A 111511-nucleotide genomic window follows, 5' to 3' on the forward strand; every position below is an offset into this window, starting at 1 on the left:
CCGCTGAAGGCGGCGGCGGTCACGGCCTCCGTGATGAGGTGCACGAGTGCGCTGAGCATCCAGAGCACCCCGGCAGCGATCGAGGAACGGCGTCGGATGGTCACGCTGCCATCATCGCGGCATGCGGCAGCGAGTCTCCGCCAGCGGCCCGCCTACGATCGACTGGAGTGGCCGGTCACGTCGAGAGGGAGCCGCAGCATGCGCGCAGCACACACCAGGCGGATGCTCGGGGCCGCGACGGTTGCCACCGTCACGCTCGGCGGGCTCACCGCCTGCTTCATCCCGTCACCCCCGCCCGTGCCGCAGGCGCCGAACACCGACCCGGTCGTGCCCGGCACGAGCGGCGCCGCCGACGTGCGCGAGGGCTTCATCGCCGCGGGCGGCACGACGGAGATCGAGCTCGACGTCGCTGATCGCTCCGCGGTCGTGCTCGGGGCGGCGTCGACCGACGGTGAGGACCTCACCATGCGGCTGGTCGGCGGGAACGCTGACTTCGAGAACGATGACGGCGCCAGCGAGCTCGACGACTTCGCGTTCGAGATGCGCTCGCGCGACCCCCTCATCGGTGCGGTGCTGGAGCCCGGCTCGTACACGATCGAGCTCGGCGAGTACAGCGGGGACCGCACCGGTTTCCAGCTGCAGGTGCTGACGGGCTCGACGGTGGTGGGTGTCGGCGAGAGCGCCTCGCTGGAGGTCGCACCGGGTGCGCCGGCCGTGTTCATCGCGCGCGTGACGACGGGTCAGGAGTCGATCCGCGCGGAGGCCGACTTCGACTCGGTCCTTTGGGGACGGTCCAGCGCCGATGCATCGAGCCTGATGGACGACGACTCCGGCGGAGATTCCAATCCGCTGATCACGCTCAACGGCACGGTCGACGGGGACCTCGTGATGGTCGCGGCGGCGTACGACCGTGACGAGGGCGGGATGGTGCTGGTCAGCGTGGAGTGACGGGTGGTCTCGATACGCGGCCGGCTTCGCCGGCTGCTACTCGACCAGCAGGTGAGGCGGCCCAACGGGGTCAGTAGGCGCGGTCGCCGGTCGTCTGCGTTCCGCGGGCCGTGCTGAGCTGCAGCGCCATGTCGGCGCGGAGCGACGAGACGTCGGTCGCTGCCGTGATGAGGGTGAAGCCCTGCTCCGCGCGACGTCGGGCTTGCGCTCCGTCGGCGCAGTGCACGCCGGCGATCTTGCCGCGGGCGGATGCCGCGGCGACGATGCGCTCGAGCTGGGCATCGAGCCGCGGCAGGATCGCATCCTCGAACGGCACCTGAGCGCCGAGCGCGAGCGAGAGGTCGTAGGGACCGACGTAGACCCCGTCGATGCCCTCGACGTCGAGGATCGCGTCGAGCGCCTCGAGCCCGGGCAGCGTCTCGATCATCGCCAGCACCACGACGGCCTCGTCCGTCTCACTCGGCGTCGCGCCGAAGTGGGGGCCGAGCCGCATCGGACCGTACGAGCGGATGCCGCCCGATGTCGGGTAGCGCGCAGCCGCTGCCGCCGCGCGGGCCTCGTCCGCGGAGTTCACGAGCGGCACGATGACCCCGCGCGCACCCGCGTCGAGGACGCGTCCGATCTCCGCAGCGTCATTCGACGAGACGCGCGCGATGGGCGTCGCATCCGTCGCGCCGATCGCGAGCAGCGCGGCGAGCTGCGCCGAGTAGCCGAGCAGCCCGTGCTGGCCATCGACGCACACGTAGTCGAAGCCGGCGCGCGCGACCTGCTCGGTCGCGACGGGCGAGTCGAGCGTGATCCAGGCGCCCACGAGGGGCGCCTGGATCCGCTTGCCGTACAGCTGCTCAGACATCCAGCTCTTCGTTGTGACGCGTCTTGACGAGGGCCACGGAGCCTGCGCCGATGACGGCGCAGAACACCACGAAGACCGCGACCGGGACCCAGCTGCCCGAGAAGGCGGCGAGCAGCGCCGTGGCGATGAGCGGGGCGGGGCCGCCGACGATCGCCGCACCGAGCTGGTAGCCGAGCGAGGCTCCGGTGTACCGGATCTCGGGCGCGAAGTTCTCGGCCAGGACGGTGCCGATGAGCGAGCCGTAGGTCGGCCAGATGACGGCGAACGACACGATGATCGCGATGCCGGCGAGCGCGACGTTGCCGCTGCTCAGCATGGCCAGGTACGGGAAGATGAAGATCGCCACGGCGATCGACCCGCCGATGAACACCTTCTTGCGGCCGATGCGGTCGGAGAGCCCGCCGTAGAACAGCATCCCGCCGATGCCGATGATCGAGCCGACTAGCAGGAATCCGAGGATCGTGCCGAAGTCGTAGCCGAAGCTGACGGCGAAGCCGATCGAGAACGTCGCGAAGATGAAGAACGTGCTCGTCTCGACGAACTTCGCGCCGGTCGACAGCAGCACCTCGCGCCAGTACGTGCGCAGCACGGTCGCGATCGGCAGCTTCTGGGTGGTGCCGGATGCGCGGACCTTGCGGAACGACGGGGTCTCGTCGATGCGGCTGCGGATCCACAGGCCCACCACGAGCAGCACGCCCGACAGCAGGAACGGGATGCGCCAGCCGAAGGACTCGAACGCCTCTTCCGGGAAGACGGCGCGCGCCGCGATCGTGACGATGTTGCCGAGCGCGAGGCCGGCGAGCGCGCCGATCTGCGGCACGGCGCCGTAGAAGCCGCGACGGTTGCGCGGGGCGTACTCGACCGCGAGGAGCAGGCCGCCGCCCCACTCGCCACCGAGCGCCAGGCCCTGCACGAGGCGGAGCAGCGTCAGCAGGATGGGCGCCGCGACGCCGATCGCCGCGTAGTTCGGCAGCACGCCCATGAGCATCGTCGCGACGCCCATGAGCGTGAGCGTGATGACCAGCGTCTTCTTGCGGCCGATGCGGTCGCCGATGTGGCTGAAGATGACGCCGCCGATCGGGCGGACCACGAACGCGAGCGCGAACGACGCGAACGTCAGCATCGAGCTGACGAGCGGGTCTTCGCTGGGGAAGAAGTGCACGTTGAAAATGGCGGTCGCCATCGTCCCGTACAGGAAGTAGTCGTACCACTCGATGGTGGAGCCCACCGCGCTGCCCCAGAGGGCACGACGGCGGTCAGAGGCCGAGACCTCGATGGCGGGCTGCGGTGCAGGGGTCGTGGCGTTGGGGTCGCCGGTCGTGACGGTCATGCTTCTCCTTTGAGCGATGATGCCGAGCGTTGCAAGGGGTGGGTCAGGGGATGAGGATGGGGCGGCCGATCGCCTCGGTGCGCAGGTGCTCGAGCGCCTCGTTCGCCTCCGAGAGGGGGAACGAGCGGTCGAGCAGCTGGTCGAGGGGCAGGCGGCCGGCGCGGTAGAGCCGCAGGATCTCGGGCAGCTGCAGCGGGGTGTTCGACGAGCCGTAGAGGGCTCCGACCACCTGTCGGTCGCCCTGCACGAGCAGATTGATGGGGATCGACAGCTCTTCGCCCACCGAGCCGAGCCCGACGATCACCTCGGTGCCGCCCGGTCGCAGGGCGTCGAAGCCGGCGCGGATCGTGGTGGGCCGGCCGATGGCCTCGAGCACGTAGTGCGCGCCGCTGCCGGTGATGTCGAGCACTCGCGCGGCGAAGTCCTCGCTGCGCGAGTCGATGGTGTGCGTCGCACCGAGCTGGCGCGCCTTCTCGAGGCGCGCGGGCACGACGTCCGACACGATGATCTGCGCAGCGCCGACGAGCTCGGCGGCGATCACCGCGGAGAGCCCGACGCCGCCGGCGCCGATGATGGCGACGCTCTTGCCCGCCAGGTCCGGCATCCGGTTCAGCACGGTGCCCATGCCGGTGATGACGGCGCAGCCCACGATCGCCGCGATCTCGGAGGGGATGTCGTTGTCGATCTTGATGACCGACTCCTGCGAAACGACGGCGCGCTCGGCGAAGCAGGCGTCGCCCATGAGGTGGTGCACGCGCTCGCCGTCCTTGCTCAGTCGCGTGCCACCGCGCAGCAGCCCGTTCGTCTGGCCGTGAATGCGGCCGAGCGTGCACTGGGCGGGGCGGCCCGCGAGGCAGAACTCGCACTCGCCGCACCGGGGGCGCCACATCAGCACGACCTTGTCGCCGACGGCGACCGAGGTCACGCCCTCGCCCGTCGCCTCGACGATGCCCGCGCCTTCGTGACCGAGGACGATGGGGGTGCGGGCCGCGAGGCCGCCGTTGACGTAGTGCAGGTCGCTGTGGCAGACGCCGGTCGCCTCGATGCGCACGAGCAGCTCACCGGGGCCGGGGCTGTCGAGCTCGAGGTCCTCGAGCACCAGCGGGCTGCCCGACTCGTACATCACCATCGCCTGCATGCTGGCGCCTCCCGGCCGTGGGTCCGAGCGCTTCGGCGACCTGTGGGGCGTCTCTGCCCACGGCGCTGGCGGCGCGACGCCCAAGAGCGGGCGACGGGGGAGACGCTAGGCGCCCAGCACAAACCGGTGACAACTCGCGATCCGCTGAACGGAACGCTAGAGGCCGCTGAACACCGATGTTGCGCGGATGCGCCGGTTGAGCCCGAGGGCGGCGATCTTGACCGCCGCGACGTACTGGAGGATGTCCACGCGGCCCGCGGGGCCGGAGGCCGAGATGGCTGCGATCGGGGTGCCGTCCGCGCGCAGGATGGGGCACGCGACGCACGTGAGCCCTCGGTGAGACTCCTCGACCTCGTGCGCGAATCCCTGTGACCGCACCTGTGCCAGGTGGCGCAGCAGTGCGTCCGGATCGGTGATCGTGCCCGGGCCGAGCTGGACGAGGTCGTTGGCGAGCGTCAGGTCGACGACCTCCTGCGACGAGTGCGCCAGCACCGCCTTCCCTCCAGCGGTGGCGTACGCCGGAACTCGGCCCCCGACGCGCGAAGGGATCACGAGGTCGGGGTCCCGGCCGCGCAGGATCTCGACGTAGACCTGGTCGGTGCCCTTGAGCACGCTGAGCTGAATCGTCATGCCGGTGGCCTGCCGGAGGTCCGCCATGGCCGCGAGCGCGAGCTGCCGCAGCTCCTTCGAGCGCTGCGCGAGCTCGCCCAGCTCGAAGAGGCGGATGCCGACGCGCACGCCGCGCTCCGCCGGCTCGAGGAAGTCCTCGGCGATCAGCTCGGCGACGATGCGCGACGTCACCGACTTGGCGAGCCCGGCGCGGCGCGCGATCTCGTTGACGCCCAGCACCGGCTGGTCGGCGCTGAAAGCGCTCAGCACGGCCGATACACGGCCGATCATGCCCTTCGGGCTGTTCCGCTCATCGGATCGCACGTAGCCACTGTACGGGGTCGCGCAGTTTCAATGGAGGAAGTGCGGCATCGCTGCCGCCCGCCGACTACGAGGAGCCATCCATGAACGTCACCGCCTCCGCCGCGCTCACGACGACGGACGAGGACATCTCGCGCGTCGCTGCGGCCTCGACCGCGTGGGCAGCGTTGCCCCTCGCCGACCGTTCGCGCATCATGCGCGCTATCGCCGACGGGCTCGATGCGGCTGCCGACGAGCTGATCGGCGTCGCCGAGGAGGAGACGCGGCTCACGCGACCCCGCCTCACCGGCGAGCTGAAGCGCACCACCTTCCAGCTCCGCCTCTTCGCCGACGTCGTCGACGCCGGCACGTTCCTCGACGTGCGGATCGACCGGCCGGATGCCGAGTGGCCGATGGGCGCGCCCCGCCCCGACCTCCGACGCATGCTGGTGCCGATCGGGCCGGTGCTCGTGTTCTCGGCGAGCAACTTCCCGTTCGCGTTCTCCGTCGCGGGCGGCGACACGGCTGCAGCGCTCGCGGCGGGCAACGCGGTCGTCGTGAAGGCCCACTCGGGGCACCCGAGGCTGTCGGACGCGACAGCGGCGGTCATCGCCGGCGCCGTGCACGACGCGGGCGGTCCCGCCGACCTGCTGCGCGTCATCCACGGCACCGAGCGAGGCGTCGAGGCGCTGCGCCACCCGCTCATCAAGGCCGCCTCCTTCACGGGCTCGATCTCGGGTGGCCGTGCGCTGTTCGACATCGCGAACGCGCGGCCGGTGCCGATCCCCTTCTACGGAGAGCTCGGAAGCGTGAACCCCGCCTTCGTCGCGCCGGGCGCATCCGCGAGCCGTCCGAGCGAGATCGCGGAGGCGTACCTCGCCTCGATCGGCGGCAGTCAGGGGCAGCTCTGCACCAAGCCCGGCCTGCTGTTCGTGCCCGAGGGCTCGGAGATCCTGGCGGGCCTCGGTGCCGCGAGCGTGCCTGCACCGGCACCGCTGCTGAACGATCGCATCCAGGACGGATACGTCTCCGCGCTGGGCGCCATGCAGCAGCGGGACGACGTGATCACCCTGCAAGAGGGCGAGGGCAGCCTCGCCGATCCGCCGCAGCTCGCGCTGCTGCAGACGACGCTCGAGTCGGTGCTCGCCGACCCCGGGGGCCTGATCTCGGAGATCTTCGGCCCGGCTGGCATCGTCGTGACGTACGCGGACCCGGATCGCCTGGTCGAGCTGGCTGGCCTGCTCGACGGGCAGCTGACGGCCACGGTGATCGCAGACGACGACGCCCGAGCCGACGTCGACCTGGCTCGCGCGCTGCTGCCGCAGCTCACGGAGAAGGCCGGACGCGTGCTCTGGAACCAGTGGCCCACCGGTGTCTCGGTGACGCACGCGCAGCAGCACGGCGGACCGTACCCGGCGACGACTGCGCCCACGACAACGGCGGTCGGCACCGCATCGATCGGTCGCTTCCTGCGCCCGGTCGCCTATCAGAACGTGCCCGAGGCGCTGCTGCCGGAGCCGCTGCAGGACGCGAACCCGCTCGGCGTGCCGCAGCAGATCGACGGCTGAGGCAGGCGGCGGGCGAGCGGGTCGGCGCCGTCTACCCGTTCGCCCGCCATCCGCGGCCGAGCAGCAGCCGCCATGATCGGACCATGAGCACTTGGTTCGGTCGCCGATATGGAGGAACGAGCGCACCCACGACGCCTGCGCTCCTGCTCACGGAGCGCGCGCACTGGGGGCTCGCGCTCGGCCGCGCCGGTGCCGGGGAGCTGAGCGTCGAGAGAGACGTCGGCGAGGAGCTGCGCGTCGCGTCGATCGCGAAGCTGCTGCTGCTTGCGGCGACCGCGCACGCCATCGAGGCGGGAGAGCTGGACCCTGCTCACCCGCTGGACCGGCGCTCCGTCGGTGCTGTGGGGGACAGCGGCATCTGGCAGCACCTCGACCAGCAGACGCTCTCGGTGCACGACGCCGCGACCCTCGTCGGCATGGCGAGCGACAACCTCGCGACGAACGTGCTCATCGAGTCGATCGGACTCGACCGAGTGCGGTCGACGGCCGTCGAGCTCGGCGTCCGCGAGGTCTACCTGCACGACATCGTGCGTGATCACCGCGGCCCCGAGCATCCGCGCACGCTCGGCTCGGCGACGGCCCGGGGACTGTTCGACCTGTTTGGCGGCATCGCTGCGGGGACGCTGGGTGATGCCCGGATCAGCGCGCGGATGCGCGGCTGGCTTTCGAAGTCGCTCGATCTCAGCATGGTCGCCTCGGCGCTGCGGCTGGACCCGCTCGCGCATTGCGATGGCGCGGGAGGCGTGCGCGTTGTGAACAAGACGGGGACCGATGCAGGGGTGCGGGCGGACGCGGGGTTCGTCGAGACTCCCTCGGGGACCGTCGTGTACTGCGCGATCGCGAACTGGAACGGGGATGCGTCGGTGACCGCTGAGGCCATGGATGGGATGCGGAGCGTGGGCGAGGCGGTGCTCCGCTCGGTGTGACGCAGCATCGGTCAGCGACGCCGCACCCAGCGCTTCCCCCTCGACCGGCGACCAGCTGACGGCCATGCTGAGGGCATGGAGACCGCGTACCTGCCTGACCTCGCCGACGAGCTGCTCGGCATCGCCCGGAAGGCGACCAGTGGCCGCGCCGCGCGCTCGACCCGCTCCGGCCGCGCGCTGTCGCTCCGGCAGACCGTGCTCGCGCTCACCGAGGGGCACGGCATCGAGGAGCACGAGACCAACGGCGAGGAGACGCTGCAGGTGCTCGTGGGACGGGTGCGGCTGCGGTCGGGGAGCGAGGCGGTCGAGCTCGGGGTCGGCGAGGTGGTCGACGTGCCGGATGCTCGGCACGCGGTGGATGCGCTGACGGATGCCGCGGTGCTGCTGACGGTGGCGGTGCGGTAGCGGTGGTCTCGATACGCGGCCGGCTTCGCCGGCTGCTACTCGACCAGCGGGGTGGTGGGTGGTCTCGATACGCGGCCGGCTTCGCCGGCTGCTACTCGACCAGCAGGAGCGGGGTGGTCTCGATACGCGGCCGGCTTCGCCTGCTACTCGACCGGCGTGGGGAGGCCGGCTGCTGCTCGACCAGCGCGGAAAGAGCGCCGGGGGAAGCGTCAGGAAGGCGTACCCCGACGACCAGTTTCGACATAGGTCCGCTCGCTACGATTCAGCAATGCGTCAATCGCTCGCCTCGGCTCTCGACGAAGCCCCCGCCCCGGGCAACGCCACCACGCGGTTCAGCAACGTGGCCCTCCTCTCCGTCGCGAGCGCGCTGCCCAGCCGAGTGACCACATCCGCAGACATCGAGGACCGCCTGGCGGCTGCCCTCTCGCGCCTCAAGCTGCGCGGCGGACTGCTCAAGCGCGTCGCCGGCGTGCTCGAGCGCCGCAACTGGGGCGAGGGCGAGTCCGCCGACGCGGCGACCGTCCAGGCCGGCGAGCGCGCGCTCGCCGAGGCCGGCGTCCGGGCCTCCGACGTGGGCCTCCTCATCAACACGAGCGTCACGCGCAAGCACCTCGAGCCGTCGGTCGCCGTGCGACTCCACCACGAGCTCGGCCTCCCCACCTCGGCCGTCAACTTCGACGTCGCCAACGCCTGCCTCGGCTTCGTCAACGGCATGAGCCTCGCCGCCGGCATGATCGAGTCGGGCCAGATCCGCTACGCGATCGTCGTCAACGGCGAGGACGCCGACGACATCCAGGTCAACACCATCGACCGGCTGCTCGGCGCCGACATCGACCGCGACGACTTCCTCAGCGAGTTCGCCACCCTCACGCTCGGCTCCGGCTCGGCGGCCGCCGTGCTCGGCCGCGCCGACGAGCACCCCGAGGGCCACCGCATCCTCGGCGGCGTGACTCGCGCGGCCACCCAGTGGCACGACCTCTGCGTCGGCAGCGCCGAGGGCATGTACACGAACGCGAAGGCGCTGCTGAAGGGCGGCCTCGACCTCGTCGTCTCCGCCTGGAAGGAGGCGGCACCGGAGTGGAAGTGGTCCGAGATGGACCGCTACATCACCCACCAGGTCTCCTCCGTGCACACCAACGCGATCGTCAAGGCGGCAAAGCTCGACCCCGAGCGCGTGCCCACGACCTTCCCGAAGTACGGCAACGTCGGTCCCGCCTCCATCCCAATCACCCTCGCCGAGGAGCAGGCGACGCTCCGCCAGGGCGATCGCGTGCTGCTCATGGGCGTCGGCTCGGGCCTCAACACGGCCATGCTGGAGCTGGCCTGGTGACCCAGGCGGCCTCGCTGCCCCCGCACGACCTGCCCGGCCTCGACCCGCGCTTCAGCCGCATCGTCGGCGTGCGCGGCCGCGGCCTCGACGAGGGCGTCACCCGCGAGTGGCACTGCCTCGACACCGCGGATGCCCTGGCCGAGACCGGCGCGCACGTCGCCGGCACGATCCTCGCCGTGCACGGCAACCCCACCTGGTCGTACCTGTGGCGGTCGATCGCGGCGGAGTCGGTGCAGGCGGCCGTCGCGGGACAGCCCGCCTGGCGCGTGGTCGCCGTCGACCAGCTCGAGATGGGCTTCTCGGAGCGCACGGTCCTGTCCAGCGGGCCCGGGCTGTACCGACCGCTCGCGCAGCGCGTGGCCGACCTCGCCGCCTTCACGGATGCGCTCGGCCTCGACGGCCCCGTCGTCACCCTCGGACACGACTGGGGCGGGGTCGTCTCGCTCGGCTGGGCGGTGGACCACCCCGAGCAGCTCGCCGCCGTCGCGCTGCTCAACACCGCCGTGCATCACCCGGAGGGCGTGCCGATCCCGGCGCCGCTCCGGCTCGCGCGCGCTCGCGGCGTGCTCTCGGCGGCGACCGTCGCAACGACGGGCTTCCTCGACACCACGCTCACGCTCGCATCGCCGCCGCTGCCCGCCGACGTGAAGGCCGCGTACCGCGCGCCCTACCGCTCGGCCGACCGCCGTGGCGGCATCGGGGGCTTCGTCGCCGACATCCCAGTCGACGCGCAGCACGAGAGCTTCGCCGAGCTCGAGCGAATCAATACGGGCGTCGCGCGGCTCGAGGTGCCGGCGCTGCTGCTGTGGGGACCGAAGGACCCGGTCTTCACCGACCGCTACCTCGACGACCTCGTCGACCGGCTGCCGCACGCCGACGTGCACCGCTTCGAGGGAGCGAGCCACCTCGTCGCTGAGGAGCGGCCGTATGGGGCGACGGTGCTCGAGTGGCTCCGCCCGTTGGTCGAGGAGCAGCCGCAGGCCGCGTCTCGAGACCAGGCCGGCGACGGTGGTCTCGACTCGGGCGGCGCGCTGAGCGCGCCGTCCGGCTCGACCGGCAGCGAGGGCTCGACCGTCAGTGAGGACCACGTGCCGCTCTGGCGCGGGCTCGACGAGCGCGCGGACGACGACGACGTCGCCATCATCGACATGGCCGGCGGCGGCGAGCCGCGCCGCGTCAGCTGGCGCCAGCTCGAGACCCAGACGAGCCGCATCGCCGCCGGCCTGCACGCGATGGGCGTCCAGCGGGGCGACCGCGTCTCGCTGCTCCTGCAGCCCGGCCCGACGCTCACCGCCGTGCTCTACGCATCCCTGCGCATCGGCGCCGTCGTCGTCGTCGCCGACGCAGGCCTCGGCGTGAAGGGCCTCACCCGCGCCGTGCGCGGCTCGTGGCCCGACGTCATCATCGGCGAGCGCCTCGGCCTCACCGCAGCGCGCGCGCTCGGCTGGCCGGGCCTCCGCATCTCCGCCGAGCGCCTGCCGCGCATCGCGGCGACCGCGCTCGGCGTCGCGTGCAGCCTGCGCGACGTCGTCGCCTTGGGCAAGGAGTCAGACCTCCCTGCCGAGCCCGGTCCCGCCGACGACGCCGCGATCCTCTTCACCTCCGGCTCCACCGGCCCCGCGAAGGGCGTCGTCTACACGCACGGCCAGCTGAGCGCGCTGCGCGACGTGCTCGCCGCGCACCTCGACATCACGCCCGACAGCGGACTCGTCACCGGCTTCGCGCCGTTCGCGCTGCTCGGCCCCGCGCTCGGCACCCGCTCGGCGACGCCCGACATGGACGTCTCCTCGCCCCGCACGCTGACGGCGAGCGCGGTCGCGGCCGCGGTGCGAGCCTCCGACGCCGGCATCGTCTTCCTCTCGCCCGCAGCCATCCTCAACGTCGTCGCGACCGCGGATGCGCTCACGGCGGCCGACCAGGCGGCCCTCATGCGCGTGCGGGCGTTCCTCTCGGCCGGCGCCCCGATCGGCGCGTCCCTTCTGCAGGCGGTCGCGAAGCTCATGCCGAACGCGACCCCGCACACGCCCTACGGCATGACGGAGTGCCTCCTCGTCACCGACGTCACGCTCGACGAGCTGCTCGTCGCAGCGGACGCACCCGACGCCGGCGTCTGCGTCGGCGCGCCGATCGGCAGCAACCGCGTGCTCATCAGCGCGCTCGACGCCGACGGCCGAGCCACCGGCGCGCCCAGCGCCGAGCCGGGCGTGCTGGGCGAGATCGTCATCTCGGCGCCGCACCTCAAGAGCCACTACGACCGCCTGCACCTCACCGACCGCGCGGCCACGCGCGAGACTGAGTCGCTCGCCGCCGACGGGAGCCGCTGGCACCGCACCGGCGACGTCGGCCACCTCGACGCCGAGGGTCGCGTGTGGGTCGAGGGCCGCATCCAGCACGTGGTCGTCACCGCCGACGGCCCGATCGCGCCGGTCGAGGCGGAGCAGGCGATCGAGGCGGTGGATGCCGTGCGCCGCGCGGCCGTCGTCGGCATCGGCCCGCACCGGCTGCGTCAGGTGGTCGCGGTCGTCGAGACCGTGCCCGCCAGTCGGCGGCCCGCGCTCGCCGACCCCGAGCTGACCGCCGCCGTGCGCGCGAGCACCCAGCAGCCGCTGGCCGCCGTGCTCGTCGTGCCGCAGCTGCCGACCGACGTGCGCCACAACTCCAAGATCGACCGCTCGCGGCTCTCCGCGTGGGCCGAGCGCACCCTCGCCGGCGAGACGGTCAGCGCGCCGTGAGGCCCAGCGTCGTGAGGACTGCGCGATGATCGTGCTCGCCACCGGCGCCTCCGGCTTCCTCGGCCGCGCGGTCGCCGCCGAGCTCGTCGCCGCTGGCCACGACGTGCGCACGCTGCAGCGACGGCCGTCCGGAGTGGCCGGCGCGACGGATGCGCTCGGCTCGATCACCGATCCGGCCCACGTCGCGCGCGCGATGGAGGGCGTCGAGGGCGTCGTCCACCTCGCGGCGAAGGTCTCGCTCGCCGGCGACCCGGGCGAGTTCCGCACGGTCAACGTCGAGGGCACGGGCACGCTGCTCGACGCGGCCGAGCGCGCCGGGGTGACCCGCTTCGTGCAGGTGTCGTCGCCGTCGGTGGCGCACGCCGGCGCGTCGCTCACCGGCGTGGGCGCGGAACCGGCCTCACCCGAGCACGCGCGCGGCGACTACGCCCGCACGAAGGCCGAGGCCGAGCTGCTCGCCCTCGCGCGCGACGGTGCGGCGATGCACGTCGTCGCCGTGCGGCCACACATCGTCTGGGGACCCGGCGACACGCAGCTCATCGAGCGCATCGTCGACCGCGCGCGCCGCGGCCGCCTGCCGCTGCTGAACGGCGGCACGGCGCTCATCGACACGACCTACGTCGACAACGCGGCGACCGGCATCGTCGCTGCGCTGCACCGGGCGGATGCGGCGCACGGCAACGCCTACGTCATCACGAACGGCGAGCCCCGCCCCGTCGCCGACCTGCTGGCCGGCATCTGCCTCGCCGCCGGGGTGCGCCCGCCGCGCGTCAGCGTGCCGGCGTCGCTCGGCCGCGCCGCGGGCTCGCTCGTCGAGCGCATCTGGGCGATCCAGCCCGGCGCCGACGAGCCGCCGATGACGCGCTTCCTCGCCGAGCAGCTCTCGACCGCGCACTGGTTCGATCAGCGCGACACCCGCCGGGACCTCGACTGGGCGCCGACCGTCTCGCTCGACGAGGGCCTCCGCCGCCTGGCCGCGCACTACGCCTGAGCCCCTGCTCCTCACCAGACGAGGAGGCCCGGCGGAGGGCACGGGTCGAGGACGACGCGTCGTCAGCTCGCCGCAGGTCTTGCGCTCGTAGCGCGCCGGCGTGCAGCGGTGCAGGCGATTCGCAGGCCGCGAGACCTAGCGTCAGCGCATGAGCTTCCCGCCGCCGCAGGGCCAACCGGTCGCGTGGCCTCCCGCTGCTGCGCGCCCCGCACGTCCGCCGCTGCCCGACGTCGAGCGCCGTCGCCTCCTCCGGGTGGGCGCTGCGAGCGGCGCGCTGCTGGGCGCCGGCACCGGGCTCTGCGGCGTCATGCTGCTCTTCTGGCTGCTCATCCTCGGCATGTCCGCGGTCTTCGCGCCGCTCGTCATCGCGTACGACCAGGGCGACCCGCTGCAGGAGGGGATCGCCGCCGTCATCACGCCGCTCACCGTGGCGGTACTCGCGGTCGGCGCCGTGCTGTGCCTGCTCGCGATCGCGCTCAGCTGGTCGCTGCTGCGCCGGTGGGGCGGTGGGCGAGCGCTCGGCGTCACGGCCGCAGCCGCTGCGATCGCCGCGGTGCCGGTGCACGTGACGAACCTCGTGATCGTCGTGCTGTCGTTCGTGCTGCAGCCCGAGCTCGACGAGGCGACCGGGATCGCGGTCGTCGCGCTCGTGGCGGCCGTCGTCGGGGTCGGCGTCGGTGCGGCATCCGGCGCGGGCGCCTGGCGGTGGATGGGCGGGGCTCTGCGGCCGCGTCGCTGACGACGGCGCCGCGAGCCGCCCTGCAACTCGCGGACATGCCACGAGCGGAGGTGGTGCCCGGCCATTCCTGGCCGGACCACGCACGCTCGTGACCGACCACCGCGTCGGTCGTCGGGCCGCTAGGCCGGCGCGGGCTGCAGCACCGCGCGCCTCCGAGCGGCTGGCACGAACGCCCGCAGCGCTAGCAGCCCGGCGACCGCGCAGCCCGCCACGACCACGTGCGCGACCGCGAGCGCCGCGGCGCTCGCAGCACTCCAGGTCGACGGCGAGCGGCATGGCGGGGATGGAGCCGATCGCGAGCACCGGCGCCACGACCAGCGCAGCGGGCACCACCCAGCGCCACCACCTGGAGAGCACCGCCGCGACGGTCATGCCCATCAGCAGCGGCAGCGCCGTGAAGCCGCTGATCGTGAGCGGGTCGACGTGCGCCGGCCCTGCCGCGCTCGTGAAGCGGTAGGTGCCCCCGGCTGCCGCGCCGATCGCGTAGACCAGGAGGTTGAGCACGATCGCGACGGCCACAGTGCCGATCACGATCGCCGCGCGTCGGCCACGCGCGGCTGAGGCGGTGCTCATGGCCGACCTGCGCCCTGCCGCTCGAGGAACGCCTGGATGCGGTCGAACGCACCCAGCCACACCTCGCCGACGAAGAAGTCGCGCACCTCGGGCACCGGGAAGCCGCTCTGCACCACGCGCATCCGGGTGGCATCGCCCTCCGGCTCGAAGGTGACGGTCACGCGTGTCGTCATGGTCGTGCCGTCGGGGCTCGAGCCGCTCGACTCCGTCACGAGCCGGTGGGGACGATCGATCTCGAGGAACGTCTGCACCTCCCGGAACAGCGTCGACGCATCCGGCCCCCAGACGGCGACCTGCTGGCCGCCCACCCGGAGGTCGGTGGTGATCTCGACGATCCCGGGCTGCTCGTCGAGGATCGAGAACCAGATCCGCTGCTGCTCGGGGTCGGTGTAGGCGTCGAAGACCTCCTCGCACGTCGCCGGCAGCAACCGGTCGACGCGCAGCTCGAGTCCCGCGTCCTCTGTCGTCTCGCTCATCGCTCTGCTCCATTCCGCATCGTGAAGTAGGCATCCAGGCCGTCGAGCCGACGCTCCCAGAGCCGCTGGTAGAAGCCGATCCATGCCATGGCGTCGTCCAATCGCTCGCCACCCAGTCGGCATTGCCGGGTGCGCCCGACCTTCTCGGTGGTCACGAGCCCGGCATCCTCGAGCAGGCGCACGTGCTTCGCCATGCCCGTGACGGTGATGCCCGCGGGTGCCGCGAGCTCCCCGATGCTCGCCGAGCCGTCGCGGCCCAGGCGCTCGAGGATGTCCCTGCGCGTCGGGTCTGCCAGTGCGGCGAACGCTCGATCCAGGACGTCAGAGTGAACCATGCGGCTCAGTGTTGCATACTGAACCAATGGGTGCAACGACCGCGTTCGACCAGGCGGGTCGCAGCGACCGCGGGTCGCCCCGCACGCCCGACGAAGCGACTCCTTCCGGCCACGTGCTGGACGCCGTACGCTCGCTCTCACCTCGCCGTAACACCGTTACAGAACCAGGGCGACGCGCGACGACGATGTCGCGCATCGCTCGATCCGAGGCACTCGCATCGAGTCAAGGAGATACATCATGAAGAAGCTGCTCGCGGCCACCGCCGTCGCCGCGTTCGCCGTGCTCGGCATCGCCACACCCGCGCAGGCCGCTCCGCCGGACCACGCCGCCCAGAACACGGAGGCCTACTGGGAGGCCATGGGCTACGGCGACTGCACCAAGGTCGAGCTGCCCGACGGCGTCGGCAGCTATACCCTCGGCCCGATCGCGGCGCCGAACACGTACACGCTGCTCGTGCTCAAGTCCGGCTCCGGTGCGAGCGCGAACGACGTCATCATGTTCCCGTGGTCCGGCGTGGCCTACACGCACAGCACCGACAAGGACCTCAGCCACATCATCTACTGCGTCGCGATGAAGCAGAGCTGACGACGAGCCACGGCGAGGCGGGGCGGCTGGTCGGCCCGCCTCGCCGTCTCGTTCAGCCGGCGGGGACGAGGGTGCGCGTGCGCCAGAGCGCCGCGGCCGCGACCGTCGCGATAGCGGCGATCGCTGCGAGCAGCAGCGCGGTCCACGAGAGGCCGAGCGCCGCGCCGACGATGCCTGCGAGAGGGTAGGTGATGATGAAGCACGCGTGCGAGAGCGCGAACTGCGCGGCGAAGGCCGCGGGGCGCTCCTCGGTGGACGCGTTGCGGCGCACGAGCCGCGACGACGCGGTGAGGATCGCCGCGTTGCCAGCGCCGAGCACCGCCCAGAGCGGCAGCAGCAGCGCCCACGGCGGCTCGCCCGCCAGGCTCGCCGCGACGCCGCCGAGGCCGATCGCCACCACCGCCGCGCCCGTCAGCATGACGGTGCGCTCGGCGATGCGGTCGAGGATGCGGGGGAGCGAGAGGGCGACGAGCATGGATCCGGCGCCGTAGGCCGCGAGCAGGATCGCGACATCCGCCTGCGGCCGCCCGAGCCGCTCCTGCACGAGCACGACCGTGTTCACGATGACCATCGCCGTCGGTGCGGCCACCGCGAGGTTGAGCGCGAGCAGCGCGCGCAGCTCCGCATGCCGCCCGAACACCCGCACGCCGCGCGTCAGTCGCTCGGCGAACGACGATCCGCGCTCGAGCTCGATCGCCGGGAAGCGCGTCGCGAGCACGAGCACCGCCGAGAGCGCGAAGCCGGCGACCGTGCCGAGGAACAGGTTCGAGTACGACATCACGAGCAGCAGGGCCGCGGCGAGCGCCGGGCTCAGCAGCGACTCGAGGTCGTAGGCGAGCCGCGAGAGCGACAGGGCGCGCGTGTACTGCCGCTCGTCGGGCAGGATCTCGGGGATGACCGCCTGGAACGCGGGCGTGAAGGTGGCGGAGGCGCACTGCAGCACGAAGATGAGCACGTAGATCTGCCACACCTCGCCCACGAGCGGGAGCATGAGCGCGATCGCGGCCCGGATGACGTCGGCGCCGATGAGCAGCGCCTTGCGCGGCACGCGGCTCGTCGCCGCGATCAGCAGCGGGCCCGCACCGACGTAGGCGAGCATCTTGATCGTGAGGGCGACGCCGAGCACGACGCCCGCATCGCCGCCTGCGAGGTCGAACGCGAGCAGCCCGAGCGCGACGGTCAGGAGGCCCGTGCCGAGCAGCGCCACGATCTGCGCGCTGAAGAGCTTCGCGTAGGCGGGGTTGCGCAGCACGTCACGCACGGTCGGACTCCGAGCGCTCGCGCCCTCCCGCGTCGCCGACGAGGATGTGCTCGGGCGCGGTGCCCAGCATGTGCTCGGCCTGGTGCATGGCGACCGAGACGAGCTCGCTCGCGTGGTCGTCGGCGAGTCGGTAGAAGACCCGCGTGCCCGCGTGACGGGCGACGACCATGCGCGCGAGCCGCAGCTTCGCGAGGTGCTGCGAGACGCCGGGGGTGGGCTTCCGCACCGCCGCGGCGAGGTCGCCAACCGACTGCTCGCCGTCGCGCAGCGCCAGCACGATCTTCACGCGCGTTACGTCGGCAAGCATCGAGAAGACCTCGACCGCCAGCTCGACCTGCTCATCCGCTGACTGCATATCTGCGTTCATACGCAAACAGTGACACACGGGGAGGTCGTCGGCAAGCGAGAACCGGGCCAGGATCTTTGCATGATCGTATTGTCAACAATCTGCAACCGCGCTACATTGCTTCCATGAGCGGCGAGACCCACGACCACCACGGCCACGATCACGACCATGAGCGCGGTCATGCCTTCGGCGAGGCGCACCCGCCGCGTCCCGCTGCAGAGGGCGGCGACCACGGGCACGGGCACAGCCACGGCCTGGAGGGCCACTCGACCGGCACCGGCAAGCACCGCAAGAAGCTCGTCATCGTGCTCTGCATCACCTTCGCCATCTTCTTCGTGCAGGTGATCGGCGCGTTCATCGCCAACTCGCTCGCCCTGCTCGCCGACGCGGGCCACATGCTCACTGATGCGCTCGGCGTGACGATCGCGCTCATCGCGAGCCTCCTGGCGGCGCTGCCGGCGACGTCGAAGCGCACCTTCGGCCTCATGCGCGTCGAGGTGCTCGCGGCGCTCGCGAACGGCATCATCCTCGGCGTCATCTGCGTCGTGATCGTCGTCGAGGGCATCCGCCGCTTCGGCACCGAGGTCGAGGTGGCCGCGGGTCCGATGCTCATCGCCGCCATCATCGGCGCGGTCGCGAACCTCGTCTCGCTGCTCATCCTGCAGTCGGGCCAGAAGGAGAGCCTCAACGTCCGCGGCGCCTACCTCGAGGTGCTCGGCGACCTGCTCGGCTCGGTCGCGGTCATCATCGCCGCCATCATCATCCTGTTCACGGGCTGGTACATGGTCGACCAGCTCGCCTCGTTCGCGATCGCGCTGCTCATCGCGCCGCGCGCCTACAGCCTGCTCAAGGACGTCGTGCGGGTGCTGCTCGAGGCGACGCCCAAGGACGTCGACCTCGACCAGACGCGCGACCACCTGCTCTCGGTGCCGGGCGTGACGGATGTCCACGACCTGCACGCCTGGACGATCACCTCCGGCGTCAACGCCCTCTCGGCGCACGTCGTCATCGACGAGACCGCCGAGCAGCGGGACTACCACGACATCCTCGACGAGCTCCACGCGTGCCTCGGCGAGCACTTCGACACCGACCACTGCACGCTGCAGCTCGAGCCGTCGAAGCACGCGCATCACGAGCACGCGCTGCATGCGTGACGCGCACCGCGCCGCACAGCAATATCATCGTCCGAATGTCTACAGTGGCATGACACCAGCGTGTCGGCAGGAGGCAGCGTGAACGGAGTCCAGACGCTCTCGGCGATCGAGAATCGCTCGACGGCGGTCATCATCGCGGACCAGCTGCGGGAGGGGATCGTCGCGGGCACGTTCGTCTCCGGCGACCAGATCAACGAGGCGCAGCTCGCCGAGCGGCTGCAGGTCTCCCGCGGTCCCGTGCGCGAGGCGCTCCACCGGCTCGTCCAGGAGGGACTGCTCGAGGGCCGCCCGAACCGCGGTGTGTTCGTCAAGGAGGTCACGCGACGCGACATCGCCGAGGTGGCGGAGGCGCGCGAGGTGATCGAGTGCGCGGCGGCCGAGGTCATCACGGGCATGGAGGCTGAGGAGCGCGATCGGATCGCCGAGGCGCTGGTCGCGGCCACCGAGCCGATGGCGGCCGCGGTGGCATCCGGGGATAGGGATCGCTTGCGGCGCGCCGACCTCGCGTTCCACACGCAGCTCGTGCGCAGCGGCGAGAACACGCGGCTGCTGCGGGCGTACACGACCCTCGCGACCGAGGCGCTCATCTGCATGCTGCACTTCGGCGACAGCGAGCCCGACGACGACCTGATCGCGAGCCACGTGCACATCGCCGAGCTCATGCGCTCCGGCGACATGGAGGCGGTGCACCTCGCGCTGCACGAGCACCTGTCGATCGACGAGCTCGACCTGCACTCGCACGACGAGGAGACGCTGCGGCACGGTCGCGTGGAAGGCTGACAGCCCCTCTTGCTGGTCGAGTAGGACGGCGAAGCCGGCCCGTATCGAGACCAGTGCGGGCGGTCGCCGGGTCGTCTCGATACGCGGCCGGCTTCGCCGGCTGCTACTCGACGAGCGGGTAGGGCTGATCGAGTAGGACGGCGGAGACGTCCCTCTCGCTGGTCGAGTAGGACGGCGGAGCCGGTCCGTATCGAGACCGGAGGGTCACGCGGGGCGGTTCGTCTCGATACGCGGCCTTCGGCTGCTGCTCGACGAGCGGGTGGGGCTGGTCGAGTAGGACGGCGGAGCCGGCCCGTATCGAGACCAATGGAGTCGCGCGGGGCGGTTCGTCTCGATACGCGGCCGGCTTCGCCGGCTGCTACTCGACGAGCGTGGGCCGGCTGGTACTCAACGAGCGGGTGGAGGGGCGGCCGTGCGGCTCGACGAGCAGGGAGGGCCCGTCAGTCGAAGGGGGCCGCCAACGCGTTGCGCTGGTAGGCGAAGATGACGCTCGTGCGCGTCGAGGCGACGCTGTGCTGCGCCGAGAGGTGCTGCACCACGACGGCGCGCAGCTCCGACGAGTCCTCGACCGCGACGTGCACCAGGTAGTCGTCGACGCCGCCGACGAAGAAGAGCTGGATGACCTGCGGCAGCGCGCCCACCTCCGCCGCGAACCGCTCGATGCTCTCCTGCCGTGAGCCGGGCCGGAGCGTGACTCCGATCATCGCCTGCAGGCCGCGCCCGAGCGCCGCCTGGTCGATGCTCGCGTGGTAGCCGCGCACGATGCCGCGGCCCTCGAGCGCGCGCAGCCGCGCGTGCGCGGTCGACGGCGCCACGCCCGCGCGAGCCGCGAGCTGCGCGTTCGTCGCGCGCGCATCCCGCGCGAGCTCCCCGATGAGCGTGCTGTCGATCGGGTCGAGCATGCGCTCCCGAAGATCCTGCATGCGCGTGCCTCCCGCATCCGGCGCGATGTGCGACCGACGCCAGCATAGGCGCCATCTGCCGAAGGATCTGCGAACAAGAGCCGACTCGCCCGAACGGGCCCCCAAGATGATGGCACTTCCCAGAACGATCGCACCACCGCAGCAGAGGAGCCCCCATGCGCATCGGCATCCCCACCGAGATCAAGAACAACGAGCACCGCGTCGGCATCACGCCCGCGGGCGTCGACGCCCTGACCGACCGCGGCCACACCGTGCTCGTGCAGGCCGGCGCAGGCGAGGGCTCGCGCATCACCGACGACGCCTACCGGGCTGCCGGCGCGACCGTCGTCGGCGACGCGGCGACCGTGTGGGGCGACACCGACCTGCTCGTCAAGGTCAAGGAGCCGATCGCCTCGGAGTACGGGTACCTGCGCGCCGACCAGACGCTCATGACCTACCTGCACCTCGCGGCCGACCGACCGCTGACGGACGCGCTGGTGGCGGCGGGCACGCCGGCGATCGCCTACGAGACGGTCCAGCTGGCCGACCGCTCGCTGCCGCTGCTCTCGCCGATGAGCGAGGTCGCCGGTCGCCTGTCGATCGCGGTCGGGGCCCACTCGCTGCTGCGCGCGAGCGGCGGCCGCGGGACGCTCATGGGCGGTGTCGCCGGCGCTCCTTCCGCGGAGGTCGTCGTCATCGGCGGCGGTGTCGCGGGCGAGCACGCGGCTGCGAACGCCATCGGGCTCGGCGCATCCGTGACCGTGATCGACCGCTCGCTGCCGCGCCTCAAGGAGCTGCAGATGCGCTACGGCACCTCGATCCGCACGCTCGCCTCGACGCGGCTCGCGATCGCCGAGGCGGTCGCCAATGCCGACCTCGTGATCGGCTCGGTGCTCATCCCGGGCGCTGCGGCGCCGAAGCTCGTGACCGACGAGATGGTCTCGACCATGCGCCCCGGCGCGGTGCTCGTCGACATCGCGATCGACCAGGGCGGCTGCTTCGAGGGCTCGCGCCCGACGACGCACGATGCGCCGACCTTCGCCGTGCACGACGCCGTCTTCTACTGCGTCGCGAACATGCCCGGAGCGGTGCCCGAGACGTCGACGCGCGCGCTCACGAACGCGACGCTGCCCTACGTGCTCGAGGTCGCCGACCGCGGCTGGGAGGCGGCGACGGAGGCCGATCCGGCGCTGCGCCTCGGCCTCAACACGCGCGCGGGCTCGGTCACGCACGCCGGTGTGGCGCGCGCGTTCGGGCTCGACCTCGCGGCCTGACCCGAACCTCCGCATGCGCGGAGGGGCAGGCTCCACCGCCTGCCCTTCCGCGCATCGTAGTATTGCCCTACAATCAGAGCATCCGCGCATCGCAGCGCGCTGACCATCGTCGAAGGAGCTCTGCCGTGACCACACCAGCCAACACGGGGTCCGCCCTCTGGAGCGCGCAGGCGCACATGCCGTCCGTGCTCGGGCGCCAGCTCGTCATCGCGCGCGGCGAGGGCAACTACGTCTTCACCACCGACGGCCAGCGCCTCTTCGACGGCACCGCGGGCCTCTGGCACGCCAACATCGGCCACGGCCGCGAGGAGATGGCCGAGGCCGCGGCGCAGCAGATGCGCACGCTCGAGACCTACCACGTCTTCGGCCGCTACCTCAACGACCGCGCGGTCGAGCTCGCCGAGAAGGTCGCGTCCCTCTCGCCGATCGCCGACGCGAAGATCATCCTCAACAGCGGCGGCTCCGACTCGATCGACGTCGCGCTCAAGCTCGCCCGCCGCTACTGGCAGCTCCAGGGTCGCCCCGAGAAGACGATGATCCTGAGCCGCGACCTCGCGTACCACGGGCTGCACGCCTACGGCACGAGCGTCGCGGGCCTCGACTTCAACCGCGAGGGCTACGGCACCGACTCGCTCGTGCCCGACACGGCGCGCTTCGACACCCACGACATCGAGCAGGTGCGCAGGACGGTCGCCGAGATCGGCCCGCACCGCATCGCCGCGATCATCGCCGAGCCCGTCCAGGGCACGGGCGGCGTCATCCCGCCCGCCCCGGGCTACCTCCAGGGCCTGCAGCAGATCGCCGACGAGCACGACATCCTGCTCATCCTCGACGAGGTCATCACCGGCTTCGGCCGCACGGGCCACTGGTTCGCCGCCCAGCGCTACGGCATCCGCCCGCACATCATCGCGATGGCCAAGGGCATCTCCTCCGGCTACTCCGCAGTCGGCGGCATCATCGTCGCACCGGAGGTGTGGTCGCCCTTCTACCGGACGGGTGCGCCGATCTACCGGCACGGCACGACCTACTCCGGGCACGCGACGTCGGCGGCACTCGCGCTCAAGAACATCGAGATCATCGAGCGGGAGCACCTGCTCGACCGCGTGCTGCACCTCGAGGGCGTGCTGCACGCCGAGCTCGACGCGCTCGCGAGCGACGACCGCATCGAGGAGACGCGCGTGGCGGGCCTCCTCGGCGGCATCCAGCTGCGCCCGGAGCTCTCGGCCGAGCGCGTCACGGATGCGATGGTCGAGCAGGGCTGGATCGCGCGGCCCCTGCGCGGCAACGTCGTGCAGATCAGCCCGCCGTTCACGACGACCGACGACGAGCTGCGCGGCATCGTCGCCGCGACGGCCTCGGCGCTCGACGTCGTCGCCGCCGAGGCGAAGGCCGACAGCCTGGCGGTGGCCCGATGAGCGCCCGCGACGACCAGCAGCTCATCGAGCGCACCGCAGCCGTCGCGCGCGACGTCGCGCAGCAGGAGCGCGAGCGCTCCGACGCCGCGATCGCGAGCGTGGTGCTCGACCGCCTCGAGCTCGGCACCACCGCCACGTTCGAGGTGCACGACCCCGCCACCGGACGGGTGATCGCGACGCCGGCGGACCACTCGATCGACGACGCGCTCGTCGCGCTCGCCCGCGCGGACGCGGCCGGCAGGGCGTGGGCGCGCACGACCGCGCGCCAGCGCTCCGACGTGCTCCACCGCGCCTACGGCCTCATCATCGAGCAGAAGGACCGGCTCGCCCGCGTCATCACGCGCGAGATGGGCAAGCCGCTCGCCGAGGCCTACGGCGAGGTGCAGTACGCCGCCGACTACGTGCGCTGGTACGCCGAGGAGGCGCTCCGCCCTGCGGGCAACTACCGCGAGAACCCCGCTGGCGGCTCGACGATCCTCACGACCCGCGCACCGATCGGCACGACGCTGCTCATCACGCCGTGGAACTTCCCCATGGCGATGGCCACGCGCAAGATCGCCCCGGCGATCGCCGTGGGCTGCGGCGCCGTCGTGAAGCCGGCCGCGCTCACGCCGCTCACCACGCTCGTGGTCGCCGAGATCTTCGTCGAGGCGGGCGTGCCGGCAGAGCTGGTGCAGGTCGTGACGACGACGGATGCGTCGGGCTTCAGCAAGGCGCTCATGGCTGACGCGCGCGTGCGCAAGGTGTCGTTCACCGGCTCGACCGGTGTCGGCAGCGTGCTGCTCGGGCAGGCGGCGAAGCACGTCATCAAGAGCTCGATGGAGCTCGGCGGCAACGCCCCGCTGCTCGTCTTCGACGACGCCGACCTCGAGCGCGCCGTGGAGGGCGCGGTCGTGGCCAAGCTCCGCAACGGCGGGCAGTCGTGCGTGGCCGCCAACCGCATCCTCGTGCAGAGCGGCATCGCCGACGCCTTCGTGGAGGGCTTCACCGAGCGGATGCGCCAGGCGGTGCTCGGCAACGGCCTCGCGGAGGGCGTCACGCTCGGACCCGTCATCGACGACCGAGCGGTGTCGAGCTTCTCGCGGCTCGTCGAGGATGCGGTCGCGAAGGGCGCCGACCTGCGCACCGGCGGCGCAGCGCCCGAGGGCGACGGCCACTTCTTCGAGGCCACCGTGCTCGACCGCGTGCCGGACGACGCCGAGATCGCGAACACCGAGATCTTCGGACCGGTGGCCGCGATCGCGCGCTTCGAGAGCGAGCACGAGGCCATCGAGCGTGCGAACAGCACGCCCTTCGGCCTCGCGAGCTACGTCTTCTCCCAGGACATCGACCGCGCCCTCAACATCGCCGACCAGCTCGACGCGGGCATGGTGGGCATCAACCAGGGCATCGTCTCGAACGTCGCCGCGCCGTTCGGCGGCGTGAAGGCGTCGGGCCTGGGCCGAGAGGGCAGCGGTGAGGGCCTCGAGGAGTACCAGGAGATCCGGTTCTACAACCTTGGCCGCCGCGGCGCCTAGCGCGGTTCGCGCGCTGATCCCGGGGGCGACCCCGGGGTCAGCGGCTCGCGGCGCCGGCGCCGCCCGCTGCCAGGATCTGGCGGATGCGCTGGTGGTTCTCGTGCAGGTGCTCGGCGAGCGCGGCCCGTGCGCCCTCGACGTCGCCGGAGAGCGCGGTGTCGAGCAGGCGCCGGTGGTGCGCGAGCACCGCCTCGTCGACGTGCCCCGGCTCGTCGTCGGTGTGCGACAGGATCAGCAGGTAGTAGCCGAGCTCGGTCGTGAGCGACGCGAAGAAGGCGCTGAGCCGCGCGCTGCCGAGGCCGTCGACGATCGCGGCGTGGAAGGCCATGTCGGCGACGACGATCTCGCGCGCCTGGCCCGTGCCGGCGGCCGCCACGAGCGCCTCGAACGCGCCCTCGAGGGCCTTGACGCGCTCGGGCGTGCGCTCGGCGCCCACGGCGAGCGTCTCGAGGTGCAGCCGGGTGCGGAACAGGTCGTCGAGCTCGTCGATCGACGGCGTCACGACCACGGCGCCGCGATGCATCTCGTAGCGCACGAGCCTGCCCTGCTCGAGCAGTCGGATGCCCTCGCGCACCGAGTTGCGCGAGATGCCGAGGCTCTCGGCGAGCGCGCTCTCGCGGAGGCGCTCACCCGGCCCCAGCGTGCCGTCCAGGATGAGCGCGGTGAGGTGGTCGGCGGCCTGCTCGGCAGCGCTCGTGCGCTGCAGCGCGAGGGGCGCGAGCGCTCGCTCGGAGGCGGCCGCGCCCTGTCGCTCCGCGGCTGCGCCGCCCCTCATCCGTGCCTCGTCCATCCGCTGCAGTCTGCCAGCCGGCCCCGCTCGCGGCGACCAGCGCCGCGTCGTGGCGTACCGCGTCCACGACACTCCAGCATTCGCCCTTGCGTTATTGCGCACCTACGCAAAGAATGAAGCCATGTTCCTCGCTCTCCGCCACCGCGTGTTCCGCCGCCTCTTCGCAGCGCACGTCGTCGCGCTCCTCGGCACCGGCCTCTCGACGATCGCGATCGGCTTCCTGGTCTTCGACACGACGGGCGGCAACGCGGCCGGCGTGCTCGGCACGCTGCTCGGCATCAAGATGCTCACGTTCCTGCTGCTCGGGCCGCTCGCGCCCCTCGTCGCGCGACGCGTCGGCACGAAGCGGCTGCTCGTGCTCACCGACCTCGCCCGCGTCGCCGTGGCGCTCGCGCTGCCGTTCGTGGGAGATGTGGTCACGGCCTACCTGCTGATCTTCGTGCTGCAGGCGGCGTCAGCGCTGTTCACGCCGACGTTCCAGGCCACGATCCCGGCCGTGGTGACGGACGAGCGCCAGTACACCGGAGCGCTCGCGCTCAGCAGGCTCGCGTACGACATCGAGTCCCTCGTCTCCCCGTCGATCGCGAGCGTGGTGGTGGTCGTGGCGTCGTCGTCGGCGCTCTTCTTCGGCACGGGCGTCGGCTTCCTCGCATCCGCCCTGCTCATCGTCTCGGCGGCGCTGCCGAAGGCTGCGGCGCCCGCACGCGGCGTGCACAGCGTGCGACGCGAGATCGCGCGCGGCACGAGGCTGATGCTGCGGGTGCCGCGGCTGCGCGCCGTGCTGACGCTGCACCTGGCGCTCGCGTCGGTGGGCGCGATCGCGGTCGTGCTCACCCTGCCGCTCGTGCTCGGCGAGCTGGACGGCGGCGAGGCCCAGGCGGCCGGCCTGCTCGCCGTCTACGGCGTCGGGTCGATCACCTCCGCCGTGCTGATGCCGATGATGATCGCCAGGATCGGGGTGCGGCCGTACATGCTCGCGGGCCTCACGCTGATGATCGCGTCGATGGCCTTCGTGTGGCCCGTGCTCGCGCTCGCCTCCGGGCATGACGCGCTGCCGTGGCTGTGGGCGATCTGGTTCCTGGCGGGCCTCGGCTACTCGGCGGTGCTCGCCCCGATGGGGCGGGTCCTGCGCGACGCCGTCCCGGACGACGACCTGCCTGACGTGTTCGCCGCGCAGTTCTCGCTCGCCCACGGCTGGTGGCTCATCAGCTACCCGCTCGCCGGCTGGGGCGCGACGGTCATCGGCTTCGGGCCGACCTCGCTGCTCCTCGCGGCGTTCGCCGCGCTCGCGCTCGGCGTCGCCGCGCACGCGTGGCGCACGCCGTCGCTCGGCGAGATGCACCCGGAGCTCTCCGCCTCGCACCGGTGACGTCGGGCGAGCGGTTGTGTAGATTGTTGACAGTCTGCATCAGCAGCTCGACGAGGAGGACGACATGAACGCCCACGTGATCACGGTGCTGGCAGGGGACGGGATCGGCCTGGAGGTCATGCCCGTCGCGATGGAGGTGCTCGAGGCCGCGGTCGAGGGGCACGACGTGCGCCTCGAGTGGCGCGAGCAGCCGTGGGGGAGCGACTACTACCGCGAGCACGGCCGCATGATGCCGACGGACGCGATCGCCACGATGGCCGCGACCGACGCGATCTTCCTCGGCGCCGTCGGCCACCCCGACGTGTCCGACGTCGAGACGCTGTGGGGGATGCTCATCCCGATCCGCCGCGAGTTCGACCAGTACGTCAACCTGCGCCCGGTGCGCTCGTTCTCGGGCGTGCGCTCGTCGCTCGCCGGCGATCCCGAGATCGACGTCGTGATCGTGCGCGAGAACGTCGAGGGGGAGTACTCCGCCGTCGGCGGCCGCAGCTACCAGGGCACGCCGTTCGAGGCGGCGCACCAGCAGTCGATCTTCACGCGGCACGGCATCGAGCGCATCACGCGGTTCGCCGTCGAGGTCGCGCAGGGCCGCTCCGGGCGCCTCGTCTCGGCGACGAAGTCGAACGGCATCATCCACACCATGCCCTTCTGGGACGAGGTCGTGGCCGAGGTCGTCGCGCAGGCCGACGGCATCCAGCTCGAGTCGGTGCTCATCGACGCGCTCGCCGCGCGCGCGGTGCGGTCGCCGCAGAGCATCGACGTGATCGTCGCCTCGAACCTGTTCGGCGACATCCTCTCCGACCTCGTCGCGGGCGCGGTCGGCTCGATCGGCATCGCGCCGAGCGCCAACCTTAACCCCGAGCGCGAGCACCCCTCGATGTTCGAGCCGGTGCACGGCTCGGCGCCCGACATCGCGGGCAGGGGCATCGCGAACCCGATCGGGCAGATCTGGGCGGGCGCCATGATGCTGCGCCACCTCGGGCACGACGACATCGCCACCGATCTCGAGGAGGCCTTCACCGCGGTGCTCGAGCGCGGCGAGGTCACGCCCGACCTCGGCGGTTCGCTCTCCACCGTCGAGGTGGGCGGCGCCGTCATCGCCGAGCTGCGCCGGCGCCGCGCGTGACGGCCATGTTTCGGAGCGGTAACGAGATGATTGGATTGTTGACAATCTGCCGCTAGGAGGTCTAGCGTCACCCGTAGGCCAGCAACGGAGCAGGCACCGATTCTCTGGACGGGGTGAGCATGCACAGTCTCGAAGTGACAGATCTGCGGATCTCGATCGGCGGCCGCACGATCGTGAACGGGACCTCGTTCTCGGTGCGCGTCGGCCAGCGCGTCTGCCTGCTGGGCGAGTCGGGCTCCGGCAAGTCGCTCACGGCGAGCGCCGTGCTCGGCCGCCTCCCCTCCAACGCGGTGACCTCGGGCAGCATCAAGGTCAACGGCGTCGAGGTGCTCGGCGTGCCGGCCTCGAAGCGCCCCGAGGAGGCGCGCGTCGCGATGGTCTTCCAGGACTCCGCGGTCGCGCTCAACCCGCTCGTCCGCATCCGCGAGCAGATCATCGAGCCGCTCCGCCGCCACCGCGGGCTCTCCCGCGAGGACGCGCTGCAGGCGGCCGTCGAGCTCGCCGAGTCGGTCGGCCTGCCCGACCCCGAGACGATCATCGACCGCTTCTCGGCAGAGCTCTCGGGCGGCCAGCGCCAGCGCATCTGCATCGCCCTCGCCCTCGCGTGCAACACGCGGCTCATGGTGGCGGACGAGCCGACCACCGCCCTCGACGTCGTCACGCAGAAGCGCGTGCTCGACGTGCTGAAGAAGTACACCGCCGGGCAGCACACGCCGGCGCTCCTCTTCATCACGCACGACTTCGCGGTCGCCTCCGAGCTGTGCAGCGACTCCGTCGTCATGAAGGACGGCGACGTCGTCGAGGCGGGCCAGGTGCACTCGATCTTCGCCGCCCCCAAGAACCCCTACACGCGCGAGCTCATCCGCGCCGCCCGCGCCGCGACCGTCGACCCGTACGTCGAGCGGTTCCGCCAAGAGCTCGCGGACCTCCGCGCCGAGGACGCCGCGCCGGCGCCGACCCGCGCGATGTTCTACGACATCGGCGAGGTCAGCCGCGCCTACGCCATGCCCCGCAAGGGCCTGTTCGGCAAGCGCGAGATGAAGACGGCGCTCCACCCGACCACCCTCACCATCGCGGCGGGCGAGCGCGTCGGCATCGTCGGCGTCTCCGGCTCCGGCAAGACGACGCTGCTGCGCCTCATGCTCGCGCTCGACACCACCGACACCGGTGCGGTGACGTGCGAGGGCAAGGAGGTCTTCCCGGCCGAGGTGCGCAAGCTGAAGTGGTACCGCCGCAAGGTGCAGTACGTGCCGCAGGACCCCGCGAGCACGCTCGACCCCCTCATGACGGTCGCGAAGCTCGTGCGCGAGCCGCTCGTGCGCCTCGGCGTCGCGGGCGACCACGACGAGATGGTGCGCGAGGCGCTCGACTCCGTGGGCCTCGACGAGACGTTCATGCACCGCCGCGCGAACGAGCTCTCCGGCGGGCAGGCGCAGCGCCTCGCCATCGCCCGGGCCATCGCGACGCGCCCCGACTTCCTGCTCGCCGACGAGCCGGTCAGCGGCCTCGACCTGCCGATGCGCGAGGCGATCGTCGCCCTGCTGCGCAAGGTCTCAGAGGAGCGGGGCACCGGCATCGTCGTCGTCTCGCACGACCTGTCGATGGTCGCGAGCCTGTGCGAGCGCACCGTCGTGATGCACGGCGGCGAGATCGTCGAGGACCGCTCCACGAAGGAGGTCCTCACGGATCCGCGGCACGAGCGCACCAAGGAGCTGCTCGACGCCATCCCCACCCTCCACGTCATGCCCGCTGACCTGCAGATCGCCTAGGAAGGCACGCGAAATGGCACTCTCGACCCAGGCCGTCCCCGCGCTGCGAGGCACGCAGCGCCGGACCGCCCTCTCGAGCGGCTCGAAGGCCGCGCTGATCTCGACGCTCTCCCGCGTCGGCACGATCCTCGTCGTCATCTTCCTGCTCGGGATCCTGCCGCTGCTCTCCGGCCGCGACATCGCGGCCTCGGTCTTCCGCACCCGCTACGCCGAGGGTGAGATGACCCCGGAGGCCCTCGAGGCCATCCGGCGCGAGCTCGGCCTCGAGGCCGGTCCGCTCGGCGCGTTCTTCGCGTGGGTCGGCAAGGCGGTGCAGGGCGACTTCGGCGTCTCCTGGACGACCAAGGAGCCGGTCATGCCGGTGATGCTCGAGGCGCTGGGCACCTCGCTCACGCTGATGCTCGCGGCGCTCGTCGTCGCGGTGATCCTCGCTGCGCTGCTCACGATCCGCACCTTCCGCCGCGGCCTCGCCGGCCGCTCCGACCGCACGGGCGGTGGCCTCGCGGCCGCCTTCACCGCGCTGCCGGAGTTCCTGCTCGCCTCGGTGCTGCTCGTCGTCTTCGCCGTCTGGCTCGGCTGGTTCCCGCCCTTCGGCTGGCGCGGCATCAACTACATCGTGCTCCCCGCGCTGTCGATGGGCCTGCCGGCCGGCGGCTTCCTCGGACGCCTGCTCTCCGACGCGCTCGCGAGCACGTTCAGCGAGCGCTGGGTCGCGACCTGGCAGGTCGCCGGGTTCTCGAAGGCTCGGATCATCCTCGCGGTGATCCGCCGCACGCTCCCGGGCGTGACCGCGCCGATGTCGCTCATCCTCGTCGGCATCACGGCGGGCGCCGTCGTCATCGAGCAGGTCTACGCGATCCCCGGCATCGGCCGCGCGACGCTCTCGGCCGCGCAGTCGCAGGACCTCCCGATGCTGCAGGGCGGCGTCATCCTGCTCATGCTGCTCGCGGTCGTGCTCGGCATCGGCGCGACGCTGCTGCGCCGGCTGCTGCTGGGACCGGCGCTGCGCTCCAACTCCCTGCCCGCCGCGGTGCCGAAGACGCCGAGCTCGAAGTGGGCGCTCCTGCTCCCGGCCGCGATGCTCGTGCTGCTCCTCGTCGTCATCCTCGCCGGCCTGCCGCGCGATCCCTTCGCGCTCGACTTCACCCGGCTGCAGCCGCCGAGCTGGGAGCTCCCGCTCGGTGCGGACGCCAGCGGTCGCGACGTGCTCGCCCGCATCTCGCACGGCGCGCTCTCGACGATCGGCGTCGGCGCCGTCGTCGCGGCGGTCTGCCTCGGGCTCGGCCTGCTCATCGGCCTCTTCCCGAACCTCGGCGCCGGGCCCATCGAGGTCACGAACGCCGCGCCGCCGATCCTCGCCGGCCTCATCATCGCCGCCGTCATGGGCCCGTCCTCGTTCGGCGCGGCCGTCGCCGTCACGCTCGTGAGCTGGGCGCCGCTCGCCGCCCACACCGCGGCGCTCGTCGCCGAGGTGAAGGCGCAGCCGCACGTGAAGATCGCGCCGGTGCTCGGCGTCGGCCCGGTGCGGATGCTGCTGCGCTACGTGCTGCCGAGCGTCGTCGGGCCCGTCTTCCGGCACGCGTGCCTCCGCCTCCCCGGCATCGCGCTCGCCCTCGCCGCGCTCGGGTTCCTCGGCCTCGGCCCGCAGCCGCCGGCATCCGACTGGGGCCTCGTGCTCGCCGAGGGCCTGCCCTACGTGGAGCGCGCGCCGCTCGTCGTGCTCGTGCCCGCCGGCGCGCTCATGCTGCTCTCGATCTTCGCCGTCTCGCTCTCGAGCCTCAGCATCGACCTCCGCGGCGGCCGCGCGAAGGTCAGCCGCCGCCGGAAGCCGCTGCGCAACATCACGGACCAGCGCACGGGCCTCATCCCCACGGCCCTCCCCACCACCAGCGTCCCGCCCACGACCGACGTCACGTCGGTCACCCGATAGCCGTCCCGCACCACCACCGAAAGGCGCACATGTCCATCGAACTCCCTCGTCCGAAGTACATCTCCTTCGACGTCATCGGCACGCTCATCTACTTCGAGATGCGCAAGACGGTCGAGCCGATCGTCAAGGACCGCCTGCCGGCCGACCAGCTCGAGCCCTTCTTCGCCGACTTCAGCTTCATCCGCTACGACGAGGTCCTCGAGTACCGCCCCTACGACGAGGTGCTCGAGCGCTCCTTCCGCCGCATCTGCGAGCGCTACGGCATCGAGGCCCGCGACGAGGACGTCGCCGCGATCCAGCGCGACGTGCTCGAGTGGGGCGCGCACCCCGACGTGCCCGAGCCGCTCGCCAAGATGGCCGAGCACTTCCCGCTCGTCGCGCTCTCGAACGCCGACGACCGGCACCTGAACACCTTCATCCCCCGCCTCGGCGCGCCCTTCCACGCGGTGATCACCGCGGAGCAGACCGGCGCCTACAAGCCGCGCGTCCAGGCCTTCGACCACATGCTGCGGCAGCTCGACGCGAAGCCGTCGGAGTTCCTCCACATCTCGTCGCACCAGCTCTACGACCACATCCCCATGGCCAAGCTCGGCTTCACCAACAAGGTGTTCCTCGACCGCGGCTACGACCCCGACCTGCCCGCCTACGGCGCGGTGCGCATGACCTCGCTCGACGAGGTCAACCGCGCCCTCGGCATCGCCTGACCCCGCACGACCTCCGCATGGCAATGAAAGGGAACACCATCATGAGCAAGACACTCAGGCGCAGGGTCGGGGCCGCCGTCGCCCTCACGGCGTCGGCAGCGCTCCTCCTGGCCGGCTGTGCCGGTGGCGGTGCGGATCCCGCCAGCAGCGAGGGCGGGGGCAGCGGCGAGGGCAGCGACCAGCGCATCCGGCTGGCGATGCTCCAGCCGCCGCAGACCGCGCTCAGCCCGTTCAGCGACGACGCCACGAAGCTCAGCCGCTGGAGCACCGCGGAGTCGCTCGTGCGGCTCAACGAGGACCTCGAGATCGAGCCGCTGCTGGCGACCGAGTGGGAGCAGACCGACGACCTCACCTGGGTGTTCACGATCCGCGAGGGCGTCACCTTCCACGACGGTGCGGCGCTCGACGCCGCCGCGGTCGAGAACAGCCTCGACCAGGCGGCCGCGGCCGACCCGGTGCCGCGCGTGCTCAGGGGCGTCGAGCTCGACGCCTCCGCCACGGGTGACTTCGAGGTGACCATCACGACCGACGTGCCCGACCCGCTGCTCGTCAACCGGCTCGCGAGCGCACAGCTCTCGATCTTCTCGGATGCCGCCTACGGCGACGACGGCACCGTGAGCCCGATCGGCACCGGCACTGGGCCGTTCGAGCTCACCGAGCTCAGCGGCACGACCACCGCGACGCTCGACCGGTACGAGGACTACTGGGGCGAGACGGCCCAGGCCGCCGGCATCGACGTCTCCTTCGTGCCCGACGGCGCAGCCCGCGCCGCAGCGCTCCGCTCCGGCGAGGCCGACGTCGCCGAGACGATCCCCGTCTCGCAGGCCGGCCTGCTCGACGAGACGATGGCCTTCGAGGTGCAGCAGTCGCGCACCACGTACCTCGCCCTCAACACCGAGAGCGGACCGTTCGCCGACCCGGCGGTGCGCGCCGCGGCCTACGCGGCCATCGACCCGCAGGTCATCGTCGACACGATCTACGAGGGCCGCGCCGACGTGGCGGAGGGCCTGATCGGCCCGGCCATCCCGTGGGCGGCAGACCTCCGCGGCGACGTCGAGCCGACCACGGAGCCCGCCGACGTGGAGGGCGTCGAGATCGTCCTCGCGGCCTACACCGACCGCGCGGAGCTGCCCGAGATCGCGGTGCGGCTCGAGGAGCAGCTCGAGGCCGCCGGCTTCGTGGTGACGCAGGACGTGCGCGAGTACATCAACATGGAGGACGAGCTGCTCTCCGGCGGCTTCGACTCCGCGATCATGTCGCGCAACGTGCTGCTCGACACGGGTGACCCGCTGTCGTTCGAGGCCGCGGACTTCACCTGCGAGGGCGGCTTCAACATCGCCCGGCTCTGCGACCCGTCGGTCGACGAGCTCGTCGCGGCTGGCCAGCCGCTCCCGGTCGGCGACGACCGCCAGCAGGCGACCATGGACATCGAGGCCGCGATCATGCAGCTCGGCGCAGCAGTGCCGATCGCGCACGACCGCGTCGTCCAGGGCGAGGCCGGCACGTGGGTCGACATCGCTCGCGACCCGCTCGAGCGTCGCCTGATCACCGAGTTCACCCGACCCGCCGAGTAGCGGGCACGACCGGGCGGGGCGCGCTCCGCGCCCCGCCCGGTCCCTCACACGCACCCACGCACCAAGACAAACGACGGAGACCCCCGTGAAGATGCACTCCTACTGGCTCGACACCTCCACGCCGAGCGGTGACTACAGCAGCACCCCGATCCCCAAGGAGGTGGACGTCGCGGTCGTCGGCGGCGGCTTCACCGGGCTCTCGACGGCCTACCACGCGGCGAAGGCGGGCAAGTCCGTCGCGCTGCTCGAGGCGAACACCGTCAACTGGGGCGCGTCGGGCCGCAACGGCGGCATGGCCACCACCGGCCTCGCGATCGGCTTCCGCAGCGCGATGAAGCGCTACGGCGAGCAGCGAGCCATCGGGTACTTCCAGGAGTACAACAAGGCGATCGACCTCATCGAGAACCTCGTCAAGGACCACGACCTCGACGTCGACTACGAGCGCTCCGGCAAGATGAACCTCGCCTGGAAGGCCTCGCACTTCGAGGGCATGCGGCACACCGCGGAGGCGCTCAAGCGGCTCGTGGGCCAGCCCGTCGAGCTCGTCGACCGTGCCAACATCCGCAAGGAGATCGGCTCCGACGTCTACCACGGCGCCCTCGTCGACCCGCTCGGCGCGGGCATGCACGTCGGCAAGTTCGGCCACGCCCTCGCGGGCCTCGCCGTCGACGCCGGCGCCACCATCCACGAGCGCGCAGAGGTCGTCGACGTCGAGCGCATCGGCGACACCACGATCCACGACCTGAAGACGACGCGCGGCACCGTCCGCGCCGGCAACGTCGTGCTTGGCACGAGCGGCTACACGGGCAAGCCCTTCGGCTGGCAGCAGCGCCGCATCATCCCCGTCGGCAGCTTCATCGTGGTCACCGAGCCTCTGCCGCAGGCGGTCGTCGACGAGCTGCTGCCGAACCGGCGCATGGCGTCCGACAGCAAGAACTTCATCTACTACTTCCGGATCACGCCCGACAACCGCCTGCTCTTCGGCGGCCGCGCGCGCTTCGCGCTCTCCGACCCGTCGCAGGACCGCAAGAGCGGCGAGATCCTGCAGAAGGCGATGCACCACATCTTCCCGCAGACGCGCGACGCGCGGATCGACTACATGTGGGGCGGCCTCGTCGACATCTCGATGGACCAGATGGTCCACGCGGGCGAGCACAAGGGCATCCACTACTCGCTGAACTACTCGGGCCACGGCGTGCAGATGGCCAACTACATGGGCAAGGTCATGGTCGACGTCATCTCGGGCAACCCCGAGGCCAACATCTGGCGCGACCTCAAGAACCCCTGGATCCCCGGGTACTTCGGAGAGCCGTGGCTGCACCTCCGCGCAGGAGGCGCCTACTACGGCCTGCAGGACAAGTTCAGCTGAGCTGAGAGGAAGCGTCGAGGAGGATGCGAACGATGGGTGCAGGCAACGTCGGTGAGGCGATCAGCGTGATGGACAGGGATGCGGGGCTCGATGCCCTGGGCATCCCGGGCGGGGGGTATGTCGACGGCGCATGGATCACGGACGACCTCTCGCTGGGCGTCACCGATCCCGAGGACGACGCGCTCATCGCTCGCGTCCACGTCGGCGACACCGCGACGATGGAGCGCGCGATCGCCGGCGTGCAGCGCAGCCTCCGCGAGGACGACTGGGAGCTGTGGGAGCGGCGCGAGGCGCTCGAGCGGGCGGCCGCCCTCATCCGCGAGGAGTCGGCGCGGCTCGCGCGCATCATCTCGGCCGAGAGCAGCAAGACCATCACCGAGGCGACGCGGGAGGCCGCGCGCACGGCGGAGACCATCCGCCTCTCGGCAGCATCCGGTCACCTGCTCGAGGGCGAGACGCTCGCGCTCGCCGACACCCCGCGCGGGGCCGGCCGCTTCGGCTGGAACCGCCGGGCGCCGCTCGGGGTGATCGCGGCGATCACGCCGTTCAACGACCCGATGAACCTCGTCGCGCACAAGGTGGGGCCGGCGCTCATCGCCGGCAACGCCGTGGTGCTGAAGCCGGCGAAGGCGACGCCGCTGTCGGCGCTCGCGCTGCTCGACATCCTGCTGCGCGCGGGCGTGCCGAAGGGCCGGATGGCCGTGCTCGTCTCGGAGCGCGACGCGGGCACCGCGCTCGTCAGCGACCCGCGAGTGGCCGCCGTCTCGTTCACCGGCGGACCGGTCACGGGCGACGCGCTCGTGCGGGCGGCCGGCGCGCGCAAGATCCTGATGGAGCTCGGCGGCAACAACGCGGTCGTGGTGTGCGAGGACGGCGACGTCGCTGCAGCCGCAGCGGGCATCGTCGACGGCGCCTTCGGCGTCGCCGGCCAGAACTGCCTCTCGGTGCAGCGCGTCTACGTGCACGAGAGCCGCTACCGCGAGCTCGTCGACCTCGTCGTCGACGGCACGTCGAAGCTCGTCGTGGGGTCGAAGCGCGACAGCGCGACCGACGTCGGCCCGCTCATCTCCGAGCGCGAGGCGCGCCGCATCGAGGGCTGGGTCGACGAGGCGATCGCCGACGGGGCGACGCTCGCGATCGGCGGCGGGCGCCGCGGCGCGTTCTACGACCCGACGGTGCTGCTCGACGTCGCCGACGACGCGAAGGTGCTGCGCGACGAGGTGTTCGGGCCGGTCGTCTCGATCGTCGCCTACAGCGACCTCGACGACGCGCTCGCCCGCGTGGACGACACGGAGTTCGGGCTGCAGGCGGGCATCTTCACGGCGTCGATGGCCACCGCGATGCACGCCGTCGATCGGCTGCACGTCGGCAGCGTGCTCGTCAACGAGACGAGCGACTTCCGCATCGACTCGATGCCCTTCGGCGGCTCGAAGCGATCGGGCGTCGGGCGCGAGGGCGTGGCGAGCGCCGTGCTGGAGATGAGCGAGCCGAAGAACGTGATCGTCAGCCTGCTGGGCTAGGTCCGCCGATGCCCGGCCCTTGGCCGAGCCGACCGAGGAGGGGCATGGACAGGATCGTCGACGCGGTGCGGCAGCACGGCGACGCCTTCGACACCCCGGCGGTGGTCGTGCTCGGCGAGGTGCTGCGCGAGAACATCGCGCGGATGCAGGCGTTCGCCGACGGCCACGGCGTCGCGCTCCGCCCGCACGTGAAGACCCACAAGTCGGTCGACATCGGGCGCATGCAGCTGGCGGCCGGCGCGAGCGGCATCACCGTCAGCGACCTGCATCAGGCCGAGGTCTTCGCCGCCGACGGCGTCGACGACATCTTCCTGGCGTTCCCGCTGTGGCTGTCGGCGCCGAAGGCGGCACGCGTCCGGCGATTGCTCGAGACGGTCGACCTGAAGATCGGGCTCGACAGCCGCGAGGCGGTCGACGCCATGGTCGACACCGGCCTCGCCGGCGTCGATCGGCTCGAGCTCGTCATCGAGCTCGACTGCGGCGGGCGGCGCTCCGGGGTCGCGCCCGACGCAGCCGGCGACCTCGCCCGGTACGCCGTCGACCGCGGCATGGTGGTCGCCGGCGTCTTCACCTACCCCGGTCACGGCTGGGCGCTCGGCGCGGCCGAGGGCGCGGCGCACGACCAGACCGCGGCGCTCGCGGCCGCCGCCTCCGGCCTCCGTGAGGTCGGCATCGAGCCGCGCATCGTCAGCGCCGGCTCCACGCCGACCTTCGCGTGGTCGATCGCGCCCGGGATCACCGAGATCCGGCCGGGCGAGTACGTCTTCTTCTCGATGGACCACTGCGACCACGGCATCTGCAGCCCGGACGAGATCGCGCTCTTCGTCGCGACGACGGTCGTGAGCGCTGGGCCGGGGAATCCGCAGATCATCGACGTCGGCACGATGGCGATCGGCCGGGAGGCCGACGACGACGGCCACTACGGCCGGATCGCCGGCGGCGTCGGCGCCGTCACCCGCGTGAACGAGTACCACGGCTTCCTCGACGTGGGGGCGTCGACGCTGCACCCGATCGGCACGGTGCTGCCGCTCATCCCGACCCACTCGTGCACCGCCGTCCAGAACGCCAGCGAGCTGCTCGTGCTGGAGGCGGACGGCTCCGTCGACCGCTTCCCTGTGCAGCAGCTCGGCCCGATGCTCGCGGCGCGCGAGCGCTCGTAGGAGATGCAGATGCAGTCGTTCCAGGCCGTCCTCGCCGCGCTCGGCGATCGCGTGAGCACACCGGCCCCCGTCGTGCTCATCGACGTCGTCGAGGAGAACATCCGTCGCATGCAGGCCTTCGCGGATGCGCACCGCAAGGCGCTCCGGCCGCACGTCAAGACGCACAAGAGCGTCGAGATCGGCAGGCTGCAGCTCGACGCCGGCGCGATCGGGCTCACCGCCGGCAACCTCAGCGAGGCCGAGATCTTCGCCGAGGCGGGCTGCGACGACATCTTCCTCGCCTACCCGCTCTGGGCGACCGGCATGAAGGCCGAGCGGCTCGTGCGCCTGGCGCAGGAGACGTCGCTGAGCGTCGGCGCCGAGAGCGTCGCGGCGATCGACCGGCTCGCCGACGCGATGGGCGACCTCGTCGGCATGCTCGGCGTCGTCATCGAGATCGACTGCGGCGCCCGACGCTCCGGGGTGCGGCCCGACGAGGCAGGCGCGCTCGCGGCGCACGCCCGGGCGCGCGGCCTCGTGCCGCTCGGCGTCTTCACCTACCCGGGCCACGGCGGCAGCGTCGGCGCGCCCGAGGCCGCGGCGCGCGACCAGGCGCTTGCGCTTCGGACGGCGGTCGCATCGCTCGCCGAGCACGGCATCGAGGCGCAGACGGTCAGCGCCGGCTCCACGCCCACCGCTGCGCTCAGCACCGATCCGGTCATCACCGAGATCCGGCCGGGCGAGTACGTGTTCAACGACTTCGACAACCTGCGGATCGGCGACTGCAGCGCCGACGACATCGGCCTGTTCGTCGCGACGACCGTGGTCAGCGACCAGGGGCACCCCCACGTCGTCGTCGACGCCGGCACGAAGGCGCTCGCGCGGGAGGGCAATCCCGAGCGCGGCTACGGGCAGGTGCCCGACTACGACGGCTACCTGCTGCGGCTCAACGAGTATCACGGCTACCTGCAGCTGCCGGAGGGCGGCGCGCGACCGGCGGTCGGCGAGCGCATCGTGATCGTCCCGCACCACGTCTGCCCGGTCGTCAACAGCTTCGAGCAGCTCATCATCGCGAACCGCGCCGGCGAGCTGCTCGGGACCTGGACCGTCGACGCGCAAGGACAGCTGAACTGATGATGGAGAGGCACGACCGATGAGCGACGCAGACGCCCGCACGGGCATCCACACGGGTGTCCACACGGGCATCCACACGGGCACCCACACCCTGACCGACACCGAGACCGACCCCGCCGCGGCGCTCGCGGCGCTCGGCCTCGAGCTGCCCGTCATCGCCGACGATCCGAAGTACATCAACTGGCGGGCGTCGCGCGACGGCTCGGTCTACATCTCGGGGCAGCTGCCGTACCGCGACGGGGTGTTGCCGCTCGCCGGGGTCGTGGGCGACACCGTCGAGGTCGACGCGGCGCGCGAGCTCATGGCGCAGGCGACGCTCAACGCGCTCGCCGTCGCGGCGAGCGCCCTCGGCGGCATCGAGCGCGTGCGCATCGTGCAGATGCTCGTGTTCGTGCTGAGCGCGCCCGGCTTCGGCGAGCAGTCGCGGGTGGCGGATGCGGGCAGCGAGCTGCTCGTCCAGGTGCTCGGCGAGCACGGCCGGCACGCGCGCACCGCGATCGGCGTGGCCGGCCTGCCGCGGAACAGCCCGGTCGAGGTGCAGCTGGTCTGCGAGGCGCGCGCATGAGCGCCGCCGCGGCGCTCACCGTGCTCATCACCGGCGCCTCGAGCGGGATCGGCGAGGCGGTCGCGGAGCGCTTCCGCGCGGCGGGCGCGCGCGTCTTCCTCACCGGCCGCCGCGAAGCGCCGCCGGCGACCCTGCGGGAGGGCGAGCGCTACCTCCCGGGCGACCTCGGCGACGAGGGGTTCGTCGCGCGGCTCGTCGCGGAGGCCGTCGACGAGCTCGGACCGCTCGACACGGTCGTCGCCTGCCACGGGCTGCAGGCCGACGGCGAGCTCGTCGACATGGCGCTCGACCGCGCCGCCCAGCTGCTCGACGCGAACGTGCTGAGCGTGTTCGCGGTGCTGAAGCACGCGGTGCCGGCGATGCGGGACGGCGGCGGGCAGATCGTGCTCGTGAGCTCGAGGCTCGGCATCGTCGGCATCCCCGGGCAGGTGATGTACACCGCGGCGAAGGGCGGGCTCATCATGCTCGGCAAGGGCGCCGCGATCGAGCTCGCGCCCCAGAACATCCGCGTCAACGTCGCGGCTCCGGGCCTCACCGAGACGCCGGTGATCGAGGCGTCGTTCCAGCGGAGGGAGGACCCGGAGGCGTACCGCGCGCAGCGGGCCGCCACGATCCCCATGCGCCGGCTCGCACGCCCCGAGGAGGTCGCCGAGGCCATCTACTTCCTCGGCTCGCCGGCATCCTCGTACATCACCGGCGCCGTGCTGCCGATCGACGGCGGCTACACGGCGGCGTAGCGGGCCACTACACGGCTGCGTGCGCCTCGTCGCGGCCGTGCCGCAGCGCGCCGTCGTGGTCGTGGTCGTGTGTCGCAGCGCTGCTGGGGGAGAGGTGGCGGTGCAGGGTGCGGTGGAGCACCTCCATGTCGCCGTCCCGCAGCTGCTCGACGATCTCCCGGTGGCCCGGGAGCACGCGCTCCGGCTTCGGGTACGCGCCCGGGAAGTGCGTCAGGCAGATGAGCGCCTCGGTGGCGAGCGTGGCGTATGCCCGCACGAGGCGGCTGTTGCCTGCGTCGGTCACGAGCAGGGTGTGGAAGTCGAGGTCGATGCGGCCGAGCCGCGACCAGTCTCCGGCTTCGAGCGCGACCTGCATCCGATCGACGACGGCATCCAGGCGCTCGGCCGTCACCTCGCGCTCCTCGGCGCTGCGCTGCAGGAGGATCTCTGCGGCGGCGCACTCGATCACCTCGCGCGACTCGTAGATCTCGCTGACGTCGCGGATGGTGAGCTCCTGCACGAAGACGCCGCGGTTCGGGCGTGACAGCAGCAGTCCCTCCTGCACCAGGCGGTGCAGCGCTTCCCGGACCGGGCCGCGCGAGACGTTGAGCTGGCTCGCCACCTGCGCCTCGTTGATCTGGTCGCCGGGCGAGAACGCGCCGTCGATGATGCCCTCGCGCAGCTGGTCGGCGATGACCACCGCGGTGGGGCGGCTGTTGATGACCGAGAGGGTCTGGACGCCGTTCATGCGAGCTCCCGACTTCGGGACGGGTGCGGATGGCCCGACGCCGATGGATTGTAGACAATTTCAGCGTACGCGCGATTTCGTTCGCTGACTAGGTGGTTGTTGATTGTTGACAATCGAAACGGGTCATTCGATACTGGCTTTGCGCAGCCCCACAGGAGGGCGCGCACCGGCGCAACGAGGAGCGTGCAGCGATGCCGAAGTCCATCCACATCACCGATGTCGTCACGACCGACGCCGGCGAGCACCACGACAAGGCGACCGCGGAGGAGCCCGGCCAGACCGAGTCCTCCCGCACCGTGTGGGAGTCGGCCGAGGGCATCCGCTCGGGCGTCTGGGAGGTCACCCCCGGCGCGTTCAGCAGCACGCGCCCGGAGTACCACGAGATGTGCCAGATCGTCTCGGGCCGGGCGACGATCTTCGAGGAGGACGGCTCGAGCTTCGAGGTGCAGGCCGGCTCGCTCTTCGTGACGCCCGAGGGCTGGAAGGGCCGCTGGGTCGTGCACGAGACGCTGCGCAAGGCGTGGGTGGTCATCCCCTTCGCCGCGCTGGCCGACCCGGTGCGCAGCGACGCCTAGGCACCCGGCACGACAGAGCAGAGGCGCCGCCCCGATCGGGGCGGCGCCTCTGCTGGCGTCGGGCGCCGGTTAGGCGGCAGCCGCCGCGTACTTCTCGGGGGCTGCGTCGAAGAGCGGTCCGCAGGCGGCGCAGCAGAGGTAGTACTTCGTGCCCTCGTGCTCGCGCACCAGGCCGGCGGCCTCGGCGTCGGCCTTGTTGACGTAGTTGCCGCGCATCACGAGGCACTCGGCGGTCTCGGACTCCACGGCCGCGACGTCGTGGTGGTGCGCGCCGCCATCCGTGCCGTGGTCATGGGCGCCGTGGTCGTGCGAGCCGTGGTCGTGCGCCGCGTGGTCGTGGGCGCCGTGGTCGTGGGCGGTGGTCTCCGCAGCGGTGGTCTCCTCAGCTGCCGCGTCGGTGGCCGTGTCGGTCGCTGCGTGGTTGTGGGCTTCGCACATGGTGGTGTTCCTTTCGGGGTGGGGGAGGACAGGCGTCGTCGCCGGGCACTACGCAGTGACGGGAACGGACGACTGGGTATCCACCGCGCGACTCTTGAAGGAGCGGAGGCGGAGGCTGTTGCCGACGACGAAGACGCTGGAGAACGCCATCGCCGCGCCGGCGAGCATGGGGTTGAGCAGGCCGAGCGCCGCGAGCGGGATGGCCAGCACGTTGTAGGCGAAGGCCCAGAACAGGTTGCCCTTGATGGTGCCGAGCGTGCGCCGCGCGAGCCGGATGGAGTCGGCCGCGCTGCGCAGGTCGCCGCGCACCAGGGTGATGTCGGAGGCCTCGATCGCCGCGTCGGTGCCGGTGCCCATGGCGAGGCCCAGGTCGGCCTGCGCGAGCGCCGCGGCGTCGTTGACGCCGTCGCCGACCATCGCGACGACCTTGCCCTCGGCCTGCAGCCGCGAGACCACGTCGGCCTTGTCGCTGGGCAGCACCTCGGCGATCACCTGGTCGATGCCGACCTCGGCGGCGATGCGCTTGGCCACGGTCTCGTTGTCGCCGGTGAGGAGGATCGGCGTGAGGCCGATCTCGCGGAACTGCCGGATGGCCTCGGCGCTCGTCGGCTTGACGGTGTCGGCGACCACGAGCAGTCCGCGGATCTCGCCGTCCCAGGCCACGAGCACCGCGGTCTTGCCGTCGTGCTCCGCTGCCTCCTTGCGGCGCTGCAGCTCGCCGTCCGCGGCGATCGACCAGTCGTCGAGCAGCGACTGCCGGCCGACGACGAGCGCGCGCCCGTCGACGACCCCGCTGACGCCCTTGCCCTCGACGTTGCGGAAGCCCTCGACCTCCGGCAGGTCGATCTCGAGCTCCTCGGAGGCGCCCTTCGCGATCGCCTGGGCGATGGGGTGCTCCGAGGCGTCCTCGATCGCGCCGGCCAGGCGGAGCAGCTCGCGGCGGTCGGTGCCGGGCACGGTGGCCACGTCGACGAGCGTCATCCGGCCGCTCGTGACGGTGCCGGTCTTGTCGAGCACGATCGTGTTGACCTTGCGCGTCGACTCCAGCACCTCCGGTCCCTTGATGAGGATGCCGAGCTGCGCGCCGCGCCCGGTGCCGACCAGCAGCGCCGTCGGGGTGGCGAGGCCGAGCGCGCACGGGCAGGCGATGATGAGGACGGCGACGGCGGCGGTGAAGGCGCTCGCGGCGGGGAAGCCCGCGCCGAGCCATGCGCCGAGGGCGACGACGGCGATCGCGATCGCGATCGGCACGAAGATGCCCGAGACGCGGTCGGCCAGGCGCTGCACCTCGGCCTTGCCGGACTGCGCATCCTCGACGAGCCTGGCCATCTGCGCCAGCTGGGTGTCGGAGCCGACGCGGGTCGCGCGGACGACGATCCTGCCGCTCGCGTTGACGGTCGCACCGGTGACGGCGTCGCCGGGGCCGGCCTCCACGGGCACCGACTCGCCGGTGAGCATCGAGGCGTCGATCGCGCTGTGGCCGCTGACGATCACGCCGTCGGTCGCGATCTTCTCGCCCGGCCGGACGACGAACTCGTCGCCGACCGCCAGGTCGTCGATCGAGATGCGCACCTCGGCGCCGCCGCGGACGACCGCGACGTCCTTCGCGCCCAGCTCGAGCAGGGCCCGCAGCGCGGCGCCCGCCTGGCGCTTCGAGCGCTTCTCGAAGTAGCGGCCGGCGAGGATGAACATCGTCACGCCGGCGGCGACCTCGAGGTAGATGTTGGCGGCGCCGTCGCTCGGGGCGATCGACAGCTCGAACGCGTGGGTCATGCCGGGCTCGCCCGCGGTGCCGAAGAAGAGGGCGAAGAGCGACCAGATGAAGGCCGCGCCGGTGCCGACCGAGACGAGCGTGTCCATCGTCGCCGCGCCGTGGCGGAGGTTCATCCACGCCGCGCGGTGGAACGGCCAGGCCGCCCAGATGATCACCGGGGCCGCGAGCGCGAGCGACGCCCACTGCCAGTAGGTGAACTGCAGCACGGGGATCATCGCCATGAGGATGACGGGCACCGAGAGCACGATCGATCCGATGAGGCGGTGGCGCAGCGAGACGAGCTCGTGGTCGACAGGCTCCGCGTCGTCGCCCTCCTCGGGCGTCGTGGCCTTCGGCTTCGGCAGCACCGCGGTGTAGCCGGTCTTCTCGACCTCGGCGATGAGCAGGGCCGGGTCGAAGTCCTCGGGCGCCGTGACCTTCGCCTTCTCGGTGGCGTAGTTCACCGAGGCTGCGACGCCGTCGAGCTTGTTGAGCTTCTTCTCGATGCGCATGGCGCACGACGAGCACGTCATGCCGCCGATCTCGAGCTCGTAGGTGCTCGCCGGCCGCTCGGTCGTGACCTCGGATGTCGTCATGGTGCTGATCCTTCTCGTGGAGTGCGTGGGGCCCGGACAGCTCAGTGGCTGTCGTCGTGGCCGTCGTCAGCGGGGGCGGGGCTCTCGGCGGGAGCGCCGGTCTCGGCGGGCGCCTCGGTCGCGGCCGTGGCCTCGCCCGAGGTGCTGAGGACGAATGCGGCCGAGTGGACCTCGCCGTTCACCTGGAAGTCGAAGTAGAGCAGGTAGCGTCCGGCGGTCGGCGCCTCGGTGGCGAACTCGACGGTGGGTCCGGAGACCTGGCCCGGCTCGGGCTCAGCACCCTCGGGGTGCACGTGCAGGTAGGCGAGGTCGCCGTCGCGGAGCGCGACCAGGTGGCCGAAGGCGCCGAGGTAGGGCTCCATCGTCGTCACGGGCTCGCCGTCGCGGCTCACCTCGAGGCTGAGCGTCGAGCTGCCGCCCGCGGCGAGATCGCCCGAGAGCGTCACGTCGAAGTCACCGGCCGTGGCCTCGCGCACCTCGTCCTCGACCGCGACCGGGGCGAAGTCGCCCTCGACGCTGATCGTGCGGGTCAGGGTGACACCGGCCTCGGCGCTGCCCGGGGTGAAGTCGGTGAAGACCCGGTAGGTGCCCGCCTCGTCCCAGCTCCACGGGATCGTCCACTCGCCCGCGTCGTCGATCTCGGGGTGGACGTGGCGGAACTCGCTGCCGTCCGACCGCACGACGATGAGGTGCAGGTCCTTCTCGTGCTCCTCGGTGTACTCGCGCAGCGGGTCGCCGTTCGGGTCGAGCACCGTGAAGGCGAGCTCACCCTCCTCGCCCACCGTGGCGGGCGCCGCGACCGGGCTGAGGCTGTAGCCGTCCGCCTCGAGCGACAGGCCGGGGAGCGCCGCGCCGGCCGCCTCGGGGGCGGCGGCCGCAGCGTCCTCGTGCCCGCCGTGACCGTCCTCGGTCGCCGCGATGCGGTCGGCCACGACGGCTTCGGGCACGACCGCGCCGGAGACGAGGAATGCCGTGCCGAACGCGGCGACGAGGCCGAGGCCGTAGAGGCTGAGGCGGGCTGGCGTGTTCATCGGTTCCTCTTCATCGGGATGCGCGGGTCGATCGGGATGCGCGGGTGGAGCTGGGGGTCGCGGATGCCGCGGGCAGCCGGGTGGCCGCCGGGTGTTCAGGCGACGCGGGCCTCGTAGCCGGCCTCTTCGACGGCGGCGAAGACCGCGGCGTCGTCGACGGGCGCGCCCGCGGTGGTGACGGCGAGGTGGCCGTCGGTCGAGCTGACCTGGATCTCGGAGACGCCCTCGATCTGGCCGACCTCCTCGCGGATCGACATCTCGCAGTGTCCGCAGGTCATCCCGGTCACCTGGTACTGGGTGGTTGCCATGTTCGCCTCCGAGCTAGGGGCCCCGAGCGCTGCTGCTCGGTGCTGATACGGTGAACGATATACCCCAGGGGGGTATGCGTGCAAGGCGCGACGAGAGGGTGGAGCGGATGAATTCGATCGAGCACGACGTGGTGATCGTCGGCGCTGGGGCGGCGGGGCACAGCTGCGCCCGCACGCTGCGGAGCGAGGGGTTCGCCGGCCGCATCCGGCTCGTCAACGGCGAGGGCGGACCGGCCATCAACCGCACGCTCGTCGACACCGGGGTGCTGCCGGGCCTCCTGACGGGAGCGCAGATCGCGCTGCCGTCGGTGGCCGACGTCGAGGTCGTCGACGCGCGCGCCGTGCGGATCGACGCGTCGACGCGCGCGGTCGTGCTCGATGACGGGCGCGAGCTGCAGGCGGATGCGCTCGTGCTCGCGTCGGGCAGCGTGCCGCGCCGGCTCGACGACGCCATCGCGATCGACGGGGCCGTGCGGCAGCACGCGCTGCACAGCGCGGCGGATGCCGAGCGGCTGCGGAGCGCGGTGCCCGAGCTCGCGGGGGCGAGCATCGTGGTGCTCGGCGCCGGCTTCATCGGGGCGGAGGTCGCGAGCCACTACGTCGGCGCGGGCGCCCGGGTCACGCTCATCGGGCGCTCGCGGCTGCCGCTGCGCGAGGCGGTCGGAGCCGACATCTCGGCGCGGCTCGCGGCCCTGCACGCGGAGCGCGTCGACGCGCGGCTCGGCGCGCGGGTCGTCGCGATCCGCTCGGCGGACATCCCGGGGCGCGACGACGCCGTGGTCGTGCAGCTCGACGACGGCAGCGAGATCGCTGGCGATGCGCTGGTGGTCGCCGTGGGTTCGCAGCCCGACGCCGCGTGGGCAGGCTTCGACGGCGCGATCCCGGTCGACGACCGCTTCCGCGTGCCGGCAGCGCCCGGCGTCTACGCGGCGGGCAGCGTGGCGGCCCCCGAGCTGCCGCTCGGCCGCGTGCGCGTCGACCACTGGGATGCCGCGACCGCGCAGGGCGCACATGCCGCGCGCGCCCTGCTGCACGACCTCGGGCTCGGCCACGACCCGGGCGCCTGGGCGCCGACGACCGGCTTCTCGCTGATGGCCTACGGCGCGGTGATCGGCGCTCGCGGCGTGCGCGGCATCGACGCGCGCGAGACGAGCGACGAGCTCGCGAGCGGGGGCCTCCTCACCGACTTCGCCGACGCATCCGGCCGACTGACCGGCGTCGCCGGCTGGAACGCCGGCCCGCACCTCATGCAGGCGGCCGCCCGCCTCTGACCCACCGCCTGTTGAGCCTTCGCGTCCGAGTTGCCCTCGACTGGGACGCAAACCCTCAACAGGCGCGGGCGGTCAGCGGGCGGTGCGCTCCGCGGCGGCCGGGGCGCCGCCGAGTGGCGTGAGGCGCGTGAGCTGCGTCACGTGGCGCGGCTCGAGCTCCTCGAGCGACGAGACGCCGAGCAGCGTCATCGTGCGCTCGATCTCGCCGCGCAGGATCGCGATCGTGCGGTCGACGCCCTGGCGGCCGCCAGCCATCAGCCCGTACAGGTAGGCGCGGCCGATGAGCGTGAAGTCCGCGCCGAGCGCGATCGAGGCCACGATGTCGGAGCCGTGCATGATGCCGGTGTCGACCATGACGGTCGCATCCTTGCCCACCTCGCGCACGACCTGCGGCATCAGGTGGAACGGCACCGGCGCGCGGTCGAGCTGGCGGCCGCCGTGGTTCGACAGCACGATGCCGTCGACGCCGCCGTCGATGAGCCGCACAGCGTCCGCCACGTTCTGCACGCCCTTGACGACGAGCTTGCCCGGCCACATGCCGCGGATGACGTCGAGGTCGTCGTACGAGATGGTCGGGTCCATCGCGGCGTTCAGCAGCTCGCCGACGGTGCCGCCGGTCGTCGAGAACGACGCGAACTCGAGCTTCGGCGTCGTCAGGAAGTCGAACCACCACCACGGCCGGGGGATGGCGTTGGCGATCGTCTTCACCGACAGCTGCGGCGGGATCGAGAAGCCGTTGCGCTTGTCGCGCAGGCGCGCGCCGGCGATGGGCGTGTCGACGGTGAACATGAGGGTGTCGTAGCCGGCCGCTGCCGCGCGCTCGACGAGCCCGTAGGAGAGCTCGCGCTGGCGCATGACGTAGAGCTGGAACCAGTTGCGGCCGGCCGGGTTGGCCGCCTTGACGTCCTCGATCGTCGTCGTGCCGAGGGTCGAGAGCGTGAACGGGATGCCCGCGGCCCCCGCCGCGCCCGCGCCGGCCGTCTCGCCCTCGGTCTGCATGAGGCGCGTGAACCCGGTGGGCGCGATGCCGAACGGCAGCGCGCTCGGTCCGCCGAGCACGGTCGTCGAGGTGTCGACGTGCGCGGCCGGGCGCAGGATGTCGGGGTGCAGCTCGACGTCCTCGAACGCCTGCCGCGCGCGGTGCAGCGAGAGCTCGCCGTCGGCCGCGCCGTCCGTGTAGTCGAACGCGGCAGCGGGCGTGCGCCGCTTCGCGATCGCGCGCAGATCGCCGATCGTGAGCGCCGCGTCGAGCCGCCGCTTGCGTCCGTCGAGCTCGGGCTTCTTGAACTGCATGAGCTCGGTGAGCTCACTGATCTTGGGCAGCTGACGCTTCATGGCTCGATCCTCGTCGATGTGGTCGGACCACACGAACGATAGCCGTCGATGGTCGACCCGGTCAAGGGACCGGAGCGCGGTCAGGGCAGCGGCACGCCGTCCTCGACGTCGGCGGTCTCGCCGTAGTAGCCCTCGATGTGGTCGCGGAGGAGCCCGGCGGCGCCGTCTCGGTCGCCAGCGCGCACGCGCTCGAGGATGCCGTGGTGCTCGGAGCGCAGGCGCGCGGCGGTCGCCGTCCAGTCGGGGAGCGACCGGGCGCGCGCGAGCGTGTGATCGGCGATCGACGTGCGCAGCGCATCCATGAGGGTGCTGATCAGCGGGTTGCCGGCCGCGCGCGACAGCTCTACGTGGAAGGCCGCGTCGAGCTGCAGGAACTCCTCGACGGGCAGGTCGGGCTCATCCATGCGCTCGAGCAGCTTCGCGGCGGCGCCCTGGTCGCCGCCCGCGTGCGCGTGCTCGGCCGCCCACGTCTCGAGCAGCAGCCGCACCTCGTACATGTGCGCGTGCTCGACGTGCCGGGTCGCGAGCTGCATGTCGAGCGCGAGCGCGAGCGCCTGCTCGGGCGCGGCGGTGATGATCGTGCCCGACCTCGGCCCTGAGCCGGTCGACGTGCGGATCGTGCCGAGCGCCTCGAGCACCCGCAGCGCCTCGCGGAGCGAGCCGCGCGAGACGTGCAGCGTCTCGGCGAGCGCGCGCTCGCCGGGCAGGTGGTCGCCGATCGACAGCCGGCCGCTCTGCAGCTCGGCCGTCACCCAGCTCATCACCGTCTCGTGCGCCTTCATCGCGACGAGTATCCCAGCGCGTGACGCGTGCCGTGCCAGCCCCGGGCACAACGCAAGCCCGGCCGGCTGATCGATCGGCCGACGGCGCGCGGACGGCCCAGGGGTGCCGCAAGCGGGGGCGGGGGCTTGCGTCGTGCTCCCGGCGACGGGGAACGAGCAACGAGGTGCGACGATCGACGCATGGGATGGATCGGTCGCCGCGGCTGGCTCGTGCTCTTCGCGCTCGCGATCGTCGTGCAGCTCCTCGGGCTCTACGCCCCGCGTGCGCCGTCCGGCGGCGGCCTCCCCGGCGTCGACAAGGTCGCGCATGCCGCGATGTTCCTCGCGCCGGCGCTGCTCGGCCTGCTCGCGGGCATCCGGCCCGTCGTGCTCGCGCCGCTGCTCATCATCCATGCGGTCGTGTCCGAGGTCGTGCAGCACCTCGTGCTCGCCGAGCGCTCGGGCGATCCCTGGGATGCGGTCGCCGACATCGTCGGCGTGGCCATCGGCCTCGCGGTGGGCGATGCCGTGCTGCTCAGAGCCCGCGACCGCCGATCCGCAGGCCCGGCTTCCGGCGGTGCACCGAGAGGTAGCGGAGGCCCTCCGCACTCGCCGTGATCTCGCGGCGCGAGCGCCGCGGCAGCCAGACGATCCCGCCGACGGCGAGCGCGAGCACCTCCGTGCCCGAGCGGAGCGTCCCGGACCCGGCGAGCACGTGCAGCAGCACGTCCTCCTCGGGCCCGACGTGCTCGTCGATGCGCTCGCCCGGCGGCAGCGCGACGACGTTCGCGTCGAGGTGCCGCTCGGGCTCCTCCAACCGCCAGACCGCCCCGCGCTCGACCGGGTCGGCGGCAGCGGCGGCCAGGACGACCGTGTCGGCGAGGATGCGCGGGTGTGCCGCGTCGGTCACACCGGTCCCAGCGGGGCAGGGCCCGCAGGCGTGCGCGCGGCCGCATCCGCAGGCTGCGGCTCCTTGAGCTCGACGAAGATCGCGTGCGTCGGCGTCGTGCCGATGTTCTCGCCCGTGTGGGTCTGGGCTGCGAGCCAGCGGGCGGCGCCCGACGGCAGCGAGAGGTCGATCTGCCGGTCGCCCGAGGCGAGCCGCCGGTCGAAGGCGCTGAGCGTCACCATCACGCTGTCGGGGTGCCGGTGCGGGGTGCTCCGCTCGCCCGGCTCGTCGCGGTACTCCAGCACGCGGACGCGCTCGTTCTCGAACAGCACGGCGTAGAGGTGGGGGTTCGAGGCGACCGGATCCGCGTCCATGCGCAGACCGTACTCCTCGCCATCGCCGGCCGCGACGGGTCGCTCGCGGCTCCGTCCGCCTGGCGCGATCTTGCGTGTGGTTGGCCGGTTCGGGGCTGGGCGCCGCGGCCGACGAGCACGCAGACTGGGTCGGTGACCACCGCGCTCCTCGTCATCGACGTGCAGGACTCCTTCCGCGACCAGCCGTCGTGGGCCGACATCTCGAACCCCGGCATCGCCGCCGATGCCGCTCGCCTCGTCGAGCACGCGCGCGGTGCCGGCGACGCCGTGATCTGGGTGCTGCACGCCGAGCCAGGCTCGGGAGGCGCGTTCGACCCGACGAGCGGACTCGTGCGCCTGCAGGAGGGCCTCGAGCCGCTGCCCGACGAGCCGGTCGTCGTGAAGTCGAGCCACAACGCGTTCACGACCACCGATCTCGAGCGTCGGCTCGTGCAGGCGGGCGTCCGCAGGCTGCGGCTCGCGGGCATCCGCACCGAGCAGTGCGTCGAGACGACCGCGCGCGTCGGCAGCGACCTCGGCTACGACGTCGAGGTCGTGCTCGACGCCACCGCGACGCATCCGCTCGCCCTCCACGACGGCTCCGGCACGCTGCCCGCCGCCGACGTCATCGCGCGCACGGCGGCCGCGCTGTCGGGCCGGTTCGCCACGATCACCACGATCGAGGCGGTGCTCGCGAGCTGAGCGCGCCCTCGCCGCACCGCCGCCACCTGCCGCACAGGCCCGGCTCCTAGGGTTGGGCCACGAGGACGGGAGCGAGACGTGAAGGCGATGCAGCAGCAGGGGCCGGGCGCCCCGCTCGAGTGGACGGATGCGCCCGACCCGGTCGCGGGGCACGGCGAGGTGGTCGTCGAGGTCGTCGCGACGGCCGTCAACCGCGCCGACCTCATGCAGGCGGCCGGCCACTACCCGCCGCCGCTCGGGGAGTCGGACGTCATCGGGCTCGAGTGCTCGGGCACGATCGTCCACGTCGGCGACGGCGTCGAGGGCTGGGCGGTCGGCGACGAGGTGTGCGCGCTGCTCGCGGGCGGCGGGTACGCCGAGCGGGTCGCGGTGCCCGCCACCCAGCTGCTCCCGGTGCCGACCGGGGTCTCGCTCGAGGACGCGGCGGCGCTGCCCGAGGCCGTCTGCACGGTCTGGACCGCGATCCGGGATGCGCCCGCCCCCGCGCTCGACGGGCTCGCGCTCGTGCACGGCGGCAGCGGCGGCGTCGGCTCGATGGCGATCCAGGTGCTCACGGCGCGCGGCTACCGGGTCGCGACGACGGCGAGCGAGCGTCACCACGAGCTCGTCCACAGCCTGGGCGCGGAGATCGCGATCGACTACCGCTCGGAGGACTTCGAGGCGGTCGTCCATGCCGCCACCGACGGGCACGGCGCCGAGCTGATCCTCGACGTCGTGGGCGGCGAGTACCTCGCGCGCAACGTCGCGGCGCTCGCGCTCGACGGCACGCTCACCGTCATCGCCGCGCAGGGCGGCACGAAGGCGGAGATCGACCTGCGCGCCCTCATGCAGCGGCGCGTCACGCTGCGCGCCATGACGCTGCGGGCGCGGCCGCACAACGGGCGCGGCGGCAAGGCCGACGTCATCGACGAGGTGCGCCGCGAGCTGTGGCCGCTGCTCGCGGACGGCGAGATCGCCCCGGTCATCGGCGCGAAGCTGCGGCTGACGCACGCGAACGAGGCGCACGCCCTCATGGGCGGCGCCGAGGCGCCCGGCGGCAAGATCCTGCTCGTCCGCTGACCTTCGCAGGAGTGTCGGGTCGCTGCGCGAGTGCCCCGACACTCGCGCGCGAACCCGACGCCCGGCGGGCGCTCCCGTGTCAGTGGTCGGTGATCGGATGGTCTCGAACCGTTCGACGACGAGCATCGGAGCGATCATGGGACGTCAGCAGCGCGGCACGCGCCACGGAGACGACCGGACGACCTGGCAGGAGCGGCACACGCTGAGCCTCGAGCAGCAGGAGCGCGAGCGCCTCCTGCATCGGCACGCCGACCTCTTCACCGACGTCGCGTCCCGGACCTGGATCATCTGAGCGCACGCCGGCGGCGATTTGCTGAAGATTCGTGCAACTTGCCGCCTCGGCACCGTAGCCTGCGGGAGACACCCCCGCACCCCAGGAGGCGCTCGTGCCCGATCTGCTCAATCCGATCTTCATCCTCATCCTGCTCGCGGCCCTCGTGGCCGTCGTGCTCATCACCGGCGCCGTGCGCCGCTACCGCATCGCCGAGCCCGACGAGGCGATCATCGTCACGGGCCGCAAGGGCAAGACCACGGTCGACGCATCCGGCCACTCCTTCACCGACCTGTCGGGGCAGAAGGTCGTCACCGGCGGCGGCGTCTTCGTCATGCCGTTCGTGCAGAAGTCGTTCAAGCTGTCGCTGCGCTCGCGCCGCCTCCTCTTCAACACCACCGCGCAGACGAAGAACGGCATCACCATCCACGCCCAGGCGGTCGCGGTGATCAAGGTCGGCGGCACCGAGGAGATGATCCGCAACGCGGCGCAGCGCTTCCTCTCGCAGCAGGAGGAGATCGAGTCGTCGACGCAGGAGGTGCTCTCGGGCTCGCTCCGCGGCATCATCGGCCAGCTGACGGTGCTCGACATCATCCACGACCGCAAGGCGCTGGCGGATGCGGTGCTGCAGGCCGCCGAGGACGCCCTCACCAAGCAGGGCCTCGTCGTCGACACGCTCCAGATCCAGGAGATCAACGACAACCAGAACTACATCTCGAACCTCGGCGTGCCCGAGTCCGCCGCCGTGCAGCGCGCCGCCGCGATCGCCAACACCGAGGCGCAGAAGGCCGCCGAGCAGGCGTCGATCGAGGCGAAGAAGCAGATCCTCGAGGCGAACCGCGTGCTGCAGCTGCAGGAGGCCGCGGTGCGCGCCGAGACCGACAAGGCCGTCGCGCAGGCGGCCGCCGCGAAGCCCCTCGAGGACGCGGTGCAGCGCCAGGCGATCGTCGCGCAGGAGGAGATCACCGCGCAGCGGCAGGCCGAGCTGCGCGAGCAGCAGCTGAACGCCGACGTGCGCAAGGTCGCCGACGCCGAGTCGTACCGCATCCAGGTCACCGCCGAGGCGAACGCGAAGGCGCGGCAGGTCGAGGCGAACGCCGAGCGAGCGTCGCGCGAGGCGCGCGCCGAGGCGGCGAAGGCCGAGGGCGTCGCGGAGGCCGCGGTCACCGAGTCGCGAGGCAACGCGCAGCGCACGGCGCGCATCGCCGCCGCCGAGGCCGCGAAGGTCGAGGGCGAGGCCGAGGCGGTCGCGACCGCCGCGCGCGGTCGTGCGGAGGCCGAGGCGATCGGCGCCCGCGGCATCGCCGAGGGCGAGGCGATCGAGGCGCGCGCGAAGGCGCTCACCGAGAACGCGCAGGTCGTGCTCGCGCAGGAGCTGCTCAAGGTGATGCCCGCCGTGGCGGAAGCGTTCGGCAAGGCCTACGCCTCGAGCCAGATCACCGTCGTCTCGGCGGACGGCACCGGCAAGCTCACGAGCGACATGGTCGGCAACATGGCGACGATGACGCAGATGATGAAGGACGCGACGGGCATCGACCTGCAGGCGATCGTGAACGCGACCGCGCAGGGGAACGCCGCGGGCAGCGCGATGGCGAAGCAGGGCCAGGCCGGCCCGGTGCTCGTGGACGCGCCGGCGTCGGAGTAGCCAGCCTGCTGGTCGAGCCGCACGGCGGGTGAGCGCGCGGACCGGCTCGACCGGCAGGTGAGGGCGTGCGCGGAGCTCAGGCCGCCGGCGCGCCCGTGTAGAAGCCGTAGGTCGCGTCGGCCTGCCGGGCCGCCGCCTCCGCGTCGGCGCCGTCGGCGACCGACGCAGCAGCCCACCCATCGGCCGCGCCGCGGTAGAAGCTGCGGCCCTCGTCGGTGCCTGCCCACGCCTCGGCCTCGGCCGGCGAGAGCGACCCGTCCGTCGCCCCGAGGTGGAGCGCGAGCCCGAGGAGCCCGCCGTCCCAGCCGACGCCGGTCGCGCCCGGCCCGAACGTCTCCCACATCTCGCTCGGCACGTCCGCCGCGCGAGCGACGTGCTCGAGCTCGAACCGGGTGCTGTCGCCCTCGGCCGCGAGGCGCACGGTGAGCCAGGTGACGCCGCCGCCGAACTCCCAGGTCACGCGGTAGCGCGCAGCATCGCCGGCGGGCGGCTCGCACTCGAGCACCTCACCGCCGGCGTTGCCTTCGAGCTGGTAGCGGCCGCCGAGCTGCAGGTCGCCCGACACCGGCATGAACCAGCGGGCGATCCGCTCGGGATCGGTCACCGCATCCCAGACGTCGTCGATGGGGGAGCGGTAGGTCTGCGAGAGCGACTGCACGCGCGACTCGGCGCCGTCGATCTCATCGACGCGCACCTCGCGCGTCACGGCGCCCAGCTGGGCCAGCACATCGACCATGTCAGGTCTCCTTCGTGGGATGGGGATCGACGGGGCGGTCGCCGCCGTCGGGGTCATGCTCGAGCCGCCGCCGTCGCCGTCCGCGCGCGAGCTCGGTGTCGAGCGCGGCGAGCCTGGGCATCCAGAAGCGGTCGAACGCGGAGAGCCACTCGCTCGCCTCGCGCGGACCGCTCGCGTCGACGGCGTAGAGGCGGCGCTGCCCCTCGGGCCGCACGACCGCGAAGCCCCGCTCGCGCAGCACCCGCAGGTGCTGGCTCACCGCCGGCTGGCTGATGCCGAACTCGTCGCCGATCGTCGCGGCGATCGTACCGGCGCTCTGCTCGCCGTCGGCGAGCAGCTCGAGGATGCGTCGCCGCACCGGATCACCGAGGACATCGAGCGCGTGCACAGCACGATGCTTGCACAGCGCCTTATATACGTCAACACCGAAATATCGGGACAGCCGAGGCTCAGCCCTACGGGGCGTCGATCACCCAGGGCACCTGGCCGATGCGCCGCCGCTGGTCGTCGAAGAGGTGGCCGAGCCGCTTGTAGTAGTGCAGCAGCAGGCTGCGGTCGAGCACGCGCGCCGGCAGCCCGCGCGTGATCTGCGCCTCGATCTCGGCGGCCTGCTCGAGGCTCCGCAGCCACGCGATCACGTAGAGGTTGCTCGCGCCGCCCGCGAGCGCCGCGCACAGCCGGATCGTCGGCAGCTCGCCGATGCGCCGCGCCGCCTCGTCGAGCTGCCCGGCCGGCACGACCATCCACAGCGCGAGCGAGTGCGGCCAGTGGGGCTGGTCGAGCGTGACGTCGACGCGCTGCACGATGCGCCGGCTGTCGAGCAGCCGGTGGACGCTGCGCCGGGCGTGCGCCTCGCCGGTGCCGAGCGCCTCGGCGATCCGGGCCGTCGGTGCGCGCCCGTCGCGCTCCAGCTCCCCGAGCACCGCGCGGGTGGTGGGTGCGCCGAGCTGCCGCGCGACCGTCGCCGTCGGCCCGGCCGACGCCTCCCGCGACGTGCCGCCCAGCACGCCCGCGCGCCAGTGCGACCCCTCGCGGAAGACCCGCGTCATGATCGACGAGCGCACGTGCAGCACGTCGGCGTGCGAGCCGAGGTCGCGCTGCACGATGCGCCGCAGCTCGGTGAGGTCCTCGGCGAAGATGATGAGCCCGAGGTCGCGGTCGCCGGTCTGCGCCGAGACCGTGACGATGCGCGGATGCCGCACGAGCTCCGCGGCGACGTCGTCGGAGGTGCCTGGTCGGCACCGCACCTCCACGAGTCCCGCGACGAGCCCGGCGCCCATGCCCGGATACGTCGTGATCCACGCCGCACCCTCGGCGCTCAGCCGCTCCCAGCGGCGCCGCGCGGTCGGCGCGCTGACGCCGAGCGCGTGCGCGACCTGCGCCCACGGCGCGCGCGGATCGCGCTGCAGCGCCTCGATCAGGGCGAGGTCCGAATGCGACAGCACATCCTCGGGTTCGGCGGCGGCGAGGTCCATATCGAACATCCTGACGGCAATCCGGGGCGAGGAGCGCAGATGTCACATGCCTGCAACACCGGGATCGCATCCTGGTCCGCAACGTTCGCTCCGGCCGCAGAGCCCGAGCGCCTGCCGAGAGGGCTCACCATGACCACCACGAAGGACGACCGTCCCGAGACCGAGCGATCCGAGCTCGCCCTCGCCGACGCGCCCGGCGCCAGCGGCCGCGTGCTGCGGGGCATCGAGCGCGTCGGCAACAGGCTGCCGCACCCGTTCTACCTGTTCCTCATCCTCGCCGGCATCGTCGCGCTCGCCTCCGCGATCGCGTCAGGGCTCGGCGCGTCCACTCTCGACCCCGCGACCGGCGAGCGGCTGCCGGTGCAGAGCATCCTGTCGCCGGAGGGCCTCGTGTACGCGCTCACGAGCGCGATCGACAACTTCGTCGCCTTCCCGCCGTTCGGCCTCATCATCACGGTGATGCTCGGCATCGGCGTCGCCGAGCGCCTCGGCCTGCTGTCGTCGTTCATGCGCGGCGCGGTGCTCGCGGCCCCGAAGTCGCTCGTCACGATCGTCGTCGTGGTCGTGAGCCTCATGGGCAACCTCGCCTCCGACTCGGCGATGGTCATCATCCCGCCGCTCGCCGCGGCCGCGTTCCTCGCCGCAGGGCGCCATCCGCTCGCCGGCTTCATCACCTCGTACGCCGCGGTGGTCGCCGGCTTCAGCGCGAACTTCATCATCGCCGGCACCGACGTGCTGCTGAGCGGCATCACCACGTCCGCCGCGCAGATCGTCGACCCCGAGGCGCAGGTCACGCCGCTCGCCAACTGGTTCTTCATGTCGGCGTCGACCGTGATCCTCGCGATCGCCATCACGGTCACGTGCCAGCGCTTCCTCGAGCCGCGCCTCGGCGCCTGGCACGGCGAGGCCGAGGCCGCCGACACGAAGCCGCTCGAGCGCGCCGAGCGCCGCGGCCTCATCGCGGCCGGCATCGCGCTCGTCGTCTTCGCCGCGCTCGTCGCGACGGCCGCGCTGCTGCCGGGCTCGCCCCTGCAGGGCGAGGGCGGTCAGCTGCTGCGCTCGCCGTTCATGGACGGCCTGCCGATCTTCCTGCTGCTCATGTTCCTCACCGTCGGCATCACCTACGGCCTCGTCGCCGGCACGCTCACCCGCTGGGGGCAGGTGCCCGAGATGATGGTGGCCGCAGTCAAGGAGCTCGTGCCCTTCATCGTCGTCATCTTCACGGCGGCGCAGGCGATCGCCTGGTTCGGCTGGTCGAAGCTCGGCCTGCTCGTGGCCACGAGCGGAGCGGATGCGCTCGGCGCGGCCGGCCTGGACGGCGTCGGCGGCCTCATGCTCTTCAGCCTCTTCGTCATCCTCCCCGCCCTGCTGCTCGCGAGCGGCTCGGCCCTCTGGACGCTGCTCGCGCCGATCTTCGTGCCGATGTTCATGCTCAACGGCATCGACCCGGCCGCCGTGCAGACGGCCTTCCGCATCACCGACTCGGCGACGAACCCGCTCGTGCCGATGAACCCGATGCTGCCGGTCATCCTCGGCCTCATGCAGCGCTGGGCGCCGAAGGGCGGCATCGGCACGCTCTTCAGCCTCGTGCTGCCCTTCACGATCGTCATCCTCACCGTCTGGCTCCTGCAGTTCGCGCTGTGGGGCCTCGCCGGGCTGCCCTTCGGCCCCGGTCACGGCCTGACGCTGTGACCCGGTCCCACCCATCCACCGACGTCCTGCCCCAGGAAGGAACCCGATGACCACCATCGCCCCCGAGCTCGCCGCCCACCGCGAGGTCGACGTGCCCGCGCTGATCGAGGAGGCGCGCGGCGCGCTCGCCGCCCACCTGCCGACGCTCGTCGACGTCGCCGCCGACCTGCACGCCAACCCCGAGATCCGCTTCACCGAGGTGCACGCGGCAGCGCGCCTCACCGCGGAGCTCGAGACCGCCGGCTTCGCCGTGCAGCGCGGGTTCGCGGGCCTCGAGACGGCGTTCGTCGGCCGCTGGTCGACGGCGGATGCCGTCGACGGCACGACGGCCGTCGCCGTCTTCCTCGAGTACGACGCGCTCGAGGGCATCGGCCACGCGTGCGGCCACAACATCATCGCCGCGGCGGGGCTCGGCGCGGCGCTCGCGGTCAGGGACGCGCTCGCCGCGGACGGCGGGGCGCCCGCGCACCTCGTCGTGGTCGGCAGCCCCGGTGAGGAGGGCGCGGCGGGCAAGGTGCCGATGATCGAGCACGGCGTGCTCGACGGCATCGACCTGGCGATGATGATCCACCCGGCGGGGGAGGACGTCGCCGCATCGAGCTCGCTGTCGCGGGTCGCGCTCGACGTCGAGTTCACGGGCCGCGCGAGCCACGCCGCGGCGCACCCCGAGCGCGGCATCAACGCCCTCGACGCGGCGACGCTCGCGCTCACCGCGATCGGCCTGCTGCGCCAGCAGCTGCCCGACGACGCGCGCATCCACGCGATCGTGACGGACGGCGGCCAGGCGCCGAACATCATCCCCGAGCACACGGCGATCCGCGCGTTCGTGCGCGCGGAGGACCGCGACGCGCTGCTCGAGAGCATCGTGCCGCGCGTGCAGGCGTGCTTCCAGGGCGCGGCGATCGCGACCGGCTGCGAGGTGCTGATCGAGGAGCGGACGCCGCCGTACTACTCGCTGCGACCCAACCCCACGCTCGCCGGACTCGCAGAGCAGGCGCTCGTCGCGCTCGGCCGCACGCCCGCGGTCGCGCCGCAGATGGGCGGGTCGACCGACATGGGCAACGTGAGCCACGTCGTGCCCTCGATCCACCCGATGCTCACGCTCGTCCCCGACTGCTCGCCGCACACCCGCGAGTTCGCCGAGGCCGCGGGCGGGACGGCGGCGGCCCCGGTGATCGAGGACGGCGCGGCGCTGCTCGCGGCGACGGCGCTCGCCGCCTTCCGCGACCCCGCCGTGGTCGCCGAGGCGAAGGCGACGTTCGCCGCCTGACCCCGCGCGGATCCGCGTCGACGGATGGCCCGCTCCGGCCCGGAGCGGGCCATCGGGGTCTTCGCGGCGATCCAGCAGTGCATGCGACACGCCGAAGCAACCGATTCGAAAGAATCCTTGCGAAGCGAATGCTTCGAAGGTAGTGTTTCGGATATCGGCGGGGCACCTGCACCGCCGGACACCGAGGAGGCACACCATGGGACGCACGAGCCGCATCCCGCACCGCATCGCCAGCGAGGAGCGCAACCGCGCCCGCGTCGAGCGCGAGGAGCGTGCGCGCTACTACGACCGCGAGCGCGCGGAGCTGCGCATCCAGCGTGGTTTGATCTGAGCATGACCGAGGCGCGCGACCCGTCCGATCGGGCACCGCAGAGCGAGGCGGGCGATGAGGCCCCCGCGCTCCGGAGCAGCGATCCCGCGGTGCTGCGCGCGCTCGCCCACCCCCTGCGGGTCGAGATCCTCGCCGTCATCGACGAGCTCGAGGAGGCGACGGCGACGCAGATCGCGGAGCGCGTCGGCGAGAGCCCGTCGAACTGCTCCTTCCACCTGCGCACGCTCGAGAAGGCCGGCTTCATCGTGCGCGCCGAGGCCAAGGGCACGTCGAAGCCGTGGCGGTCGGCGCACCGGAGCCGCGACCTGCGCCCCGACCCCGACGACATCGACTCGGTGCGGTCGTCGAGCACGATCGGCGCGCTCTACGTGCAGCACGAGGCCGACCGGATGATCAAGTTCCTCACCGCGCACGGCAACGGCAAGCTGCCGGAGTGGGTGAACGGCGTCACCGTCAACATCTCGACCTTCTGGGCGACGCCCGACGAGCTCGCCGAGGTCGCGGAGGAGATCGCCCACCTCGTCGACCGCTTCCGCGGCCGCCACGACGACGCGTCGCTGCGCCCGGCCGGCAGCCACAAGTCGCACTTCTTCGCCACCCTGAACCCCGATCTCGACGCGCCGCTGACCGGCGCGGAGCCCGCCGCGGACTGACGCCCGTCCGCTCGTCGAGAAGGCCGTGAGCCCCGCCTCGACGCCCAGACCGCGCGCCCGCGGTCTCCATCCGCCGCGCCCGCGCGCCGCCTGCGCACCGTACGAGGGACCGCTCATGACCACCACCGCATCCACGGCGACCGCCGCCAAGCCCGCGTCGCCCCTGCGCCGCCCCGCCTACCGCCGCCTCATGGTCGGCTGGGTCGCCACCAACCTCGGCGACAGCGCGCTCTACCTCGTGCTCGCGATCTGGGTCCGGGAGCTCACCGGTTCCGACGCCGCGGGCGCGCTCGTCTTCCTCTTCATCGGCCTGCCCGCGCTGCTCGCGCCCTTCGCCGGCCAGCTCGCCGACCGCGTGCATCGCCGCCCGCTGCTCATCGGCACCAACCTCGGCACGGCGGCCGTCGTGCTCACGCTGCTGCTCGTGCAGGGGGCCGAGCACGTCTGGCTCATCTACGCCGCGACCTTCGGCTACGGCCTCGCCGCGTACCTCACCGCCGCGGCGCAGTCGGGCCTGCTGCGCGACCTGCTGCCGGACGAGGAGCTCGCCGGCGCGAACGGCATCTTCACGTCGATCGACAACGGCATGCGCATCATCAGCCCTGCGCTCGGCGCGGCCCTGTACGTCGCCGCCGGGCCGTGGGCGGTGATCGCGCTCGCCGCGGGCGGCTTCCTCACCATGGCGATCGTGCTCACGACCGTGCGCATCCAGGAGTCGCCGCCCGAGCCGCGCCTGGCCGGCGAGACGTACTGGCACGAGCTCTCGGCGGGCTTCCGCGCGCTGCTCGCCGACCCGCTGCTGCGGCTGCTCACCGTCGCCACCGCGATCGGCTTCGGCCTGACCGGGCTGCTCAACGCGACGATCTTCCCGCTCGTCGAGCACGGCCTGCAGGAGGGGCCCGCAGCGCTCGGGCCCGCGCAGGCGATCCAGGGCATCGGCGCCCTCGCGGGTGGCCTGTGCTCCGCCTGGATGCTGCGCCGGATCGGCGAGCGCCGCCTGGTCGCGTGGGGGCTCGCGCTCGTCGGGCTCGGCACGGTGGTCGCGTTCCTCGTCGCGCAGTGGCCGCTGCCGGAGGCGTGGATGCGCTGGGTGGGCGTCGGCGCGCTGCAGGCGCTCATCGGGTTCGGTGTCCCGTGGGTGATCGTCGGCGTCGTGACGCTGCGGATGCGGCTCACGGCGCCCCGGCTTCAGGGCCGCACCTCGGCGGCGCTCAACGTGTCGATCAACGTGCCGCAGATGCTCATGCTCGCGCTCGGCAGCGCGCTCCTCGGGGCGATCGACTACCGCTGGCTCATCGCGGCGACCGCGGTCGGCGTGCTCGGCGCGGCGCTCGCCGTCGCGCTCGGCCGCCGCCTCGACCACGCGGCCGTCGACCCGGACGCCTGAGCGGCTGCGCGAGCGCCGGCGGTCGTGCGATGCTCGCCGCATGGACGAGGACGGCGAGCGACGCCTGCGCCGCGCGCGCTGGCTGCTGATCCTCGCCGTCGTCATCATCGGGGGCTCCGTCGCGCTCGTGCTGCAGCAGGATCCGCCCGCGAGCGTCGGTGCGGGCGTCGCGGCGGCGGCGTGCGTGCTGCTGCTCTCCGGGATCACAGAGCCGTTCCTGATGATGCTCGCCGGGAACGGGCGCAACCCGTTCGTGCGCACCGGCCACGATCGGGACGCCCTCCTCACGCCGGTCGAACCCCGGACGGGACCCCCGCCGGAGCCCGGCATGTGGCGCACCGACGCGGTGTTCGGCGAGCTCGCGCGGCTGGCCGAGGCCGACGGCGGCGAGCTGCAGGTGCTCCGCACCCGCCGCCGCGTCAGGATCGCGCGCACCGATGCTCGCTCGCGCGACGCTCCCGCACCGGTGGCGTGCGACCTCGTCGTCATCGGCCACCAGCTGCTCGAGCATCGCGAGGTCGGCGACCCCGATGCCCTCCGTCGGAGCATGCACGCGCTCATCGATCGGTTGATCGCGACGACGAGCTGGCAGATCGGCGGGCAGCGCGTCGAGCGCTGACGTACCGCGCGGCGCTGCACGCCGCCGTCCATCGGAGGGATGATTGCGCGCTCCGGCGGCCCCGCCGGGCGCCGCCGCCTGCCAGGCTCCTGCCATGCGACGCATCCACTGGACCTGGCCGGCCGCCGCGCTGTGCCTCGTCGGTGCCGTGGTGACGGGCTGCATGCTGCTGCAGCCGCCGGCGCCCAGGGCGACGGTGACCGACGCATCCGGGCAAGAGGTCACGCTCTCGTGGGCCGACTTCCCCGGGGAGGCGTGGGTCGAGCCCGCCGAGGTGCTCGCGGCGCCGCGGGCGGAGGAGATCGAGTCGGTCGGCGACGCGCTCCTCACCGATCTGCAGCGCGTCGTCGACGAGCACGCGAGGGGCGGCTCCTGGGCGGAGGGCGCGGCGGGCGGCATGTTCGCGAACACCGGCAACGGCTACGGCGGCGAGACGCTGCACCACCTCTACAACTCGAGCGACCGGTCGACCGGGACGGTGCCCGACGACTGGCCGGCGCTGCGCACCGCGCTCGACGCGGAGCTCGCCGAGCACGGCTTCGACCCGGTCGTCTGGGACTTCGATCGCGCGCCGTACGCGCACCAGACGCAGGCCGAGCACGATGCCGAGGTCGTCGAGGTGCACGGGTCGCTCGACCCGGCGCAGATGTGGCAGTGGCTCGGCATGGCGTCGAACGGCAGCGCCTGGGTCTCGGTGATGCTCGTGGACCTCGATCGAGGGGTGGGTGCGCCGCCGGAGACGGACGCCGCCGTGCAGTCCCAGGTGTCGCTCATGGCGGGCGCGACCGTCATCCAGGCGGCGGACGAGCAGGCCTACCGGGACGGCACCGCGCCGTTCGCGGGGCTCGAGCGCCCTGAGCCCATGACCTCGGACTGACGCGCGGCTCGGCGCGCGCATAGCAAGACCCGGGAGGATGAGCGCATGACGACGCTCAGCGACTTCCAGGCAGAGGCACTCACCGGCGGCGAGGTCGACCTCGCCGACTACGAGGGCAAGGTCGTGCTCGTGGTGAACACGGCGAGCCAGTGCGGCCTCACGCCCCAGTTCGAGGGTCTCGAGCAGCTCTACCGCGACCTCGCGCCGGAGGGGCTCGTCGTGCTCGGCTTCCCCTCGGACAGCTTCAACCAGGAGCTCGACGAGGCTGAGGCGATCGCCGATGCGTGCGAGCGCAACTACGGCGTCAGCTTCCCGATGTTCGCGAAGGTCGCCGTCAACGGCAGCGACACCCACCCCGTCTTCCAGTGGCTCAAGGAGGAGAAGAAGGGGCTGCTCGGCGGCGCGATCAAGTGGAACTTCACGAAGTTCCTCATCGGCCGCGACGGCACGGTGCTCGAGCGCTTCGCGCCCACCACGACGCCGGAGCAGCTGCGCGGCGACGTCGAGCAGGCGCTCGCCGCCTGACCGCCGCGAGCGCGACACGATGACGCCCCTGGCACGCCGGGGGACGCGGTCCTAGCCTGACGCCATGACGCTGTCGGAACCGGGCGCCCTCGCGGGGTCCGGCCGGCCGCTCGGGGCGGCGCCGCTGCCGGTCCCGCGGCCGCCGCTACCGCGCGCCGCGGCGCACCGGGCCCGCCTCGCGGGCGGCGTCGGCGGCGGGCTCGCCTGGCTCGGGCTCGCCGTCGCGCAGGCATGCGCCGCACTGCTGCTGCTCGGGCTCGCGATCCCCGCGCTGCTGCTCGGCGCCGTCGCGTGGATGGAGGGTGCCCCGGAACCGGGCGCCGGCATCGCCCGCGCGGTGCTGCCCTGGCTCGGGACGCCGACCGCGATCGCACTCGCGATCGGCGTCCCGTCGGGCCTCGGCGTGGCGCTCCTCGGGCTGTGGCTCAGCGCGCGCATGCTGCGCCAGCCCGGCCTCGCGCATCCCGTCGGGGTCACGTGGGCTGCGTTCGGCATCGCCCTCGTGGCCGCGAGCTTCGTCGGCGGGCTCGGCTCCTCCGTCGGCGGCCCGTTCGTCGGCGGCGTCCCGGGCATCGGCCCCGGGGGGCTCGGCGGATCGTCGTCGGGCATCGACTCGGACGCGCTGGCCGAGTGGGCCGACGCCGACCGACTGCTGGCGATCGCCTGGCCGTTCGTCGCGATCGGCAGCCTCGCCTCGATCATCGTGCCGATCGTGCTGAGCGTCTTCACTTGGTGGTGGATGGCCCATGCCATGCGGCCGGTGGTGCAGCCGCCCGTCCAGTCGCCGACCGAGCCCTGACGCCCTCGGCGCGCGGCGCGCGTCCGCGACCGTAGGCTCAGCGCCATGAGCATGTCCCACCACGCCGGTTCGCGCGACAGCGGCGAGCCCGAGGTCGTCCCGGCCGCCGAGGCCGGTCGCTTCCGGCTCATGCGGATGCGTCCGCGCGATCCGGAGGAGCCCGGCAGGGCCGCGACGCCGCTCGAGCTCTTCTTCGACCTCGTGTTCGTCGTCGCGGTGAGCATCGCGGCCGTCAACCTGCACCACGCGCTGAGCGAGGGCCACATCGTGGAGGGGCTGCTCGTCTACGCCGTGATCTTCTTCGGCATCTGGTGGGCGTGGATGAACTTCACGTGGTTCGCGACCTCGTTCGGCACCGACGACTGGCTGTACCGGCTGCTCACGTTCGTGCAGATGGCCGGCGTGCTCGTGCTGGCCGCCGGCATCAAGCCGGCGTTCGAGGAGCGCGACTTCTCGCTGCTGATCTTCAGCTACGTCGTGATGCGGGTCGCGATGGTGGCCCAGTGGCTGCGCGCGTCGCGCGGCGCCGGCGACAGCCGCCGGGCGACCCAGCTGTACGCGATCGGCATCTCCACGCTGCAGGGGCTGTGGCTGCTGTCGCTGCTGCTGCCCGCGCCGGTGTCGTACGTCGCGATCGTCCTGCTCATGGTCGCCGAGCTCGCGGTGCCGCTCGTCGCCGAGCGGCAGGGCGAGACGCCCTGGCACCCGCACCACCTGACCGAGCGCTTCGGCCTCTTCACGCTCATCCTGCTCGGCGAGAGCCTGCTCGCCTCCGCCAACGCCGTCATCGTCGCGCTCGAGGAGGTCGACGAGCTGGGTCCGCTGCTCTGGATCGCGACGCTCGCGCTCGTGGTGACCTGCGCGCTCTGGTGGATCTACTTCTGGTCGCCCCACCACCGGCTCATCACCGACTACGCGAGCTCGCTGCGGCACGGCTACGCGCACTACTTCGTGTTCGCCGCGGCCGGCGCCCTCTCCGCCGGCATCGAGGTGGAGATCGACGTGCTCACCGAGACGTCGTCGCTCGACCCGCTCATCGCGTCCTTCACCGTCACCGTGCCGATCGCGGTGTTCGTCATGGGCATCTGGTGGATCGCGCTGCGGCACCAGCGCGACCGCCTCGTGAACACGGTCGTGCCGACCGCAGCGCTGCTCGTGCTGCTGGACCCGGTGCTGCCGTTCCCGGTCGCTGTGTCGGCGATCATCCTCACGATCGTCGTCGTCGTGCTCGTGCTGCGCGCGCCGGAGGAGGCCCACGAGCACGGCAGGATGGAGGGGTGACCGAGAGCGAAGAGACCGACCAGCGCCGCCCGATCCTCGCCCTCGTCGGCATCGGGCTGTTCGCCGGCTTCCTGTCGGGGATGTTCGGCATCGGCGGCGGGATCGTCATCGTGCCGCTCCTCGTGCTGCTCGCGCGCTTCGGCCGCCGCCGGGCGGCCGGCACGTCGCTCGCCGCGATCGTGCCGTCGGCGCTCGTGGGCGTCGGCAGCTACGCCGCCGCGGGGCACGTCGACTGGCTCGTCGCGCTCATCCTCGTCATCGGCTCGGTCATCGGCGCGCAGGTCGGCGCGCACCTGCTGCACAAGCTGCCCGTGCTCGCGATCCGCTGGGCGTTCATCGTGTTCCTCGCCGCCGTCGCGGTGAGCCTGTTCTTCGTGGTGCCCTCGCGCGAGGCCGAGACGGCGCTCGATCCGTGGTCGATCGCCGCGCTCGTCGTGCTCGGCTTCGTCACCGGTGTGCTCTCGGGCATCCTCGGCGTCGGCGGCGGCATCATCATCGTGCCGATGCTCATCCTGCTGTTCGGGCAGAGCGACCTGGTCGCGAAGGGCACGTCGCTCGCGATGATGATCCCGACCGCGATCTCGGGCACGATCGGCAACCTGCGCAAGCGCAACGTCGACCTGCTGTCAGCCCTCGTCGTCGGCCTGTCGGCGTGCGTGACGACCGCCGTCGGCGCGGCCGCCGCGATCGCGCTCGACCCGCGCACCGCGTCGATCCTCTTCGCCGTCTTCCTCGTCGTGCTCATCGTGCGGCTCGTGGTGGAGGCCGTGAAGATGGGCCACGAGGAGTGAGCGGGCGCTGACCGCCTCGGCTACCAGCCCCGCGTGCCCGGCGCGCCCTTGAAGGGTCCGGTCACGCGCGACGTGATCCAGCCGCCGTAGAAGCCGCCGGCCTGCGGCTCGACCGCCTCGCCGTCGACCTCGACGCGGTCCATGCGGCCCGGGTAGATCGCGATGTGGTCGGCGAGCGGCTCGAAGCCCGGCTGCGGGGTCGGGTACCACCACGCGGCAGCGGACTCGGCGCGATCGCCGCCGGCGACCGTGAGGTAGCTCGCGCGGCCCTTCCACTCGCAGACGCTCGCGCCCGGTGCGCTCTCGAGCGCGCCCTCGCGGAAGGCGGCGCGCGGCAGGTAGTAGGTGGGTGGATGGCTCGTCTCGAGCACGCGCAGCGACGCGCGCGTCTCGGCGATCACCTCGCCGCCGAGCACCACGCGCACGAGCTCGTCGCTCGGCTCGATGCGGGGCGGGCGCGGGTAGTCCCAGACGTTCTCGGTCGGTCGCGTGGTCATGCGCCCACGCTATGCATCGCGCCTATCAACCCCGCAGGAGCGGGCTGGCGACGATCGAGCGCCGCGCGTCGAGCCGCGTGCGACCGGTCACTTGACGACGTCGACCGACTCCGTCGCCGGCGGCAGCGTCAGCGTGCCGGTGCGGGTCATCCGGTCGCCGCGGCGCGCGCGGGCCCACCAGATCGCGCCGGCCGCGAAGGCGATGAGGCACGTCGCGGCGGCCACCAGGATGCCGGAGCGGGGGCCGAACAGATCGGCGACCCAGCCCACGATCGGGGCGCCGATCGGGGTGCCGCCCATGAAGACCGCGCCGTAGAGCGCCATGACGCGTCCGCGCACCTCCGGGGCGCTCGTGAGCTGCACCATCGAGTTGGCGTTCGTCATGAAGAGCTGCGCCGTGAAGCCCGCGACCGCGAGCGCGATGCCGAAGACCCAGATGCTCGGCGCGAGCGCGGCGAAGACGCACGCGAGCACGAACGAGCCGATGCCGCCGATGATGTACGTCCAGCGCGGCCGCTCGGAGCGCGCGGCGAGCAGGGCGCCCGTCACGGAGCCGATCGCCATCGCGCTCGAGAGGATGCCGAACGTGCTCGCGTCCGCGCGGTACTCGACGCTCGTCATCGTCGAGATGTAGATCGGGAAGTTGAGCCCGAACGTGCCGAGGATGAACGCCATCACGAAGACGATGAGCAGATCGCCGCGCTTCCGCACGTAGCGGAAGCCCTGCACGATGTCGCCGAAGCCCTTGGCGCCGCGCGGGCTCGGCTGCAGCTCGCTCGTGCGGATGCGCAGCAGGGCGACGATCATCGCGATGAACGTCACCGCGTTGATGAGGAAGACCGGGCCGGGCGCGACGAGTGCGATGAGCACGCCCGCGACGGCCGGGCCGATGAGGCGCGCGCCGTGGAACGAGGCGGAGTTGAGCGCGACCGCGTTCGCGATGTCGCCCTGCCCCACGAGCTCGGAGACGAACGCCTGGCGCGCCGGCATGTCGAAGGCCTGGACGATGCCGAACGCGAGCGCGAACAGCTGCACGTGCCACAGCTCGACGAGGCCGGTGGTCACGACCACGCCGAGGATGAGCGCGAGCACCCCCATCGCGGATTGCGTGACGAGCAGCACCTTCCGACGGTCGTACTTGTCGGCGATGAGCCCCGAGACGGGCACGAGCAGCAGCTGCGGGCCGAACTGCAGCGCCATGTTGATGCCGACGGCGGTCGCGTCGTTCTCGGTCAGGACGGTCAGCACCGTCCACGACAGCGCCGTCGACTGCATCCACGCGCCGACGTTCGAGATCAGCGCGCCGGTGAACCAGGTGCGGTAGTTGAAGAGCCGCAAGCTCCGGAACATCATTGCTCGGCCAGCCGCTCGATGATCGGCACGGCACGCTCGAGCGCGGCGCGGTCCTCGGCGCTCAGCTGCTCGATCGCGGAGGCGAGCGCGCGGTTGCGGCGCTCGCGGGTCTCGCCGATCATCTGCTCGCCCTTCGCGCTGATGCGGAAGATCACCATCCGGCCGTCGCTCGGGTGGTCGCTGCGCTCGACGTAGCCGAGCGACTCGAGGTGCTGCAGCGTCTTCACCATGCTCGGCGGCTTCACGCATTCGGCTGCGGCGATCCTCGCGAGCGTGGGCTCCTCGAGCGCCTGCATCGCGCCGAGCGCGGAGAGGTGGTGGAGCGAGAGGTTCTCGTCCGCCCGCTCGCGGCGCATGCGGCGCCCCATGCGCACGAGCGCGACGCGCAGGGAGTCGGCGAGGGCGATGGCAGGCATTTCATTAGTCTACCTCACGACCCTGCGAAGGTCACGGGTGCACACGACGAAGCGCCGCCCCCGAGGGAGCGGCGCTTCGCGGGTGGTGGTGCGGGTCAGTCGCCCAGCAGGCCGCCGAGCTCGACGCCGACCTCGCCGTCCTCGCCCTCGCCGACCACGACGACGCCCAGGTCGAGCGCGTCGGTGTCGTCGGAGGCGCCGGCCTCCGTGCCGACCTCGAGGCTCTCGTCCTCGGTCTGCGCCGAGGTGCCGGTGCTCGTGCTGACGCCATCCTCGGTCGCGCTCGCCTCGGCTTCCGTGCTGACGGCGACATCCTCGGTCGCGGCGCCCGCGCCGGTGGCGACGGCAGCGCCGTCCTCATCCGCGGCGACGCCTGCACCGGCGCCGACCGCGGCGTCCTCGGTCTCGATCGCGGTGCCCGTGGCGACGTCGATCGACTCCGACTCCTCGTCGGCCGAGACGTCGAGGCCCGTGCCGATCGCGTGGTCGTCGTCCTGCAGCATGACGATCGACTTGATGTCGAGTCCGTCCTCGCTCAGGCCGAGCCCGAGCTCGGCATCGCCGCTCGAGTCCTCCTCGGCGTAGCCGAGGCCGAGGCCCAGGTCGAGGCTCTCGTCGTCGTGGTCCGCGGCGTTCGCCGCGAAGCCACCGGTGACGGCGAGGCCGAGGCCCACGAATCCGGCGGTGGCGATCTTGAAGGTGGTGCGCTTCTGCATGGCTTCCCTTTCGGTTGGTGTCGCGACCCGGGGGCCGCGACAGCTTCAGCGTGTGCAGTGGTGCTTCGGGATCGCCGCGCCGGCTGGATTGGACGCACGGGCGGCCGGAGCCGGATCCTCCGCGGGAGCACTGGCGAGTCGACGGTTGCGGGGATGGCCGGTGTCCGGGCGTGTCGCGGCCGCCGGCCGGGTGCCGGCTCAGCGCGCCGCGCGAGCCGGTGCGATGCGCTGGGCGCGGTCGAGCAGCAGGCCGGCCGCCTCGGGGGAGCGGTCGGCGGCCCGGATGCCGTGGCCCACGAGGTGCAGCGCCGTGAGCGCCGCGGCGTGCGCGTCGCGCAGCCAGCGGTCGGCCGCCTCGTCGGCGATCGCCTGCAGCAGCGCGGCATCCGCGGCGCGCCCCGCGACCTCGTTCGTGACGGCGCTCGCGATGGCGTGCCCGATGAACGCGGCGGTGTCGTCCGCGGGGTCGCCGAGCCCGGCCGTGTCGACGTCGATGACGCTCGACACGCGTCCGCCGGTGAGGAAGAGCTGGCCGATGTGGAGGTCGCCGTGCACGACGCGCGCCTGGCCGACCCGGCGCAGGTGCGGCACGAGCGCGGGGAGCAGCGCTCTGGCGTCCGCGGCGCGCTCGGGCAGGTCGGCGGCGAGCCGGTCGAGGTGCCAGTCGATCCGCGACCCGGCGGAGGCGCGAGCGATGCGCCGCGTGCGCACGGAGAGCAGGTGCTCGCGCAGCTCGTCGACCGCGTCGAGCAGCTCGCGGGCGGGCATGCGGCTCGCGGCCACGGGTCCGGGTGTGCCCTCGGCGTCGCGCACGACGACGACGCCCGCCGGCGTCCAGTGCACGACCTCCGGCGCCGGGACTCCCGCTGCACGGCACGCGCGGTGGATCTCGGCGAGGTCCTCGGCCTCTCCCGGCCGGACGACCTTCACGAACAGGTGCACGCCGTGCTGCGTCAGCCGCACGACCGCCCTCCTGCCCGGTCGGTAGGCGAGCACGCGTGCCTCGATCGGGCCGCCGCTGCCCGCGGCGTTCGCGATGCGGCCGAGCCGCACCGGATCGAGCGCGGTGCGCAGCGCCGGCAGTCGGGGGTCGAGCGGATGCCGCCAGATGCGCGCGACCGCGACGCCCTCGCGCGAGCGGATGACGAAGCCGGTCTCGCGTGCGACGGGCTGGCGCGAGCTGTCGACGAACCAGTCGCCCGCGTGCTCGCCGGCGTCGATGGTGAACCGGGCGATGCTGCCCTCGCCGAAGGGCTCGACGGCGATCAGGCGACCGGCAGCGCCGATCGCCTTCTCCAGCAGTCGCTGCTCCAGCACCTCGTCATCGTCTCAGGAACCGCTGAAGGCTCGCCCAAGACGCGACGGAGGTCAGTCCTCGTGGTCGCGGGCGAGCAGGCGCGAGCGCAGCGGGCTGAAGACGCGGTCGAGCACCTCGACCGAGTCGGCGTCGAGGCAGCCGAGGAACAGCTCCTCGACGTGGCGGGCGTGCTGCGGACGCGCCTTGCGCAGCCGACGTCGACCGGCATCCGTCAGCACCGCGTCGGTGCCCCGGCGGTCGTCGATGCTCGGCTGGCGCACCACCAGCTCCTCGCGCTCGAGGGCGGCGATGCGGTACGTCAGCCGGCCGGGCGCGAACGCGATCGCTCGCGCGAGGTCGCCCATGCGCATCCGCCCGCCCTCGGCCTCCGACAGCACGAGCAGCACGTTGAAGTCGCCGAGGTCGATGCCGCTCGTCGCCTTCATGCGGCGCTCGAGCTCGTTCTCGAGCAGCCGCGAGCCCTCGAAGTACGCGCGCCAGGCGCGCGGAGCGACGCGGTCGCTCGTCACGCGTGCCCCAGCATCTGCTCGAACGACAGGAACGCCTCGCCCGACTCGTCGAACGGGTCGGCCTCGCGGCGCCGCGGCAGCGCCACCAGGAGGTCGGCGAGCTCCTTGCCCTCGCGCTCGATGCGCCGCTCGAGCCCGGAGTCGGTGCCCCAGTCCTCGCTCGCGGCGAAGACGCCCGTCGGCACGACCTGCGCCTTGAGGTACGAGAACATCGGGCGCATCGCCGTGTCCATGACCATCGAGTGCCGGGCGGAGCCGCCGGTCGCCCCGAGCGCGGTGGGGATCGAGGCGAGCTGGCCCTCCTCGATGACGTCGAAGAACGACTTGAAGAGCCCCGAGTACGACATGTTGAACGTCGGCGTGACGGCGATGATCGCCTCGGCGTCCACCACCTCGCGGATCGCCGCGGCGAGCGCCTCCGAGGGGTTGTGCGTGAGCATGTGCGACGCGATGTCCTGCGCGAGCGGCCGCAGCACGACGTCGACGGCTTCGGTGTGCTGGCCGTGGCCGGCGAGCGCGCGCAGGGTGGCGTCGCGCAGCCGGTCGGCCAGCAGCTTCGTGCTCGACGGCTCGCCGAGGCCCGCCGAGACGACCGCGATGCGGGGCGAGGTCACGCTGCCTCACCGCCCTGCCGGGCGATCGCCGCACCGGTGTCGAGGTCGGAGCGCTCGCCCTGCGCGCGCCAGGTGCTGCCCTGCTCGCCGAGCTGCGTGCCGGCCTCCTTCGCGGCGGCGACGCGCGCGGCGTGCGTGGGCGCATCCGGCACGCCCGCCTGGCGCACCGAGTCGAACTCGCGGCGCAGCACCGGCACGACCTCGGTGCCGAGCACCTCGATCTGCTCGAGCACCTCCTCGAGCGGCAGGCCCGCGTGGTCGACGAGGAACAGCTGGCGCTGGTAGTCGCCCACGTAGTCGCGGAACCTGAGGGTCTTCTCGATGACCTGCTCGGGGGTGCCGACGGTGAGCGGGGTCGCCTCGGTGAACTCCTCGAGCGACGGGCCGTGGCCGTAGACCGGGGCGACGTCGAAGAACGGGCGGAACCGCTCCTTCGCCTCGCGCTCGGTCGGCTTCATGAAGATCTGGCCGCCGAGACCGACGAACGCCTGCTCGGGCTCGCCGTGGCCGTAGTGCGCGAAGCGCGAGCGGTACAGGCGCACCATCCGCTCGGTGTGCTCCTTGTTCCAGAAGATGTTGTTGTGGAAGAAGCCGTCGCCGTAGTACGCGGCCTGCTCGGCGATCTGCGGCGAGCGGATGGAGCCGTGCCACACGAAGGGCGCGACGCCGTCGAGCGGCGCGGGGGTCGAGGTGTAGCCGGTGAGCGGCGTGCGGTGCTTGCCCGTCCAGTTCACGACCGGCTCGGTCCACAGCTTCCGGAGCAGGGCGTAGTGCTCGATCGCGAGCTCGATGCCGTCGCGGATGTCCTTGCCGAACCACGGGTAGACGGGGCCGGTGTTGCCGCGGCCGAGCGTGAGGTCGACGCGACCGTCGCTCAGGTGCTGCAGCATCGCGAAGTCCTCGGCGATCTTCACCGGGTCGTTCGTGGTGATGAGCGTCGTCGCGGTCGAGAGGATGAGCCGCTCGGTGCGCGCCGCGATGTGGCCGAGGATCGTCGTGGGCGAGGACGAGAAGAACGGCGGGTTGTGGTGCTCGCCGGCGGCGAAGACGTCGAGGCCGACCTCCTCGGCCTTCTCGGCCATGGCGATCCAGCCCTTGATGCGCTCGTGCTCGGTGGGCGTGCGGCCCGTCGTGGGGTCCTGGGTGAGGTCGCTCACCGAGAAGATGCCGAACTGCATGCTGCTCATGGCGTTTCCTTCCGTCGCTGGCAAGTATTTCAAAGTTGAACGACATCTGCAACCGCGGGTGCCGACACTGTATTCCCGGATCCTCAACCGGGTCAGTGGTCGGCGGACGCGACTGTTGCGCCGGGTGACCACTGGCCCGGTTGAGGATCGCGCGGCGTCGTAGATTCGAGGGATGAGCGATGCACGGGCGGATGCGGTGGAGCAGCAGGGCGAGCGGATCGCGGACGTCGTCGTGGTCGGGCTCGGCGCCGTGGGGTCGAGCGCCGCGTGGCGCTTGGCCGCGCGTGGCCTCGACGTGGTCGGCATCGATCAGCACGAGCCGGGCCACCCATGGGGCGGCTCGCACGGCCGGTCGCGGCTCTTCCGCGTCGCGTGCCTCGAGCACCCGGGACTCACGCCCATCGCGCGCCGCGCGCGCGAGCTCTGGCGCGAGCTCGAGGCGCACAGCGGTGAGGAGCTGCTCGTCGAGACCGGCGGCATCATGATCGGGCAGCCCGGCACGCGCATCATCGAGGGCACGCTCGCCGCCGCGCGCGAGCACGACCTGCCCGTCGAGCAGCTCGACGCCGCGGCGATCGCGGAGCGGCTGCCGGCGCTCGCGCGCCTCGACCCGGGCGACGTGGGCATCTGGGATCCGGAGGCGGGCGTGCTGCGGCCCGAGGCGGCGATCGTCGCGGCCGTCGACGCCGCGCGTGCCGCCGGCGCCAGCATCCGCACCGGCGAGCGGGTGCTCGGCATCGAGGTCGACGACGTCGGCGACATCGGGCACGCCGCCGTCACGGTGCGGCTCGAGCGCGGCGACGTGCGCGCCCGGCGCGTGGTGATCGCCGCGGGGCCGTGGCTCGCGCAGCTCACCGGACTGCCGGTGCGGCCGCACCGCGTCGTCATGAGCTGGTTCGGCGCGCGCGACGGGCGCGACGCGTCCATCGACCGCATACCGGTGTTCATCCGCAGCGTGCCCGGCACGGCGGAGTGGATCTGGGGCCACGGCGCCCTGCCCGGCGACCTCGCGAAGGTCGGCCCCGAGTTCGACGGCCCCTTCGACGAGGACGATCCCGACGCGATCGACCGCGAGGTCCACGCGGCCGACACCGCCCGCATCCGCGCGCTCGTCGATGCCGCGTTCCCCGACCTCGACCCGGAGCCGGCCGATCTCACGACCTGCATCATGGCCCACACGCCCGACGGCCAGTTCGTCGTCGGGCCGACGGATGCCTCGGGCCGCGTCATCGTCGCCGGCGGCTGCTCGGGGCACTCGTTCAAGCACGCGGCCGCGCTCGGCGAGCTCGCCGCGCAGCTCGCCGTCGACGAGCAGCCCTTCACCGACATCGGCTTCCTCGACCCCCGCCGCTTCGATCCGAGCGGAGCGGTCGGCGGTGCGAGGGCAGATGCCCCTCGCGCGACCGGTGGCTCCGTCGAGACGGGCTCGGCCTAGTCGCTGGAGCCCGGCCGCTCGGTCGGGACGGCCGTGCCCGTCGTCGGCGGCCGATCGGTCGCGGCCGGCGCCTCGGCGTCGGCCTCGCGCTGGGTGTCGGCGGGGTCGTGCTGCGCGCGGCTCAGCAGCACGAACGGCACGGCGATCGCCGAGATGGCACCGCTCAGCAGCAGCGAGAAGCCGTAGCCCCCGATGTCGGCGCTGCGCCCGAGCGCCGGCTGGAACGCCGTGCTGCCCGCCGACCCCAGCAGCGAGTCGAACGAGAGGACGGTCGCCCGCTGCTTCGAGGGGATGAGGTCGTTCAGGTAGGCGCGGTGCACCGGGTCGTCGATGGCCGACATGACGCCCCACAGGGCGACCAGACCGATGGCGATCCAGAAGTCCTGCACGAGGCCGAGCGCGACGAGCACGGCGACGCTCGTCACCGTCGCGAGCAGGATCGTCGAGGTGCGGTGGCGGAACAGCCGGCGCACGAGCGGCGCGATCGCCCCGCCCACCATCGAGGCGCCCGAGAGCAGGGCGGCGGCGAGGCCGGCGACCGTGTAGGCGTTCGGGTCGCCCCAGAGCTGCAGCAGGTGCGGCTGCAGGGCGTAGAAGACGTAGAAGCCGACGCCCGCCGTGAACGGGCTCGCGAGCAGCAGCCAGCGCACCGGCGCGTTGCCGAGCCCGTGCCGCCACGAGGCCCGCAGCACCGTGCGCGTCGCCCGGATCGGGCCCTCGCTGCGGTCGGGCTGGAAGCCGAGGTCGCGCATGAGCAGCCCGGCGACGACGATCATCGCCAGCAGCACGCCCGCTCGGATGAGGAACGGCACCCCGAGGTCGGTCACCTGCGCGATGAAGCCGCCGAGCACCGACCCTGACAGCATCGCCGCGCCGCTCACGATGAGCGAGCGGCCGAAGACGGTCTCGAGGCTGCCCTCGTAGCCGGCCGCCTGCAGGGCGTCGACGAGCCAGGCGTCGACGGCGCCGGTGAAGAAGGTGAAGCCGAGGCCGAGCAGCACCGAGACGAGCGCCCAGGCCCAGAACGGCGACTCCCACACCCAGAGCAGCCAGTAGAGCACCGTCGTGACCGCGAGCGTCAGCGTGCCGAGCAGGTACGACGCCCGCCGGCCGAGGGTGTCGGCGACCACACCGGTGGGGATCTCGAACAGCAGCACGCCCACCGTGTAGAACGCGTTGGCCGCGAACGCCTCGAGGTTCGTGAGCCCCGCATCGAGCAGGAAGAGGGTGTTGATGCCCCAGATGAACGATGCCGCGAGCGTGTTGCCGAGCGTGAGCACGTAGTAGGTGCCCTGGACGCGGCGCGGTGAGGGGAGAGCGGGCATCAGCGATCGCCAGGAGCGTCCATGGCGCCATCGTGGCACGTCGGTCGCCGGGCTTCGACCCCTCTCCCGGCGACCCGGGTCAGCGCGACTCGCCCGCGGGCGCGGTGGCGGGCGGCGCGTGGTCGTCCCGGGCGTCCGACCGCGGTCCGCGGAGCCGCTCGAGCGCATCCATGAGGTGGTAGATCACGAGCGTCGCGACGGTGCCGAGCACGATGCCCTCGAAGACGAGCTGCCCCGCGGTGAGCGTGTAGTTCGCGATCGCGACGATGAGGCCGACGCCGGCGGCGAACTGGTTGCGCGGGATCGAGAAGTCGACGCGGTTCTCGATCCAGATGCGCACGCCGATGATGCCGATGAGGCCGTACAGCGCGGTCGTGACGCCGCCGAGCACGCCGGCGGGCACGGCGAAGATGATCGCGCCGACCTTGGGGGAGAGGCCGAGCACGATCGCGGTGATCGCGGCCACCCAGTAGGCGGCGGTCGAGAACACGCGCGTGGCGCTCATCACGCCGATGTTCTCGCCGTAGGTCGTGGTGGCCGAGCCGCCGAAGAGTCCCGCGAGCACCGTCGCGCCGCCGTCGGCCATGAGCGCGCGGCCGGCGAGCGGGTCGAGGTCGCGGTCGATGAGCTGGCCGACGCCCTTGACGTGCCCGAGGTTCTCGGCGATGAGCGGCAGCACGACGGGCACGAAGAGCAGCAGCGAGGGGATGAGTGCGGGGTCGAGCGTGGGCGTCTGGAACTGCGGCAGCCCGATCCAGGCCGCCTCCTCGACGCCCGTCCAGTCGACGTTGTTCGTCACGCCCGCGACCGCGTAGCCGACGCCGACGCCGACCAGGATCGCGAGGCGCCCCACGAGTCCGCGGAACAGCACGGCGGTGAGGATGATCGCGCCGAGCGTGACGACGGACAGCAGCGGGTCCTTCAGGAAGTTGTCCCTGGCTGCCGGCGCGAGGTTGAAGCCGATGAGGGCGACGATCGTGCCCGAGACGACGGGCGGCATGAGCGCGGCGATCCAGCGCGTGCCCGCGAGGTGCACGATGAGGCCGACGACCGCGAGCAGCGCGCCCACGAGCACGATGCCGGCGAGCGCGAAGCCCTGGCCGCCGATCGTCGTCGCCGCGCCGATGGGCGCGAGGAACGCGAACGACGAGCCGAGGTAGCTCGGCAGCCGGTTGCCCGTCACGAGGAGGAAGAGGATCGTGCCGATGCCGGAGAAGAGCAGCGTCGTCGACGGCGGGAACCCGGTGATGATCGGCACGAGGAAGGTGGCGCCGAACATCGCGACGACGTGCTGCATGCCGAGGCCGATCGTGCGGGCCCAGCTGAGGCGCTCCTCCGGGAGCACGAGCTCGGATGCGTGCAGTCGCGTGTCGTCGCGGCGGCTCCAGGTGAACATGCGGCTCCTCGGTCGTTCCAGCTGGGGATGGCGGCCGGCCGCCTCCGGGATCGTACTCGCCGCCCGGCCGCGAGCCGCGCCCAGCCACGATCGCGCCCGGCCACGCCCGCGCCCCGCCTCGACCCCGCCGTGCGACGGACAGCCGGGTCATCCGCTCGGCGGACGCGCGGTGTGGTCGCCCGGGCGTAGCGTCTCGATGTGCTCTCCACCTTGCTCGCGGCGTATCCGTGGCTGGCGTTCGCGCTCCTCGCCGCCTCGGTCGTCGTCGGCCCGCCGCTCGGCTGGTGGCTCGCGACGCGGCCGCGCGCGGCGTGGGCGCTCGCCGCGCTCGCCGCGGTGGCGGTGCTCGTCACGACGCTGTACCCGACGGGCAGGGAGGTCGAGCTCGTCTGCGTGCTCGGCCGCGACGGCACGCTGGCAGGCCCTGAGCCGCTTGCGAACGTGGCGCTCTTCGTGCCGATCGGACTGCTCGTCGGCATCGCGAGCCGCAGGCCGGCGCTCGGCGCGCTCGCCGGGGCGGTGCTCACCGTGGCGATCGAGCTCGTGCAAGCACTCGTACCCGCGCTCGGCCGCTCGTGCGCCGTGGACGACGCGATCGCGAACGCCGTCGGGGCGGCGCTCGGCGCCGTGCTCGCCGCCGTGGTGCTGCTCGTCGCGCGCCGGCGCTCTCCGAAGGAGGACGCGGCAGCGCTGCGCTAGTCGCGGATCCGGCTAGGCGCCGAGGTCCGCCCTGGCCGAGGCGAGCACGACGTCGTCGTCGCACGCCGCCGAGAACGCCGCGATGCGTGCACGGATCTCGCGGCCCAGCAGCCACTGGCCGATGGGCTCGGCGACCGGCCGCAGCCACGCCGGCCGCACCGTGTAGGTGTACTTCCAGCTCGCCGCGGTGCCCGGGGCGCCGTCGCGGTCCTCCGGCGCGAAGCGCCATCCGGCACCGAACCGCTCGAAGAACCACGGCCCCTGCAGCATCGTCATGCCCACCGAGGTCGGCGGGCGGTACGACGCGTACTCGCTCACCATCCCGAGCCCGAGCCGTGTGCGCGTCACCGTGCGCACGCCCTTCGCCGGGCGATCGGCATCGACGAGCCGCTGGTGGCGGATGAACGGGTCCCAGCGCAGCCGCACCTCGCCCTGCGTCTGCGACACGGCGAAGGCGAGCGCCGGTTCGACGGGGACCCATGAGCGGACGACGACCTGCGGCACGGAGCCAGGATGGCAGGCGCGGCTGTGGGCGCCTCGCGCTACCGTCATCCCGTGGCAGAGCACATCAGCGTGCGGGGCGCGCGCGAGAACAACCTCCGGGGCGTCGACGTCGACATCCCGAAGCGGCAGCTGAGCGTCTTCACGGGCGTCTCCGGCTCCGGCAAGTCGAGCCTCGTGTTCGGCACCATCGCCGCGGAGTCGCGGCGCCTCATCGACGAGACCTACGACGCGTTCGTGCAGGGCTTCATGCCGCCCGCGCCGCAGCCCGAGGTCGACAGCCTCGAGGGGCTCACCGCCGCCATCCTCGTCGGGCAGGACCAGATGGGCGCGAACTCGCGCTCCACCGTCGGCACGGCGACGGATGCGTACACGATGCTCCGCATCCTCTGGTCGCGGGTGGGCGAGCCGAGGCTCGAGTCGTCGGTGATGTTCTCGTTCAACGACCCGCGCGGCATGTGCATGGCGTGCGAGGGACTCGGCCGGGTCTCGACGATCGACGTCGACGTGATCGTCGACCGCTCGAAGAGCCTCAACGACGGCGCGATCGACTTCCCGAACTACACCGTGGGCACCTGGTACTGGAAGATCTACGCCGACTCCGGCCTGCTCGACCCCGACAAGCGCGTCGCCGACTACACCGCCGACGAGCTGCACCTCTTCCTGCACGGCGAGGAGCAGAAGGTCAACTTCGCCGGCTTCAACATGACGTACGAGGGCCTCATCCCGAAGCTGCGCAAGTCGGTGTTCGTGAAGGACGTCGACTCGATGAAGCCGACGCTCCGCGCCGTCGTCGAGCGCGCCGCGACCTTCGAGGACTGCCCCGAGTGCGGCGGCTCCCGCCTCAACGCCGCTGCGCGCGAGGTGCGGGTGCAGGGCATCACGATCGCCGAGGCGACCTCGATGCAGCTCACCGACCTCGCGCCGTTCATCGCGGCGATCCCGCCCACCGCGGGCGGTGCGGCGACCGCCCCGCTGCGCGCCAAGCTCGTCGACCTGCTCGAGACCTTCGACGCGATCGGCCTCGGCTACCTCTCGCTCGACCGGCCGGCCGGCTCGCTCTCGGGCGGCGAGGCGCAGCGCACGAAGATGGTGCGCCACATGGGCTCCGCGCTCACCGACGTCACGTACGTCTTCGACGAGCCCACCGCCGGGCTCCACCCGCACGACGTCGAGCGCATGAACGGACTGCTCAGCCGCCTGCGCGACAAGGGCAACACGGTGCTCGTCGTCGAGCACAAGCCCGAGGTGATGGCGATCGCCGACCGCGTCGTCGACATGGGGCCGGGCGCCGGCGTGCACGGCGGCACCGTCGTCTTCGAGGGCACCTTCGACGAGCTGCGCGCCTCCGGCACCCGCACCGGCCAGCACCTCGAGCACCGGCAGCAGCTGAAGGAGACGGTGCGGACGCCCGCCGGGCGCATCGAGATCCGCGACGCCCGCGAGCACAACCTGCAGGGCGTCGACGTGGATGTGCCCACCGGCGTGCTCGTCGCGATCACCGGCGTCGCGGGCTCCGGCAAGTCGTCGCTCATCCACGGCTCGCTGCCGCGCGACGGCGCGACCTTCGTCGACCAGACGATGATCAAGGGCTCGCGGCGATCCAACCCGGCCACCTACACGGGCATCCTCGAGCCCATCCGCAAGGCGTTCGCCGCCGCGAACGGCGTGAAGCCGGCGCTCTTCAGCGCCAACTCCGAGGGCGCGTGCCCGGAGTGCAAGGGCCTCGGCGTCATCTACTCCGACCTCGCGTTCATGGCAGGTGTCACGACGCCGTGCGAGCTGTGCGGCGGCCGCCGGTTCACGGCGGAGGTGCTCGAGTACCACCTGCGCGGCAAGTCGATCGGCGACGTGCTCGACATGTCGGTCGAGGAGGCGCAGCAGTTCTTCACCGAGAAGCAGGTGCAGCCGATGCTCGGCCGGCTCGTCGACGTGGGGCTCGGCTACATCCGGCTCGGCCAGACGCTCACGACGCTGTCCGGTGGCGAGCGGCAGCGGCTGAAGCTCGCGATCGAGATGGGCACGAACGCCGAGGTGATCGTGCTCGACGAGCCCACGACCGGGCTGCACATGGCCGACGTCGACAACCTGATCGGCCTGCTCGACCGCATCGTCGACGCCGGCCGCACGGTGATCGTCATCGAGCACAACCTCGACGTGGTCTCGCGCGCCGACTGGCTGATCGACCTCGGGCCGGGTGCCGGCGCGCAGGGCGGCTCGATCGTCTACGAGGGCACGCCCGCGGCGCTCGCGGCGACGCCCGGCGACTCGCTGACCGGCCACCACCTCGCGAAGCGCCTCGCCAAGGCCTGAGCGGCTCAGCGGCCGGTGAGCTCGCGGACCGCGGCCGCGACGGCATCGGGGCGGTCGTTCGCGATGTAGTGGCCGGCGCCCTCCGCGGTCGACGTCCGCAGGTCGTCGGCCGTGCCGCGCCAGGGACCCATGCCCGCCTCGCGGATGACGGGGTCGTCGCCCGCGAGCACGATCCTCGTCGCCACGCCCAGGTGCCGACCGTCGTAGGGCCCGCGCGCGAGCGCAGCCATGCCCGGGAGGACCAGCCGCCGATAGATCGACGACAGCGCCCGCGCGCGCTCCGGCGGTCGCCAGGCGGCGAGGAACGACTGCCGCTCCGCCTCGTCGAAGGTGGGCCGGGACCCGTCGAGCATCGACCGCACGACGCGCTGCCGCCCGCCGCGCGCGACGCGCTCGCCGAGGCCCGGCATCGCGAGCACCGGCTGGAACCACACGCGCCAGAGCTGCGCGGCCATCGCGGCGGTCGGGCGGAACCACGGATGCGGCGCGCCGAGCGCGACGAGGGCGTCCAGGCGCTCGGAGTGATCGAACGCGATCCGCCACCCCATGAAGGCGCTGTAGTCGTGGGTCACGAGCGTCGCGCGCTCGAGATCGAGCGCGTCGAGGATCGCGAGCACGTCGCGGGTCTGGGTGTCGAGGTCGTAGCCGGAGGCGGGTGCGGAGGTCCACCCGCATCCGCGCAGGTCCGGCGCGATCACCCGGTGGTCGGCGGCGAGCAGCGGCAGCACCCGGCGCCACTCGAACCAGTGCTGCGGCGAGCCGTGCAGCAGCACGACGGGCGGCCCCTCGCCCGCCTCCGCGACGTGCACGTCGAGGTCGCCGGCCCGGATCCGGCGATGGGCGACGCCTGCCACCTCCGGCATGGGCGCTTGCATCGATGCCTGCATGGCGGCAACGTACTACGATCGTAGTGATGTGGCGAGAGGCGAGTTCAGGGGCGGCTCCGGCCGTAGGGTGGCGCACGTGAGCAGCACTCGCGAGCGCGTCGTGCAGGCGGCGATCGCGCTGCTGGGCACCGAGGGTGCCCGCGCGCTCACGCACCGCCGGGTCGACCAGGCGGCGGGCCTCTCCGAGGGCTCGACCTCGAACCACTTCCGCACCCGCGCGGCGCTGCTGGAGGGCGCGGTCGAGGCCATCACCGCGGCGGAGATGCCGGAGGTGCGGGATGCCATGCGCCCGCAGGGCCCGGCCGAGCTGGTCGAGACGCTCGCCGGCCTCGTCGAGCTCGTCACCGGTCCGGAGCGGGTGACCACGACTGCGCGCCACGTGCTCTTCCTCGAGGCGGCGCACGACGACCAGCTGCGCGCGCGGCTCGCGACCGCGCGCGAGGGCTACGTCCTCGTCACGCGCGAGGCGCTCGGCGAGCTCGGCGCGGCCGAGCCGGCGGTGGCCGCCGAAGCGCTCATGGCGCTCTGCGAGGGGCTGATCCTGCACCGCATCGCGCGCCACGACGCATCCGACCCGCGGCCGGCGATCGCGGTCGCGGTCCGGGGCGCGCTCGGCTGACCTGAGCGGATGCTGACGGCGGTCTCGGCTGGCGTCCGCACGCCTCGACGTAGACTCCCGACGTGCCCCAGTTCACCGCGCTGCGTGAGGAGTCGACGTTCGTCGACCTCCAGGGCGTGACGATCCACACCTACCGCTGGAAGCCGGGCAAGCCCGTCGGCGTCGTGCTCATCGTGCACGGGCTCGGCGAGCACGCGCTCCGCTACGAGCACGTCGCGCAGCGGCTCGTGCAGGCCGGCTACGCCGTCTGGGCGCTCGACCAGCGCGGCCACGGCGCGACCGGCATCGAGCAGCACGGCGGCGACACCACCCAGCTCGGCCGGCTCGGCCCGGGTGGCATGCGAGCGGTGGTCGGCGACCTCGTGAACGTGCTGAAGCGCATCCGCGCGGAGCACCCGGGGCTGCCCGTCGGGATCATCGGGCACTCGTGGGGCTCGCTCGTGACGCAGATGCTGCTGAGCACCCGCGCGGAGCTCGTCGACGCGGCCGTGCTCAGCGGCACCGCATACTCGATGCCCGGCTGGGTGAAGGCGGGCGACCTCAACGCCCGCCACGTGCACCTGGGCGACAGCGGCTTCGAGTGGCTCTCGCGCGACCAGGCGGTGATCGACGCCTTCGTCGCCGACCCGCTGACCTTCGCCGCGACGCCGGCCAAGTCCTTCGGCATCATCGAGGGCCTGCGCCTCTACCAGGTGCCGAGCAAGCGCATCCCGCCCGAGCTGCCGCTGCTCATCGCCGGCGGCTCGGACGACTCGATGGCCGGCCCGAAGTCGCTGCGACGGCTGGGGGAGGCCTACGCCCGGCGCGGGGTGACCGACGTCACGGTCAAGATCTACCCGGGCGCGCGGCACGAGATCTTCAACGAGATCAATAAGGCGAAGGTGCTCGACGACCTCGTCGCCTGGCTCGACGCGAAGCTCGCACCGAGCGGACGACCCGAGTAGCGCCGGCCCCGGAGCCGGCGGCGTGGACCCGCTTCCGGATGCTGGACCCGAGATCCCGGGTCCACCATCCGCGATCGGGTCCGGCAGGCACACCGCCTAGGCTGGAGGCATGCACGGCGAGTACAAGGTCCCCGGCGGCAAGCTCGTGGTGGTCGACCTCGAGGAGCAGGACGGCCGCATCGCCGGCTTCCGGCTCGCGGGCGACTTCTTCCTCGAGCCGGACGAGGCGCTCGGCGCGATCGACGCGTCGGTGAACGGCCTCGCCGTCACCGCATCCGCCGCCGAGATCGGCGAGGCGATCAAGGCGGGCCTGCCCGCCGACGCGGTGCTGCTCGGCTTCACGCCCGAGTCGGTGGGCGTCGCGATCCGCCGCGCGCTGCAGCACGCGAGCTCGTTCAGCGACTACGAGTGGACGATCATCGACGACGAGCCCCGGCTGCCGATCGTGCACACCGCGCTCGACGAGGTGCTCACCGAGGCGGTCGCGAAGGGCACGCGGGGTCCGACCCTGCGCTTCTGGAACCTCTCCGGCCCCGCGGTCTACCTCGGCTCCTTCCAGTCGTACAAGAACGAGGTTGAGCCCGAGGCGGCCGAGCGGCACGGCATCCCGGTGCTCCGGCGCATCACCGGGGGTGGCGCGATGTTCTCGGAGCCCGACAACGCCATCACCTACTCGCTCTACGTGCCCGGCGACCTCGTGCAGGGCATGAGCTTCCAGGACTCCTACGCGTTCCTCGACGCGTGGGTCATCGAGGCGCTCAAGGGCCTCGGCATCGACGCCTTCTACGCACCGCTCAACGACATCACCTCGGCGAAGGGCAAGATCGGCGGCGCCGCGCAGAAGCGGCTCGCGGGCGGCGCCGTGCTGCACCACGCGACGATGTCGTACGACATCGACGCCGGCAAGATGACCGAGGTGCTGCGGATCGGCAAGGAGAAGCTCTCCGACAAGGGCACGACGAGCGCGAAGAAGCGCGTCGACCCGCTGCGCTCGCAGACCGGCATGGAGAAGGCCGAGGTGCAGGACGCGCTGAAGGCGACCTTCCGCAGGCTCTACGGCGGCACCGACGGCGAGCTCTCCGCCGCCGAGCTCGCGGAGGCAGATGAGCGCATCCGCACGAAGTTCAGCACGAAGGAGTGGCTGCACCGCGTGCCGTGAGGCGCGCCGGGCAACCTTCCGAGCATCCCGTCACCTTCGCGTATTTATCCTTGTCGGTGACATGGACTTCTCCCTGGAATTCACGCCCGATCTCATCGCCGTCTTCCTGACGCTCTTCGTGCTCGAGATCGTGCTCGGCGTCGACAACGTCATCTTCATCTCGATCCTCGCCTCGAAGCTGCCGCCGGAGCAGCAGGCGAAGGCTCGCAACCTCGGCCTGACGCTGGCGATGCTCATGCGCATCCTGCTGGTGCTGCTCGCCGCCTGGATCATCACCCTCAACGACGACCTCTTCACGCTCTGGGGCATGGGCTTCTCGGGCCGCGAGCTGATCCTCATCGCGGGCGGCGGATTCCTGCTCTACAAGGCCGTGCACGAGATCCACCTGAAGCTCGAGGGTGCGGAGGAGCATGCCGCCTCCGTCGTGAAGGCGACCTTCAGCGCCGTGCTCGCGCAGATCCTGCTCATGGACCTGGTCTTCTCGCTCGACTCCGTCATCACCGCGGTCGGCATGACGAGCAACATGATCGTGATCATCACCGCCGTGCTGCTCTCGTTCGGCATCCTGCTGTTCTCCGCCAAGTTCATCTTCGAGTTCGTGAACCGTCACCCGACGGTGAAGATGCTTGCGCTGTCATTCCTGTTGCTCATCGGCGTCTTCCTCATCGCCGACGGCTTCGGCATCCACATCGACAAGGCCCTCATCTACGGTCCGATGGCCTTCGCGGTGCTCGTCGAGGGGCTCAACCTCCTCGCGGCTTCGCGTCGCAGGAAGCGCGCAGGCAAGGACGTCGAGCCGGTGCACCTGCACGACACGATGAGCCCCGAGTCCGCGATCGCCGGTGCGGCGACGGGCCAGCCCGGTGCAGTCGACGCCAGCCCGATCGCTCCCGGCGAGGCCCGCGGCGACCGCTCCTGAGCCTTGTCCCATCGGAGCCGAACGGCTTGGATGGGAGCCATGACGGAGCAGTCCACGCACGTGGTCGTCGGCGACGACACCGACCGCTCGCGCTACGAGGCGCACATCGGCGATCACCTCGCGGGCGTGCTCGCCTACTCGGACGACGAGGAGACCGGCGAGCGCACGCTCCGGCACACGGTCGTCGGCGAGGCGTTCGGCGGGCACGGGGTCGCCAGCGCGCTCGCGTCGTTCGCGATGCAGTGCGCGCGGGATGCCCCGCACACGATCGTGCCGCAGTGCACGTTCGTGCAGGGCTGGCTCGTGAAGCACCCCGAGCACCACGACCTCGTCGCGCACGAGTACCGCCGCTGACGCCCCGCGGGTCGACCTGCACATCGATCGCCCCATCCGGGACCAGATCCGGTCCCGAACACGTTGCAGACAAGTGGGGTCGGCGATCACGACGCCGGAGCGCCCGCAATCATCACGAAGGAGCAGCAGATGACCGACACAGGCACGATCACGCAGAACCCGGGCACCGAGACCGCCGTGCTCGCGGGCGGATGCTTCTGGGGCATGGAGGATTTGATCCGCGCTCGCGCCGGCGTCGTCGCCACGCGAGTCGGCTACACCGGGGGCAGCAATGCGAACGCGACCTATCGCAACCACCCCGGGCACGCCGAGGCGATCGAGATCGTCTTCGACCCCGCGCGCACGAGCTACCGCGAGATCCTCCAGCTCTTCTTCCAGATCCACGACCCCTCGACGCTGAACCGCCAGGGCAACGACGTCGGCACGAGCTACCGCTCCGCGATCTTCCCGCTGTCGGCAGAGCAGGAGCGCGTGGCGCTCGACACGATCGCCGACGTCGACGCATCCGGACTCTGGCCCGGACCGGTCGTGACGACGATCGAGGCAGCCGGGCCGTTCTGGGAGGCAGAGCCCGAGCACCAGGACTACCTCGAGCGCATCCCCAACGGCTACACCTGCCACTTCGCCCGCCCCGGCTGGGTGCTGCCGCGGCGCGAGGTCACGACCGAGCAGTCGGCGTAGCGCGCGGCCACGGCGTGGCGGCGGCGGTTCCCGCCGCGGCCCGCTCAGCCGTCGGCGCCCTGGCGCCGATAGCGTCTGCTCGTGACCGATCCGCACTCGCAGCCACCCGCGCGCATGCCCGACGAGGCTCGTCCTCGGTTCGCGCCGCAGGGCTTCCAGCCGCAGCAGGGCTTCGCCTCACAGTCGCAGCAGGGATTCGCGTCGCAGCATGGCTACGCGGGCGGGCCGCTCGCGCCCCTGCCGACGACGGGCGTGCGCCACTGGGCGTGGCAGCTGCTCTGCTGGGTGCCGATCCCGCTCGTGCCGCTGTTGGTCGTGCCGGCCGTGCTGCTGGGGCTGCGCGGCGGCGCCGTGCGCAACGGCGGCGTCGACGAGGCGAACTCGCGAGCGGCGCTCAACTGGTCGCTCACGTGGATGACCGCGGTGGTGGTGACGGTCGTGCTGCACGTCGTGCTGCTCTTCGCGCTCACGAGCGGCGGCAGCATCTCGGGCTCGTCGCCGCAGGGGGTCGTGCTCGCCATCACCGGGAGCCTGCTCGGCATCGCCTACATCGGTGGCGCCATCATGACCCTCATCAACGTCATTCGCGGGTGGGTGGCGGCCGCACGCGGCGAGGCGGCTCGGCCCCTGCTCGCCGTCCGGTTCTGGCGGGCGCCCTGACCCGTCACGAGCGCGCGAGGCACGCCCCGGGGCACGGCCCGACCGTCGTGGCGTAGGATGGGCTCGCCGCTTCGGCGGCCACGCGGATGTAGTTCAATGGCAGAACTTCAGCTTCCCAAGCTGATAGCGCGGGTTCGATTCCCGTCATCCGCTCCACGGACGCCTCCAGGTCCTGCGACGATAGTGGAGCGGTTGCTTCTGTTCTGCAATCACCACCGCGCGAAGCCCGCCGCCGCGCCTCGACGCAGCCGAGCCAGAACTTGTTGCCTGAAGTGGTGGCCGGTCTCGCGCAACGAGGTGGCGGTCGTTGTTCGGCTTGAGCCGTCCGCTTCGCCTGCCGTGCTGCGCCCGGACGAATCGAGCCGCGCGGCGTTCCGGTTTGATGTTGTGTGAGGGCAGGTGAGTCGACCGGTCGTTGTGTGAGTCAACGGACGCTTCAGCCGACACGCCGCCTGCAAGGTTACCTCGAGTGGCGCGGCGCGATTGAGGGGTGGAACTGACATCATCACACTATGAAGCCTCGATTTCGAGTCATCGCTTTCGGTCAATGGCCAGATCAAGACAAGGACGTCTTCACGCTGGTGAGAGACCGCTGGGATGACTTCACTTTCAAGACCACATTCGAGATGCAGTACCGAGACCGGGCAGGCGAGGTGCATCAATTAGGGACAGTCAAAATAGCCCAGTTCGGTATGGGTGCGGAACATGCCTCCACAAAGCTGCCAGACAAGTTCTCAGGCTTGGCATCGGACTTCTTCTCGCTGGGTCAAGATCGAGAGTACTACGAGAGGCTTCGCGGCCTGCCTGATGGTCTGAGTAGCAAGGTGCTTGCGGCTCTCCGAGATATGGCCCTCGACCTGGAGCTTTTCGATCGGGCCCTCCAGGAGACCGTCACCGTGAAGTCGTTGATACGCAATGTCGACCCCACCGTCGTAAGGGCTCAGTTCCACTGGATCGCACGAGGAGAGGCGCCACGCACCGACTTCCGCTTCACGTACACCGGGCCGACTAGCGGTCGGGGGTTGCCTGCGTCTTTGAGCTTCGAGGTCACGGTCGATTCCATCCCTCCTACTAACGTTCATGTCATAATCGGAGCCAACGGCGTGGGGAAGAGCACACTAATGCGAAACTTCGCGGAGAGTTTGCGGAGCGATGCCGATCCCCTGAAGTCCGGGTCTTTCGTGTCCCTCGAAGCGTTTGCCAACCGAAATCGTCGCGTTCCGTTCGACAATGTCGTTACTGTGACATTCTCGGCCTTCGACACCTTCCCTGGGTATCTCAACGATCCAGATGGCTCAACTGGTGACCTCCCTCACCATGTGGTGGGGCTAGAGGGAGCGCCATCGGCAGGGCTTGACGACCGATTGGCGATCCAGTTCTCGGCATCGCTGCGAGCGTGCGTCCGATCTCCACGACGGGAGCGTTGGCTGGACGCGCTCGCCATCCTGACCGAAGCCGATCCGGTGTTGGCCGCGCTGAACGTAGAGGATCTCATCACTCGCGATCTTCTCCCGGACGGCGTTGAAGGAGCATCGGAGTTCTTCGACGAATTGAGTTCCGGACACAAGATCGTCCTGCTCACGATCACCTCGCTGATCCGCTACGTTGAAGAACGAACGCTTCTCCTCTTGGATGAACCCGAGACCCATCTGCACCCCCCGTTGTTGTCGGCGCTAGTGCGAGCGGTCACGCAGCTGTCCATCGACCGCAATGGCGTCGCCATTCTTGCAACTCACTCGCCCGTGGTGCTTCAAGAGGTGCCACGCCGATGCGTGACGGTTCTGAGCAGGAGCGGAGAGATCGTGTCTACATCGCCACCCCGGATCGAGACATTCGCGGAAACAATATCGGTGCTCACCTCCGAAGTGTTCGGACTCGACGTCAGAGAGACCGGCTTCCACGACATCCTAAGTCGTGCCGCGCGGGCTCCAGTCGACGGAGTGACCAAGTATGAACTCGGCGCGGAAGGTCGTGCTGTCCTCCGGGCGCTCAACGACCAAATCGAGAAAGACGACGAGTTCTGATATGGAGTTCTTGGGCGTGCCCCGGATCACTTCAGTCGAGGTTTTCGACGCCATCGTGCTGAGCTTGAATGACGATGCTCTTGCTCGACGGCTCACGAGTGAACGCCCCGCAATTTTGGTCCAATGCGGGGCATACTCGGCTCACGCACGCGCGGGCGCACTCGCGTCGATGAAACCTTCTGGGTACGCACCGAAGCACGTCACGGTCGGTGAACTCGAGGAGCTTTTTCGGCGCCTGAAAAAGAACAAGACACCACGGCGTTTGTACGACGAACTCATCTCGCGAGCTGCGCTAAATCGGTGTCCATATTGCAGCGACCGCGCTCCGAGCACGCTGGATCACTACCTCTCCTTGAAGAAGTTTAGCGCGCTCACCGTGCTAGCGTTGAATCTTGTACCGGCGTGCCCCGAGTGCAACTCAAAGAAGGGCGCGTTCGAACAATCAAATGCTGGATTCCGAGGAGCGACGCTGCATCCGTACTACGATAATGTGAGCCGGACGCGTTGGCTTCGCGCAGTGATAGTCGAAGTGGATGGCGGTCCGGTGGCACGCTTCTATGTAGACGGGGCAGGCATAGCAACTCCGCCACTGCGCGCCCGAGCCGCGAGTCATCTGCGTGCGTTGGAGCTGCGCACGCATTTCAAAGTCAAGGCTGCTCAGGAAATAGCTGGCCTGGACGATCGGATGCCTCGTCTCCTGCTAGAAAGGGGCGAAAGCGCGGTCGTGAAGGAACTGCGCGAGCAAGCGGAGCAGCGCTCATCGAATCGAGTGAACTCGTGGGAGCGTGCCCTCTACGAAGCCCTCTCCAACGACCGTTGGTATCTGGCCAGATACCTGCCCGACCTCGCCTCGCGAACTCCTGGAGGCGAAGATCCGCGACGGCCAATCGCGCTGTAGCGGGGCGGCAACGATACGGTCGAGCGCAGCGACGCTGTAGCGCGTATGGCCGGTACTAGGGGAACAGTGAGCTCCACCGCTGCCCCGCGCAGTCGAAGGTCCCACTTCAACAGGCGCCGCTGCGCTTACGTCCCCAATCGGACCCGCGGCCCACATGGGCTCTAGTCTCGTAAAGTGATCGCCGGTAGCTTCGACCAGATTCGTGTGCGCGAAAGAGCATGCGGGTGAACGCCGTGGCCGACCCGCCCCGTGGTCGCGGCCCGGCCCGCGGCTGGCTCGTCCTAGGCCTCGTCGTCCTGGTCGTCGTGGCGGTGCTCGCGGTCGTCGCCGAGCTGGTCGCCCGGCAGGTGGTGCCCGCGACCGTCCGCTCGACCGTCGTCGAGCAGCTGCAGCTGCCGGCGGAGCAGCAGGTCGACGTGCAGGTCGACGGCATCCTCGTGCCGCAGCTCATCGCGGGCACGCTCGCCGACGTGCGCATCGCCTCCGACGACGTCACGGTCGGCGAGTTCAGCGGCGACGTCACCGCGCAGCTCCGGGGCGTCCCGATCCGCGCCGATCGAGCCGCGGCCGGCGGCACGGCCGAGGTGCGGATGAGCACCGAGCAGCTGCGCTCGCTGCTCTCGACGATCGACGGCTTCCCGGCCGAGAGCATCGAGCTCGCGGCGCCGAACGTGACGGCCTCGACGGAGATCCAGGTGCTCGGCGCCACCATCCCGCTCGGCCTCGTGCTCGCACCGGGCGCCGCCGACGGCGACCTCGTGCTCTCGCCGGTCGAGGGCACCGTCGCGGAGGCGACCGTGACCGCCGACCAGCTGCGGGGGCAGTTCGGCGGCCTCCTCGAGCCGCTGCTGCAGGACCGCAGCGTCTGCATCGCGTCGTCGCTGCCGGCAGCGCTGACCCTGCAGTCGATCGAGGTGGTCGACGACGAGCTCGTCACCGGCTTCGACATCGACGGCGGCATCATCCACGACCCGGCGCTGCAGGCGAACGGCAGCTGCTGACCGCGGGGCTCGCGCTCAGGGCGCGAAGCCCGGCGGCGCCTCGGCGAGCGACAGGCTGTTGCCGTCCTGATCGATGATCGTCACGTGGTGCACGCCGTTGGCGTAGCGCTCCGCGTGCTCCGGCCGGATGCCGGCCTCGGCCATCCGCTCGAGCATCGCGTCGAGGCCGCGCACCGCGAACGTGATCGTGCACGCGCCCGCGCGCTCCGGCCGCTCGTCGACCACGAGGTAGGCGTCCGAGCCGACGCGCCACAGCGCCTCCTCGCCTACCACCTCGTCGGCGGGGCGCCCGAAGAACGCCTCGTACCAGCGCAGTCCCGCCGCCCGGTCGCGCACGCACGCGACGGACAGCAGCTCTTCGAACAGCTCTCCGGGCATCGGCGGCTCAGCTCATCGGGTCGTACCCGAACTGGCGCAGCTCCTGCGGGCAGCGGCACGCCTTCGCGATCTTCGCCGCCCACGTCACCGCCTCCTCCCGCGTCGGGATCTCGAGCACGGTGTAGCCGCCCTCGATCTGCCGCGTCTGCGGGTAGGTGCCCTCGGTGACGGTGCCGTCGTGGGCCACCATCACGGGCGGCACCGACTCGTCGATGCCGCCGCCGAAGACGTAGACGCCGGCGTCCTTCGCCTCCTGGATCACGGCGTGCGACTCGTCGACGACGGTCTGGAAGTCCTCCTCGGCGAACTGCATCTCGCCGCTCGGGAAGGAGATCAGGTACTTGGTCATGCCGCCACGCTAGGGCGCTCGACATGCGGACGAAACCCCGGATCTGCCACCGTGGATGCATGCAGGAGCCCCGCCCCATCACCGTCGCCATCGAGCGCACCGTCGACTCCACCCTCGACCGCTACGCCCAGGCGTGGGTGCGGCACGGCGTCGACCTCGCGACGTACTTCCCGGGCTTCCTCGGCGCCGGCTGGGTGCGCGAGTCGCGCGGCAGCAAGCGCTGGCACATGCTCTACCGCTTCGAGGACGCCGAGACGCTCGAGGCGTGGGAGCGCAGCCCCGAGCGGCAGCAGTGGATCGCCTCGGGCGCGGGCTTCGCGAGCGAGGCGCGCGTCGAGCGCCGCACGGGCATCGAGGGATGGTTCGACGCACCGCAGGGCGTCGTCGTCGACGGCGACCGGGTCGAGATCCGGCCCTCCGCATCCGCCCCGCCGGTGTGGAAGCAGATGATCGTCGTCTGGCTCGCGTTCTTCCCCATGAACGTGCTCGTCACGTTCCTGCTCGGGCTCATCCCGGGCTTCAACGAGCTGCTGCTGCCGCTGCGGCTCGTCATCTCGACGGTGATCCTCACGCCGGTGATGGTCGGGATCATCCTGCCGTTCATCACCCGGCTCGCGGCCGGATGGCTGCACCGCGGCGACCGCCGCTGACCCCGCGCACCCGCGCACGAGCCCGGGCCCGGCCGGCCGGACTAGGTCGGCACGGTGAGCGGCTGCAGCACGCCGAGCTGCAGCCACAGCATCGGCGCGACGATCGACAGGGTCGCCGTGAGCAGCAGCGTCAGCACGACGACGACGTACTGCACGCGCCGGCGCCCGTGCGAGATGCGGCGGAACCCCCACGCGATCGGGATGCCGACGAGCGAGACCATCAGCGCGATCGTGGGCGCGACCCAGTGCGGCGTGCACGCGAGCACCGCGAGCCCGGCGACGCCGGCCGCGATCGGCCACATCCGCGGCTCTCGCGCGCCCTCGTCCGCCGCGGCGGGCGGCTGCTCCCACGGCAGCGCGGGCACCGGCACGCCGGGTGCGTCCACCGGCTCGCGGGTCGGTCGCGTCCCGCGCGTCCAGTGCGACGCCGCCGAGTGCGGCGCCTGCTCGGGTGAGGCCCCGTCGCGGCCCGACGGCGCGCGCGCGTCGTCGGCCGCGGGCCGAGCCCAGCGCCGTGCGTCGTCGTCGTGCCGATCCACGCCTCCATCGTGGCAGGGTGCGGGGCGGGTCAGGGGAGCGGCGGCACGAGACCGGTGATGGGGCCCGTGCTCGGCGGCGCCGGTCGGCGTGCGCGCGCCGCCGTGAGGGCGACGCCTGCGGACGCGACGATGACGAGCGCGAGCGCGAGCAGGTCCCAGCCGGTCAGCAGCTCGCGCACGACGAGGAAGCCGAAGATCGCCGCGGCGGCCGGCTCGAGCGACATGAGGATGCCGAAGACCCGGGTCGGCACGCGGCGCAGCGCCAGCAGCTCGAGCCCGTAGGCGATCGCGCTCGAGAGCATCGCGATCATGAACGCCGGCACGAGCACGCTCGGATCGGCCGCGACCGCGCCGACGGCGCCGACGACCCCGAACGGCGCGACGGCGATCGTGGCGATCACGAGTGCACCCGCGAGCCCGCCGATGCCCGGCACGCGCTGCCCGACCGACGCCGAGGCGAGGATGTACGCCGCCCAGCACCCGCCAGCCGCGAGCGCGAGCACGACGCCCACCGGGTCGAGGTCGCCGCCGATCGACTGCGCGCCGATCACGCCGACGCCGACCGCGGCGAGCGCGACCCACGCGACGTCGACCGCGCGCCGCGACTGCACGAGCGCGAGCACGAGCGGCCCGAGCAGCTCGAGCGTGACCGCGACGGCGATCGGGATGCGCGGCAGCGCGAGGTAGAAGAGCAGGTTCATCGCGGCGAGCGTGATGCCGAGGAAGGCGATCGCCCGCCACGCGGCCCGGTCCCACGAGCGGATGCGCGGGCGCGCGACGAGCAGCACGATCACCGCCGCGAACGCGAGCCGCAGCAGCGTCAGCCCTGCCGGGTCGATGCGGTCGAACACGGTCTTCGCGATCGAGGCGCCGAACTGCACCGAGGCGATCGCGCAGAGCACGAGCAGCACACCGCCGAGCATGCCGCTGGAGGAGGCTCGGGGGACGCGCATCAGGTCAGCGTATTGGCGGCCGGTCGCCGCGGCGCCCACGGCGTCGTCCCGGTCGGGATCCTGAGCGGCCCTCATCCGCTCGGATGATCCCGCGCGCGGCGGCTGGCCTCCACGCCGCGCACCCAGCAGGATCGAGCCATGCAGCCCACGAGGCAGCGGCCATGACGCCGCTCAGCGACGGACGCCCGCAGCCGATCCCCGCATCCCACCCCGCCTTCGTCGATCCGCTCGCGGCCGGCGAGCCGGCGCCGGGGCTCGACGAGGGCGGCATCGTCGCCCTCCACGTGCACCGCAGCTTCGGATCGGTGCACGCGGTGCGCGAGATGACGTTCCACGCGAAGCCGGGGCGCGTCACCGCGCTCATCGGCCCGAACGGCGCCGGCAAGACGACGCTGCTGCTCATGCTCGCCTCGCTGCTCGCGCCTGACTCCGGCGCGATCCGCATCGATGGCGCCGACCCGATGCACGACCCGCGCGCCGTCCGGCGGGCGATGGGCTGGATGCCGGATGTGCTGGGCACGTGGCGCACGCTCACGCCACTGCAGATCCTCACGACCGTCGGCCGCCTCCACGGGCTCGACCGCGCGGCGGCGCGCGAGCGCGCCGCCGAGCTCATCGTCGAGGCGCGCCTCGAGGAGCTCGCGAACCGCCCGAGCCGCGTGCTCTCCCGCGGCCAGCAGCAGCGGCTCGGCCTCGTGCGGGCGCTCGTGCACCGGCCTCGCGTGCTGCTGCTCGACGAGCCGGCGGCGGGCCTCGACCCGACCTCGCGCGTCGAGCTGCGCGGCATGCTCCGCGGCTTCGCGGCCGACGGCGGCACGGTGCTCATCTCGAGCCACGACCTCAGCGAGCTCGACGAGATGGCGGACGACGCCGTGTTCGTCGACCGCGGTGAGGTCGTCCGCGGCGAGCGCCTCGTGCTCGCCCAGCAGGCGTCGCGCGAGTGGCGCATCCGGGCCCTCGATCCGAGGGCGCTCAGCTACCAGCTCGCGAACATCGGGGTCGCGTTCGATCGCGTGCGCCTCGAGGGCGAGCTCGCCTACGTCGCGCTCGACCGCGACGAGCACGCCGCCGAGGTGCTCGCCCGGCTCGTCGGCGCAGGCGTGCCCATCACCCACTTCGCGCCCGCCGTCGGCGACATGGAGCGCACCTACCTCGGCCTCTCGGGAGGTGCCCGATGAGCCGCTGGCTGCAGATGCTCGGTGTCGTGATCCGCCTCGAGCTCGCGCAGCGCGTGCGGAGCGTCGCCTGGTACGTGCTGCTCGTGATCGTCGCGATCGTGGTCGGCGGCGTGATCGTCGTGCTCTTCCTGTCGCTGCAGGGCTTCCAGCGCGACCTCGGCGGCGCGATCTTCGCGATGACGATCTTCCTCGTCATGCTCGTGACCTCGCTCGTGACGCCCGCGCTGAGCGGCAGCGCCATCAACGGCGACCGCGACGCCGGCACGCTCGCCTCCACGCAGGTCACGCAGGTGACCGGCACGCAGCTCGTGCTCGGCAAGGTGATCGGCTCGTGGATCGCCTCGCTCGGCTTCCTGGCCGTCTGCGCGCCGTTCATGCTCGGCTCCGCCATGCTCGGCGGCCTGCGCATCGAGGCGGTGCTCGTCGCGCTGCCCATCCTGGTGCTCGAGATCGGGTTCGTCTCGGCGATCGGCGTCGGGCTCTCCGGCATGATCCGGAAGCCCGTGCTGTCGACGGTCGTCACCTACCTCGTCGTCGCGTTCTTCAGCGTCGGCACCCTCATCGGCTTCGGCGTCGGGACGCTCGCCTTCCAGCAGGAGGAGACGCGGGACGAGATCACCTGGGACTTCGACGACCGCACGGGCAACTCGACCTGCATCGCGACCGGCAACACCTACGAGACCACGGTGCCGCGACCGGACCGCGTGTGGCTGATGCTGGCCGCGAACCCGTACGTGATCATGGCCGACGCGATCCCGCCGCAGCTCGACGCGAACGGCTATCCCGACGACATCTTCGGCCAGATCGGCCTCGGCGTGCGCATGGTGCAGGAGCCGCCGCGCGCGGAGTCGTGCGCCGACTACGGCGACGACGGCACGTGGCAGGACCCGGTCGAGGGCATCTACGAGCGCACCGCGCCGAGCTGGTTCGTCGGCCTCGGCATCCACGTGCTGCTCGCGGGCGCCGCCGTCTGGGGTGCGATCGCCGCGGTGCGAGCACCGGCGAAGACGCTCGCCGCCGGCAGCCGCATCGCCTGACCCCGCGCGGCCTCGTCGAGCGGGGCTGCGCGGGCGGCAGGATGGGGCCATGACGCTACCGACCAGGGCCGCGAGCATCCAGCAGCAGCTGCACGACATGGGCATCGACCGCGAGGTCATCCACTTCGCGGAGGGTACGCACACCGCGAAGGCGGCAGCGGCGGCGCTCGGCATCGAGGTAGGCGCGATCGCGAACTCGCTCATCTTCTGGATGGCGGATGCGCCGCTGCTCGTCATGACATCGGGGCGCCACCGCGTCGACACGGCCGCGCTCGCCGAGCAGCTGGGGGAGGGGCCCATCGAGCGTGCGACGCCCGAGCAGGTGCGCGCGGCGACCGGCTAGGTGATCGGCGGCGTCGCCCCGCTCGGCCACCCCGCGCCCATCCGCACGATCGTCGACGTGGCGCTCGCGGACTACGAGCAGCTCTCGGCGGCGGCCGGCACCGCCGACACCGTCTTCATGCTCAGCTACGACGAGCTGCTCCGGATCACGGGCGGCGAGCCGCGCGTCGTGGGCGACTGACGGCGACGCCGAACCGTCCGTCATCGTTCACGCGACCGTCACACGCCTCTCAGGTCGAGTTCTTGCGTACCCCATACACTCCGGAGAGTGACTGACACCGCATCCGACCAGCAGATCTGGCCCGGCGAGGCCTACCCGCTCGGCGCCACCTTCGACGGCACCGGCACCAACTTCGCCCTGTTCACCGAGTCGGCCGAGCGCGTCGAGCTCTGCCTCTTCGATGAGCACGACGCCGAGACGAGGGTCGAGCTCACCGAGGTCGACGGCTACGTCTGGCACGCCTACCTGCCGAACGTGCAGCCGGGGCAGCGCTACGGCTACCGCGTGCATGGGCCCTACGACCCCGAGCAGGGGCTGCGGCACAACCCGAACAAGCTGCTGCTCGACCCCTACGCGAAGGCGACGAGCGGCGAGATCGCCTGGGGACAGCCGCTCCACAGCTACAACTTCGGCGACCCGCTCAGCCGCAACGACGATGACTCCGCGCCCAACATGGTGAAGGGCGTCGTCATCAACCCGTTCTTCGACTGGGCCGGCGACCGCTACCCCCGCACGCCGTACAACGAGTCGATCATCTACGAGGCGCACGTCAAGGGCCTGACGCAGACGCATCCCGACGTGCCCGAGGCGCTCCGCGGCACCTACGCGGGCCTCGCGCACCCGTCGATCATCGCCCACCTGCAGAAGATCGGCATCACGGCCATCGAGCTCATGCCGGTGCACCAGTTCGTGCACGACGCACCGCTGCAGGAGAAGGGCCTCCGCAACTACTGGGGCTACAACACCCTGAGCTTCTTCGCGCCGCACGCCGAGTACGCCGCGTCGGGCGAGGGTGGCCAGCAGGTGCAGGAGTTCAAGGCGATGGTGAAGGCCATGCACACGGCCGGCATCGAGGTGATCCTCGACGTGGTCTACAACCACACCGCCGAGGGCAATCACATGGGCCCCACGCTCAGCTGGCGCGGCATCGACAACCAGGCCTACTACCGCCTCGTCGACGACGACCAGCAGTTCTACATGGACTACACCGGCACGGGCAACAGCCTGAACGTCGGGCATCCGCACTCGCTGCAGATGATCATGGACAGCCTGCGGTACTGGGTCACCGAGATGCGCGTCGACGGCTTCCGCTTCGACCTGGCCTCGACGCTCGCGCGCGAGTTCTACGACGTCGACAAGCTGTCGACCTTCTTCGAGCTCGTGCAGCAGGACCCGGTGATCAGCCAGGTCAAGCTCATCGCCGAGCCATGGGACGTCGGCCCCGGTGGCTACCAGGTCGGCAACTTCCCGCCCCAGTGGACAGAGTGGAACGGCAAGTACCGCGACGAGGTGCGTGACTTCTGGCGCGGCGAGCCCACCGCGCTGGGCGAGTTCGCGAGCCGCCTCGCCGGCTCGGCCGACCTCTACGAGCACTCCGGCCGCCGCCCGGTCGCATCGATTAACTTCGTCACCGCCCACGACGGCTTCACCCTGCGCGACCTCGTGAGCTACAACGAGAAGCACAACGAGGCGAACGGCGAGGACGGCAACGACGGCGAGAGCCACAACCGCTCCTACAACTACGGCGTCGAGGGCCCGACCGACGATCCCGAGATCCTCAACACCCGCGCGCGACAGCAGCGCAACTTCCTCGCGACGCTGCTGCTGAGCCAGGGCGTGCCGATGATCCTCCACGGCGACGAGCTCGGTCGCACGCAGCACGGCAACAACAACACCTACGCGCAGGACTCCGAGATCGCCTGGATCGACTGGTCGAGCATCGATCAGCCGCTCATCGAGTTCACCGCCGCTGTCACGAAGCTGCGCCACGACCATCCGACGTTCCGGCGCAAGCGCTTCTTCACCGGCAACACAGTGCGCACCGGCAACGGCGAGCGGCTGAACGACATCGTCTGGCTCGGCAGCGACGGGTCGGCCATGGAGGACGGCGACTGGGACATCGCCGCGGGCGAGAAGTCGCTCGGCATGTACCTCAACGGTCACGGCATCGCGGGTCGCGGCGCTCGGGGCGAGCGCATCATCGACAACCACTTCCTCATCTACTGCAACGCCTCGGAGGAGGCGCGGGAGCTCACCCTGCCGCCCTCTGAGTACGCCGAGGCGTGGGACGTGCTGATCGACACCGGCGCGCACGAGCTGCGCGACGGCCGCGTCGAGGCGGGCGAGGTCGTCACCATCTCGCCGCGCGCGCTCGTCGTGCTGCGCGAGCACATCGCGCCCGTCGACCAGGATTTCTCGGTGGCCGCATCGATCGCCGCCGCGACCGGCACCCTCACGGGCCCGGTCACGACGATCGAGACGCGACCTGCTGAGGGCCGTCCGCTCGACGCGCACGCCAAGAACGACGACCAGCAGGACTGACGAGGAGCCTCGTGCACGCCCCCCAGAGCACCTATCGCCTCCAGATCAGCGAGGACTTCACCCTCGCCGACGCCGCCGGCAGGCTCGAGGCCCTCGCCGACCTCGGGGTCGACTGGGTCTACCTGTCGCCGATCCTCGAGGCCGAGCACGGCTCGAACCACGGCTACGACGTCGTCTCGCACGCGCGGGTCGATCCGTCGCGCGGCGGCGAGGCGGGCCTCGAGGCGCTCGCGGCCGAGGCGCGCAGGCTCGGCATGGGCGTGCTCGTCGACATCGTGCCCAACCACATGGGCGTCGCCGTGCCCGAGCACAACGACTGGTGGTGGCAGCTGCTGCGCGAGGGGCGCGAGAGCCCGATCGCGGATGCGTTCGACGTCGACTGGGAGGCGGGCGGCGGGAAGCTGCTGCTGCCGATCGTCGGCGACGACGACTGGTCGGAGGACGGCACCGTCGCGCACCTCGAGCTCGAGCCCGCAGCCGCGGCCGGCTCGCAGGCGCTCCGCTACTGGGACACGCGGCTGCCCGTCGCGCCCGGCACCGGCGACGGCACCGCGCAGGAGGTGCTCGCCCGCCAGCACTACCGGCTCGGCCACTGGAAGCAGGGGAACGACCAGCTCAACTACCGGCGCTTCTTCGCGGTGACGACGCTCGCCGCCGTGCGCGTCGAGGTGCCGGAGGTGTTCGAGGCGACGCACGCCGAGATCGCCCGCTGGTTCGACGAGCGGCTCGTGCAGGGCCTCCGCGTCGACCACCCCGACGGACTGCGCGACCCGGCCGGCTACCTCGAGGACCTCGACCGCCTCACCGGCGGCGCCTTCGTGCTCGTCGAGAAGATCCTCGAGCCCGGCGAGGAGCTGCCGCGCTGGGCGACCGCCGGCACCACCGGCTACGACACGCTCGGGGTCATCGACCGGGTGCTCACCGACGCATCCGCCGCCGACGCCCTGCACGGGATCGACGCGCGCCTCCGCGGCGGCGAGGCCGTCGACTGGGCAGAGCTCACGCACGGCACGAAGCGGGGCATCGCCGACGGGATCCTCCGCGCCGAAGTGCTGCGGCTCGAGCGCGAGGTGCAGGCCTCGGATGCCTGGGGCTCGCAGGGCGCGCCGGCCGACGCCGCCGACGCGATCGCCGAGCTGCTCGCGTGCTTCCCCGTCTACCGCTCGTACCTCCCCGAGGGCCTCGAGCACCTGGGCGGGGCGGCCGAGCGCGCCAAGGAGCGCCGCCCCGACCTCGCCGACACCGTCGACGCGCTGCTGCCGGTGCTCGGCAACGCTCGCCAGCCCGCGGCGCTGCGCTTCCAGCAGACGAGCGGCATGGTGATGGCGAAGGGCGTCGAGGACACCGCCTTCTACCGCTACTCGCGGCTCACGAGCCTCAACGAGGTGGGCGGCGATCCTGCCGTCTTCTCGATCCCGGTTCCCGACTTCCACGCCTTCATGGGCCGGCGGCAGGCCGAGTGGCCGCTCGCCATGAACGCCATGTCGACGCACGACACGAAGCGCGGCGAGGACGTGCGCGCGCGCATCACGACGATCGCCGAGGTCCCCTCGAGCTGGGAGGCGCTGCTCGACCGGCTGCTCGTCTTCGCACCGAACCGCGGGCGCGACTTCGTGAACCTGCTGCTCCAGGCCGTGGTGGGCGCATGGCCCGCGAGCGAGGACCGGCTGCTGGCCTACATGGAGAAGGCGTCCCGCGAGGCCGACGCGATCACGCACTGGACGGCGCCTGACGAGGCCTTCGAGCGGGATCTCGCCGAGCTCGTCCGCAGCGTCATGGCCGAGCCCGCCTCGCGCGACATCGAGGCGTTCCTCGCCGAGACCGAGCAGGGCTTCCGCGCGAACGTGCTCGCCGCGAAGCTGCTCAACCTCACCATCCCGGGCTTCCCGGACGTCTACCAGGGCTCCGAGGCGCTCGAGCAGTCGCTCGTCGACCCCGACAACCGCCGACCGATCGACTGGGAGCGGATGGATGCGCTGCGGCAGGCCGCGCGCGCCCCGTTGTCGGGCGACTGGGACCTCGAGGTCGCCAAGACGCGGCTCGTGCGCGAGGCGCTGCGGCTCCGCCGCGAGCACCCGGAGCGCTTCGAGGCCTACACGCCGCTGCTCGCGAGCGGCGAGGCGGCCGAGCACGTCGTGGCGTTCGACCGCGGCGGCGCGATCGCCATCGCCACGCGGCTGCCGATCGGCCTCGCGGAGCGCGGCGGCTGGGGCGACACGGCGATCCAGCTGCCCGAGGGGCACTGGCGCGACCTGCTGACGTCGAAGGAGCTGCGGGGCGGCGACGTCCGGCTGCGCGACCTCCTCGGGACGCTCCCGGTCGCGCTGCTCACCCGCGGCGACTGACGTGGCGCGGCAGGCGCGTGTCCCGGGCGCCGGAGGTGCGGACCCGGGCCGGCCGCCTGCTGCCGACCCGCCGTGGTCGGTGCGCATCGGGCTCGTGCTGCTGTGGGTGGCGTTCCTGTGCCTCGCTGGGCTCATGGCGCTCCTGACCGTCTTCTTCTTCGCCACGATCGACCTGCCCGGTGCGCAGCCCTCGGCTGCCGAGCTGGCGCTCGGCGTCGTCGGCGCGGTCGTGCCGCTCGTGCTGCTGCTGGTCGTCCTGATCTTCGCCAGTCGTCGCCGCGAGTGGGCGCGGTGGTTCGCGCTCATCGCGGGCATCGGCGCCGGGCTGCTCGCGCTGCTCGCGATCGCGGCGACCCGATCGCCCGCGCCCGAGACGCTCGGGATCGCGCTCGCGGCGCTCGTCGGCGGCGTGCTCCTCGCCCTCCCGGCGTCCGGCCGCTGGTACCGGGATGCGCCTCGCGGGGCCGGGGCCGCCGACGCCTGACCACGCCGAGGGCATCCGTGCACGGCGCACACACCGGCCTCCGAGCAGCGTGATGCGAGCATGGGGGACATGAGCGAGCTGCACGAGTACCGGGTGTGGGCACCGACCGCTGCGCGGATGCGCGTGGTGGCGGGCGACGAGACCGTCGAGATGTCGCAGGGCGAGGGCGGCTGGTGGCATGGGCTCGCGAGCGCCGGCGACTACGGCTTCCAGATCGACGACGACGACGCCATCCGCCCGGATCCGCGGAGCCTCCGCCAGCCGGACGGCGTGCACGAGCGGTCGCGCACCTGGGACGCATCCGCGCACGACTGGCAGGACGAGGGCTGGACCGGTCGCCCGATCGCCGGCGGCGTGCTCTACGAGCTGCACCTGGGCACCTTCACGAGCGAGGGCACGCTCGACGTGGCGGCCGAGCGGCTCGACCACCTGCGCGGCATCGGCGTCACGCACGTCGAGCTGCTGCCGGTCAACGGCTTCAATGGCACCCACAACTGGGGATACGACGGCGTCGCGTGGTTCGCGGTGCACGAGGGCTACGGGGGCCCGGACGCCTACCAGCGCTTCGTCGACGCCGCGCACGCCGCGGGCCTCGCGGTGGTGCAGGACGTCGTCTACAACCACCTCGGACCCTCCGGCAACTACCTGCCCCTCTACGGCCCCTACCTCTCGAGCGAGGGGCGCTCGACGTGGGGCGACCACGTGAACCTCGCCGAGCCTGCGGTGCGCCGCTACATCCTCGACAACGTCCGCTACTGGTTCGAGGCGATGCACGTCGACGCGCTGCGGCTCGACGCCGTGCACGCGCTCGTCGACACGAGCGACCTGCACATCCTCGAGGAGATGGCGATCGAGACGGAGGCGCTGTCGGCGCACCTCGGCCGGCCGCTCGAGCTCATCGCCGAGAGCGACCTCAACGACCCGAAGCTCATCACGCCGCGCGAGGCGGGCGGCTACGGGCTCGACGGGCAGTGGTCCGATGACTTCCACCACGGCGTGCACGTCGCCCTCACGCGCGAGACCGAGGGCTACTACGCCGACTTCGAGCCGATCGCGGCGCTCGCGAAGGCGCTCGAGCGCGGCTTCTTCCACGACGGCACCTACTCGTCGTTCCGCGGTCGCGACCACGGGCATCCGATCGACACCGAGCGCTCGCTCTCGTGGCGCCTCGTGGTGAGCGCGCAGAACCACGACCAGATCGGCAACCGGGCGCGCGGCGACCGCACCACCGAGGTGCTCGACGAGTCGCAGCTGCTGTGCGCGGCGCTGCTGCTCTACGGCGGCCCGTTCACGCCGATGCTCTTCCAGGGCGAGGAGTGGGCGGCGTCGACGCCGTTCCAGTTCTTCACGTCGCACCCGGAGCCCGAGCTCGGCAAGGCGACGGCCGAGGGCAGGCTCGAGGAGTTCGAGCAGATGGGCTGGGACCCGGCCGTCGTGCCCGACCCGCAGGACCCGCAGACGTTCGAGCGCTCGAAGCTCGACTGGGCGGAGCTGCGCGCCGAGCGCCACGCGCGCGTGCTCGAGGGCTACCGGCAGCTCGCGGCGCTGCGCGCCGAGCTCGAGGCGCTCACCGATCCGCACTACGCGCGGAACCTCGTGGAGGCGGACGAGCAGACGCGCGTGCTGCGCCTCACCCGCCGCGCCGGCATGGCCGATGCGGTCGAGATCGTGCTCAACCTCGGCACCGAGCCGCAGACCGTGCCCGTCTCGCGCCGCGACCTGCGCTTCCAGACGCATCCCGACGTCGCGCTCGCCGATGCCCTCACCCTCCCGCCCGGCAGCGGCGCCCTCCTCGCCTGATCCTCAACGGAGCAGCTGGCGCCGCGAGGGCACTATCCCCTCCTGCGACCAGCTGCTCCGTTGAGATGAACGGCTAGCGTGGAGCCGTGACGCAGACCGTCGGCGAGCTCGACTTCCCCTTCCACGGCTTCCTCGAGACCCGGCGCGGGCCGATCGTCGAGATCGCGCTCTCGAACTCGCCCGGCGGGCTCGCGCGCACCTACGTGCTGGTGCCCGAGGGTGCCGGCGAGCTGCCGCCGGGCATCTACTCGACGATGCTCAAGCAGGTCGTCGACCTCGACGAGCGCGGTGGGTGGATGGTCGAGGTCGATCTCGAGCCCGAGCCGAGGGGCGCCGAGGTGCGCATGGACACGACGCTCGACGACGAGTGGGAGTCGGACGAGCGGGACCTGCTCATCGCGTCGCACGCCGAGCGCTTCCAGCCGCAGGAGCCGCCCGCTGAGCGCGAGGGCGACCAGCCCGTCAACCCCTACGGGCTGTGGGCGCTCGACGAGAGCGGCAGCGCCTTCCGGGTCGAGGTCGAGCGCGACGAGGAATCGGGCGGGCTCCTCATCGAGGCGGCCACCCGCTTCGGCAAGGCGCTCCACCCGTGGGCGTACGGCGCGGTCCGCGCCGACACGCTCGAGATCGAGGCGCATGCGCTCGAGGGCGACGATGCGCTGCTCGACCTGCAGCTCTACGTCGCCGACGGCGACGACGACCGCGAGTACGAGCGGTGGCTCGTCGGCACGCGTCGCGCGCTCGAGCGACGCGCCGCATCGCCGCTGCCCGAGTTCGACCCGGGGCAGTGGATGCGCTGGCTCACCCCGGTGGACGGCGGTGCACCGGTGGCGTTCGGCGGCTTCCTCTTCCCCGAGAAGCGCGAGATCGAGCTGCAGCCGGTCATGCCGACGGAGCCGGAGTGGGCAGCGGGCCGGCTGCTGACGATCCCGCGCGAGCGCCCCGACCAGGCGTTCGAGGACAGCCGCGAGGTGACGGTCTACGGCAAGCCGTTCAAGGAGCTGCGCTCCTCGGTCGCCAAGGTGCGGAAGCGACCGGCGACGCCGATCGGGCGCTTCGTGCTGCAGCCCGAGGGCTACATGCCCGAGCGCTGGAGCCTGCTGGGCTGACGACGACCGTCCGGCATCGCAGGGCGCATCGGACCGCGCGTCACTCCAGCGGGCTGCGGGAGCGGTGCAGGGCGTTGCCGAGGCCGCCGCGCGCGCCGAGCCGTGCGACGAGCTCGCGCAGCGTGTCGATCGAGCTGTGCTGCGGCGACCAGCCGAGCGCCCGGATGCGGTCGGTCGCCATCACGGGCGTCACCGCCGCCATGTCGACCCAGCCGGGATCCGTCGGCTGCAGCCGCAGCCGGTAGGTGACGGCTACGAGCGCGCGCACCACCGGCACCGGGATGGGCAGCCACCGCCGCGCGCCGACGAGCCGTCCGACCGACTGCGGGCTGAGCGGCGGCTCGGCGGCGACGTTGAAGGCGCCGGCGGCGCGGTCGCGCAGCACGCGCCAGTACGCATCCGCGATGTCGTCGGCGTGCACCGCCTGCGTCACGATGCCGGCGGGCCACGGCAGCACGGGCAGGCGCAGGAGCGGCAGCGCGCGCAGCAGCGTGCGGGGCACGAGCGCCCCGAGGAAGTAGTCGCGGATCTCGGGCGCGGCCTCCGCCTGGAAGATCAGTCCCGGGCGGAGCCGGGAGACGACCATCTCGGGATGCGCGGCGGCGACGTCGTCGAGGATGCGCTCGACCGCGCTCTTCTGCCGCCCGTAGTGCGAGGTGGGGGCGCCGTGGCGCGGGAAGGACTCGTCGGCGCGCTCGGAGCCCGGCGGACTCGCGTCGGGGCGGCCGTAGGCGCCGATGCTCGACGCGACGACGAGGTGCGGCACGCCGGCCGCGGCCGCGGCCTCGAAGACCCGGCGCGAGCCCTCCAGGTTCGTCCGCTCGAGCAGCTGCTCGTCGCGGTTGGGGCGGATGATCCAGGCGAGGTGGACGACAGCGTCGGCGCCCGACAGCACGCGCTCGAGCGCGGGACCGGAACCCGGGTTCGAGACGTCGATCCGGTGCCACTCGACGCCGTCGTAGGGCTCCCCGCCGCGCTCGGGGCCGCGCCGCGAGACGCCGGTGATCGCCGCCACCTCCTCGGCGGCGTGCAGCCGGCGCAGCAGCGCCGTGCCGACGTTGCCAGTCGCTCCGATGACGACGATGCGCATGCGAACCTCCATGACCCGTGCGGGTGATCACGTGCGATGCACGTGCGATGACCACTGTGCGATCACCACTGTGCGATGACTACTGCGCGGTGGGCGCTCTCGGGAGCGCACCGCGGTGCGCGCCACGGTACGCCCGACGGCTGGCGCTCGCTCCCAGCCCGCGGCCGCGGGCCGCCTCGCGGGCACCGGATGCGGCTGCAGCGATCCATGTGGGTGGCCAGATCTACCCTCCGGGCACGAGGAGGCGATGATGTCCCGGATCGAGCAGGCAGCGGCAGCGATCGACGCGGCCCGCACGATGCTCGCCGGCCTCGACGGCCTGTCGCTCGCCCCCGACGCCGAGGTCGCCGCGCTGCTCGCTCGCGCCGCCGAGCTCTCGCGCGTCGTCGACGCCCAGCGGGTGCGGCTGGCGGCCGAGGTGGCGGAGCGCTCGCGCGGCTCGATCGACGAGGCGCTGTGCCGCCAGCTCGGCCACCGCAGCGCGAAGGAGTGCGTCGGGTCGGTCTTCGGGCTGCGCGGCCGGCAGGCTGCCGACCTCCTCGCGATCGCCGCCGCGACGTCCGCCCGGCCGGCACTGTCCGGCGGCGAGCTGCCGGCGCGCTTCCCGCACGTCGCCGGCGCGCTCGCCGACGGAGGGCTGTCGCTGGCCCAGGCCGACGCGATCCTGCAGTCGCTCGGGCCCGCAGTGCCGCGCGCCGACGAGCGAGAGCTGGCATGGGCGGAGCGGGCGCTCGTCGACGCGGCGACCGCCCCCACCGCGCCGCTCGTGCCCGAGCTCCTCGCCGTGCAGGGGCGCATGTACGCCGCGGTGCTCGACCCGGACGGCGTGCTGCCGGGAGCCGAGCGGCAGCGGGCGATGCGATCGCTCACCGTGGGCCGCCGTGCCGACGGCATGTGGGTGCTCACGATGGTCTCTCCGGCGGAGGAGGGCTCGGCGCTCAAGGCTGTGCTCGACGCGTACGAAGGCCCGCGCGTCGCGGTGCGCTTCCGCGACCCGGACGCGCCGGCGGGGGACGACGCCGGCGACGACGTCCCCGACGGCCGGAGCCCCGCCCAGCTGCGCCACGACGTGCTCGTCGGCATCGTGCGCGAGCACGCCGCCTCGGGGCACGCGCCGACCGTGGGCGGCGAGGCGCCGACGCTCCTCATCACCGGCACGATCGAGGCGCTCACCGCGGCCCTCGACGGCACCGAGCACCGCGAGCGCTCCGCGCGCGTCGAGCACACCGGCGACGTCGTGCCCGTCGACGTCGCCGCGCGGATGCTCTGCGACGCCTTCGTGCAGATCGCCGTCACCGACGGCTGCGGTCACGTGCTCGAGCTGGGGCGCGCGAAGCGCCTCTTCAACCGCGCGCAGCGGCGGGCGCTCGCCGCCCGCGACCACGGCTGCCAGGCGCCGGGCTGCCGGATGCCGGCCGCCTGGTGCGAGGCGCACCACGTGCTGCCCTGGCTGCTCGGCGGTCCCACCGACGTCGACAACGGCATCCTGCTCTGCACCTACCATCACCATGAGGTGCACGCCGGGCGACTGGTCGTCGAACGAGCGGGGCCACGACCCGGGCAGTGGCGCGTCGTCTCGCGGCTCCAGCCGGTCCGGCGCGCGGCGCGCTCGTGGGCGGCCGCGGAGCCGAGCTCGGCGGGCTCGCTGGCCGCGGTTGCCGTGGCCCCGCTGGCCATCCGCCTGCCGGATGGAGTCGGGTCGAGCGTCGCCATCGAGCCGCTGCGCCTCGAGCCGCAGCGCATCGAGCCGCGAGGGACTGTGCCGCTCAGCACCCGACTGCTCGGCGACGAGCCGCAGAGCATCGAGCACCGCGCACGGCGAGCCCTCGCCCGGCGTCATCGCCGGCGAGCGCCGCTGCCCGCGGTCGATCTGCACCGCCCGCGGGTCGTGCTGCGGCCCTGACCCGGCAGGGCTACCGCTCGGCCGGCTCCGCCATCGCGACGGGCGCGGCGGACCCGGCCGCGTCCTCCGGCTCCACGCACGCGAATCGGCGGCGGTAGGCCGACGGCGCGACGCCGAGCTGCCGGGTGAAGTGATGGCGCAGCAGTGCGGCGGTGCCGAACCCCGACTGCTGGGCGACGGCATCGAGCCCGAGGTCGGTCGCCTCGAGCAGCTGCTGCGCGCGCTGCACCCGCTGCGAGGCGAGCCACGCTGCCGGGGTGGTGCCGAGCTCCTCGCGGAAGCGGCGGGCGAAGGTGCGCTCCGACAGGCGTGCCCTGCGTGCGAGGGAGGCGACCGAGTGGTCCTCGTCGATGTGCTCCACCATCCAGTCGATGAGCGGGGCGAGCGTCTCTGCCCGCTGCTCGGCGACCGGCCCGACCGCGAACTGCGACTGGCCGCCATCGCGCAGGGGCGGCACGACCATCGAGCGGGCGATGATGCCGGCGACCTGCGCGCCCTGCAGCTCGCGGACGATGTGCAGCGACGCGTCGATCGCCGCCGCCGTGCCGGCGCTCGACGTGACCGGGCCGTCGTCGACCCACAGCGCATCCCGCTCGACCACCAGCTCGGGGAACTGCGCCGCCAGCTGGTCGGCGTGCCGCCAGTGCGTCGCGACGCGGCGGCCCTCGAGCACGCCGGACCGCGCGGCGATGAAGGCGCCGGTGCACATCGTCAGCACGCGTGCGCCGCGAGCGACGGCGCGCTGCAGCACCCGGGCGACGCTGAGCGAGCACTCGCCGTCGATGCTGCACTCGTCGTAGGGGGTGACGATGACCACGTCGGCCTCGTCGGCGAAGTCGAGCCCCTCGCCGACCATCACCGGCAGGCTCAGGCCGCCGGCGAGGCGGATCGGGCCGGGCGTGGGCGTGACGACGCGGAAGTCGTTGCGCGGCACGCCGCGGTCCGACCGGTCGGTGCCGAAGACCTCGGCCGCGACCGCGAGCTCGAACACGCTCACGTCGTCATCCACGATGCAGGCGATCTTCAGCATGGGGCTCCTTCGACGGTGCGCTCGACCCGACGACGAGGTCGGGACCGGCCCTGCCGAGTCTGGCAGGATCTTGCCGAGCATTGGCCATCCTGCCACTGGTGGCGGGATCTTGGCAAGCGCAGACTTCCTGCCATGGACACCATCTGGATCATCGTCATCTCCGCCATCGCGATCGTGGCTGCAGCGAGCACGATCCGCGCCCTCATCGCCGAGCGCGCGCCCAGGACCCCCGCCGACCCCGAGCGGCTCGCGCTGCTGCGCGACCGCACCGCCGACGACCGGGCGCGGCAGCGCATCGGGCAGGCGGACGAGCGGCTCGCGCAGGAGCGCGATGCCCGCACCGCCGCGCCGCAGCGTCGCCTCCGCACCGACCGCGTCAGCACCGAGCGGCTCTGGGCGGGTGGGCTGTGAGCTGCTCGGCGGTGCGCATCCCGTCAGGGCACACGCCCGCGCCGAGCGCGCGGGCGTGCTGCCTGCCGACGGCGCTCTCCATCAGAATGTCCCGGTGACCACTCGCCGCCTGCACCCCGCGTGGATCGTCGCGGCGGTCGCGTTCCTCGCCCTCGTGGGGGCCGCGGGCTTCCGCGCCGCGCCGAGCGTGCTCATGGTGCCGATCGAGACCGAGCTGGGCTTCTCGCGCACCGAGCTCTCCACCGCTGTCGGGCTCAACATCCTGCTCTACGGACTCATGGCGCCGTTCGCCGCCGCGCTCATGGAGCGCTTCGGCCTCAAGCGCGTCACCGCCGCCGCGCTCGTCGTCATCGCGGGAGGCGCCGCGCTGGGGACGCTCGCGCAGCATCCGTGGGTGCTGCTGCTGACCTGGGGCGTCATGATCGGCCTCGGCACCGGGTCGATGGCGCTCGTCTTCGCCGCCGTCGTCACGCAGCGCTGGTTCGTGCGCCACCGCGGCACCGTCTCGGGCGTGCTGACCGCGGGCAGCGCGACCGGTCAGCTCGTCTTCCTGCCGCCGACCGCCTGGCTCGCCACCGAGTGGGGCTGGCGCGAGGCGAGCCTGCTCGTCGCGCTCGGCGCGCTCGCGGTCGTGCCGCTCGTGCTGCTCTTCCTGCACGACAGCCCCGCCGCGCGCGGGGTCACGCCCTTCGGCGCCCCGGATGCGGCGGCGGGTGATGACGCGGAGCCCGGCGCGCGGGCGGTGGCGGCGCCGGCGGTCGTGCCGCGGCGCTCGCCCCGCACCAACCCCGCCCGGGCCGCGATCGACGGGCTGCGGGAGGCGGTGCGCCACCGCACCTTCTGGGCGCTCGCCGCCGGCTTCGCCATCTGCGGTGCGACGACGAACGGGCTCATCGGCACCCACTTCATCCCCGCTGCGCACGACCACGGCATGCCGCAGACGGCTGCGGCGGGCCTGCTCGCGCTCGTCGGCATCTTCGACATCGCGGGCACGGTGCTCTCGGGCTGGCTGACCGACCGCTGGAACCCGCGCCTGCTGCTCGTCATCTACTACGTCGGGCGCGGCCTCAGCCTCATGGCGCTCCCGTTCCTGCTCTCGGCAGAGGTGCAGCCGCCGATGGTGGTCTTCATCGTCTTCTACGGCCTCGACTGGGTCGCGACCGTGCCGCCGACGATGGCGCTGTGCCGCGAGCACTTCGGCGACCGGGCGCCGGTCGTCTTCGGCTGGGTCTTCGCGTCGCACCAGATCGGTGCCGCGATCGCGAGCGTGCTCGTCGGCGTCGTGCGCGACGCGATGGGGCACTACACGGTCGCCTGGTTCGCCGCCGCGGGCCTGTGCGCCGTCGCCGCGCTCGTATCGCTCTCCGTGCGCCGGGATCGCACGCCGGAGGTCGAGCTCGACACCGTCCCGGCGCCCTGACGGCATCCGGGCACTGGCGCGTCCGCCGCGACAGGCGGAGGATCGGGGCATGGACGGCACCTGGCTCAGCCACGTCCCGCTGGACGGCACGTGGATCCTGCTCCTCACGACGATCGGCGCCCTCGGCGCGGTGGGCACGATCGTCTCGCTGCTGCGGCAGCGCACGCCCCGCACCCGCATCGACCTGGCACGCGTCGCGCGCAGCGGCTCACCGGCACGCTGACCCGCTGCGACGGCTCGCGCGCATGGCGGGCGTGACCGCGCGCTCGCCCCACAATGGAGGCATGCGCCTCGCGAACGCCCGCCTGCTCGACGGCACCCTCTCGGACATCGACCTGCTCGACGGCGAGATCGAGCGCGTGAGCCTCGCCGGCTCGACGGCGGCCGTCGGCGAGCGCCGCGACCTCGAGGGCGCCGTGGTCATCCCCGGCCTGTGGGACGAGCACACGCACATGGGCCAGTGGGCCCGGCACCGCACGCGGCAGAGCGTGCTCGCCGCCGAGAGCGCCGACGAGGCCGCCGCGATCGCGAGGCAGGCCGCGGCGGCGCACGTCGGCACCAACCCGCTCGTGCTCGTCGGCATGCGCGACGGCCTGTGGCCCGCACCGCCGACGCGGGCGCTGCTCGACGCGGCGACCGGCTCGGTGCCCACGCTCGTGGTGTCGAGCGACGTGCACTGCTCGTGGGCCAACACCGCCATGCTCCGCCGGCTCGGCATCGAGCTCGAGGGACCGCTGCTGCGCGAGGACGCGGCCTTCACCGCGCTCACCGCGATCGAGGGGATGCTCGACACGGCAGCGCTCGACCGCCACGTCGTCGACGCGCTCGCCGCTGCCGCCGCGCGCGGCGTCGTCGGCGTCGTCGACCTCGAGTTCGAGGATGCCGTCGGCGCCTGGGCGCGGCCGGGCCGCTCGACGCCGACGCGCGTCGAGGCGGGCGTCTACCGCCACGACCTCGAGCTCGCCGCCGAGCGCGGCGTCCGCTCCGGCGACACGATCGCCGGTCGCGCGCGCGTGGGCCGGCTCAAGGTGATCTTCGACGGATCGCTCGGGACCCGCACCGCCTGGACAGCGCATCCCTACGGCTGGGGAGGATCGCCGGCCACTACGGGCGTGCGCAACGTCGACGAGGCAGAGCTCGACCGGCTGCTCGTGCGGGCGGG

At 72.2% G+C, this 111511-nt stretch carries 112 protein-coding genes, 1 tRNA gene and 1 pseudogene (2 of these 114 cut by a window edge); 73 read left to right on the top strand and 41 right to left on the bottom strand.

Going from position 1 to position 111511, the window contains the following annotated elements; all coding sequences use genetic code 11:
* Window positions 1–104, bottom strand: the 5' portion of a protein-coding gene (locus ACVWW9_RS06280; protein ID WP_456514816.1) for a DUF998 domain-containing protein. The gene continues 613 nt to the left of window position 1, outside the view; the window shows 104 of its 717 coding nt (coding positions 1–104); it begins with the start codon at window positions 102–104; its stop codon lies off the left edge, out of view.
* A gap of 94 nt (window positions 105–198) precedes the next feature.
* Here ACVWW9_RS06280 and ACVWW9_RS06285 point away from each other — a divergent pair, with 94 nt between their 5' ends.
* Entirely contained in the window at window positions 199–948 is a 750-nt protein-coding gene (locus ACVWW9_RS06285; RefSeq protein WP_456514817.1) for a hypothetical protein, read from the top strand.
* Between the two features lie 70 nt (window positions 949–1018).
* Here ACVWW9_RS06285 and ACVWW9_RS06290 read toward each other — a convergent pair whose 3' ends face one another.
* The 4 genes from ACVWW9_RS06290 to ACVWW9_RS06305 form a co-directional block, all read right to left on the bottom strand.
* Entirely contained in the window at window positions 1019–1801 is a 783-nt protein-coding gene (locus ACVWW9_RS06290) for an HpcH/HpaI aldolase family protein (protein ID WP_456514818.1), read from the bottom strand.
* A complete protein-coding gene (locus tag ACVWW9_RS06295) occupies window positions 1794–3131 on the bottom strand; it encodes an MFS transporter (protein ID WP_456514819.1) in 1338 nt (445 codons plus the stop codon). Before ACVWW9_RS06295 ends, ACVWW9_RS06290 begins: the two co-directional genes overlap by 8 nt.
* A 43-nt stretch (window positions 3132–3174) precedes the next feature.
* Window positions 3175–4269 carry a zinc-binding dehydrogenase gene (locus ACVWW9_RS06300; protein WP_456514820.1) on the bottom strand — a complete coding sequence of 365 codons (1095 nt, stop codon included), beginning with the start codon at window positions 4267–4269 and terminating at the stop codon, window positions 3175–3177.
* Window positions 4270–4425: 156 nt separating this feature from the next.
* Window positions 4426–5202, bottom strand: coding sequence for an IclR family transcriptional regulator (locus ACVWW9_RS06305; protein WP_456514821.1), 777 nt, complete (start codon window positions 5200–5202; stop codon window positions 4426–4428).
* An 80-nt stretch (window positions 5203–5282) separates the two neighbouring features.
* Here ACVWW9_RS06305 and ACVWW9_RS06310 point away from each other — a divergent pair, with 80 nt between their 5' ends.
* From ACVWW9_RS06310 to ACVWW9_RS06345, 8 genes are all read left to right on the top strand, one after another.
* The gene (locus tag ACVWW9_RS06310) at window positions 5283–6746 is read left to right on the top strand and encodes an aldehyde dehydrogenase family protein (RefSeq protein WP_456514822.1); all 1464 of its coding nucleotides are present in this window, start codon (window positions 5283–5285) and stop codon (window positions 6744–6746) included.
* 83 nt (window positions 6747–6829) lie between these two features.
* A complete protein-coding gene (locus ACVWW9_RS06315; RefSeq protein WP_456514823.1) occupies window positions 6830–7672 on the top strand; it encodes a serine hydrolase in 843 nt (280 codons plus the stop codon).
* 75 nt (window positions 7673–7747) lie between these two features.
* Window positions 7748–8077, top strand: coding sequence for a LuxR family transcriptional regulator (locus tag ACVWW9_RS06320; RefSeq protein ID WP_456514824.1), 330 nt, complete (start codon window positions 7748–7750; stop codon window positions 8075–8077).
* A gap of 268 nt (window positions 8078–8345) precedes the next feature.
* Window positions 8346–9407, top strand: a complete 1062-nt coding sequence (locus ACVWW9_RS06325) for a 3-oxoacyl-ACP synthase III (RefSeq protein WP_456514825.1) — start codon at window positions 8346–8348, stop codon at window positions 9405–9407.
* Window positions 9404–12139: an alpha/beta fold hydrolase gene (locus ACVWW9_RS06330; protein ID WP_456514826.1), complete on the top strand. Its 2736-nt coding sequence runs from the start codon at window positions 9404–9406 to the stop codon at window positions 12137–12139. Before ACVWW9_RS06325 ends, ACVWW9_RS06330 begins: the two co-directional genes overlap by 4 nt.
* A gap of 25 nt (window positions 12140–12164) precedes the next feature.
* On the top strand, window positions 12165–13130 hold the full coding sequence (locus ACVWW9_RS06335; protein WP_456514827.1) for an NAD-dependent epimerase/dehydratase family protein: 966 nt from the start codon (window positions 12165–12167) through the stop codon (window positions 13128–13130).
* A 148-nt stretch (window positions 13131–13278) separates the two neighbouring features.
* Window positions 13279–13869, top strand: a complete 591-nt coding sequence (locus ACVWW9_RS06340; RefSeq protein ID WP_456514828.1) for a hypothetical protein — start codon at window positions 13279–13281, stop codon at window positions 13867–13869.
* A 274-nt stretch (window positions 13870–14143) separates the two neighbouring features.
* Complete coding sequence (locus ACVWW9_RS06345) at window positions 14144–14326, top strand: hypothetical protein (protein ID WP_456514829.1); 183 nt, start codon at window positions 14144–14146, stop codon at window positions 14324–14326.
* Between the two features lie 112 nt (window positions 14327–14438).
* Here ACVWW9_RS06345 and ACVWW9_RS06350 read toward each other — a convergent pair whose 3' ends face one another.
* Window positions 14439–14918 carry an SRPBCC family protein gene (locus ACVWW9_RS06350; protein WP_456514830.1) on the bottom strand — a complete coding sequence of 160 codons (480 nt, stop codon included), beginning with the start codon at window positions 14916–14918 and terminating at the stop codon, window positions 14439–14441.
* On the bottom strand, window positions 14915–15253 hold the full coding sequence (locus ACVWW9_RS06355; protein WP_456514831.1) for an ArsR/SmtB family transcription factor: 339 nt from the start codon (window positions 15251–15253) through the stop codon (window positions 14915–14917). The genes ACVWW9_RS06350 and ACVWW9_RS06355 overlap by 4 nt, the downstream gene beginning before the upstream one ends.
* Before the next feature lie 238 nt (window positions 15254–15491).
* On the opposite strand from ACVWW9_RS06355, the gene ACVWW9_RS06360 reads away from it, so the two are divergent.
* The gene (locus ACVWW9_RS06360) at window positions 15492–15839 is read left to right on the top strand and encodes a hypothetical protein (protein WP_456514832.1); all 348 of its coding nucleotides are present in this window, start codon (window positions 15492–15494) and stop codon (window positions 15837–15839) included.
* 52 nt (window positions 15840–15891) lie between these two features.
* Here ACVWW9_RS06360 and ACVWW9_RS06365 read toward each other — a convergent pair whose 3' ends face one another.
* Window positions 15892–17100 carry an MFS transporter gene (locus tag ACVWW9_RS06365; protein ID WP_456514833.1) on the bottom strand — a complete coding sequence of 403 codons (1209 nt, stop codon included), beginning with the start codon at window positions 17098–17100 and terminating at the stop codon, window positions 15892–15894.
* A complete protein-coding gene (locus ACVWW9_RS06370) occupies window positions 17093–17455 on the bottom strand; it encodes an ArsR/SmtB family transcription factor (RefSeq protein WP_456514834.1) in 363 nt (120 codons plus the stop codon). Before ACVWW9_RS06370 ends, ACVWW9_RS06365 begins: the two co-directional genes overlap by 8 nt.
* A 116-nt stretch (window positions 17456–17571) precedes the next feature.
* Here ACVWW9_RS06370 and ACVWW9_RS06375 point away from each other — a divergent pair, with 116 nt between their 5' ends.
* Both ACVWW9_RS06375 and ACVWW9_RS06380 read left to right on the top strand, forming a co-directional pair.
* The gene (locus tag ACVWW9_RS06375; protein ID WP_456514835.1) at window positions 17572–18600 is read left to right on the top strand and encodes a cation diffusion facilitator family transporter; all 1029 of its coding nucleotides are present in this window, start codon (window positions 17572–17574) and stop codon (window positions 18598–18600) included.
* A gap of 78 nt (window positions 18601–18678) precedes the next feature.
* Window positions 18679–19380, top strand: a complete 702-nt coding sequence (locus tag ACVWW9_RS06380; protein ID WP_456514836.1) for a GntR family transcriptional regulator — start codon at window positions 18679–18681, stop codon at window positions 19378–19380.
* A gap of 440 nt (window positions 19381–19820) precedes the next feature.
* On the opposite strand, the gene ACVWW9_RS06385 is transcribed toward ACVWW9_RS06380, so the two are convergent.
* Window positions 19821–20303 carry an Lrp/AsnC family transcriptional regulator gene (locus tag ACVWW9_RS06385; protein WP_123696868.1) on the bottom strand — a complete coding sequence of 161 codons (483 nt, stop codon included), beginning with the start codon at window positions 20301–20303 and terminating at the stop codon, window positions 19821–19823.
* Between the two features lie 155 nt (window positions 20304–20458).
* On the opposite strand from ACVWW9_RS06385, the gene ald reads away from it, so the two are divergent.
* The 3 genes from ald (at window position 20459) to ACVWW9_RS06400 (ending at window position 24488) form a co-directional block, all read left to right on the top strand.
* The gene (ald, locus tag ACVWW9_RS06390) at window positions 20459–21556 is read left to right on the top strand and encodes an alanine dehydrogenase (RefSeq protein ID WP_456514837.1); all 1098 of its coding nucleotides are present in this window, start codon (window positions 20459–20461) and stop codon (window positions 21554–21556) included.
* Window positions 21557–21681: 125 nt separating this feature from the next.
* On the top strand, window positions 21682–22971 hold the full coding sequence (locus ACVWW9_RS06395; protein WP_456514838.1) for an aminotransferase family protein: 1290 nt from the start codon (window positions 21682–21684) through the stop codon (window positions 22969–22971).
* Window positions 22968–24488: an NAD-dependent succinate-semialdehyde dehydrogenase gene (locus tag ACVWW9_RS06400; RefSeq protein ID WP_456514839.1), complete on the top strand. Its 1521-nt coding sequence runs from the start codon at window positions 22968–22970 to the stop codon at window positions 24486–24488. The genes ACVWW9_RS06395 and ACVWW9_RS06400 overlap by 4 nt, the downstream gene beginning before the upstream one ends.
* A 37-nt stretch (window positions 24489–24525) precedes the next feature.
* Here the strand turns inward: ACVWW9_RS06400 and ACVWW9_RS06405 are convergent, their stop codons facing one another.
* Window positions 24526–25278: a GntR family transcriptional regulator gene (locus ACVWW9_RS06405; protein ID WP_456514840.1), complete on the bottom strand. Its 753-nt coding sequence runs from the start codon at window positions 25276–25278 to the stop codon at window positions 24526–24528.
* A 121-nt stretch (window positions 25279–25399) separates the two neighbouring features.
* On the opposite strand from ACVWW9_RS06405, the gene ACVWW9_RS06410 reads away from it, so the two are divergent.
* From ACVWW9_RS06410 to ACVWW9_RS06465, 12 genes are all read left to right on the top strand, one after another.
* Window positions 25400–26647 carry an MFS transporter gene (locus ACVWW9_RS06410; RefSeq protein WP_456514841.1) on the top strand — a complete coding sequence of 416 codons (1248 nt, stop codon included), beginning with the start codon at window positions 25400–25402 and terminating at the stop codon, window positions 26645–26647.
* Window positions 26648–26711: 64 nt separating this feature from the next.
* Window positions 26712–27773 (top strand): isocitrate/isopropylmalate dehydrogenase family protein, encoded by a 1062-nt coding sequence (locus tag ACVWW9_RS06415; RefSeq protein WP_456514842.1) that lies wholly within the window; start codon window positions 26712–26714, stop codon window positions 27771–27773.
* A 134-nt stretch (window positions 27774–27907) separates the two neighbouring features.
* Window positions 27908–29542, top strand: coding sequence for an ATP-binding cassette domain-containing protein (locus ACVWW9_RS06420; protein ID WP_456514843.1), 1635 nt, complete (start codon window positions 27908–27910; stop codon window positions 29540–29542).
* Window positions 29543–29555: 13 nt separating this feature from the next.
* Window positions 29556–31472, top strand: coding sequence for an ABC transporter permease subunit (locus tag ACVWW9_RS06425; protein ID WP_456514844.1), 1917 nt, complete (start codon window positions 29556–29558; stop codon window positions 31470–31472).
* A gap of 29 nt (window positions 31473–31501) precedes the next feature.
* A complete protein-coding gene (locus ACVWW9_RS06430; RefSeq protein ID WP_456514845.1) occupies window positions 31502–32176 on the top strand; it encodes an HAD-IA family hydrolase in 675 nt (224 codons plus the stop codon).
* A 41-nt stretch (window positions 32177–32217) separates the two neighbouring features.
* The gene (locus ACVWW9_RS06435) at window positions 32218–33750 is read left to right on the top strand and encodes an ABC transporter substrate-binding protein (RefSeq protein WP_456514846.1); all 1533 of its coding nucleotides are present in this window, start codon (window positions 32218–32220) and stop codon (window positions 33748–33750) included.
* 91 nt (window positions 33751–33841) lie between these two features.
* Window positions 33842–35119: an NAD(P)/FAD-dependent oxidoreductase gene (locus tag ACVWW9_RS06440; RefSeq protein ID WP_456515410.1), complete on the top strand. Its 1278-nt coding sequence runs from the start codon at window positions 33842–33844 to the stop codon at window positions 35117–35119.
* 32 nt (window positions 35120–35151) lie between these two features.
* Entirely contained in the window at window positions 35152–36639 is a 1488-nt protein-coding gene (locus ACVWW9_RS06445; protein ID WP_456514847.1) for an aldehyde dehydrogenase family protein, read from the top strand.
* 44 nt (window positions 36640–36683) lie between these two features.
* Complete coding sequence (locus ACVWW9_RS06450; protein WP_456514848.1) at window positions 36684–37799, top strand: alanine racemase; 1116 nt, start codon at window positions 36684–36686, stop codon at window positions 37797–37799.
* A gap of 9 nt (window positions 37800–37808) precedes the next feature.
* Window positions 37809–38912, top strand: coding sequence for an alanine racemase (locus ACVWW9_RS06455; RefSeq protein ID WP_456514849.1), 1104 nt, complete (start codon window positions 37809–37811; stop codon window positions 38910–38912).
* A gap of 19 nt (window positions 38913–38931) precedes the next feature.
* On the top strand, window positions 38932–39477 hold the full coding sequence (locus ACVWW9_RS06460) for a RidA family protein (protein WP_456514850.1): 546 nt from the start codon (window positions 38932–38934) through the stop codon (window positions 39475–39477).
* Window positions 39474–40214 (top strand): SDR family NAD(P)-dependent oxidoreductase, encoded by a 741-nt coding sequence (locus ACVWW9_RS06465; RefSeq protein WP_456514851.1) that lies wholly within the window; start codon window positions 39474–39476, stop codon window positions 40212–40214. The genes ACVWW9_RS06460 and ACVWW9_RS06465 overlap by 4 nt, the downstream gene beginning before the upstream one ends.
* A 7-nt stretch (window positions 40215–40221) precedes the next feature.
* On the opposite strand, the gene ACVWW9_RS06470 is transcribed toward ACVWW9_RS06465, so the two are convergent.
* A complete protein-coding gene (locus ACVWW9_RS06470; RefSeq protein WP_456514852.1) occupies window positions 40222–40941 on the bottom strand; it encodes a GntR family transcriptional regulator in 720 nt (239 codons plus the stop codon).
* Between the two features lie 191 nt (window positions 40942–41132).
* On the opposite strand from ACVWW9_RS06470, the gene ACVWW9_RS06475 reads away from it, so the two are divergent.
* Window positions 41133–41516: a cupin domain-containing protein gene (locus ACVWW9_RS06475; protein WP_456514853.1), complete on the top strand. Its 384-nt coding sequence runs from the start codon at window positions 41133–41135 to the stop codon at window positions 41514–41516.
* A gap of 69 nt (window positions 41517–41585) precedes the next feature.
* On the opposite strand, the gene ACVWW9_RS06480 is transcribed toward ACVWW9_RS06475, so the two are convergent.
* The 4 genes from ACVWW9_RS06480 to ACVWW9_RS06495 form a co-directional block, all read right to left on the bottom strand.
* Window positions 41586–41954, bottom strand: coding sequence for a YHS domain-containing protein (locus ACVWW9_RS06480; RefSeq protein ID WP_456514854.1), 369 nt, complete (start codon window positions 41952–41954; stop codon window positions 41586–41588).
* 48 nt (window positions 41955–42002) lie between these two features.
* On the bottom strand, window positions 42003–44303 hold the full coding sequence (locus ACVWW9_RS06485; RefSeq protein ID WP_456514855.1) for a heavy metal translocating P-type ATPase: 2301 nt from the start codon (window positions 44301–44303) through the stop codon (window positions 42003–42005).
* A gap of 41 nt (window positions 44304–44344) precedes the next feature.
* Window positions 44345–45334, bottom strand: a complete 990-nt coding sequence (locus tag ACVWW9_RS06490) for a heavy-metal-associated domain-containing protein (RefSeq protein ID WP_456514856.1) — start codon at window positions 45332–45334, stop codon at window positions 44345–44347.
* Window positions 45335–45429: 95 nt separating this feature from the next.
* A complete protein-coding gene (locus ACVWW9_RS06495; protein ID WP_456514857.1) occupies window positions 45430–45642 on the bottom strand; it encodes a heavy-metal-associated domain-containing protein in 213 nt (70 codons plus the stop codon).
* Window positions 45643–45749: 107 nt separating this feature from the next.
* Between ACVWW9_RS06495 and ACVWW9_RS06500 the strand changes: the two genes are divergently transcribed.
* Entirely contained in the window at window positions 45750–46913 is a 1164-nt protein-coding gene (locus ACVWW9_RS06500; protein WP_456514858.1) for an FAD-dependent oxidoreductase, read from the top strand.
* Window positions 46914–46985: 72 nt separating this feature from the next.
* Here the strand turns inward: ACVWW9_RS06500 and ACVWW9_RS06505 are convergent, their stop codons facing one another.
* The gene (locus ACVWW9_RS06505; RefSeq protein WP_456514859.1) at window positions 46986–48248 is read right to left on the bottom strand and encodes an alpha-hydroxy acid oxidase; all 1263 of its coding nucleotides are present in this window, start codon (window positions 48246–48248) and stop codon (window positions 46986–46988) included.
* 80 nt (window positions 48249–48328) lie between these two features.
* Window positions 48329–49030, bottom strand: a complete 702-nt coding sequence (locus ACVWW9_RS06510; RefSeq protein WP_456514860.1) for a FadR/GntR family transcriptional regulator — start codon at window positions 49028–49030, stop codon at window positions 48329–48331.
* Between the two features lie 180 nt (window positions 49031–49210).
* Between ACVWW9_RS06510 and ACVWW9_RS06515 the strand changes: the two genes are divergently transcribed.
* The gene (locus tag ACVWW9_RS06515; protein WP_456514861.1) at window positions 49211–49627 is read left to right on the top strand and encodes a VanZ family protein; all 417 of its coding nucleotides are present in this window, start codon (window positions 49211–49213) and stop codon (window positions 49625–49627) included.
* On the opposite strand, the gene ACVWW9_RS06520 is transcribed toward ACVWW9_RS06515, so the two are convergent.
* Entirely contained in the window at window positions 49545–49919 is a 375-nt protein-coding gene (locus tag ACVWW9_RS06520) for a cupin domain-containing protein (protein WP_456514862.1), read from the bottom strand. The two genes, ACVWW9_RS06515 and ACVWW9_RS06520, sit on opposite strands and share 83 nt — an antisense overlap.
* Window positions 49916–50272: a cytoplasmic protein gene (locus ACVWW9_RS06525; protein WP_456514863.1), complete on the bottom strand. Its 357-nt coding sequence runs from the start codon at window positions 50270–50272 to the stop codon at window positions 49916–49918. Before ACVWW9_RS06525 ends, ACVWW9_RS06520 begins: the two co-directional genes overlap by 4 nt.
* 132 nt (window positions 50273–50404) lie before the next feature.
* On the opposite strand from ACVWW9_RS06525, the gene ACVWW9_RS06530 reads away from it, so the two are divergent.
* The 4 genes from ACVWW9_RS06530 (at window position 50405) to ACVWW9_RS06545 (ending at window position 53928) form a co-directional block, all read left to right on the top strand.
* Window positions 50405–50953 carry an isochorismatase family protein gene (locus tag ACVWW9_RS06530; protein WP_354256881.1) on the top strand — a complete coding sequence of 183 codons (549 nt, stop codon included), beginning with the start codon at window positions 50405–50407 and terminating at the stop codon, window positions 50951–50953.
* A gap of 87 nt (window positions 50954–51040) precedes the next feature.
* On the top strand, window positions 51041–52012 hold the full coding sequence (locus ACVWW9_RS06535) for a zinc-binding dehydrogenase (protein ID WP_456515411.1): 972 nt from the start codon (window positions 51041–51043) through the stop codon (window positions 52010–52012).
* A 136-nt stretch (window positions 52013–52148) separates the two neighbouring features.
* The gene (locus tag ACVWW9_RS06540; protein WP_456514864.1) at window positions 52149–52304 is read left to right on the top strand and encodes a hypothetical protein; all 156 of its coding nucleotides are present in this window, start codon (window positions 52149–52151) and stop codon (window positions 52302–52304) included.
* Window positions 52305–52398: 94 nt separating this feature from the next.
* Window positions 52399–53928, top strand: a complete 1530-nt coding sequence (locus tag ACVWW9_RS06545; RefSeq protein ID WP_354256876.1) for an SPFH domain-containing protein — start codon at window positions 52399–52401, stop codon at window positions 53926–53928.
* A gap of 76 nt (window positions 53929–54004) precedes the next feature.
* On the opposite strand, the gene ACVWW9_RS06550 is transcribed toward ACVWW9_RS06545, so the two are convergent.
* The 3 genes from ACVWW9_RS06550 to ACVWW9_RS06560 all read right to left on the bottom strand — a co-directional run bounded on the left by ACVWW9_RS06550 (window position 54005) and on the right by ACVWW9_RS06560 (window position 56139).
* A complete protein-coding gene (locus ACVWW9_RS06550) occupies window positions 54005–54664 on the bottom strand; it encodes an SRPBCC domain-containing protein (protein WP_456514865.1) in 660 nt (219 codons plus the stop codon).
* A 1-nt stretch (window position 54665) separates the two neighbouring features.
* The gene (locus tag ACVWW9_RS06555) at window positions 54666–55052 is read right to left on the bottom strand and encodes an ArsR/SmtB family transcription factor (protein WP_456514866.1); all 387 of its coding nucleotides are present in this window, start codon (window positions 55050–55052) and stop codon (window positions 54666–54668) included.
* Between the two features lie 67 nt (window positions 55053–55119).
* Window positions 55120–56139 carry an Lrp/AsnC family transcriptional regulator gene (locus ACVWW9_RS06560; RefSeq protein WP_456514867.1) on the bottom strand — a complete coding sequence of 340 codons (1020 nt, stop codon included), beginning with the start codon at window positions 56137–56139 and terminating at the stop codon, window positions 55120–55122.
* Between the two features lie 129 nt (window positions 56140–56268).
* Between ACVWW9_RS06560 and ACVWW9_RS06565 the strand changes: the two genes are divergently transcribed.
* The 11 genes from ACVWW9_RS06565 to ACVWW9_RS06615 all read left to right on the top strand — a co-directional run bounded on the left by ACVWW9_RS06565 (window position 56269) and on the right by ACVWW9_RS06615 (window position 66364).
* Window positions 56269–57831 (top strand): AbgT family transporter, encoded by a 1563-nt coding sequence (locus ACVWW9_RS06565; RefSeq protein WP_456514868.1) that lies wholly within the window; start codon window positions 56269–56271, stop codon window positions 57829–57831.
* Between the two features lie 46 nt (window positions 57832–57877).
* Window positions 57878–59101 carry an amidohydrolase gene (locus tag ACVWW9_RS06570; protein ID WP_456514869.1) on the top strand — a complete coding sequence of 408 codons (1224 nt, stop codon included), beginning with the start codon at window positions 57878–57880 and terminating at the stop codon, window positions 59099–59101.
* Between the two features lie 196 nt (window positions 59102–59297).
* Window positions 59298–59432: a hypothetical protein gene (locus tag ACVWW9_RS06575; RefSeq protein WP_354256859.1), complete on the top strand. Its 135-nt coding sequence runs from the start codon at window positions 59298–59300 to the stop codon at window positions 59430–59432.
* A 2-nt stretch (window positions 59433–59434) separates the two neighbouring features.
* Window positions 59435–60085 (top strand): ArsR/SmtB family transcription factor, encoded by a 651-nt coding sequence (locus tag ACVWW9_RS06580; protein WP_456514870.1) that lies wholly within the window; start codon window positions 59435–59437, stop codon window positions 60083–60085.
* Between the two features lie 115 nt (window positions 60086–60200).
* Window positions 60201–61472 carry an MFS transporter gene (locus ACVWW9_RS06585; protein ID WP_456514871.1) on the top strand — a complete coding sequence of 424 codons (1272 nt, stop codon included), beginning with the start codon at window positions 60201–60203 and terminating at the stop codon, window positions 61470–61472.
* A 40-nt stretch (window positions 61473–61512) separates the two neighbouring features.
* Complete coding sequence (locus tag ACVWW9_RS06590) at window positions 61513–62091, top strand: hypothetical protein (protein WP_456514872.1); 579 nt, start codon at window positions 61513–61515, stop codon at window positions 62089–62091.
* Between the two features lie 94 nt (window positions 62092–62185).
* A complete protein-coding gene (locus ACVWW9_RS06595; protein WP_456514873.1) occupies window positions 62186–62968 on the top strand; it encodes a hypothetical protein in 783 nt (260 codons plus the stop codon).
* Window positions 62969–63013: 45 nt separating this feature from the next.
* Complete coding sequence (locus tag ACVWW9_RS06600; protein WP_354256847.1) at window positions 63014–63493, top strand: glutathione peroxidase; 480 nt, start codon at window positions 63014–63016, stop codon at window positions 63491–63493.
* 64 nt (window positions 63494–63557) lie between these two features.
* Window positions 63558–64292 (top strand): hypothetical protein, encoded by a 735-nt coding sequence (locus ACVWW9_RS06605; RefSeq protein ID WP_456514874.1) that lies wholly within the window; start codon window positions 63558–63560, stop codon window positions 64290–64292.
* 45 nt (window positions 64293–64337) lie between these two features.
* The gene (locus tag ACVWW9_RS06610) at window positions 64338–65573 is read left to right on the top strand and encodes a low temperature requirement protein A (RefSeq protein WP_456514875.1); all 1236 of its coding nucleotides are present in this window, start codon (window positions 64338–64340) and stop codon (window positions 65571–65573) included.
* Window positions 65570–66364 (top strand): sulfite exporter TauE/SafE family protein, encoded by a 795-nt coding sequence (locus tag ACVWW9_RS06615; protein ID WP_456514876.1) that lies wholly within the window; start codon window positions 65570–65572, stop codon window positions 66362–66364. The genes ACVWW9_RS06610 and ACVWW9_RS06615 overlap by 4 nt, the downstream gene beginning before the upstream one ends.
* Before the next feature lie 20 nt (window positions 66365–66384).
* Here the strand turns inward: ACVWW9_RS06615 and ACVWW9_RS06620 are convergent, their stop codons facing one another.
* The 8 genes from ACVWW9_RS06620 to ACVWW9_RS06655 form a co-directional block, all read right to left on the bottom strand.
* Complete coding sequence (locus ACVWW9_RS06620; RefSeq protein ID WP_456514877.1) at window positions 66385–66861, bottom strand: DUF427 domain-containing protein; 477 nt, start codon at window positions 66859–66861, stop codon at window positions 66385–66387.
* 87 nt (window positions 66862–66948) lie between these two features.
* Complete coding sequence (locus ACVWW9_RS06625; RefSeq protein ID WP_456514878.1) at window positions 66949–68199, bottom strand: MFS transporter; 1251 nt, start codon at window positions 68197–68199, stop codon at window positions 66949–66951.
* An 11-nt stretch (window positions 68200–68210) separates the two neighbouring features.
* Complete coding sequence (locus ACVWW9_RS06630) at window positions 68211–68630, bottom strand: MarR family winged helix-turn-helix transcriptional regulator (protein ID WP_123696912.1); 420 nt, start codon at window positions 68628–68630, stop codon at window positions 68211–68213.
* A 95-nt stretch (window positions 68631–68725) separates the two neighbouring features.
* Window positions 68726–69346, bottom strand: coding sequence for a hypothetical protein (locus tag ACVWW9_RS06635; RefSeq protein WP_456514879.1), 621 nt, complete (start codon window positions 69344–69346; stop codon window positions 68726–68728).
* A gap of 198 nt (window positions 69347–69544) precedes the next feature.
* The gene (locus tag ACVWW9_RS06640; RefSeq protein ID WP_456514880.1) at window positions 69545–70663 is read right to left on the bottom strand and encodes a phosphotransferase family protein; all 1119 of its coding nucleotides are present in this window, start codon (window positions 70661–70663) and stop codon (window positions 69545–69547) included.
* Window positions 70664–70714: 51 nt separating this feature from the next.
* Window positions 70715–71173 (bottom strand): MarR family winged helix-turn-helix transcriptional regulator, encoded by a 459-nt coding sequence (locus tag ACVWW9_RS06645; protein ID WP_456514881.1) that lies wholly within the window; start codon window positions 71171–71173, stop codon window positions 70715–70717.
* The gene (locus ACVWW9_RS06650) at window positions 71170–71787 is read right to left on the bottom strand and encodes a CE1759 family FMN reductase (protein ID WP_456514882.1); all 618 of its coding nucleotides are present in this window, start codon (window positions 71785–71787) and stop codon (window positions 71170–71172) included. Before ACVWW9_RS06650 ends, ACVWW9_RS06645 begins: the two co-directional genes overlap by 4 nt.
* Window positions 71784–72965 carry an LLM class flavin-dependent oxidoreductase gene (locus tag ACVWW9_RS06655; RefSeq protein ID WP_456515412.1) on the bottom strand — a complete coding sequence of 394 codons (1182 nt, stop codon included), beginning with the start codon at window positions 72963–72965 and terminating at the stop codon, window positions 71784–71786. The genes ACVWW9_RS06650 and ACVWW9_RS06655 overlap by 4 nt, the downstream gene beginning before the upstream one ends.
* A 181-nt stretch (window positions 72966–73146) precedes the next feature.
* Here ACVWW9_RS06655 and solA point away from each other — a divergent pair, with 181 nt between their 5' ends.
* Window positions 73147–74409, top strand: coding sequence for an N-methyl-L-tryptophan oxidase (gene solA, locus ACVWW9_RS06660; protein WP_456514883.1), 1263 nt, complete (start codon window positions 73147–73149; stop codon window positions 74407–74409).
* Here the strand turns inward: solA and ACVWW9_RS06665 are convergent.
* Window positions 74406–75734, bottom strand: a complete 1329-nt coding sequence (locus tag ACVWW9_RS06665; protein ID WP_456514884.1) for an MFS transporter — start codon at window positions 75732–75734, stop codon at window positions 74406–74408. The two genes, solA and ACVWW9_RS06665, sit on opposite strands and share 4 nt — an antisense overlap.
* Window positions 75735–75813: 79 nt before the next feature.
* Entirely contained in the window at window positions 75814–77130 is a 1317-nt protein-coding gene (locus ACVWW9_RS06670) for a uracil-xanthine permease family protein (RefSeq protein WP_456514885.1), read from the bottom strand.
* A gap of 198 nt (window positions 77131–77328) precedes the next feature.
* Here ACVWW9_RS06670 and ACVWW9_RS06675 point away from each other — a divergent pair, with 198 nt between their 5' ends.
* Window positions 77329–77829: a VanZ family protein gene (locus tag ACVWW9_RS06675; protein WP_456514886.1), complete on the top strand. Its 501-nt coding sequence runs from the start codon at window positions 77329–77331 to the stop codon at window positions 77827–77829.
* Window positions 77830–77841: 12 nt separating this feature from the next.
* Here the strand turns inward: ACVWW9_RS06675 and ACVWW9_RS06680 are convergent, their stop codons facing one another.
* Window positions 77842–78333, bottom strand: coding sequence for an SRPBCC family protein (locus tag ACVWW9_RS06680; RefSeq protein WP_456514887.1), 492 nt, complete (start codon window positions 78331–78333; stop codon window positions 77842–77844).
* A 9-nt stretch (window positions 78334–78342) separates the two neighbouring features.
* On the opposite strand from ACVWW9_RS06680, the gene ACVWW9_RS06685 reads away from it, so the two are divergent.
* The gene (locus ACVWW9_RS06685) at window positions 78343–80643 is read left to right on the top strand and encodes an ATP-binding cassette domain-containing protein (RefSeq protein WP_456514888.1); all 2301 of its coding nucleotides are present in this window, start codon (window positions 78343–78345) and stop codon (window positions 80641–80643) included.
* Window positions 80644–80648: 5 nt separating this feature from the next.
* Here ACVWW9_RS06685 and ACVWW9_RS06690 read toward each other — a convergent pair whose 3' ends face one another.
* Window positions 80649–81530 (bottom strand): alpha/beta fold hydrolase, encoded by an 882-nt coding sequence (locus ACVWW9_RS06690; RefSeq protein ID WP_456514889.1) that lies wholly within the window; start codon window positions 81528–81530, stop codon window positions 80649–80651.
* A gap of 76 nt (window positions 81531–81606) precedes the next feature.
* Between ACVWW9_RS06690 and ACVWW9_RS06695 the strand changes: the two genes are divergently transcribed.
* From ACVWW9_RS06695 to ACVWW9_RS06745, 11 genes are all read left to right on the top strand, one after another.
* Window positions 81607–82149 carry a TetR/AcrR family transcriptional regulator gene (locus ACVWW9_RS06695; protein ID WP_456514890.1) on the top strand — a complete coding sequence of 181 codons (543 nt, stop codon included), beginning with the start codon at window positions 81607–81609 and terminating at the stop codon, window positions 82147–82149.
* A gap of 62 nt (window positions 82150–82211) precedes the next feature.
* Window positions 82212–83093: an alpha/beta hydrolase gene (locus ACVWW9_RS06700; RefSeq protein ID WP_354256798.1), complete on the top strand. Its 882-nt coding sequence runs from the start codon at window positions 82212–82214 to the stop codon at window positions 83091–83093.
* A 109-nt stretch (window positions 83094–83202) separates the two neighbouring features.
* Complete coding sequence (locus ACVWW9_RS06705; RefSeq protein ID WP_456514891.1) at window positions 83203–84252, top strand: lipoate--protein ligase family protein; 1050 nt, start codon at window positions 83203–83205, stop codon at window positions 84250–84252.
* A gap of 61 nt (window positions 84253–84313) precedes the next feature.
* A complete protein-coding gene (locus ACVWW9_RS06710; RefSeq protein ID WP_456514892.1) occupies window positions 84314–85171 on the top strand; it encodes a TerC family protein in 858 nt (285 codons plus the stop codon).
* Window positions 85172–85210: 39 nt separating this feature from the next.
* Complete coding sequence (locus tag ACVWW9_RS06715; protein WP_456514893.1) at window positions 85211–85525, top strand: GNAT family N-acetyltransferase; 315 nt, start codon at window positions 85211–85213, stop codon at window positions 85523–85525.
* A 129-nt stretch (window positions 85526–85654) separates the two neighbouring features.
* A complete protein-coding gene (gene msrA / locus ACVWW9_RS06720; protein ID WP_456514894.1) occupies window positions 85655–86206 on the top strand; it encodes a peptide-methionine (S)-S-oxide reductase MsrA in 552 nt (183 codons plus the stop codon).
* An 81-nt stretch (window positions 86207–86287) separates the two neighbouring features.
* Window positions 86288–86866, top strand: a complete 579-nt coding sequence (locus ACVWW9_RS06725; RefSeq protein WP_456514895.1) for a hypothetical protein — start codon at window positions 86288–86290, stop codon at window positions 86864–86866.
* Between the two features lie 82 nt (window positions 86867–86948).
* A tRNA-Gly gene (locus ACVWW9_RS06730) sits at window positions 86949–87022 on the top strand.
* A 356-nt stretch (window positions 87023–87378) separates the two neighbouring features.
* Complete coding sequence (locus tag ACVWW9_RS06735) at window positions 87379–88890, top strand: AAA family ATPase (protein ID WP_456514896.1); 1512 nt, start codon at window positions 87379–87381, stop codon at window positions 88888–88890.
* A 1-nt stretch (window position 88891) separates the two neighbouring features.
* Window positions 88892–89788, top strand: a complete 897-nt coding sequence (locus ACVWW9_RS06740; protein ID WP_456514897.1) for an HNH endonuclease — start codon at window positions 88892–88894, stop codon at window positions 89786–89788.
* Between the two features lie 224 nt (window positions 89789–90012).
* Complete coding sequence (locus ACVWW9_RS06745) at window positions 90013–90789, top strand: LmeA family phospholipid-binding protein (RefSeq protein ID WP_456514898.1); 777 nt, start codon at window positions 90013–90015, stop codon at window positions 90787–90789.
* Between the two features lie 15 nt (window positions 90790–90804).
* On the opposite strand, the gene ACVWW9_RS06750 is transcribed toward ACVWW9_RS06745, so the two are convergent.
* The gene (locus tag ACVWW9_RS06750) at window positions 90805–91167 is read right to left on the bottom strand and encodes a VOC family protein (RefSeq protein WP_456514899.1); all 363 of its coding nucleotides are present in this window, start codon (window positions 91165–91167) and stop codon (window positions 90805–90807) included.
* A 7-nt stretch (window positions 91168–91174) separates the two neighbouring features.
* Entirely contained in the window at window positions 91175–91516 is a 342-nt protein-coding gene (locus ACVWW9_RS06755) for a YciI family protein (RefSeq protein WP_354256775.1), read from the bottom strand.
* A 59-nt stretch (window positions 91517–91575) separates the two neighbouring features.
* Between ACVWW9_RS06755 and ACVWW9_RS06760 the strand changes: the two genes are divergently transcribed.
* Window positions 91576–92166: an antibiotic biosynthesis monooxygenase gene (locus tag ACVWW9_RS06760; protein ID WP_354256772.1), complete on the top strand. Its 591-nt coding sequence runs from the start codon at window positions 91576–91578 to the stop codon at window positions 92164–92166.
* 41 nt (window positions 92167–92207) lie between these two features.
* Here ACVWW9_RS06760 and ACVWW9_RS06765 read toward each other — a convergent pair whose 3' ends face one another.
* Both ACVWW9_RS06765 and ACVWW9_RS06770 read right to left on the bottom strand, forming a co-directional pair.
* The gene (locus ACVWW9_RS06765; protein WP_456514900.1) at window positions 92208–92705 is read right to left on the bottom strand and encodes a hypothetical protein; all 498 of its coding nucleotides are present in this window, start codon (window positions 92703–92705) and stop codon (window positions 92208–92210) included.
* Window positions 92706–92734: 29 nt separating this feature from the next.
* Window positions 92735–93658: an EamA family transporter gene (locus ACVWW9_RS06770; protein ID WP_456514901.1), complete on the bottom strand. Its 924-nt coding sequence runs from the start codon at window positions 93656–93658 to the stop codon at window positions 92735–92737.
* Between the two features lie 161 nt (window positions 93659–93819).
* Between ACVWW9_RS06770 and ACVWW9_RS06775 the strand changes: the two genes are divergently transcribed.
* The 8 genes and pseudogenes from ACVWW9_RS06775 to ACVWW9_RS06810 all read left to right on the top strand — a co-directional run bounded on the left by ACVWW9_RS06775 (window position 93820) and on the right by ACVWW9_RS06810 (window position 104495).
* Window positions 93820–94836, top strand: a complete 1017-nt coding sequence (locus ACVWW9_RS06775; protein WP_456514902.1) for an ABC transporter ATP-binding protein — start codon at window positions 93820–93822, stop codon at window positions 94834–94836.
* Window positions 94833–95873: an ABC transporter permease gene (locus ACVWW9_RS06780; RefSeq protein WP_456514903.1), complete on the top strand. Its 1041-nt coding sequence runs from the start codon at window positions 94833–94835 to the stop codon at window positions 95871–95873. The genes ACVWW9_RS06775 and ACVWW9_RS06780 overlap by 4 nt, the downstream gene beginning before the upstream one ends.
* Window positions 95874–95922: 49 nt before the next feature.
* A pseudogene (locus ACVWW9_RS06785) lies at window positions 95923–96396 on the top strand (YbaK/EbsC family protein).
* An 87-nt stretch (window positions 96397–96483) separates the two neighbouring features.
* Window positions 96484–98757 carry a glycogen debranching protein GlgX gene (gene glgX / locus ACVWW9_RS06790; protein WP_456514904.1) on the top strand — a complete coding sequence of 758 codons (2274 nt, stop codon included), beginning with the start codon at window positions 96484–96486 and terminating at the stop codon, window positions 98755–98757.
* A gap of 11 nt (window positions 98758–98768) precedes the next feature.
* The gene (gene treY / locus ACVWW9_RS06795) at window positions 98769–101102 is read left to right on the top strand and encodes a malto-oligosyltrehalose synthase (protein ID WP_456514905.1); all 2334 of its coding nucleotides are present in this window, start codon (window positions 98769–98771) and stop codon (window positions 101100–101102) included.
* A gap of 79 nt (window positions 101103–101181) precedes the next feature.
* Entirely contained in the window at window positions 101182–101586 is a 405-nt protein-coding gene (locus ACVWW9_RS06800; protein ID WP_456514906.1) for a hypothetical protein, read from the top strand.
* Window positions 101587–101655: 69 nt separating this feature from the next.
* Window positions 101656–103386, top strand: a complete 1731-nt coding sequence (gene treZ, locus ACVWW9_RS06805; RefSeq protein WP_456514907.1) for a malto-oligosyltrehalose trehalohydrolase — start codon at window positions 101656–101658, stop codon at window positions 103384–103386.
* Between the two features lie 86 nt (window positions 103387–103472).
* Entirely contained in the window at window positions 103473–104495 is a 1023-nt protein-coding gene (locus tag ACVWW9_RS06810; protein ID WP_456514908.1) for a hypothetical protein, read from the top strand.
* A gap of 40 nt (window positions 104496–104535) precedes the next feature.
* Here the strand turns inward: ACVWW9_RS06810 and ACVWW9_RS06815 are convergent, their stop codons facing one another.
* Window positions 104536–105585, bottom strand: coding sequence for an NAD-dependent epimerase/dehydratase family protein (locus tag ACVWW9_RS06815; protein ID WP_456514909.1), 1050 nt, complete (start codon window positions 105583–105585; stop codon window positions 104536–104538).
* Between the two features lie 250 nt (window positions 105586–105835).
* On the opposite strand from ACVWW9_RS06815, the gene ACVWW9_RS06820 reads away from it, so the two are divergent.
* Window positions 105836–107488 carry a DUF222 domain-containing protein gene (locus ACVWW9_RS06820; RefSeq protein WP_456514910.1) on the top strand — a complete coding sequence of 551 codons (1653 nt, stop codon included), beginning with the start codon at window positions 105836–105838 and terminating at the stop codon, window positions 107486–107488.
* Window positions 107489–107498: 10 nt separating this feature from the next.
* Here the strand turns inward: ACVWW9_RS06820 and ACVWW9_RS06825 are convergent, their stop codons facing one another.
* A complete protein-coding gene (locus tag ACVWW9_RS06825; protein ID WP_354256740.1) occupies window positions 107499–108518 on the bottom strand; it encodes a GlxA family transcriptional regulator in 1020 nt (339 codons plus the stop codon).
* Window positions 108519–108650: 132 nt separating this feature from the next.
* Here ACVWW9_RS06825 and ACVWW9_RS06830 point away from each other — a divergent pair, with 132 nt between their 5' ends.
* The 4 genes from ACVWW9_RS06830 to ACVWW9_RS06845 form a co-directional block, all read left to right on the top strand.
* Window positions 108651–108929: a hypothetical protein gene (locus ACVWW9_RS06830; protein WP_456514911.1), complete on the top strand. Its 279-nt coding sequence runs from the start codon at window positions 108651–108653 to the stop codon at window positions 108927–108929.
* A gap of 94 nt (window positions 108930–109023) precedes the next feature.
* A complete protein-coding gene (locus tag ACVWW9_RS06835; protein WP_456514912.1) occupies window positions 109024–110349 on the top strand; it encodes an MFS transporter in 1326 nt (441 codons plus the stop codon).
* Between the two features lie 49 nt (window positions 110350–110398).
* Window positions 110399–110572 carry a hypothetical protein gene (locus ACVWW9_RS06840; RefSeq protein ID WP_170165556.1) on the top strand — a complete coding sequence of 58 codons (174 nt, stop codon included), beginning with the start codon at window positions 110399–110401 and terminating at the stop codon, window positions 110570–110572.
* A 61-nt stretch (window positions 110573–110633) separates the two neighbouring features.
* Window positions 110634–111511, top strand: the 5' portion of a protein-coding gene (locus tag ACVWW9_RS06845) for an amidohydrolase (protein ID WP_456514913.1). The gene runs 571 nt beyond the window's last position; only the first 878 of its 1449 coding nucleotides appear in the window; it begins with the start codon at window positions 110634–110636; its stop codon lies beyond the right edge, outside the window.

The sequence above is a fragment of the Agrococcus sp. UYP33 genome (assembly GCF_054060915.1).

Coding starts and splice junctions, on each gene's coding strand:
- ACVWW9_RS06285 (WP_456514817.1), top strand. CDS start 199: ATGCGCGCAGCACACACCAGGCGGATGCTCGGGGCCGCGACGGTTGCC.
- ACVWW9_RS06290 (WP_456514818.1), bottom strand. CDS start 1,801: ATGTCTGAGCAGCTGTACGGCAAGCGGATCCAGGCGCCCCTCGTGGGC.
- ACVWW9_RS06295 (WP_456514819.1), bottom strand. CDS start 3,131: ATGACCGTCACGACCGGCGACCCCAACGCCACGACCCCTGCACCGCAG.
- ACVWW9_RS06300 (WP_456514820.1), bottom strand. CDS start 4,269: ATGCAGGCGATGGTGATGTACGAGTCGGGCAGCCCGCTGGTGCTCGAG.
- ACVWW9_RS06310 (WP_456514822.1), top strand. CDS start 5,283: ATGAACGTCACCGCCTCCGCCGCGCTCACGACGACGGACGAGGACATC.
- ACVWW9_RS06315 (WP_456514823.1), top strand. CDS start 6,830: ATGAGCACTTGGTTCGGTCGCCGATATGGAGGAACGAGCGCACCCACG.
- ACVWW9_RS06320 (WP_456514824.1), top strand. CDS start 7,748: ATGGAGACCGCGTACCTGCCTGACCTCGCCGACGAGCTGCTCGGCATC.
- ACVWW9_RS06325 (WP_456514825.1), top strand. CDS start 8,346: ATGCGTCAATCGCTCGCCTCGGCTCTCGACGAAGCCCCCGCCCCGGGC.
- ACVWW9_RS06335 (WP_456514827.1), top strand. CDS start 12,165: ATGATCGTGCTCGCCACCGGCGCCTCCGGCTTCCTCGGCCGCGCGGTC.
- ACVWW9_RS06340 (WP_456514828.1), top strand. CDS start 13,279: ATGAGCTTCCCGCCGCCGCAGGGCCAACCGGTCGCGTGGCCTCCCGCT.
- ACVWW9_RS06345 (WP_456514829.1), top strand. CDS start 14,144: ATGGCGGGGATGGAGCCGATCGCGAGCACCGGCGCCACGACCAGCGCA.
- ACVWW9_RS06350 (WP_456514830.1), bottom strand. CDS start 14,918: ATGAGCGAGACGACAGAGGACGCGGGACTCGAGCTGCGCGTCGACCGG.
- ACVWW9_RS06355 (WP_456514831.1), bottom strand. CDS start 15,253: ATGGTTCACTCTGACGTCCTGGATCGAGCGTTCGCCGCACTGGCAGAC.
- ACVWW9_RS06360 (WP_456514832.1), top strand. CDS start 15,492: ATGAAGAAGCTGCTCGCGGCCACCGCCGTCGCCGCGTTCGCCGTGCTC.
- ACVWW9_RS06370 (WP_456514834.1), bottom strand. CDS start 17,455: ATGCAGTCAGCGGATGAGCAGGTCGAGCTGGCGGTCGAGGTCTTCTCG.
- ACVWW9_RS06375 (WP_456514835.1), top strand. CDS start 17,572: ATGAGCGGCGAGACCCACGACCACCACGGCCACGATCACGACCATGAG.
- ACVWW9_RS06385 (WP_123696868.1), bottom strand. CDS start 20,303: ATGCAGGATCTTCGGGAGCGCATGCTCGACCCGATCGACAGCACGCTC.
- ald (WP_456514837.1), top strand. CDS start 20,459: ATGCGCATCGGCATCCCCACCGAGATCAAGAACAACGAGCACCGCGTC.
- ACVWW9_RS06400 (WP_456514839.1), top strand. CDS start 22,968: ATGAGCGCCCGCGACGACCAGCAGCTCATCGAGCGCACCGCAGCCGTC.
- ACVWW9_RS06405 (WP_456514840.1), bottom strand. CDS start 25,278: ATGGACGAGGCACGGATGAGGGGCGGCGCAGCCGCGGAGCGACAGGGC.
- ACVWW9_RS06410 (WP_456514841.1), top strand. CDS start 25,400: ATGTTCCTCGCTCTCCGCCACCGCGTGTTCCGCCGCCTCTTCGCAGCG.
- ACVWW9_RS06415 (WP_456514842.1), top strand. CDS start 26,712: ATGAACGCCCACGTGATCACGGTGCTGGCAGGGGACGGGATCGGCCTG.
- ACVWW9_RS06425 (WP_456514844.1), top strand. CDS start 29,556: ATGGCACTCTCGACCCAGGCCGTCCCCGCGCTGCGAGGCACGCAGCGC.
- ACVWW9_RS06430 (WP_456514845.1), top strand. CDS start 31,502: ATGTCCATCGAACTCCCTCGTCCGAAGTACATCTCCTTCGACGTCATC.
- ACVWW9_RS06435 (WP_456514846.1), top strand. CDS start 32,218: ATGAGCAAGACACTCAGGCGCAGGGTCGGGGCCGCCGTCGCCCTCACG.
- ACVWW9_RS06440 (WP_456515410.1), top strand. CDS start 33,842: ATGCACTCCTACTGGCTCGACACCTCCACGCCGAGCGGTGACTACAGC.
- ACVWW9_RS06445 (WP_456514847.1), top strand. CDS start 35,152: ATGGGTGCAGGCAACGTCGGTGAGGCGATCAGCGTGATGGACAGGGAT.
- ACVWW9_RS06450 (WP_456514848.1), top strand. CDS start 36,684: ATGGACAGGATCGTCGACGCGGTGCGGCAGCACGGCGACGCCTTCGAC.
- ACVWW9_RS06455 (WP_456514849.1), top strand. CDS start 37,809: ATGCAGTCGTTCCAGGCCGTCCTCGCCGCGCTCGGCGATCGCGTGAGC.
- ACVWW9_RS06460 (WP_456514850.1), top strand. CDS start 38,932: ATGAGCGACGCAGACGCCCGCACGGGCATCCACACGGGTGTCCACACG.
- ACVWW9_RS06465 (WP_456514851.1), top strand. CDS start 39,474: ATGAGCGCCGCCGCGGCGCTCACCGTGCTCATCACCGGCGCCTCGAGC.
- ACVWW9_RS06470 (WP_456514852.1), bottom strand. CDS start 40,941: ATGAACGGCGTCCAGACCCTCTCGGTCATCAACAGCCGCCCCACCGCG.
- ACVWW9_RS06475 (WP_456514853.1), top strand. CDS start 41,133: ATGCCGAAGTCCATCCACATCACCGATGTCGTCACGACCGACGCCGGC.
- ACVWW9_RS06480 (WP_456514854.1), bottom strand. CDS start 41,954: ATGTGCGAAGCCCACAACCACGCAGCGACCGACACGGCCACCGACGCG.
- ACVWW9_RS06485 (WP_456514855.1), bottom strand. CDS start 44,303: ATGACGACATCCGAGGTCACGACCGAGCGGCCGGCGAGCACCTACGAG.
- ACVWW9_RS06490 (WP_456514856.1), bottom strand. CDS start 45,334: ATGAACACGCCAGCCCGCCTCAGCCTCTACGGCCTCGGCCTCGTCGCC.
- ACVWW9_RS06495 (WP_456514857.1), bottom strand. CDS start 45,642: ATGGCAACCACCCAGTACCAGGTGACCGGGATGACCTGCGGACACTGC.
- ACVWW9_RS06500 (WP_456514858.1), top strand. CDS start 45,750: ATGAATTCGATCGAGCACGACGTGGTGATCGTCGGCGCTGGGGCGGCG.
- ACVWW9_RS06505 (WP_456514859.1), bottom strand. CDS start 48,248: ATGAAGCGTCAGCTGCCCAAGATCAGTGAGCTCACCGAGCTCATGCAG.
- ACVWW9_RS06510 (WP_456514860.1), bottom strand. CDS start 49,030: ATGAAGGCGCACGAGACGGTGATGAGCTGGGTGACGGCCGAGCTGCAG.
- ACVWW9_RS06515 (WP_456514861.1), top strand. CDS start 49,211: ATGGGATGGATCGGTCGCCGCGGCTGGCTCGTGCTCTTCGCGCTCGCG.
- ACVWW9_RS06525 (WP_456514863.1), bottom strand. CDS start 50,272: ATGGACGCGGATCCGGTCGCCTCGAACCCCCACCTCTACGCCGTGCTG.
- ACVWW9_RS06535 (WP_456515411.1), top strand. CDS start 51,041: ATGCAGCAGCAGGGGCCGGGCGCCCCGCTCGAGTGGACGGATGCGCCC.
- ACVWW9_RS06540 (WP_456514864.1), top strand. CDS start 52,149: ATGGGACGTCAGCAGCGCGGCACGCGCCACGGAGACGACCGGACGACC.
- ACVWW9_RS06550 (WP_456514865.1), bottom strand. CDS start 54,664: ATGGTCGATGTGCTGGCCCAGCTGGGCGCCGTGACGCGCGAGGTGCGC.
- ACVWW9_RS06560 (WP_456514867.1), bottom strand. CDS start 56,139: ATGGACCTCGCCGCCGCCGAACCCGAGGATGTGCTGTCGCATTCGGAC.
- ACVWW9_RS06565 (WP_456514868.1), top strand. CDS start 56,269: ATGACCACCACGAAGGACGACCGTCCCGAGACCGAGCGATCCGAGCTC.
- ACVWW9_RS06570 (WP_456514869.1), top strand. CDS start 57,878: ATGACCACCATCGCCCCCGAGCTCGCCGCCCACCGCGAGGTCGACGTG.
- ACVWW9_RS06575 (WP_354256859.1), top strand. CDS start 59,298: ATGGGACGCACGAGCCGCATCCCGCACCGCATCGCCAGCGAGGAGCGC.
- ACVWW9_RS06580 (WP_456514870.1), top strand. CDS start 59,435: ATGACCGAGGCGCGCGACCCGTCCGATCGGGCACCGCAGAGCGAGGCG.
- ACVWW9_RS06585 (WP_456514871.1), top strand. CDS start 60,201: ATGACCACCACCGCATCCACGGCGACCGCCGCCAAGCCCGCGTCGCCC.
- ACVWW9_RS06590 (WP_456514872.1), top strand. CDS start 61,513: ATGGACGAGGACGGCGAGCGACGCCTGCGCCGCGCGCGCTGGCTGCTG.
- ACVWW9_RS06595 (WP_456514873.1), top strand. CDS start 62,186: ATGCGACGCATCCACTGGACCTGGCCGGCCGCCGCGCTGTGCCTCGTC.
- ACVWW9_RS06600 (WP_354256847.1), top strand. CDS start 63,014: ATGACGACGCTCAGCGACTTCCAGGCAGAGGCACTCACCGGCGGCGAG.
- ACVWW9_RS06605 (WP_456514874.1), top strand. CDS start 63,558: ATGACGCTGTCGGAACCGGGCGCCCTCGCGGGGTCCGGCCGGCCGCTC.
- ACVWW9_RS06610 (WP_456514875.1), top strand. CDS start 64,338: ATGAGCATGTCCCACCACGCCGGTTCGCGCGACAGCGGCGAGCCCGAG.
- ACVWW9_RS06620 (WP_456514877.1), bottom strand. CDS start 66,861: ATGACCACGCGACCGACCGAGAACGTCTGGGACTACCCGCGCCCGCCC.
- ACVWW9_RS06630 (WP_123696912.1), bottom strand. CDS start 68,630: ATGCCTGCCATCGCCCTCGCCGACTCCCTGCGCGTCGCGCTCGTGCGC.
- ACVWW9_RS06635 (WP_456514879.1), bottom strand. CDS start 69,346: ATGCAGAAGCGCACCACCTTCAAGATCGCCACCGCCGGATTCGTGGGC.
- ACVWW9_RS06655 (WP_456515412.1), bottom strand. CDS start 72,965: ATGCAGTTCGGCATCTTCTCGGTGAGCGACCTCACCCAGGACCCCACG.
- solA (WP_456514883.1), top strand. CDS start 73,147: ATGAGCGATGCACGGGCGGATGCGGTGGAGCAGCAGGGCGAGCGGATC.
- ACVWW9_RS06665 (WP_456514884.1), bottom strand. CDS start 75,734: ATGCCCGCTCTCCCCTCACCGCGCCGCGTCCAGGGCACCTACTACGTG.
- ACVWW9_RS06670 (WP_456514885.1), bottom strand. CDS start 77,130: ATGTTCACCTGGAGCCGCCGCGACGACACGCGACTGCACGCATCCGAG.
- ACVWW9_RS06685 (WP_456514888.1), top strand. CDS start 78,343: ATGGCAGGCGCGGCTGTGGGCGCCTCGCGCTACCGTCATCCCGTGGCA.
- ACVWW9_RS06690 (WP_456514889.1), bottom strand. CDS start 81,530: ATGCAGGCATCGATGCAAGCGCCCATGCCGGAGGTGGCAGGCGTCGCC.
- ACVWW9_RS06705 (WP_456514891.1), top strand. CDS start 83,203: ATGCACGGCGAGTACAAGGTCCCCGGCGGCAAGCTCGTGGTGGTCGAC.
- ACVWW9_RS06710 (WP_456514892.1), top strand. CDS start 84,314: ATGGACTTCTCCCTGGAATTCACGCCCGATCTCATCGCCGTCTTCCTG.
- ACVWW9_RS06715 (WP_456514893.1), top strand. CDS start 85,211: ATGACGGAGCAGTCCACGCACGTGGTCGTCGGCGACGACACCGACCGC.
- msrA (WP_456514894.1), top strand. CDS start 85,655: ATGACCGACACAGGCACGATCACGCAGAACCCGGGCACCGAGACCGCC.
- ACVWW9_RS06735 (WP_456514896.1), top strand. CDS start 87,379: ATGAAGCCTCGATTTCGAGTCATCGCTTTCGGTCAATGGCCAGATCAA.
- ACVWW9_RS06740 (WP_456514897.1), top strand. CDS start 88,892: ATGGAGTTCTTGGGCGTGCCCCGGATCACTTCAGTCGAGGTTTTCGAC.
- ACVWW9_RS06750 (WP_456514899.1), bottom strand. CDS start 91,167: ATGCCCGGAGAGCTGTTCGAAGAGCTGCTGTCCGTCGCGTGCGTGCGC.
- ACVWW9_RS06755 (WP_354256775.1), bottom strand. CDS start 91,516: ATGACCAAGTACCTGATCTCCTTCCCGAGCGGCGAGATGCAGTTCGCC.
- ACVWW9_RS06760 (WP_354256772.1), top strand. CDS start 91,576: ATGCAGGAGCCCCGCCCCATCACCGTCGCCATCGAGCGCACCGTCGAC.
- ACVWW9_RS06770 (WP_456514901.1), bottom strand. CDS start 93,658: ATGCGCGTCCCCCGAGCCTCCTCCAGCGGCATGCTCGGCGGTGTGCTG.
- ACVWW9_RS06775 (WP_456514902.1), top strand. CDS start 93,820: ATGACGCCGCTCAGCGACGGACGCCCGCAGCCGATCCCCGCATCCCAC.
- ACVWW9_RS06780 (WP_456514903.1), top strand. CDS start 94,833: ATGAGCCGCTGGCTGCAGATGCTCGGTGTCGTGATCCGCCTCGAGCTC.
- treZ (WP_456514907.1), top strand. CDS start 101,656: ATGAGCGAGCTGCACGAGTACCGGGTGTGGGCACCGACCGCTGCGCGG.
- ACVWW9_RS06815 (WP_456514909.1), bottom strand. CDS start 105,585: ATGCGCATCGTCGTCATCGGAGCGACTGGCAACGTCGGCACGGCGCTG.
- ACVWW9_RS06820 (WP_456514910.1), top strand. CDS start 105,836: ATGTCCCGGATCGAGCAGGCAGCGGCAGCGATCGACGCGGCCCGCACG.
- ACVWW9_RS06825 (WP_354256740.1), bottom strand. CDS start 108,518: ATGCTGAAGATCGCCTGCATCGTGGATGACGACGTGAGCGTGTTCGAG.
- ACVWW9_RS06830 (WP_456514911.1), top strand. CDS start 108,651: ATGGACACCATCTGGATCATCGTCATCTCCGCCATCGCGATCGTGGCT.
- ACVWW9_RS06840 (WP_170165556.1), top strand. CDS start 110,399: ATGGACGGCACCTGGCTCAGCCACGTCCCGCTGGACGGCACGTGGATC.